This window comes from Streptomyces sp. NPDC040432, from assembly GCF_055595445.1.
In genome coordinates this window covers 109,364-222,664 of record NZ_JBVIVP010000005.1, presented here as the reverse complement: position 1 = coordinate 222,664, position 113,301 = coordinate 109,364, and the positions used below count along the sequence as shown (strand labels likewise).

At 72.5% G+C, this 113,301-nt stretch carries 101 protein-coding genes, 2 tRNA genes, 1 pseudogene and 1 CRISPR repeat array (2 of these 105 only partly in view); of the genes and pseudogenes, 70 read left to right on the top strand and 34 right to left on the bottom strand.

Annotated elements, in window-relative coordinates; genetic code table 11:
* Together ACZ58N_RS13850 and ACZ58N_RS13845 are read left to right on the top strand one after the other, a co-directional pair.
* Window positions 1-1,204, top strand: the 3' portion of a protein-coding gene (locus tag ACZ58N_RS13850) for a glycoside hydrolase family 71 protein (RefSeq protein WP_471158687.1). 524 nt of this gene lie to the left of the window's left edge; 1,204 of the gene's 1,728 nt are visible here — the last part of the coding sequence; its start codon lies off the left edge, out of view; it ends in the stop codon at window positions 1,202-1,204.
* A 125-nt stretch (window positions 1,205-1,329) separates the two neighbouring features.
* Window positions 1,330-2,478: an aminotransferase class V-fold PLP-dependent enzyme gene (locus ACZ58N_RS13845; RefSeq protein ID WP_471158685.1), complete on the top strand. Its 1,149-nt coding sequence runs from the start codon at window positions 1,330-1,332 to the stop codon at window positions 2,476-2,478.
* Here the strand turns inward: ACZ58N_RS13845 and cobF are convergent.
* Window positions 2,465-3,217 carry a precorrin-6A synthase (deacetylating) gene (gene cobF, locus ACZ58N_RS13840; RefSeq protein WP_453434073.1) on the bottom strand — a complete coding sequence of 251 codons (753 nt, stop codon included), beginning with the start codon at window positions 3,215-3,217 and terminating at the stop codon, window positions 2,465-2,467. The two genes, ACZ58N_RS13845 and cobF, sit on opposite strands and share 14 nt — an antisense overlap.
* Window positions 3,218-3,235: 18 nt before the next feature.
* On the opposite strand from cobF, the gene ACZ58N_RS13835 reads away from it, so the two are divergent.
* From ACZ58N_RS13835 to ACZ58N_RS13820, 4 genes are read left to right on the top strand one after another with little or no spacing between them, the layout of a single operon-like run.
* The gene (locus ACZ58N_RS13835; protein WP_471158682.1) at window positions 3,236-3,991 is read left to right on the top strand and encodes a (Fe-S)-binding protein; all 756 of its coding nucleotides are present in this window, start codon (window positions 3,236-3,238) and stop codon (window positions 3,989-3,991) included.
* Complete coding sequence (locus ACZ58N_RS13830) at window positions 3,988-5,505, top strand: lactate utilization protein B (RefSeq protein WP_471158680.1); 1,518 nt, start codon at window positions 3,988-3,990, stop codon at window positions 5,503-5,505. The genes ACZ58N_RS13835 and ACZ58N_RS13830 overlap by 4 nt, the downstream gene beginning before the upstream one ends.
* Window positions 5,502-6,122, top strand: coding sequence for a LutC/YkgG family protein (locus ACZ58N_RS13825; RefSeq protein WP_471158678.1), 621 nt, complete (start codon window positions 5,502-5,504; stop codon window positions 6,120-6,122). Before ACZ58N_RS13830 ends, ACZ58N_RS13825 begins: the two co-directional genes overlap by 4 nt.
* A gap of 5 nt (window positions 6,123-6,127) precedes the next feature.
* Entirely contained in the window at window positions 6,128-6,523 is a 396-nt protein-coding gene (locus ACZ58N_RS13820; RefSeq protein ID WP_471158676.1) for a VOC family protein, read from the top strand.
* On the opposite strand, the gene ACZ58N_RS13815 is transcribed toward ACZ58N_RS13820, so the two are convergent.
* On the bottom strand, window positions 6,500-6,979 hold the full coding sequence (locus tag ACZ58N_RS13815; RefSeq protein WP_471158674.1) for a DUF309 domain-containing protein: 480 nt from the start codon (window positions 6,977-6,979) through the stop codon (window positions 6,500-6,502). The two genes, ACZ58N_RS13820 and ACZ58N_RS13815, sit on opposite strands and share 24 nt — an antisense overlap.
* A 109-nt stretch (window positions 6,980-7,088) precedes the next feature.
* Here ACZ58N_RS13815 and ACZ58N_RS13810 point away from each other — a divergent pair.
* Window positions 7,089-7,162, top strand: a tRNA-Pro gene (locus ACZ58N_RS13810).
* Window positions 7,163-7,479: 317 nt separating this feature from the next.
* Window positions 7,480-8,778, top strand: coding sequence for a phosphatase PAP2 family protein (locus ACZ58N_RS13805; RefSeq protein WP_471159225.1), 1,299 nt, complete (start codon window positions 7,480-7,482; stop codon window positions 8,776-8,778).
* 1 nt (window position 8,779) lies between these two features.
* On the opposite strand, the gene ACZ58N_RS13800 is transcribed toward ACZ58N_RS13805, so the two are convergent.
* The 3 genes from ACZ58N_RS13800 to ACZ58N_RS13790 all read right to left on the bottom strand — a co-directional run bounded on the left by ACZ58N_RS13800 (window position 8,780) and on the right by ACZ58N_RS13790 (window position 11,732).
* On the bottom strand, window positions 8,780-9,700 hold the full coding sequence (locus tag ACZ58N_RS13800; protein ID WP_471158672.1) for a DUF4436 family protein: 921 nt from the start codon (window positions 9,698-9,700) through the stop codon (window positions 8,780-8,782).
* 67 nt (window positions 9,701-9,767) lie between these two features.
* A complete protein-coding gene (locus tag ACZ58N_RS13795) occupies window positions 9,768-10,937 on the bottom strand; it encodes an agmatine deiminase family protein (protein WP_471158670.1) in 1,170 nt (389 codons plus the stop codon).
* A gap of 180 nt (window positions 10,938-11,117) precedes the next feature.
* Entirely contained in the window at window positions 11,118-11,732 is a 615-nt protein-coding gene (locus ACZ58N_RS13790) for a TetR/AcrR family transcriptional regulator (protein WP_471158668.1), read from the bottom strand.
* A gap of 114 nt (window positions 11,733-11,846) precedes the next feature.
* Between ACZ58N_RS13790 and ACZ58N_RS13785 the strand changes: the two genes are divergently transcribed.
* The 9 genes from ACZ58N_RS13785 (at window position 11,847) to ACZ58N_RS13745 (ending at window position 22,360) form a co-directional block, all read left to right on the top strand.
* Window positions 11,847-13,523 carry a serine/threonine-protein kinase gene (locus tag ACZ58N_RS13785; protein ID WP_471158666.1) on the top strand — a complete coding sequence of 559 codons (1,677 nt, stop codon included), beginning with the start codon at window positions 11,847-11,849 and terminating at the stop codon, window positions 13,521-13,523.
* 115 nt (window positions 13,524-13,638) lie between these two features.
* Window positions 13,639-14,808 carry an agmatine deiminase family protein gene (locus ACZ58N_RS13780; protein ID WP_471158663.1) on the top strand — a complete coding sequence of 390 codons (1,170 nt, stop codon included), beginning with the start codon at window positions 13,639-13,641 and terminating at the stop codon, window positions 14,806-14,808.
* Between the two features lie 113 nt (window positions 14,809-14,921).
* Entirely contained in the window at window positions 14,922-15,503 is a 582-nt protein-coding gene (locus tag ACZ58N_RS13775; RefSeq protein ID WP_471158661.1) for a TetR/AcrR family transcriptional regulator, read from the top strand.
* A 463-nt stretch (window positions 15,504-15,966) separates the two neighbouring features.
* Window positions 15,967-17,001, top strand: a complete 1,035-nt coding sequence (locus ACZ58N_RS13770) for an agmatine deiminase family protein (protein ID WP_471158659.1) — start codon at window positions 15,967-15,969, stop codon at window positions 16,999-17,001.
* 84 nt (window positions 17,002-17,085) lie between these two features.
* Window positions 17,086-18,756 (top strand): ABC transporter substrate-binding protein, encoded by a 1,671-nt coding sequence (locus ACZ58N_RS13765; RefSeq protein WP_471158657.1) that lies wholly within the window; start codon window positions 17,086-17,088, stop codon window positions 18,754-18,756.
* A complete protein-coding gene (locus tag ACZ58N_RS13760) occupies window positions 18,753-19,712 on the top strand; it encodes an ABC transporter permease (RefSeq protein ID WP_471158655.1) in 960 nt (319 codons plus the stop codon). Before ACZ58N_RS13765 ends, ACZ58N_RS13760 begins: the two co-directional genes overlap by 4 nt.
* The gene (locus ACZ58N_RS13755) at window positions 19,709-20,563 is read left to right on the top strand and encodes an ABC transporter permease (protein ID WP_471158653.1); all 855 of its coding nucleotides are present in this window, start codon (window positions 19,709-19,711) and stop codon (window positions 20,561-20,563) included. The genes ACZ58N_RS13760 and ACZ58N_RS13755 overlap by 4 nt, the downstream gene beginning before the upstream one ends.
* A complete protein-coding gene (locus tag ACZ58N_RS13750; RefSeq protein WP_471158651.1) occupies window positions 20,560-21,567 on the top strand; it encodes an ABC transporter ATP-binding protein in 1,008 nt (335 codons plus the stop codon). Before ACZ58N_RS13755 ends, ACZ58N_RS13750 begins: the two co-directional genes overlap by 4 nt.
* Entirely contained in the window at window positions 21,557-22,360 is an 804-nt protein-coding gene (locus ACZ58N_RS13745) for an ABC transporter ATP-binding protein (RefSeq protein WP_471158649.1), read from the top strand. The genes ACZ58N_RS13750 and ACZ58N_RS13745 overlap by 11 nt, the downstream gene beginning before the upstream one ends.
* 49 nt (window positions 22,361-22,409) lie before the next feature.
* On the opposite strand, the gene ACZ58N_RS13740 is transcribed toward ACZ58N_RS13745, so the two are convergent.
* Window positions 22,410-23,045, bottom strand: coding sequence for a TetR/AcrR family transcriptional regulator (locus ACZ58N_RS13740; protein WP_471158647.1), 636 nt, complete (start codon window positions 23,043-23,045; stop codon window positions 22,410-22,412).
* A 155-nt stretch (window positions 23,046-23,200) separates the two neighbouring features.
* Here ACZ58N_RS13740 and ACZ58N_RS13735 point away from each other — a divergent pair, with 155 nt between their 5' ends.
* From ACZ58N_RS13735 to ACZ58N_RS13710, 6 genes are all read left to right on the top strand, one after another.
* Window positions 23,201-24,358 carry an agmatine deiminase family protein gene (locus ACZ58N_RS13735; protein WP_471158644.1) on the top strand — a complete coding sequence of 386 codons (1,158 nt, stop codon included), beginning with the start codon at window positions 23,201-23,203 and terminating at the stop codon, window positions 24,356-24,358.
* 220 nt (window positions 24,359-24,578) lie between these two features.
* Complete coding sequence (locus ACZ58N_RS13730) at window positions 24,579-25,748, top strand: MAB_1171c family putative transporter (RefSeq protein ID WP_471158642.1); 1,170 nt, start codon at window positions 24,579-24,581, stop codon at window positions 25,746-25,748.
* A gap of 309 nt (window positions 25,749-26,057) precedes the next feature.
* Complete coding sequence (locus ACZ58N_RS13725; RefSeq protein ID WP_471158641.1) at window positions 26,058-26,510, top strand: XRE family transcriptional regulator; 453 nt, start codon at window positions 26,058-26,060, stop codon at window positions 26,508-26,510.
* 210 nt (window positions 26,511-26,720) lie between these two features.
* A complete protein-coding gene (locus ACZ58N_RS13720) occupies window positions 26,721-27,083 on the top strand; it encodes an STAS domain-containing protein (RefSeq protein WP_471158638.1) in 363 nt (120 codons plus the stop codon).
* A gap of 54 nt (window positions 27,084-27,137) precedes the next feature.
* Window positions 27,138-27,608, top strand: a complete 471-nt coding sequence (locus ACZ58N_RS13715; RefSeq protein ID WP_471158636.1) for an ATP-binding protein — start codon at window positions 27,138-27,140, stop codon at window positions 27,606-27,608.
* Window positions 27,609-28,025: 417 nt separating this feature from the next.
* Entirely contained in the window at window positions 28,026-29,090 is a 1,065-nt protein-coding gene (locus tag ACZ58N_RS13710) for an enoyl-CoA hydratase/isomerase family protein (RefSeq protein WP_471158635.1), read from the top strand.
* Here the strand turns inward: ACZ58N_RS13710 and ACZ58N_RS13705 are convergent.
* Both ACZ58N_RS13705 and ACZ58N_RS13700 read right to left on the bottom strand, forming a co-directional pair.
* Window positions 29,077-29,817, bottom strand: coding sequence for a TetR/AcrR family transcriptional regulator (locus ACZ58N_RS13705; protein ID WP_471158633.1), 741 nt, complete (start codon window positions 29,815-29,817; stop codon window positions 29,077-29,079). The two genes, ACZ58N_RS13710 and ACZ58N_RS13705, sit on opposite strands and share 14 nt — an antisense overlap.
* A gap of 479 nt (window positions 29,818-30,296) precedes the next feature.
* Window positions 30,297-31,037: a GOLPH3/VPS74 family protein gene (locus ACZ58N_RS13700; protein WP_385584227.1), complete on the bottom strand. Its 741-nt coding sequence runs from the start codon at window positions 31,035-31,037 to the stop codon at window positions 30,297-30,299.
* Window positions 31,038-31,306: 269 nt separating this feature from the next.
* Between ACZ58N_RS13700 and ACZ58N_RS13695 the strand changes: the two genes are divergently transcribed.
* The 4 genes and pseudogenes from ACZ58N_RS13695 to ACZ58N_RS13680 form a co-directional block, all read left to right on the top strand.
* A complete protein-coding gene (locus ACZ58N_RS13695; protein ID WP_471158630.1) occupies window positions 31,307-34,450 on the top strand; it encodes a hypothetical protein in 3,144 nt (1,047 codons plus the stop codon).
* A gap of 145 nt (window positions 34,451-34,595) precedes the next feature.
* Entirely contained in the window at window positions 34,596-36,551 is a 1,956-nt protein-coding gene (locus tag ACZ58N_RS13690) for an MFS transporter (RefSeq protein ID WP_471158629.1), read from the top strand.
* A 117-nt stretch (window positions 36,552-36,668) separates the two neighbouring features.
* The gene (locus ACZ58N_RS13685; RefSeq protein WP_471158627.1) at window positions 36,669-36,872 is read left to right on the top strand and encodes a hypothetical protein; all 204 of its coding nucleotides are present in this window, start codon (window positions 36,669-36,671) and stop codon (window positions 36,870-36,872) included.
* A 432-nt stretch (window positions 36,873-37,304) separates the two neighbouring features.
* Window positions 37,305-37,761: direct repeats of the CRISPR family, unit length 30 nt; unit sequence CTGCTCCCCGCACCCGCGGGGATGACCCCG.
* Between the two features lie 50 nt (window positions 37,762-37,811).
* Window positions 37,812-38,370 (top strand): annotated as a pseudogene (locus tag ACZ58N_RS13680) (tyrosine-type recombinase/integrase); the annotation flags it as partial.
* 64 nt (window positions 38,371-38,434) lie between these two features.
* On the opposite strand, the gene ACZ58N_RS13675 reads toward ACZ58N_RS13680, so the two are convergent.
* The 5 genes from ACZ58N_RS13675 to ACZ58N_RS13655 all read right to left on the bottom strand — a co-directional run bounded on the left by ACZ58N_RS13675 (window position 38,435) and on the right by ACZ58N_RS13655 (window position 42,779).
* Window positions 38,435-38,510, bottom strand: a tRNA-Arg gene (locus ACZ58N_RS13675).
* A 137-nt stretch (window positions 38,511-38,647) separates the two neighbouring features.
* Window positions 38,648-39,628: an endonuclease/exonuclease/phosphatase family protein gene (locus ACZ58N_RS13670; RefSeq protein ID WP_471158625.1), complete on the bottom strand. Its 981-nt coding sequence runs from the start codon at window positions 39,626-39,628 to the stop codon at window positions 38,648-38,650.
* Window positions 39,629-39,862: 234 nt separating this feature from the next.
* The gene (locus tag ACZ58N_RS13665) at window positions 39,863-40,345 is read right to left on the bottom strand and encodes a RidA family protein (protein ID WP_471159223.1); all 483 of its coding nucleotides are present in this window, start codon (window positions 40,343-40,345) and stop codon (window positions 39,863-39,865) included.
* A 2-nt stretch (window positions 40,346-40,347) separates the two neighbouring features.
* A complete protein-coding gene (locus tag ACZ58N_RS13660) occupies window positions 40,348-41,289 on the bottom strand; it encodes a zinc-binding dehydrogenase (RefSeq protein ID WP_471158623.1) in 942 nt (313 codons plus the stop codon).
* Window positions 41,290-41,501: 212 nt separating this feature from the next.
* A complete protein-coding gene (locus ACZ58N_RS13655; RefSeq protein WP_471158621.1) occupies window positions 41,502-42,779 on the bottom strand; it encodes a M6 family metalloprotease domain-containing protein in 1,278 nt (425 codons plus the stop codon).
* A gap of 390 nt (window positions 42,780-43,169) precedes the next feature.
* Here ACZ58N_RS13655 and ACZ58N_RS13650 point away from each other — a divergent pair, with 390 nt between their 5' ends.
* From ACZ58N_RS13650 to ACZ58N_RS13640, 3 genes are all read left to right on the top strand, one after another.
* Window positions 43,170-43,925: a TetR/AcrR family transcriptional regulator gene (locus tag ACZ58N_RS13650; RefSeq protein WP_471159221.1), complete on the top strand. Its 756-nt coding sequence runs from the start codon at window positions 43,170-43,172 to the stop codon at window positions 43,923-43,925.
* Window positions 43,926-44,078: 153 nt separating this feature from the next.
* Window positions 44,079-45,620, top strand: a complete 1,542-nt coding sequence (locus tag ACZ58N_RS13645) for an MFS transporter (protein WP_471158619.1) — start codon at window positions 44,079-44,081, stop codon at window positions 45,618-45,620.
* Between the two features lie 221 nt (window positions 45,621-45,841).
* Window positions 45,842-46,603, top strand: coding sequence for a dioxygenase family protein (locus tag ACZ58N_RS13640; RefSeq protein WP_471159219.1), 762 nt, complete (start codon window positions 45,842-45,844; stop codon window positions 46,601-46,603).
* Here the strand turns inward: ACZ58N_RS13640 and ACZ58N_RS13635 are convergent.
* On the bottom strand, window positions 46,600-47,172 hold the full coding sequence (locus ACZ58N_RS13635; protein WP_471158617.1) for a GNAT family N-acetyltransferase: 573 nt from the start codon (window positions 47,170-47,172) through the stop codon (window positions 46,600-46,602). The genes ACZ58N_RS13640 and ACZ58N_RS13635 overlap by 4 nt on opposite strands.
* Before the next feature lie 220 nt (window positions 47,173-47,392).
* Here ACZ58N_RS13635 and ACZ58N_RS13630 point away from each other — a divergent pair, with 220 nt between their 5' ends.
* Window positions 47,393-48,370, top strand: a complete 978-nt coding sequence (locus ACZ58N_RS13630; RefSeq protein WP_471158615.1) for a sigma-70 family RNA polymerase sigma factor — start codon at window positions 47,393-47,395, stop codon at window positions 48,368-48,370.
* A gap of 115 nt (window positions 48,371-48,485) precedes the next feature.
* On the opposite strand, the gene ACZ58N_RS13625 is transcribed toward ACZ58N_RS13630, so the two are convergent.
* Window positions 48,486-49,433: a helix-turn-helix transcriptional regulator gene (locus ACZ58N_RS13625; RefSeq protein WP_471158613.1), complete on the bottom strand. Its 948-nt coding sequence runs from the start codon at window positions 49,431-49,433 to the stop codon at window positions 48,486-48,488.
* A 62-nt stretch (window positions 49,434-49,495) separates the two neighbouring features.
* On the opposite strand from ACZ58N_RS13625, the gene ACZ58N_RS13620 reads away from it, so the two are divergent.
* The 3 genes from ACZ58N_RS13620 to pfkB all read left to right on the top strand — a co-directional run bounded on the left by ACZ58N_RS13620 (window position 49,496) and on the right by pfkB (window position 52,952).
* Window positions 49,496-51,094: an MFS transporter gene (locus ACZ58N_RS13620; RefSeq protein WP_471158611.1), complete on the top strand. Its 1,599-nt coding sequence runs from the start codon at window positions 49,496-49,498 to the stop codon at window positions 51,092-51,094.
* Window positions 51,095-51,243: 149 nt separating this feature from the next.
* The gene (locus ACZ58N_RS13615) at window positions 51,244-52,005 is read left to right on the top strand and encodes a DeoR/GlpR family DNA-binding transcription regulator (RefSeq protein WP_471158609.1); all 762 of its coding nucleotides are present in this window, start codon (window positions 51,244-51,246) and stop codon (window positions 52,003-52,005) included.
* The gene (gene pfkB / locus ACZ58N_RS13610) at window positions 52,002-52,952 is read left to right on the top strand and encodes a 1-phosphofructokinase (RefSeq protein ID WP_471158607.1); all 951 of its coding nucleotides are present in this window, start codon (window positions 52,002-52,004) and stop codon (window positions 52,950-52,952) included. The genes ACZ58N_RS13615 and pfkB overlap by 4 nt, the downstream gene beginning before the upstream one ends.
* A 37-nt stretch (window positions 52,953-52,989) precedes the next feature.
* Here the strand turns inward: pfkB and ACZ58N_RS13605 are convergent, their stop codons facing one another.
* Window positions 52,990-53,763 carry a DUF6227 family protein gene (locus ACZ58N_RS13605; RefSeq protein ID WP_471158605.1) on the bottom strand — a complete coding sequence of 258 codons (774 nt, stop codon included), beginning with the start codon at window positions 53,761-53,763 and terminating at the stop codon, window positions 52,990-52,992.
* A gap of 192 nt (window positions 53,764-53,955) precedes the next feature.
* Between ACZ58N_RS13605 and ACZ58N_RS13600 the strand changes: the two genes are divergently transcribed.
* Window positions 53,956-54,597, top strand: a complete 642-nt coding sequence (locus tag ACZ58N_RS13600) for a vitamin K epoxide reductase family protein (RefSeq protein WP_471158603.1) — start codon at window positions 53,956-53,958, stop codon at window positions 54,595-54,597.
* Between the two features lie 128 nt (window positions 54,598-54,725).
* Here the strand turns inward: ACZ58N_RS13600 and ACZ58N_RS13595 are convergent, their stop codons facing one another.
* Window positions 54,726-55,136, bottom strand: coding sequence for a rodlin (locus ACZ58N_RS13595; RefSeq protein WP_471158601.1), 411 nt, complete (start codon window positions 55,134-55,136; stop codon window positions 54,726-54,728).
* 282 nt (window positions 55,137-55,418) lie between these two features.
* Between ACZ58N_RS13595 and ACZ58N_RS13590 the strand changes: the two genes are divergently transcribed.
* The gene (locus ACZ58N_RS13590) at window positions 55,419-55,898 is read left to right on the top strand and encodes a hypothetical protein (protein WP_471158599.1); all 480 of its coding nucleotides are present in this window, start codon (window positions 55,419-55,421) and stop codon (window positions 55,896-55,898) included.
* A gap of 127 nt (window positions 55,899-56,025) precedes the next feature.
* Window positions 56,026-56,271, top strand: a complete 246-nt coding sequence (locus ACZ58N_RS13585) for a chaplin (RefSeq protein WP_281209865.1) — start codon at window positions 56,026-56,028, stop codon at window positions 56,269-56,271.
* Window positions 56,272-56,348: 77 nt separating this feature from the next.
* Here the strand turns inward: ACZ58N_RS13585 and ACZ58N_RS13580 are convergent, their stop codons facing one another.
* From ACZ58N_RS13580 to ACZ58N_RS13565, 4 genes are all read right to left on the bottom strand, one after another.
* Window positions 56,349-56,699 carry a hypothetical protein gene (locus tag ACZ58N_RS13580; RefSeq protein WP_471158597.1) on the bottom strand — a complete coding sequence of 117 codons (351 nt, stop codon included), beginning with the start codon at window positions 56,697-56,699 and terminating at the stop codon, window positions 56,349-56,351.
* A gap of 180 nt (window positions 56,700-56,879) precedes the next feature.
* Window positions 56,880-58,070, bottom strand: a complete 1,191-nt coding sequence (locus ACZ58N_RS13575) for a chaplin (protein WP_471158595.1) — start codon at window positions 58,068-58,070, stop codon at window positions 56,880-56,882.
* Between the two features lie 121 nt (window positions 58,071-58,191).
* Window positions 58,192-58,425, bottom strand: a complete 234-nt coding sequence (locus ACZ58N_RS13570) for a chaplin (protein WP_471158593.1) — start codon at window positions 58,423-58,425, stop codon at window positions 58,192-58,194.
* A gap of 232 nt (window positions 58,426-58,657) precedes the next feature.
* Window positions 58,658-59,068 carry a rodlin gene (locus ACZ58N_RS13565; protein WP_281209869.1) on the bottom strand — a complete coding sequence of 137 codons (411 nt, stop codon included), beginning with the start codon at window positions 59,066-59,068 and terminating at the stop codon, window positions 58,658-58,660.
* Window positions 59,069-59,349: 281 nt separating this feature from the next.
* On the opposite strand from ACZ58N_RS13565, the gene ACZ58N_RS13560 reads away from it, so the two are divergent.
* From ACZ58N_RS13560 to ACZ58N_RS13520, 9 genes are all read left to right on the top strand, one after another.
* Complete coding sequence (locus ACZ58N_RS13560; RefSeq protein ID WP_471158591.1) at window positions 59,350-60,525, top strand: DUF3344 domain-containing protein; 1,176 nt, start codon at window positions 59,350-59,352, stop codon at window positions 60,523-60,525.
* A gap of 19 nt (window positions 60,526-60,544) precedes the next feature.
* On the top strand, window positions 60,545-61,768 hold the full coding sequence (locus ACZ58N_RS13555) for a glycosyltransferase (RefSeq protein WP_471158590.1): 1,224 nt from the start codon (window positions 60,545-60,547) through the stop codon (window positions 61,766-61,768).
* 2 nt (window positions 61,769-61,770) lie between these two features.
* On the top strand, window positions 61,771-63,303 hold the full coding sequence (locus ACZ58N_RS13550) for an exopolysaccharide biosynthesis polyprenyl glycosylphosphotransferase (RefSeq protein WP_471159217.1): 1,533 nt from the start codon (window positions 61,771-61,773) through the stop codon (window positions 63,301-63,303).
* Between the two features lie 2 nt (window positions 63,304-63,305).
* On the top strand, window positions 63,306-64,673 hold the full coding sequence (locus tag ACZ58N_RS13545; RefSeq protein ID WP_471158588.1) for an O-antigen ligase family protein: 1,368 nt from the start codon (window positions 63,306-63,308) through the stop codon (window positions 64,671-64,673).
* Window positions 64,670-66,667 (top strand): murein biosynthesis integral membrane protein MurJ, encoded by a 1,998-nt coding sequence (gene murJ, locus ACZ58N_RS13540; protein ID WP_471158586.1) that lies wholly within the window; start codon window positions 64,670-64,672, stop codon window positions 66,665-66,667. The genes ACZ58N_RS13545 and murJ overlap by 4 nt, the downstream gene beginning before the upstream one ends.
* A complete protein-coding gene (locus ACZ58N_RS13535; protein ID WP_471158584.1) occupies window positions 66,657-67,433 on the top strand; it encodes a polysaccharide deacetylase family protein in 777 nt (258 codons plus the stop codon). Before murJ ends, ACZ58N_RS13535 begins: the two co-directional genes overlap by 11 nt.
* The gene (locus tag ACZ58N_RS13530) at window positions 67,430-68,656 is read left to right on the top strand and encodes a glycosyltransferase (RefSeq protein ID WP_471158582.1); all 1,227 of its coding nucleotides are present in this window, start codon (window positions 67,430-67,432) and stop codon (window positions 68,654-68,656) included. The genes ACZ58N_RS13535 and ACZ58N_RS13530 overlap by 4 nt, the downstream gene beginning before the upstream one ends.
* A 77-nt stretch (window positions 68,657-68,733) precedes the next feature.
* Window positions 68,734-69,441, top strand: a complete 708-nt coding sequence (locus ACZ58N_RS13525; protein ID WP_471158580.1) for a YveK family protein — start codon at window positions 68,734-68,736, stop codon at window positions 69,439-69,441.
* Window positions 69,438-70,580 (top strand): GNAT family N-acetyltransferase, encoded by a 1,143-nt coding sequence (locus tag ACZ58N_RS13520; RefSeq protein ID WP_471158578.1) that lies wholly within the window; start codon window positions 69,438-69,440, stop codon window positions 70,578-70,580. The genes ACZ58N_RS13525 and ACZ58N_RS13520 overlap by 4 nt, the downstream gene beginning before the upstream one ends.
* A gap of 35 nt (window positions 70,581-70,615) precedes the next feature.
* Here ACZ58N_RS13520 and ACZ58N_RS13515 read toward each other — a convergent pair whose 3' ends face one another.
* A complete protein-coding gene (locus tag ACZ58N_RS13515) occupies window positions 70,616-72,127 on the bottom strand; it encodes a glycoside hydrolase family 26 protein (protein ID WP_471158576.1) in 1,512 nt (503 codons plus the stop codon).
* A gap of 294 nt (window positions 72,128-72,421) precedes the next feature.
* Between ACZ58N_RS13515 and ACZ58N_RS13510 the strand changes: the two genes are divergently transcribed.
* From ACZ58N_RS13510 to ACZ58N_RS13490, 5 genes are all read left to right on the top strand, one after another.
* Complete coding sequence (locus ACZ58N_RS13510; protein ID WP_471158574.1) at window positions 72,422-73,831, top strand: carboxylate--amine ligase; 1,410 nt, start codon at window positions 72,422-72,424, stop codon at window positions 73,829-73,831.
* A 73-nt stretch (window positions 73,832-73,904) separates the two neighbouring features.
* Complete coding sequence (locus tag ACZ58N_RS13505) at window positions 73,905-75,164, top strand: NAD(P)-binding domain-containing protein (protein WP_471159215.1); 1,260 nt, start codon at window positions 73,905-73,907, stop codon at window positions 75,162-75,164.
* A gap of 38 nt (window positions 75,165-75,202) precedes the next feature.
* A complete protein-coding gene (locus ACZ58N_RS13500; RefSeq protein WP_471158572.1) occupies window positions 75,203-75,523 on the top strand; it encodes a hypothetical protein in 321 nt (106 codons plus the stop codon).
* A 12-nt stretch (window positions 75,524-75,535) separates the two neighbouring features.
* Window positions 75,536-77,623, top strand: coding sequence for a SpoIIE family protein phosphatase (locus tag ACZ58N_RS13495; RefSeq protein ID WP_471158570.1), 2,088 nt, complete (start codon window positions 75,536-75,538; stop codon window positions 77,621-77,623).
* Window positions 77,624-77,717: 94 nt separating this feature from the next.
* Complete coding sequence (locus ACZ58N_RS13490; RefSeq protein WP_471158568.1) at window positions 77,718-77,885, top strand: hypothetical protein; 168 nt, start codon at window positions 77,718-77,720, stop codon at window positions 77,883-77,885.
* Between the two features lie 44 nt (window positions 77,886-77,929).
* Here ACZ58N_RS13490 and ACZ58N_RS13485 read toward each other — a convergent pair whose 3' ends face one another.
* The gene (locus tag ACZ58N_RS13485) at window positions 77,930-78,379 is read right to left on the bottom strand and encodes a DUF6299 family protein (protein ID WP_471158566.1); all 450 of its coding nucleotides are present in this window, start codon (window positions 78,377-78,379) and stop codon (window positions 77,930-77,932) included.
* Between the two features lie 171 nt (window positions 78,380-78,550).
* Here ACZ58N_RS13485 and ACZ58N_RS13480 point away from each other — a divergent pair, with 171 nt between their 5' ends.
* Window positions 78,551-79,165 carry a DUF4352 domain-containing protein gene (locus ACZ58N_RS13480; protein ID WP_471158564.1) on the top strand — a complete coding sequence of 205 codons (615 nt, stop codon included), beginning with the start codon at window positions 78,551-78,553 and terminating at the stop codon, window positions 79,163-79,165.
* A gap of 57 nt (window positions 79,166-79,222) precedes the next feature.
* Entirely contained in the window at window positions 79,223-79,717 is a 495-nt protein-coding gene (locus tag ACZ58N_RS13475; RefSeq protein WP_471158562.1) for a DUF5949 family protein, read from the top strand.
* Window positions 79,718-79,966: 249 nt separating this feature from the next.
* Here ACZ58N_RS13475 and ACZ58N_RS13470 read toward each other — a convergent pair whose 3' ends face one another.
* The 3 genes from ACZ58N_RS13470 to ACZ58N_RS13460 form a co-directional block, all read right to left on the bottom strand.
* Window positions 79,967-81,220, bottom strand: a complete 1,254-nt coding sequence (locus ACZ58N_RS13470) for a cytochrome P450 (protein ID WP_471158560.1) — start codon at window positions 81,218-81,220, stop codon at window positions 79,967-79,969.
* A gap of 79 nt (window positions 81,221-81,299) precedes the next feature.
* Complete coding sequence (locus ACZ58N_RS13465) at window positions 81,300-82,466, bottom strand: low temperature requirement protein A (protein ID WP_471158558.1); 1,167 nt, start codon at window positions 82,464-82,466, stop codon at window positions 81,300-81,302.
* A gap of 28 nt (window positions 82,467-82,494) precedes the next feature.
* Window positions 82,495-83,226 (bottom strand): sirohydrochlorin chelatase, encoded by a 732-nt coding sequence (locus ACZ58N_RS13460; protein ID WP_471158556.1) that lies wholly within the window; start codon window positions 83,224-83,226, stop codon window positions 82,495-82,497.
* A gap of 236 nt (window positions 83,227-83,462) precedes the next feature.
* Here ACZ58N_RS13460 and nirB point away from each other — a divergent pair, with 236 nt between their 5' ends.
* From nirB to ACZ58N_RS13400, 12 genes are all read left to right on the top strand, one after another.
* On the top strand, window positions 83,463-86,231 hold the full coding sequence (gene nirB / locus ACZ58N_RS13455) for a nitrite reductase large subunit NirB (RefSeq protein ID WP_471158554.1): 2,769 nt from the start codon (window positions 83,463-83,465) through the stop codon (window positions 86,229-86,231).
* A 132-nt stretch (window positions 86,232-86,363) separates the two neighbouring features.
* Complete coding sequence (locus ACZ58N_RS13450; RefSeq protein WP_471158552.1) at window positions 86,364-87,770, top strand: NarK family nitrate/nitrite MFS transporter; 1,407 nt, start codon at window positions 86,364-86,366, stop codon at window positions 87,768-87,770.
* A 207-nt stretch (window positions 87,771-87,977) separates the two neighbouring features.
* The gene (locus ACZ58N_RS13445) at window positions 87,978-89,288 is read left to right on the top strand and encodes an anaerobic C4-dicarboxylate transporter family protein (RefSeq protein WP_471158550.1); all 1,311 of its coding nucleotides are present in this window, start codon (window positions 87,978-87,980) and stop codon (window positions 89,286-89,288) included.
* A 218-nt stretch (window positions 89,289-89,506) separates the two neighbouring features.
* A complete protein-coding gene (gene pflB / locus ACZ58N_RS13440) occupies window positions 89,507-91,777 on the top strand; it encodes a formate C-acetyltransferase (RefSeq protein ID WP_471158548.1) in 2,271 nt (756 codons plus the stop codon).
* A gap of 107 nt (window positions 91,778-91,884) precedes the next feature.
* Window positions 91,885-92,733: a pyruvate formate-lyase-activating protein gene (gene pflA / locus ACZ58N_RS13435; RefSeq protein ID WP_471158546.1), complete on the top strand. Its 849-nt coding sequence runs from the start codon at window positions 91,885-91,887 to the stop codon at window positions 92,731-92,733.
* Between the two features lie 105 nt (window positions 92,734-92,838).
* A complete protein-coding gene (locus tag ACZ58N_RS13430; RefSeq protein WP_471158544.1) occupies window positions 92,839-93,939 on the top strand; it encodes an MFS transporter in 1,101 nt (366 codons plus the stop codon).
* Window positions 93,936-96,254, top strand: coding sequence for a molybdopterin oxidoreductase family protein (locus ACZ58N_RS13425; RefSeq protein WP_471158542.1), 2,319 nt, complete (start codon window positions 93,936-93,938; stop codon window positions 96,252-96,254). The genes ACZ58N_RS13430 and ACZ58N_RS13425 overlap by 4 nt, the downstream gene beginning before the upstream one ends.
* A gap of 6 nt (window positions 96,255-96,260) precedes the next feature.
* Window positions 96,261-96,860, top strand: coding sequence for a 4Fe-4S dicluster domain-containing protein (locus ACZ58N_RS13420; protein WP_471158540.1), 600 nt, complete (start codon window positions 96,261-96,263; stop codon window positions 96,858-96,860).
* Window positions 96,857-97,522, top strand: a complete 666-nt coding sequence (locus tag ACZ58N_RS13415) for a QcrA and Rieske domain-containing protein (RefSeq protein WP_471158538.1) — start codon at window positions 96,857-96,859, stop codon at window positions 97,520-97,522. Before ACZ58N_RS13420 ends, ACZ58N_RS13415 begins: the two co-directional genes overlap by 4 nt.
* Window positions 97,519-97,887, top strand: coding sequence for a hypothetical protein (locus tag ACZ58N_RS13410; protein ID WP_471158536.1), 369 nt, complete (start codon window positions 97,519-97,521; stop codon window positions 97,885-97,887). The genes ACZ58N_RS13415 and ACZ58N_RS13410 overlap by 4 nt, the downstream gene beginning before the upstream one ends.
* Window positions 97,888-97,889: 2 nt before the next feature.
* Window positions 97,890-99,317, top strand: coding sequence for a NarK family nitrate/nitrite MFS transporter (locus ACZ58N_RS13405; protein WP_471158534.1), 1,428 nt, complete (start codon window positions 97,890-97,892; stop codon window positions 99,315-99,317).
* A 97-nt stretch (window positions 99,318-99,414) separates the two neighbouring features.
* Window positions 99,415-99,639, top strand: a complete 225-nt coding sequence (locus ACZ58N_RS13400) for a hypothetical protein (protein ID WP_471158532.1) — start codon at window positions 99,415-99,417, stop codon at window positions 99,637-99,639.
* Between the two features lie 13 nt (window positions 99,640-99,652).
* On the opposite strand, the gene mscL is transcribed toward ACZ58N_RS13400, so the two are convergent.
* The 7 genes from mscL to ACZ58N_RS13365 all read right to left on the bottom strand — a co-directional run bounded on the left by mscL (window position 99,653) and on the right by ACZ58N_RS13365 (window position 106,456).
* Complete coding sequence (gene mscL, locus ACZ58N_RS13395) at window positions 99,653-100,156, bottom strand: large conductance mechanosensitive channel protein MscL (protein ID WP_471158530.1); 504 nt, start codon at window positions 100,154-100,156, stop codon at window positions 99,653-99,655.
* Window positions 100,157-100,309: 153 nt separating this feature from the next.
* The gene (locus tag ACZ58N_RS13390; RefSeq protein WP_471158528.1) at window positions 100,310-100,921 is read right to left on the bottom strand and encodes a hypothetical protein; all 612 of its coding nucleotides are present in this window, start codon (window positions 100,919-100,921) and stop codon (window positions 100,310-100,312) included.
* Window positions 100,922-101,077: 156 nt separating this feature from the next.
* Window positions 101,078-101,638, bottom strand: a complete 561-nt coding sequence (locus tag ACZ58N_RS13385; protein WP_471158526.1) for a carboxymuconolactone decarboxylase family protein — start codon at window positions 101,636-101,638, stop codon at window positions 101,078-101,080.
* Between the two features lie 286 nt (window positions 101,639-101,924).
* Entirely contained in the window at window positions 101,925-102,758 is an 834-nt protein-coding gene (locus tag ACZ58N_RS13380; RefSeq protein ID WP_471158524.1) for an S-methyl-5'-thioadenosine phosphorylase, read from the bottom strand.
* A 78-nt stretch (window positions 102,759-102,836) separates the two neighbouring features.
* Complete coding sequence (locus ACZ58N_RS13375; protein WP_471158522.1) at window positions 102,837-103,151, bottom strand: FmdB family zinc ribbon protein; 315 nt, start codon at window positions 103,149-103,151, stop codon at window positions 102,837-102,839.
* A gap of 67 nt (window positions 103,152-103,218) precedes the next feature.
* Window positions 103,219-104,562, bottom strand: coding sequence for an MFS transporter (locus ACZ58N_RS13370; protein WP_471158520.1), 1,344 nt, complete (start codon window positions 104,560-104,562; stop codon window positions 103,219-103,221).
* 415 nt (window positions 104,563-104,977) lie between these two features.
* Window positions 104,978-106,456: a potassium/proton antiporter gene (locus ACZ58N_RS13365; RefSeq protein WP_471159213.1), complete on the bottom strand. Its 1,479-nt coding sequence runs from the start codon at window positions 106,454-106,456 to the stop codon at window positions 104,978-104,980.
* Between the two features lie 301 nt (window positions 106,457-106,757).
* Here ACZ58N_RS13365 and ACZ58N_RS13360 point away from each other — a divergent pair, with 301 nt between their 5' ends.
* The gene (locus tag ACZ58N_RS13360; RefSeq protein ID WP_471158518.1) at window positions 106,758-109,706 is read left to right on the top strand and encodes a penicillin acylase family protein; all 2,949 of its coding nucleotides are present in this window, start codon (window positions 106,758-106,760) and stop codon (window positions 109,704-109,706) included.
* Here ACZ58N_RS13360 and ACZ58N_RS13355 read toward each other — a convergent pair.
* Window positions 109,703-110,275, bottom strand: a complete 573-nt coding sequence (locus ACZ58N_RS13355) for a 5-formyltetrahydrofolate cyclo-ligase (protein WP_471158516.1) — start codon at window positions 110,273-110,275, stop codon at window positions 109,703-109,705. The two genes, ACZ58N_RS13360 and ACZ58N_RS13355, sit on opposite strands and share 4 nt — an antisense overlap.
* A gap of 145 nt (window positions 110,276-110,420) precedes the next feature.
* Between ACZ58N_RS13355 and galU the strand changes: the two genes are divergently transcribed.
* The 4 genes from galU to ACZ58N_RS13335 form a co-directional block, all read left to right on the top strand.
* Window positions 110,421-111,323 carry a UTP--glucose-1-phosphate uridylyltransferase GalU gene (galU, locus tag ACZ58N_RS13350; protein WP_471158514.1) on the top strand — a complete coding sequence of 301 codons (903 nt, stop codon included), beginning with the start codon at window positions 110,421-110,423 and terminating at the stop codon, window positions 111,321-111,323.
* Window positions 111,324-111,327: 4 nt separating this feature from the next.
* Window positions 111,328-112,668 carry a molybdotransferase-like divisome protein Glp gene (gene glp / locus ACZ58N_RS13345; RefSeq protein ID WP_471158512.1) on the top strand — a complete coding sequence of 447 codons (1,341 nt, stop codon included), beginning with the start codon at window positions 111,328-111,330 and terminating at the stop codon, window positions 112,666-112,668.
* A gap of 72 nt (window positions 112,669-112,740) precedes the next feature.
* Complete coding sequence (gene moaC, locus ACZ58N_RS13340; protein ID WP_389708504.1) at window positions 112,741-113,220, top strand: cyclic pyranopterin monophosphate synthase MoaC; 480 nt, start codon at window positions 112,741-112,743, stop codon at window positions 113,218-113,220.
* A protein-coding gene (locus ACZ58N_RS13335; protein ID WP_471158509.1) for a MogA/MoaB family molybdenum cofactor biosynthesis protein crosses the window boundary here: on the top strand, window positions 113,217-113,301 show its beginning. Its footprint extends 515 nt past the window's final position; 85 of the gene's 600 nt are visible here — the first part of the coding sequence; its start codon is at window positions 113,217-113,219; the stop codon falls past the right edge of the window. Before moaC ends, ACZ58N_RS13335 begins: the two co-directional genes overlap by 4 nt.

Here is a 113,301-nt window from a genome sequence, read left to right as displayed (position 1 = left end):
CGGGGAGAGCGGCAAGCACGAGCGCTACGGCGGCCTGCTCCGCGACCGCCCGTTGCCCGTCCAACCCAAGGAGGGCAACTGGGAACTGGCCAACCTCCGGCAGGAGGTGCGCACCGCCCGGGACGCCGGCATCGACGGGTTCACCCTCGACATGCTCTCCCTGAGCGGAAAGAACTGGGAGCGGTCCAACCTCCTGATGGAGGCGGCCCGGTCGGTGGACCCCGGCTTCAAGATCATGCTCATGCCCGACATGACCTCGCTGAAGACGGACGACCCCGCCGTGCTCGCCGACGCCGTCGCCGCCCTCGGCAAGTCCCCCGCCGCGCACCGCCTCGCCGACGGCCGGCTGGTCGTCTCCCCGTTCAAGGCCGAGGCCAAGGACGTGGGCTGGTGGACCAGGTTCATCGAAACCCTCCGCAGCAAGCACGGCGTCCGTACCGCCTTCGTCCCGCTCTTCCTCGACTTCGGCGCGCACAACGGCGGGTTCGCCCCCATCAGCTACGGCTTCTCCGAGTGGGGCAGCCGCTCCTACGTCGGCCAGGAGAGCACCAGCCGGGACGTGGACCGCGCCCACGACCTGGGCAAGATCTGGATGCAGCCCGTGTCGGTGCAGGACGCCCGCCCCAACCAGGGCATCTACGACGAGGCCGGCAACACGGCGACCCTGCGCTCCACCTGGACCCACGCCATCGACGACGGCGCCGACTGGGTGCAGCTGACCACCTGGAACGACTACTCCGAGGGCAGCCAGTTCGCCCCGTCCCTGCACAACGGCCACACCTACCTGGACCTGACCTCGTACTACCTGACCCGGTTCAAGACGGGCAGTTGGCCCCAGGTCGTCCGGGACACCCTGTACCTCACCTCCCGCACCCAGTTCGCCTCCGCCGACCCGAGCGGCGACCAGTCGCTGGTGATGAACCTGCGCAAGGGCAGCGCCGCCCCCCGGGACACGGTGGAGGTGCTCAGCTTCCTGAAGGAGGCGGCGACGGTCCGGACCTCCGTCGGCCCGACCCGGGACGAGCACCGGGCCCCGGCCGGCGTCCACGCCGAGCTGCTCCCGCTGAAGCCCGGCACCAGTTCGGCCGAGGTGGTCCGCGGCGGCCGGGCCGTGACGGAGGTCGATCTGCCCTACCCGGTCGAGCACAAGGTGGAGGTCCAGGACCTCCAGTACTACGCGGCGACCAGCGGCCGGGGAACGTAGCCCCGCCCCCCCGGCGGGGCGCCGCGGGCCACTTTGCCGGTATTGGCCTTTCGCGGGCGGGCGCGTTCCCTGCATGATCCGGATGCCGCGCACGCCGCGCGCGCCGCACCCGACCGGAGGTACCCGTGACCGAGCCGTCCGCCCCGCCCGCCTTCCCCGACGGCCCGGCCCTCTTCCGGCTGGACCCGGCCGTCGCCCACCTCAACCACGGCTCGTACGGTGCGGTCCCGATCCCCGTGCTGGACGCCCAGGAAGCCCTGCGCGCCGAGGCCCACGCCGACCCCGACGCGTTCTTCGCCTCCGTACCCGACCGGTTGGACGCGGCCCGGGCCCGGATCGCGGCGCACCTCGGGGCGGACCCCGCGGGCATCGCCTTCATCTCCAACGCCACCGAGGGAGCCAACCTCGCCCTCGACGCGATCCCGCTCGCCGACGGCGACGAGATCCTCGTCACCGACCACGGCTACGGCACCGTCGTCGATGCCGCCGCCCGACGGGCCCGCGTCACCACCGTCACCCTGGACCCGTTCCTGCCCGACGAGGACGCCGTGCGCGAGGCGGTGCTCGCCGGCCTGACGCCCCGTACGAAGGTGGCCCTGCTCGACCACGTCAGCTCGCCCACCGCCCGGCTGATCGCCGGCCCCCGCCTCCTCGCCGACCTCGCCGCCCGCGGCGTCACCACAGTCGTCGACGGCGCCCACACGCCCGGCATGCTGGCCCGGCCGATCGCCTCCGGCGCCGACTTCTGGTTCGGGAACCTGCACAAGTGGGGGTACGCCCCTTCCGGCAGTGCCGTCCTCGCCGTCGCGCCCGCCCACCGCTCCCGGGTCCGGTCCCTCACCCCGTCATGGGAGGACCACCGGGGCTTCCCGCTGTCCGTCGAGTACCGGGCCACCGTCGACTACACGGGTTGGCTCGCCGCCCCCGAGGGCCTCGACCTCCTGGAACGGCTCGGCGCGGCCGGGGTACGGGCCCACAACCACGCCCTGGCCGCCTACGGGGCCGGGCTCCTCGCCGAGGTTCCCGGGCTCACCCCGCTGCCGTGGACCGAGGGCCTCCCGCTGCGTTCGCTGCTGCTGCCGCCCGGCACCGCCGAGACCCAGGACGACGCCCGCGCGATGCGGGAGGAACTCGCCGCCAAGCTCCGTGCGCGCGTCCTGATCTGGGCCCGGCCGGGCGGCGGCGGCCTGCGGGTCTGCGGCCAGATCTACAACCGCGCCGAGGAGTACGAGCGGCTCGCCGCGGCGCTGCCCGCCTACCTCAGGGGCGCCTGAGCAGGTAGGTGTCCATGATCCACCCCTTGCGGGCGCGGGCCTCGGTCCGCAGTTCCTCGATCCGCCCGGCCACCTCGGCCAGCTTCCCCGAGACCAGGATCTCGTCCGGGGTGCCGACGTAGGCACCCCAGTAGATGAACAGGTCCTGGTCGAGGTGCGCCGTGAAGGCGTGTCGGGCGTCCAGCATCACCACCACGTCGTCCACGTCCTGCGGCCAGCCCTCCGCGAGCCGGCGGCCGGTGGTGATCTGCACCGGCCGCCCGACCCGGTTCAGGTTCGTCCGGTGCCGGGCCAGCAGCGCGGACACGCTGCTGATGCCCGGCACCACCTCGTGCTCGAACGCCACCCGCCCGTGCTCCAGCACCTCGTCGAGGATCGCGAGGGTGGAGTCGTAGAGCGAGGGGTCGCCCCACACGAGGAACGCCCCCGTCTCACCCTCCGCGAGGTCCTCGGCGATGAACCGCTCGAAGATCTCGGCCCGCGCGCTGCGCCAGCCGTCCACGGTCGGGGTGTAGTCCGAGGGGGTCCGGTCGCGGTCGGGATCGCGGCCCTCGACGAGCCGGTGCCCCGGACGGGCGTGCGCGTCGAGCATCGCGCGCCGCAGCCCCGTCAGGTCCGACTTCTCCTCCCCCTTCTCCAGGATGAGGAACGCGTCCGCCGCGCCGATCGCCCGAACCGCCTGGAGGGTCAGGTGGTCCGGGTCGCCCGCGCCGATGCCGATCACTGAGAACTTCTTCACGCGGCTATTCTGCCCGTCATGCGTGTCGCCCTGTTCGTCACCTGCGTCAACGACGCGTTGTACCCGCGGACCGGCATCGCCGTCGTCCGTCTCCTGGAGCGCCTCGGCGTCGAGGTGGACTTCCCCGCGGCCCAGAGCTGCTGCGGTCAACCGCAGTACAACACCGGCTACCGGCGGGAGAGCGAACCGCTCCTGCGCCGCACGGCCGAGGCCTTCGCCGGCCACCGGTACGTGGTCACCCCCTCCGGTTCGTGCGCCGCGATGATCCGCGGGCACTACCCGCGCATCGGCCGGGAGGCGGCCCGGGAGGGCCGGGGGAGCGGCCTGGCGGAACTCGCCGCCGGACTCGTGCCGCACGTGTACGAGCTCACCGAGTTCCTCGTGGACGTCCTCGGCGTCACCGACGTCGGAGCCCACTTCCCCCACACCGTCACCTACCACCCCTCCTGCCACGGCCTGCGGACCCTGGGCCTGGGCGAGCGCCCCCGCCGGCTGCTGGCCGCCGTCAAGGGCCTGGAACTCGTCGAGCTGCCCGGCGCCGAGGAATGCTGCGGCTTCGGCGGCACCTTCGCCGTCAAGAACGCCGACGTCTCCGCCGCCATGGGCGCCGACAAGATCCGCAACGCCCGTTCCACCGGCGCCGAGGTCCTCTGCGGTGCCGACAACTCCTGCCTCGCCCACCTCGAAGGCACCCTCCGCCGCGCCGGAGCCCCGCTGCGCGCCCTGCACCTGGCCGAGATCCTGGCCTCGACCGAGGAGGAACCGCTGCGATGACCCGCACCCCCGCCACCCACCTCGGCATGCCCTCCTTCCCCACCCCCTTCCCCGCCTTTCCCGAGGCCGCCCGCGAAGCCGTACGGGACGAGGTGCTGCGCGGCAACCTCCGGCACGCCACCCACACCATCCGCGACAAACGCGCCCGCGCCGTCGCCGAACTGCCCGACTGGGACCGGCTGCGCGCCGCCGGGAAGGCCGTCAAGGACCACACCCTGCGCCGGCTCGACCACTACCTGCTGCAACTGGAGGCGGCCGTCACCGCCGCGGGCGGCACCGTCCACTGGGCCGTCGACGCCGAAGAGGCGAACCGGATCGTGACCGACCTCGTCCTGGCCACCGGCGAACGGGAGGTCGTCAAGGTCAAGTCGATGGCCACCCAGGAGATCGGCCTCAACGAGGCCCTGGAGGCCGCAGGCATCGCCGCATACGAGACGGACCTCGCCGAACTCATCGTCCAACTCGGCCACGACCGGCCCTCCCACATCCTCGTCCCCGCCATCCACCGCAACCGGGGCGAGATCCGCGATGTCTTCCGCACCGAGATGGGCCGTTGGGGCCGACCGGCACCGCCGGACCTCGGTGACGACCCGCGCGAACTCGCCGAGGCCGCCCGCCTGCACCTGCGCGAGAAGTTCCTGCGCGCCAAGGTGGCCGTCTCCGGGGCCAACTTCATGGTCGCCGAGACCGGCACGATGGTCGTCCTCGAATCCGAGGGCAACGGCCGCATGTGCCTCACGCTCCCCGAGACCCTGATCTCGGTCGTCGGCATCGAGAAGGTCGTCCCCACCTTCCGCGACCTGGAGATCTTCCTCCAGACCCTGCCGCGCTCCTCGACCGCGGAACGCATGAACCCGTACACGACCATGTGGACCGGCACGGGGCCGTCCGAGGGCGCCGACGGGGACGGCCCCTCCGCCTTCCACCTCGTCCTCCTCGACAACGGACGCACCGACACCCTCGCCGACGAAACCGGCCGCCAGGCCCTCCGCTGCATCCGCTGCTCCGCCTGCCTCAACGTCTGCCCGGTCTACGAACGCGCCGGCGGCCACGCCTACGGATCCGTCTATCCCGGCCCGATCGGCGCCATCCTCAGCCCGCAGCTCCGCGGCACCGGCAGCGACATCGACGCGAGCCTGCCCTACGCCTCCACCCTGTGCGGCGCCTGCTACGAGGTCTGCCCCGTCGCCATCGACATCCCCGAGGTCCTCGTCCACCTCCGCGAACGCGTCGCCCAGGGCGGCCCCGTCACCCGCGACGGCGTCCGCGTACGGATCCGCCCGGTCCGCGGCCACACCGCCGAACGCGCCGCCCTGCGCGCGGCCCGCCTCCTGCTCGACCGTCCCGGCGCCCTGCGCGCGGGGGAGCGGCTGCTGTCCCGGGCCCGCCGGCTGCGCCCGCGCCGGCTCCCCGGACCCGGCCGCGCCTGGACCGACACCCGTGACCTGCCCGACATCCCCGCGGAGTCCTTCCGCGACTGGTGGACCCGAGAACGGGAGACCCCCCGACCGTGAGCAGCAAGGACCGCATCCTCGCCCGCATCCGCCGGGCCGCCTCCGGGCCCGACCCGGCCGTCCCCCGGGACTACCTCCGCGTCCACGGCGCCCGCACCCCCGCCGAGACCGCCGAGCTGCTCGCCGCGAACCTCACCGAGTACCGGGCGACGGTCCACCGCACCGACGAGGACGGCCTCCCGCCGCTGCTGGCGCGCCTGCTGTCCCGGCACCCGAGCGTCCTCGTACCGCCCGCCCTGCCCCCGCACTGGCTCTCCGCCGCCGATCCCACCCGGATCCACGACCGGGCCGCGTCCACCCCGCACGAACTGGACCGGGTCGCGGGCGTGGTCACCGGCTGCGCCCTGGCCATCGCCGAGACGGGCACGATCGTCCTCGACGGGAGCCCCGACCAGGGCAGGCGCCGCATCAGCCTGATCCCCGACCACCACGTCTGCGTGGTCCGCGTCCCCGAGCAGGTCGTCGACTCCGTCCCCCAGGCCCTCGAACGGCTCGACCCCACCCGCCCGCTGACCTGGATCTCGGGGCCCTCCGCCACCAGCGACATCGAACTCGACCGGGTGGAGGGCGTGCACGGCCCCCGCACCCTGGACGTCGTCCTCCTCGGCGCACAATAGGGCCCATGCCCTCGCACATCGCCCTCACCGCCCTCGTGGTCCACGACTACGACGAGGCCATCGACTTCTACACCCGCGCCCTCGGCTTCGACCTGGCCGAGGACACCGCCCGCCCCGACGGCTCGCGCTGGGTGGTCGTCCGGCCACCGGGCGCCGAGGAGAGCGCCCTCCTGCTGGCCCGCGCCAAGGACGACGCGCAGCGCTCCCGCGTCGGGGACCAGACCGGTGGCCGCGTCGGCTTCTTCCTGTACACCGACGACTTCGCGCGCGACCACGCCCGGATGACCGCCGAGGGCGTCCGCTTCCTGGAGGAGCCGCGGCACGAGGCGTACGGCTCCGTCGCGGTCTTCGAGGACCTCTACGGCAACCGCTGGGACCTATTGCAGCCCGCCACCGCGTAGCCGCGGGGCTTCCCGCGCGGCGTCCACCACGGCCCCGCCGTCCACCCGGTGGGCCAACTCCCCGGCCCACCGGACGAGCCCCGGCAGATCCATTCCGTACGTCCGCGTCAACCCGTCGAGCGAAGCCGCACCCCGGCGCAGGAGCCGGGCCCCGCCGACCGCGTTCCCCCGGGCCGCGTGCGTCAGGCCCACCGCCAGCTGCGCCAACCCCCGCCACAGGGGTGCCGCGTCGGAGGGACCCGACTTCCAGGCGTCCTCGAACACCTCGTGCGCGTGGAACGGCATTCCGGCGTCCAACAGCCGCTGTGCCTCCGCGACCGTCCCCGCGGGGGAGCGCACCACCCCCTCCGGTTGGCGTTCGACGCCGGCGGCCCCGTAGGGCAGCGGACGCCCCAGTCCGTCCCTCGGCCGCGCGCTGCGCGCCCGTCCCTCACCGTCCCGATCCCTTGCGTTCACCCGGCCATCCTCCCCCTCGCCGATCACCCGTGCACGCACACCCCTCAGCGTGGGGTAATGTTCTGCATGTGCCCGCCGCACGGGGGAAAACCCCAGGTGGAAGGCACAACGGGACGTGGCGCAGCTTGGTAGCGCACTTGACTGGGGGTCAAGGGGTCGCAGGTTCAAATCCTGTCGTCCCGACAGTGCATGAAGCACGTCGGAGGTCGTTTTCCCACCACGGGAGGACGACCTTTCGTGCGTTGCGGCGCCCCCGTATCCGGGCCGCGCCGGTCGGCCGGTGACCCGTCGGGTTCGCGTCAACCACCGCAGCCGCAGGCCGTTCCTCGCACCTACGAGCGAGGCCGCACGGTCACTCCGTTAACATGTTCGAGCCAACGGTAGGTGGCAGGCATGTTGACATCGGACAAAGCGGCTGGAAATTGATATCTAAGGTGTCGCGACTCCTCTCGCGAACAGAAGGCGGCACCGACCCCGCTGCGTGGCGTCGGCCGCAGGTCCTGCTCTGGGCCACCGTGGGTGTGGTGGGCCTCGGGTTCCTCATAGCCCTGGAGATCGCCGCCCGCGGGTACGGCAAGCCCGGACCGATCACCGTCCAGTGGCGCGAGCTGATCGTCGCACCCCAGTCGGGAACGGTGCTGTACGCCAGCATGACCCTGATGCTGGTGGTGCTGACCTGGCGCCAGCGGTTCATCGCCGTCGGGGCCGCGATCGGCATCGACCTCGTCTTCTGGCTCGTGCGGTGGATGCTCGGCGCCCAGATGATGTTCGGCAGCGGTGCGCTCTGGGTGACGCTCGGCTGCGCCGTCATCGCCGTCACGCGCCGCACCGGCCGGGAACGCCGGCTGCTGCTCATGGGCGTCGGACTGGCCCTGCTGCTCGTGACCGGCCGCAAGACCGGCTACACCTGGCTGCTGATCACCTCGAAGACCCGTCCGATGGTGCTCGACCAGTACGTGGCGACCGCCGACCAGGCGTTGGGCAACCCCTCGTGGGTCGTGGGTCGGATCGTCGAGGCCACCGGCACCGTCGGCGCCCACGTCCTCGAATGGGTCTACATCCAGCTCGCGGTGGGCGCGGTCATCGTGGCGCTGTACCAGCTGCGCAACGTGGCGGCCGAGCGCCGCTTCCCCAGCCACCACCTGGTGCGCACGTTCCTGGTCATCGGCCTGCTCGGACCCGGCATCTACATGATCTTCCCGGTCGTCGGGCCGATCTTCGCCTACGGCGCCGACGGCGAGCAGTGGGCCCTCGCCAACCTCTGGCCGCACACGGCGCCGCCGATCGGCGTGCCCGTCCCGATGCCGTTCGACGAGTTCACCCCGCGCAACTGCATGCCCAGTCTGCACACGGCGTGGGCGACCGCGATCTTCATCCACTCCCGCAAGGGACCGCGGGCCCTGCGCTACCTCGGTACCTTCTGGCTCGTCGCCACCCTCGGCGCGACGCTGGGATTCGGCTACCACTACGGGGCCGACATCATCTCCGGGATCGTGTTCACCCTCACGATCGAGGCGGGCCTGCGGGCGCAGGCCCGCGGCTGGGACCGGTCGGCGACCCGCGTCGTCGTCCACGGCACGGTCGTGTTCGTCGCGATGCTGGCCTCGTACCGCTACCTGCCGGTCCGGATGGCCGAGCTGCCGTGGCTCTTCGGCCCGCTGCTCGTCCTCGCGACCGCCTCGGTGATCCTCGTCTACGTACGGACCACCAGGCGATGGGACCGCGAGGCGGCCTCGGCCGTCGCCCCCGTGCGCGTGCCGGAACAGCGCCGGGAGCAGCAGCCCGAGCTCGTCGTCTGATTCAGGGCGCGACGGACTCCCCGTCGGCCGCCGGTGGGGGTACCGGCGGCTCGGCGCGGATGCCCGCGATGACCACGGTGATCAGGCAGAAGGCGATGACCGTCTCTGCCCACAGGAAAGCGATGTAGTCCAGCAGGCAGCCGATGGGCGGGGCGCCCGGCGCGGTGTTGCGGAACGCCGCCAGGGCGAACAGGGTGGCCGCCATCCACCCCAGCGCGGGCCAGGTCAGGCCCTTGCGGCGGGTCACCAGGTACCAGCCGCCGATCAGCACCGACACGGCCAGCGCCCACATGGCGAGCATCATGAACACCGCGAACACGAGCACGCTGTTGGACCGGGCCAACCCGACGTCCAGGACCGCCACGTCCTGCGAGGCCGAGGCCTCGACGGACGCCGCGAACAACACGTCGTTGTTGGAGAGCGTGACGCGGACCGGGACCCTCTCCCCGCCGACCGTCGCGCCGAACTCGACGGCCGCCTCGTAGGCGTCGAACGGATAGTCCGTGATCGAGCCGCCTGTCAGGGCGACCGGCACGTCCGTCGTCGCGATCCGCTGGTGCGCCTTGAACGCCAGGTCGCCCCGGGTGGCCGCCGAGGTCTGGACGACGAGGTCCTCCGCGGGGGCGATGCCGCCCGCCTCGGCCAGGTCGCCCCGGGGCGTGACCAGCACCCGCAGGACCATCTCCCGGCCGGCGGCGTCGACGCGCTGGATGGTGGCGCCGATGTCGACGCGATCCGGGTCGTCGCGGCCCGCCGTGTACACGGTGTCCAGCGCCTGCCGCTCCCCGAACTGGAGCCACGCCCCCACGGCCACCGCCGCCAGGATGGCGGCCACGAGCAGGGCGGGCAGCGGCCTGAGGCCGAGGCGGCGCGCCGGCGGTGACGGGCGCGGGGACGCGGGCGGTGACGGGGGCTCGGTCACGGTGGCTCCGGGATGCGGGGACGGGGAAATCCGGCCGACGGCCACGGGCCGTACGGGAACGGGCCGGTCAGGCGGCGGGCTTGCCCGGCTGGTCGTGGGTCGAGCAGTGGATCCCGCCGCCGCCCGAGGCAATGGTGTCGATCTTCACCGGGACGACCTCCCGCTTCGGGAAGTGCTCCCGCAGGATGCCCCGGGCCCGGTCGTCCGCCTTGCGGTCGCCGAACTGCGGCATGAAGACCGAATCGTTGGCGACGTAGAAGTTGGCGTAGGTGGAGACGAAGTCGTCGCCCTCGCCCGTGATCCGGTTCAGGTCGGGCTGCGGCAGGTCGATGACCTCGAAGCGGCGACCCCGGGCGTCCGTCGCCTTCGACAGGACGGACTTCGCCTGGTCGGCGGAGCGGGACCACGAGTCCGCCGGGGTGCTCGGGTGGGCGCGGTCCAGCAGCACCACACCGGGAGCGGTGAAACGTACGAGGCTGTCGACGTGCGCGTCGGTGATGTCCTCGCCGCGCACCCCCGCCAGCCAGATGACCTTCTCCACACCCAGGGTCTGCTTCAGCTCGCCCTCGATGACCTCCCGGGACTTGCCCCGGTTGCGGTTGTCGTTGACGATCGAGCTCTCGGTGATCAGCAGGGTGCCCTCGCCGTCGGGCTCGAAGGAACCGCCCTCGGCGACGAGCGGGGCCTGCACCCGGGGGACGCCGTACTTCTGAAGCAGGAGGCGTCCGACCTGGCCGTCGTTCTTGTGCTCCTGCTTGTTGCCCCAACCGTTGAAGTTGAAGTCGACGCCGACGACCTTGCCGCCCTCCTCGACGAACACGGGGACGGTGTCGCGGGCCCACAGGTCGTCGACGGCCAGCGGGATGACCTCGACCTGCGAGCCGCACGCCCGCTGGGCCGCGCCGACCTGGTCGGGCCGGGCCATCATGACCACGGCCTCGAACTCGCCGACGGCCCGCGCGATGCGGGCGATGTCCTCCCGTACGTAGGGCAGGTCCCGATCCCAGACCGAGGTCAGGGCGGGCCAGGACATGAAGGTGCGGGTGTGGCTCTCCCACTCGGCGCCGAGCCGTCGCTTCGCGGCATGGCCGGGGGACCCGGAGGGCCGGGCGGAGCCTGAGGCGCCCGGCTGCGCCCCGGACGCGGCGGGCCCGCAGGCCGCCGCGCCGAAGACGGCGGCGCCGAGACCGGCGAGGGCCTGCAGGACGCTCCGACGGTTGGGGGGAGTGAACGACACGGGGGACTCCGATCGTGTGCTGGCGGAGCGAAGGCGTCCGGCCAGGACGGGCACGGGAGGCGCGGCACGGGGCCGGCGCGTCGGGCCCTACGACTAGGGTGCACGCTTTGCACCGAGAACGGCCGATACGCACGGAATGTGGTGCGGCCACGTTCGTCCACTCTGGCACTGACTGGAAATTCAGTCAATTTGCCGAACGAGGGAACCGAGGAGGCCGATTTCGACTCCGATCGCGCCGCGCATGAGGTCACGGGCGTGTCCGACGGGCAGCAGTCCGCTCAACCATCGGCTGCTGAGGCCCTCCAAGAGGGCGGTCAGGCGTTCCGCGGCGGCGGTGACGGCCGCGAGGGGAGCCGTCGGGTGCAGGGCGCCGAGCAGGCCGGCGACCTCCTCGACCCAGGCGGCGCCCGCCGCGGTGAGCTCCTCGCGCAGTTCGGGGTCGAAGATCGTGTGGGCCCGCAGTTCCCCCCAGGCCGTGCTGTTCTCGCGCACCTCGGGCAGGTCCTGGAATTCGAGCAGCAGGGTGCGTTCCAGGAGCCGGCGCGGGTCCTCGGCGCCAGGTTCCGCCGCACCCGCGGACGCGGCGGAACCGGTTCCGGTGTAGCGGTCGGCCCGGTCGCCGATGAAGGCCAGGGCGTGCCGCAGGATGCCGGTCCGGTCCTTGAAGTGGTAGTAGATCAAGGCGGTCGACACGCCCGCCTCGGCCGCGAGCTCGCCCACCCGGAGCCCGCGGACCCCCCGTCGGGCGATGACCCGGGCGGCGCCCTCCAGGATGGCCCGTCTGCGATCCGACATGGGGTGCTCCTCCTCCTGGCGGTGTGCGTCTCGCATTGTCACACATTGACTGAAACTTTAGTTAGCGGCACGATGCGCCCCAGGTCATTGCCGCATCGTTGAAAGAGCCACCGCATGTTCGCTCAGCCCCCCGGCGTACAGCCGGCTCCCACGGCCCTGTCCGCCGACGACCCCCACGAGATAGGCGGCTACCGCCTCCACGCCCGGCTCGGAGCCGGCGGGATGGGGGTGGTGTACCTGGCGTACACGCCCGGTGGTCGGCCCATCGCGCTGAAGGCCGTCCGCAGGGAGTTCGCGGCTGACCCGGAGTTCCGCGAGCGCTTCGCCCAGGAGGTGGCCGGCGCCCGTCGGATCCACGGCCTGTTCACGGCGCAGGTGGTCGACTCCGGTGAGGACGACCGGACCCCGTGGCTGGCCACGGCCTACGTGCCCGGCCCGAGCCTGCACCAGGTCGTGCAGCGCCACGGACCGCTGCCGGTCCGCTCGGTCCTGCTGCTCGTCGCGGGGATCGCCGAGGCCCTCCAGGCGATCCACCGCGCGGGTGTCGTGCACCGGGACCTCAAGCCGGCCAACGTGCTGATCGCCGGGGACGGGCCGCGCGTCATCGACTTCGGCATCGCGCGCGCCGCCGACGCCGCCGCCCTGACCGGTACGGGCGTGCGGATCGGCACCGCCGCCTTCATGGCCCCCGAGCAGGCGTTGGGCCGGTCGGTGACCCCCGCGACCGACGTCTTCGGACTCGGGGCGCTCGTCGGGTTCGTGTCGTGCGGGGTCCCGCCCTTCGGGAACGGGCCGGAATCCGGAGCCCTGTACCGGGTCGTCCACGAGCAGCCGGACCTCACGCCGGTCCCGCCCGAGCTCCACGACCTGGTGTCCTGGTGCCTCGCCAAGCGCCCCGAGGACCGTCCGACGACGGGCGAGCTGATCGCGGCCGTCCACGCGCACCCCCTCGTGGGACCCCGGCCGGAGTTCACGGACGGATGGCTGCCCAGGTCGGTCCTGGCGGAGGTCGGTGGGCCCGCCGGGACCGGCCCGCCGGCCCCGCCCTCCCAGGACTTCCGGCCGACGGTGACGGCGACGGCGTACGCCACCCCGGGGACCGCCGGCGACGCGCCCGGCGGTCGGTACCCGGCGGCGCCCGCGGAACCGGAGCGGGCCCGTGACATCGGCTCCGCCCCGGACCGCCGCACCCGACGGCGCGGGCGGCGGCCGGCCGTACCCGCGCTGGCCGTGGCCGCCCTGCTGGTCGGCGGGGGCGCCGCGTACTGGTTCGGCCAACCCGAGCAGGGGCGGGAGGACCCCGTCGACGGCCCCGGGCCCGCCGCGACGGGCTCCGCCACACAGCCCGGCCCGCCGGCCACGGGCCCCGCCCCGGCGACCACCGGCCCCGGCGGCGCCCCGTCCCGGCAGCCGGGGGCCGGGTACGTTCCCGGCCGTGCGGCGGCCCGGCTCACCGCGCCTGATTCCGGTTACGAGTTCGACCTGCGGGCCGGGAAGGTGGTGCCCGCCGAGACGGCTCCCTGGTACCTGGCGCGCGGAGCCGACGGCTTCCTGCTCTCCGAGGAATCGGACGCCTTCGTCCCGGACGGAAACGGATCGCCCACCCCGGAGGACTGCGCGCGCGGCATCGACACCCGACCGGTGACGGCCCTGCCGTTCAAGGCGCTCGCCAAGGAGCGACCGTTCTGCGTGCGCAGCCCTGACCAGCGGGAACTGGTGATCGTGCGGCTCGTGGAGGCAGTGGCTGACGGGCCCGTCACGATCGCGGTCGACCACTTCGCGCGCAACTGATCCACCGAAGCGGAACCGAACCGAGAGGTGACGCCAATATGTCGAAGAGATTGACTGAATTTTCAGTTAGGAGAAGGATGCCGTGCATCCCGCCCCTCCTCATCAGGGAGTCACCATGGATATCAACCCCCGCGCGTCCCGCCGCCAAGTGCTCCGGATCGGCGCGGCGGCCGTGCCGCTGGCGGCCCTGGGTGCCGCCCTCCCGCCCCTGACGCAGGCCGCTTCGGCAGCGCAGGACGGCGCGGGGACGCTCCGGATGCCGGCCGAGACGGACCGGCACGTCCGTACGTACATGGCCTGGCCGGCTCTCGCCTCGGTGTGGGACGACCAGCTCGGGGCGGTACGCCGTGACATCGCCGAAGTGGCGCACGCGATATCGCGCTACGAGCCGGTCGTGGTGCCGGCCCGACCCGATCAGGTCGCCGAGGCCCGCGACCGGTGCGGATTGGGCGCCTACTACGGGATCCAGGTCATCGACATCCCCAACGACGACCTCTGGATCCGCGACTTCGGCCCCACCTTCGTCGTCGCCCCCGGCGCCGTCGCCGGCGTGGACACCAACTTCAACGGCTGGGGCAAGACCGGCGCCACCTACGCCCAGCCCTTCGCCAACGACGCGGCGGCGGCCCGCACGCTGCTCGCCGAGTACGAGGTGAACCGGATCCGCGCCGGCTTCGTCGGTGAGGGCGGCTCGCTGGAGACCGACGGCGAGGGCACCCTGCTGGCCACGGTCAGCTCGATGGTGAACGCCAACCGGAATCCGGGCATGAGCCAGGCCCAGGTCGAACAGGCCATGAGGTCGGCGCTCGGCATCGTCAAGGTCATCTGGGTGCCGGGCCTCGCCGGCCAGGACATTACGGACTGCCACATCGACTGCCTGGCCCGGTTCGTCTCCCCGGGCCGCGTCATCCTGGACAAGCCCGGTCCCGGCGCGGACAAGAAGTGGGTGGCCGTGTACGAGGAGACCAAGCGGGTCCTGCGGAGCGCCACCGACGCCCACGGCCGCCCCCTGGCCATCACCGAACTGCCCGGGCCGGACCGACTGGAGATCCGTGGCCGCGGGCAGGAGTTCCTCTCCAGCTACACCAACTACTACACCGTGAACGGCGCGGTGATCGCGCCCCGGTTCGGTGATGAATACGCGGACGGCGTCGCCCGCGCCATCCTCCAGGCCGCCTATCCCGGCCATCGCGTCGAGCAGCTCGCCATCGACGGCATCGCCTCGGGCGGTGGCGGCATCCACTGCGCCACCCAGTCGCACCCGGCCGTTCCGCCCGCCGCCTGATGGCCGCACCGCCCCGGACGGTCCGACCGGCGGGGCCGCCCGTGCCCGTCCCCGGCACTCCTGGTGACGGGCCGCGTACCGGCGTACCGGATCACCCGGGTAGGGTGCGGACCATGGCGTCTCGTAGTAATCAGATCCTCGAAGCCGCCGCCCGGGTGATCGCCCGGCGCGGCGTGCGCGGGCTGCGCGTGGAGGAACTCGCGGCCGAGGCCGGTGTGTCCACCGCCCTGATCTACTACCACTTCAAGGACCGTACGGGCGTCCTGCGGAACACCCTGGAGTTCATCAACGACCGCGCCGAGCGCTACACCACCGACCGGGACCCGGACGACCCGCCGCTCACCCCGCGCGAGGAGCTGGAGGAGACCCTCCTGCTGGAACTCCAGGACACGGTGGAGGTCCGGGAGAACAGCTCGGCCTGGGGAGAGCTGCGCGCGAGCGCCGTCTTCGACGAGGTCCTGCGCGAGGACCTCGCCCGGGCCACCCTGGTGTGGGTCCAGGAGGTGGCCGCGCTGCTCGGCCAGGTCCACCCGATGTCGCCCGCCTCCGCGTTGGCCGCGGCCGCGGAGCGGCTCACGGCCCTCCTGGAGGGCCTGAGCATGCGCTGGCTGAGCGGCGGCATCCGGATCGGGCACGCGCGGGACCTGATGCGGGGCGCCGTCGAGGCCGAGCTCGCGGGGCTCGGGCGGGGCTGACCGACGCCGCACCGGGCCGCCGCGGCCCGGGCCCGTACTTTTCCCCGGCGCCTTCCGGTGCACGCGTCCCGCGTGCCACGACCCCGACGGACTCGTCCGTTTCCCCGGGTGACCAGCTCCGTTCAACCTCTTGACTGAATTTTCAGTCAATGCCAGAGTGAAGCTCGCGGCAGGGCGGGCCGGCCTTCCGAAATCATCGGACCGCCGGCCGGGTCGTGTCACCCCACGCCCCGCCCGGCTCGGTCGTCCTCGTCGCAGCGCAGCTCGAAGCGTGCTCGTCGTGCCACCGGCCCGGCCGCCGGCCCACGCGCCGCGCGTCCGGACGGACGGCGACGCCCCCGGCCCCGACCGCCCCACTTCCCTTGAGGTCCCGCCTCCCATCGGCCCCGTATAACGAGTTCGCTCTTGACTGAATTTTCAGTCGAGTGGAAGACTCCACCCCACGCAAGAAATGAGACACCTGATGACCGAATTCCGTATGCCTGCCGAGTGGTCCGCGCACGAGGGCTGTCTGATGGCCTGGCCCACCCGCCTGGAGCTGTGGGGCAGTGTGCTCGCCGATGTGAAGGAGGAGTACGCCCAGGTCGCGCGTGCCATCGCTGCCTTCGAACCCGTGACGATGGTCGCCCCGCCGGGCTTCGGGGACGACGCCCGTGCGCTGTGCGGCGAGGCCGTCACCGTCATCGAGCTGCCGCTCGACGACTCCTGGTTCCGGGACTCCGCCCCGATCTTCGTGCTCGACGGTGACGGAAACCGGGCCGGCGTGGACTTCCGCTTCAACGCCTGGGGCGGCAAGCACCACCCGTACGACTCCGACGACCGGGTCGGCGCCCTGCTGCTGGAGCACCTCGGGGTCGACCGCATCGCGTCCGACATGATCCTCGAAGGCGGGGCCATCACCGTCGACGGCGAGGGCACCCTGATCACCACCGAGCAGTGCCTCCTGCACCCCAACCGCAACCCGGGCATGACGCGCGAGGAGATCGAGGGCGAGCTCAAGGCCCGCCTCGGCGTCACGAAGGTGGTGTGGCTCCCGTACGGCGGCCTGCTCGACACCGAGACCGACGGACACGTCGACGGGGTCTGCGCCTTCGCCGCCCCGGGCACCGTCGTCGTCTCCCTGCCCGACGACCCGGCCCACCCCGACTACGCCCGGATGCGCGCCAACCGGGCCGTCCTGGAGGCGACCACGGACGCCCGGGGCCGGCGCCTGGAAATCATCGAGGTCCCGCAGACGGCCTTCGCCGACCTGGTCGACGGCGAGATCGAGGTGTCGTACCTCAACTACTACATCGCCAACGGCGGCGTCGTCGTCCCGGTGGCCGGTGTGCCCCAGGACGAGGAAGCCCTCGCCGTGATCGCGACGGCCCACCCCGGCCGCAAGGTCGTCGGGGTCCGGGCGCCGGCCATCGCCTTCGGCGGCGGCGGGGTCCACTGCATCACCCAGCAGGTGCCCGCCGCCGAACGGCAGGCACCCGCCCCGCAGCCCACCGTCTGAACCGGGAAACCGGCCGCTCCCGGCGGTCCGCCCCGGCGGACCGCCCGCTCCTCCACCGCATCCCTCGGAACAGAGAGCGCGACGATGACCACCTCCCCACCCCTCACCCGCAGACGCCTCCGCCCCGGTCGGGCCGCCTCCCGGGCCGGGATCGCGACGGCCGTCCTGACCTCCCTCGCCCTCCTCGCGGCCTGCTCCGGGCCGCCGAAGGACGGGGCCGGTGGCGCCGTCACCGACGTCAAGCTGTCGGCCACCACTCCCGAGGCCCAGGGCGAGATCGACTCCTTCACCTGGGCCGTCTACGCCGAGCCGCCCACCCTCGACTACACGGTGGCCTTCGACTACCCGCAGAACACCGTGTTGTCCAACGTGTGCGAGAGCCTCATGCGCTGGACCCCGGGCCTCACCACCGAGCCCGGCCTCGCCCGACAGGCCTCCAACCCCAACCCCACCACCTGGGTCTACGACCTGCGGCCCGGCGTGCGCTTCCACGACGGCAAGGAGATGACCGCCGACGACGTGGTCTTCAGCCTCGGCCGACAGACGGACCCCGACAACGCGGCGGCCTGGGCGCAGGTGTTCCAGAACGTCGCCTCGATCACCAAGAGCGGCCCGCTCCAGGTCACCGTCGAACTCAAGAAGCCCGACTCGCAGTTCCCCCAGTACATGGCCACCGCCGCCGGGGTCGTCGCCTCCAAGGCGGCCGTCGAGGCGGCGGGCAAGGACTACGGCACCACCGGCGGGCTCGGCTGCAGCGGCCCCTTCAAGCTGGGCACCTGGAACAAGGGCCAGTCGATCGAGCTGGAGCGGTTCGACGGCTACTGGGGCACCAAGGCCAAGTCGAAGAAGGCCGTCTTCCGCATCCTGACGGACCCCTCGGCGCGGACGAACGCCCTGCTCAGCGGCGAGGCCGACGGTGGATACCTGATCCCCACCGAGAGCTACGCCCGGCTGCGCGCCGCCGACGCCGGCACCCTCTACTTCGGCGAGGGCCTCAGCACCGTCAACGTCAACATCACCAACATGCAGGGCCCCCTCGGTGACCTCCGGGTCCGCCGGGCCCTGTCCCTGGCCCTGGACCGCTCCGGCTTCGTCAAGGCGGGACTGGGCGGGTCGGGCACCGTCACCAACTCCCTCACCACCCGCGCCGCCTGGGCCGCCGCCCCCGAGCGGACGCTGAAGACGGCCTTCGACAGCCTGCCACCCACCGGGCAGGACATCGAGAAGGCCAAAGCCCTGATCAAGGAGGCCGGTGCCACGGGCAAGTCGCTGACCGTGGCGACCAGTTCCATCGGCCAGGACGTCTCCCTCCTCGCCACCGCCGTCCAGGCGGCGGGGACGAGCATCGGTCTGGACATCCGGCTGAAGACGATCGCCCCGAACGCCTTCACCGCACTGTTCACCGACCCGCAGGCACGCGAGGGCATCGACATGTTCCCGCTCACCTACTACGACTCCATCACCGACCCGCTCGACCTGCTGACGAACTTCAAGACCGGCGCCTACATGAACTTCGCCGGCTACAGCGACCCCGAGTACGACCGGCTCGTCGACGAGGCCTCCGCCGTCTACCCGACGGAGCAGCGCATGGACATCGAGGCGAAGCTCCAGCAGCACGCCTCCGGGCAACTCCTGTGGATCCCCGTCGCGGAGTGGCCCACCGCCCTGTTCATGAACAAGCGGATCACCGGCGCCCCCACCACGATCTCCTACATGTACTACCCGTGGGCCGCCGACGTGGGGGCAGCTCAGTGAGTTTCGTCAGATTCGCCGTACGACGGGTGGCGGAGATGGCCGCCACCCTCCTGGCCGCGTCCTTCGTGGTCTTCGGCGCCATGTACCTGGCGCCCGGCAGCCCGGCGAGCTTCCTGCTCGCCGGCCGCTCGGCCTCCCCGGAGGCCCTCGCCTCGATCAACGCCCAGTACCACCTGAACGACCCCTTCCTCGTCCGCTACCTCCGGTGGCTGGGCGACGTGCTCCAGGGCGACTTCGGCCGGTCCATCACCTACCGCACCGACGTCTCCCGGCTGCTCGCCGACCGCCTGCCCACCACCCTCGCGCTCATCGCGATGTCGCTGGCCGTGGTCGTCGCCGTCGGACTCCTCCTCGGCCGCGTCGCAGCCGTCCGCGGAGGGGCCACGGACTCCGCCATCCTCGTCGCCACCACGATCGCCGTCGGTACGCCGTCGTTCGTCGCCGCCGTCCTGTTGCAGGGCCTCTTCGCCGTCAACCTCGGCTGGTTCCCCAGCAGCGGCGCCGGCGACGGGAGCCTCGGGGACCTGATCCTGCACCTCACCCTCCCGTCCGTCGCCCTCGCGCTCTACCTGATCGGCATGCTCGCCCGGGTCACACGCTCCGCCATGCTCGAAGCCCTCGACGGCGACCACGTCACCGTCGCCCGCAGCCGCGGCGTCCCCGAACGCCAGGTCATCCGACGGCACGTCTTCCGCAACTCGCTCGGCACCGTCCTGACCACCGGCGGCCTCATCGTCTCGACCCTGCTGGTCTGCACGATCCTCGTCGAGACCGCCTTCAGCATCGGCGGCATCGGCCAGCTCCTCGAACTGTCCACCACCACCAAGGACTTCCCGACCGTCCAGGCGATCTCCCTGATCATCGTCGCCCTCTTCATGATCGTTAATCTGATCGTGGACCTGCTGCTGCCCCTGGTCGACCCCCGGGTGACCCTCGGAACGAGGAGCACCGCATGACCACCGCCCTGACCCGCAGGCCCGGCCTCTCCCGGATCCGCGCCACCGGCTCCCCGCTCCACCTGGCCTGTCTCGTGCTCGTCGCCCTCGTCGTGCTCGCCGCCCTGTTCGCGCCCTGGCTCGTACCGCACGACCCCAACGCCGTCGACCTGGGCAACGCCCTCGCCGCCCCGTCGGCCGCACACCCCCTCGGCGTGGACGCGGCTGGCCGGGACACCCTCTCCCGGCTGCTGCTCGGCGCCCGCACCTCCCTGCTCGGGCCGCTCGGCGTCGTCGCCTTCTCCACCGTCGCCGGCATCGCCGTCGGGACGGCGGCGGCCTGGCGCGGCGGCCGGCTCGACTCCGTGCTGTCCCGCAGCACCGAGCTCGTCTTCGCCTTCCCCGGCATGCTGCTCGCCATCCTGATCATCTCGGTGTACGGCGAGGGACTGATCGCCCCGGTCATCGCCCTGTCCGTGGCCTACCTGCCCTACGTCAGCCGCCTCACCCGCTCCCTGGTCCTCGCCGAACGGGCCCGTCCGTACGTCAGCGCCTACCAGGTCCAGGGGCATTCGGCGCTCCAGATCTGCCTGCGCCACATCCTGCCCAACATCGCACCCGTCGTCCTCGCCCAATCCACCATCAACTTCGGCTACGCCCTGATGGACCTCGCGGGCCTGTCCTTCCTCGGACTCGGCGTGCCCGCGCTCACCCCCGACTGGGGCCGGATGGTCTTCGACGGCCAGACCGCCGTCCAGCACGGCTACCCGCTGTCCGCGATCCTGCCCTGCGTGTTCATCGTGCTGACCGTGGTCGCCTTCAACGTGGTCGGGGAACGCTGGGCCGACCGAATCGCCAGGAGGGCGCGATGAGACCGCCAGAACCCACGAATCCGGCGCCCACCCTGGACATCCAGGGGCTACGGATCACCCTGCCGGGCACCGCCCGGCCCGTCCTCGACGGCATCGACCTCACCGTCGCCGCCGGGGAGACCGTGGCCCTCGTCGGGGAGTCCGGCTCCGGCAAGAGCATCACCAGCCGCAGCGCACTGCGGTTGCTGCCGCCCGGCGCCGTCACGGAAGGCAGCGTCAACGTCGCCGGCGAGGACGTCCTGACCATGGACGCGGACCGGCTGCGCGCCGTCCGCGCCGGCGCCGTGGCCATGGTCTTCCAGGACCCCCGCGCCTCCGTCAACCCGCTGCGCCGCATCGGGGACTTCCTCACCGAGGGCGTCACCCTCACCGGGACCATGACTCCCGCTGAGGCGACCGCACGGGCCACCGAACTCCTCCGGGCGGTGGGCCTGGACGCAGCCGTGCTGCGCAAGTATCCCGGGCAGGTCTCCGGCGGCATGCTCCAGCGCGTCGTCATCGCGGCGGCCCTCATGGGGGACCCCGCGCTCCTGCTGGCCGACGAGCCCACCACGGCGCTCGACGTCACCTCCCAGGCCGAGGTCATAGCCCTGCTGGCCGGACTCCGCGCCCGCTTCGCCACCGGACTGCTGTTCGTCACCCACGACCTCGACCTGGCGGCGGCCATCAGCGACCGCGTCTACGTCATGTACGCGGGCCGGATCGCCGAGAGCGGGCCCGCCGAGGCCCTGTTCGCGCACCCGCGGCACCCGTACACCGCCGCCCTGCTGGCCTCCACCCCGCGCATGGACGGCCCCCGGGGCCGGCTCGCCGCCATCGAGGGCCAGCCGCCGGACCTGCGCCAGGAGCTGCACGGCTGCGCCTTCGCCGCCCGGTGCCCGCTGGCCACCGAGGTCTGCGACCAGCAGGTCCCGCTGCCGGTGGCCGCCCCGGACCGGCCCGGCCACCTGGCCGCCTGCCACCACAGCGACCGGCTCGAAGGGAGCGCCGTCGATGCCCGATAACGCACTGCAGGTCAGGGGGCTGCACCGCGCCTACGGAGCCGTCCGTGCCGTGGACGACGTGTCCTTCGTCCTGCCCGAGGGCGGATCGCTGGGAATCGTGGGGGAGTCCGGCTCCGGCAAGACCACCACCGCGCGGATCATCGTCGGCCTGGAGCGCGCCGACGCGGGCAAGGTCCTGGTGGGCGGTCGCGACCGTACCGCCCGCGGCGCGGGTCGGGGTCGGGTCCGCAGGTTGGCCCGCGCCCGCGAGGTCCAGATGGTCTTCCAGGACCCGTACCTGTCCCTCGACCCGCGCACCAGCGTCGAGGCGGCCCTGCGCGAGACCCTGCGCCTGCACTTCCCCGGCCGGGACCACACCGCCCGGGTACGGGAACTGCTCGACCAGGTGGGCCTCGGCACCCGGGCCGCCGACGCCCTGCCGCGCCTGCTCTCCGGGGGCCAGCGCCAGCGCGTCGCGATCGCCCGGGCCCTGGCCGTCGAACCGTCCGTCCTCGTCCTGGACGAGGCGGTCGCGGCGCTCGACGTCTCCGTGCAGGCGCAGATCCTCAACCTGCTCGCCGACATCAGGGAGGAGACGGGCATCGCGTACCTCTTCATCACCCACGACCTGGGCGTCGTCCGGTGCGTCACCGACGAGATCGTCGTGATGCGCCACGGCCGGATCGTCGAAGCGGGCGCCACGACCGAGGTGCTCGCGGCGCCGAGGCACGCCTACACGCGGCTGCTGCTGGAGTCGGTGCCGCGCCCGGGCTGGGACCCGGAGGCCATCTCCGCCGCCCGCAGGGAGCTGTGAGGCGGGCCGGCGGGCGGGCGGTTCCGCCGGTCCCGCCGCGGGGACCGGCTCAGGCCCCGGCGGCGAGCGCGCGGACGAGGGTCCGCAGCACCGGCTCCGTACCCGGCCCGGCGCCGAGGGAGTCCATGGCCGCCAGGCCGTCGACGGCCGCGGCCACCGCCAGGCCGAGCGGGCGCGGGTCCATACCGCCGCCGCGTTCGTCGGCCAGGACCTGGAAGAGGGCGATGAAGCAGGCGTGCCAACGGCGGTACTCCGCCTCCAGGCTCTCCCGCACCCGGACGTCGTTCAACGCCTGCCAGTGCAGGGCGGCGTGGAGGTGGGAGAGCTCGGCGCCCTCGGGCCGTCCGAGCAGTCCGACCACCCGCTCGGCGCGCTCGGCGAAGGAGCCGGGGGCGGCCACGGCCGCCTCCAGCGGGGCGATCCACTCGGGGCGGATGTCCGCGATGACCGCCAGGACCAGGTCGGTCCGGTCCTGGAAGTGGTAGTGGCACATACCGTGCGAAACGCCGCACAGTGCCGCGACGTTGCGGGTGGTGAAGCGTTCCGCCTGCTCGCCGGCGAGCAGGGTCCGCGCGGCGGCGATCAACCGTGCCCGGGTCTGCTCGCCCTTCACCGAGGCCCGCGGCCTGCCGGCCCGGGCGGGGGGAACGGGGGCGTCCCCGGAGTCCTTCGCGGAAGCTGCCATGGCGTCACTCTAATCAGACTCCGGTGCGTCACCTGCGGTTTCTCCCGATCCGCCGGAACGACCTCGTCCAAACTATTGACCGAGCGCTTGGTCAGTTTTAGCTTTCCGGCCAACCCCGTTGTTCCGACGGGAAGTTGAGCATCGAAGGGAATCCCATGAACGATCACGTGGCGAACCGGCCCGCAGGCGGGGGCATGGGCAGACGAAGGTTCCTCGCGGCGGCGGGCATCACCGCCGCCGCGGCCGCGCTCACGGCGACCGAAGGACGGGCCGGGGCCGCTTCCCTGCCCGCCCCCAGGGCGGCGGGCGCGTTCCGCGTACCGATCGAGGACGTCCGCCACACCCGCACCTGGATGGCCTGGCCGGACAGCACCTCCATCTGGGGCAACCAACTCGGCGGCGTCCAGGCGGACATCGCGCTCATCGCCCGCACCATCGCCAAGTACGAGCCGGTGTACCTCTGCGCCAACTCGGGCAGCGCCGCCAAGGCCCGCTCCCTGTGCGGACCGTCCGTCACCGTCATCAGCACCATCCCCGTCGACGACTGCTGGATGCGGGACACCGGCCCGGTCTTCCGTACCGACGGATCCGGCGGCCTGGACGCCGTCGGCCTGAACTTCAACGGGTGGGGCAGGAAGCAGGCCCACGCCCGGGACAACCTGGTCGCCGGCCGGATCGCCTCCCACGTCGGCGTGGCCTTCACGTCCGCCGCCCTGGTGGGCGAGGGCGGCGCGATCGAGCAGGACGGCGCGGGCACCCTGATGGCCACCCGCAGCAGCCTCATCAACAAGAACCGCAACCCGAACAAGTCGCAGGCGCAGATCGAGGCCGCCATGCTGGCCGCCTACGGCGCCACCAAGGTCATCTGGTTCGACGGCGTCGTCGGCCAGGACATCACCGACGACCACGTGGACGCGACCTCGCGCTTCCTCGCCCCCGGCCGGGCCCTCGTCCAGATGCCCCTGGCCTCCGACAACGACGTCTACGCCAAGGACGCGCGCAAGCAGTACCAGGTCCTGTCCGCGGCCACCACCGCGGGCGGCGCACGCATGGCGGTCGACCAGCTCCAGGGCCCCGACTACTACAAGATCCGCTCCACCAACCCGGACTTCCTCGCCTCCTACGCCAACTACTACGTCTGCAACGGCGCCGTCATCAGCGCCCACTTCGGCGACACCCGCCCCGACGCCGCGGCGAAGACCGCGTTGGCCCGCCTTTACCCGGGCCGCACCGTCGAGCAGCTCAACATCGACCGGCTCGGCGCCGGCGGCGGCGGGATCCACTGCGTCACCCAGCAGCAGCCCGTCGCGTAACGCGAAGCCATCTCCAGGGGGCGGCCGGCGTGGAAGGGGAGGTCCGCGCCGGCCGGGGCGGCCCGCGCGGACCACGGCGTCCGCGCGGGCCGCCCGGTGCGGGGGCCCGGAAAGCCGGCGGGTACGGTTCCGCTTGAACTCGGCGCGTCGGCCACCGGCCGGGCAGCCCGGCCGAACCGTTCGTGGCACCCGTGGCACCGGTAGGAAAGCAAGCATCACCGTGAACACCATCAGAACCCTGTGCTTCGTCATCGCGGCGCTCTCGTCGTACGCCGCGCTCGCCTACCGGCTCTGCCAGGGGCGGCGCAGCCGGCGTGACGGCGCCTACCGCACGTTGATCACCACGCTGTTCTTCCAGTGCCTCACCTTCACCATGGGTGCCGTCGCCATGCGGAGCGAAAGCTTCCTGGGCGTGGGCAACCTTGCGATCCTCGTCATGCACCTGGCGGCGGTCGCCTTCTGCGTGAGCGCGCAGGTCATCTTCCTGCGCTGGGCGGCCGTCGGGCAGGAGGCGGTGCGCAAGACGCGCTTCTGGGTGGCCACCGGGCTCACCCTCGACCTGCTGCTGACCGCCCTCTTCTTCCTCGCGGACGGACCGGCCCGCTGCCCCACGGAATTCGACGGCAGCGGCGAACCGCTCCTCCTCGTGTACCTGCTGGCCTTCATCGCCTCGCAGGCCGTTCCGTGCGTCACCATCGTCCGCCAATGCGGTCCCTACGCCCGGATGACCGACAACGTCTCGCTGCGCCACGGGCTGCGGATGTTGTTCGTCGGGGCGGTGATCCTCCTCGTGTACGGCCTGGTCCGGACGGTCAACGTCCTCAGCATCGCGGCAGGGGTGGGGATCGGGCCCTGGCGGGAGGCCCTCGCGTCCGTCCTCGACGCGTTCGGCATCGTCGCGCTCTCGCTCAGCCTGACCATGTCCTTCTGGACGCCGGTGGTGAGCCGCCTCCTCGACTGGACCCGTTCCTACCGCGCCTACCGCGTCCTGTACCCGCTCTGGCGCGACCTGTACGAGTCCTTCCCGGACATCGCGCTGGAGCCGCCCGGCACCTCGGTCCGCGACCTCGACTACCGGCTCCACCGGCGGGTGGTGGAGATACGTGACGGGTGGCGCGACCTGCGTCCGTACATCGAGCGCGCCGCGGGCGGCGCCGGCGCTCCGGCCGGTGGCGGGACCGACGGGGATCTCGCGGCGGAGTCCCGGCAGGCGTTCACCGAGGCCGCGCAGATCCGGCAGGCCCTACAGGCCAAGCGGGCGGGCACCATCCCGCAGGACAACAAGGACGCGGGCGATTTCGAGGACCGCGACACGGACAACTTCAGTGCGGAAGTCGCCTGGCTCGCCAAAGTCGCGGCCGCCTACAGTAGGCTCCGCAAGGCGAGTTGAGAACTCCCGCCCGGTTTGCATCCCCCGTCAAACCGGGCGGGCATCTCCCGTCCCCCGCTTCCCCCCCCGTACGCCGATGTCCGTCGGGTCGGACGGGTGGCTCCCGTCCCGACCTGCCGGCCGCGCGCCCCCGAAGGTCGGTCGACCCTCGACACGACCGGCAACCCACCAGATGACCCCCGTACATCCAGTTAGCTGACAGCTATCGGCGGGTTCCACGGTGGCTGAATCCAGGCCGATTGTCAACTGACCGCTAATCTGTGAAACTCCTGATTAGCCAGCCGCTATCTCGGGTCCGGGGGCTTCACGATGAGCGCGACCGACGAACGGCCCTTGCTCGCGACACGACTCGACGACCTGTTCCGGGCCGTTCGCCCCGACGGCGGCCGCTGGACGAACGCCGAGGTGGCGTACGAGCTGAAGCGGGCCGATCCCGGCCTGAGGGTCGGGGGCGTGTACCTCTCACAGCTGCGGACCGGTAGGCGGGCCAACCCGTCGCCCGACCTCCTGGTGGCCCTGGCCCGCTTCTTCGGCGTCTCGGTGGCCCACTTCTTCGACGAGGAGCCCCGCGGGCAGACCCGGGAGGACGCCGCAGAGGCCGACGCGGAGGCCGACGCGTTGCGGGAGGCCGGGATCCGGGCCGTGGTGATGCGGGCGGACGGAATGCGCACGGACGACCTCCGCGCCGTCACCGACCTCATGGACCGTTACCGGCAGCGCGCGGGCCTGCCACCGGTCACGGAGCAGCCAGGCCCCGCATGAGGGGCCCCCCGCGACCACGCCCGGGGGTGGAGCCGCGTGGCGTGGATGCGCCGGCCACCGGGGTCGGCGGGGTAGCGTCGCGGGCGTGGGCGAGCGGCCCGACGGCGCGTGACCTGCGGGCCGGGACGCCGGACACGGTCGGAACACGCGCATATCCCGCGGTGACGCGGGCATGCGCAGCACGAGCAGGACGAAAAAGGGTGATGCCGGATGGTGCTGGGAACGGACAACGAACGCTTCACCGTCTCGGTACGGGCGGTGGACGATGCGGTCCTCCTCACACTCGCCGGGGAGCTGGACCACGACACGGCGGCGCCCCTGCGGGACGCACTGGAAACGGCGGCCGCCCGGGGCGGAAGGCTGCTCGTCGACATGGCGGGTCTGGAATTCTGCGACTCCACCGGCCTGAACGCGCTTCTGCACAGCCGCATCACGGTGCAGGAGGCGGGAGGCACCCTCGAACTGGCCGGTCTGACCGGACCCGTCGCCCGCATGTTCCGGATCACCGGCGCCGACGGGGTCTTCCCGGTCCACTCCGACGTGGCGCAGGCGCTGCGGCCGTCGGCCGGGTAGCCGGCGCGGCGGGCCGGCGGGCGCGCAGGGCACAGCGGAAGGGAACACAGGGCCATGGAGCAGCGAACGCCGCGGGACCGGAACTGGCTCCTGGTCCTCGACGGTCTGCCCGACCCGGTGTCCCGCAGTCGTGACTTCGCCCGTAGGGCATTGACCGCCTGGCATTGGCTGCCCACCGAACGGCAGGCCGTGCGCGACGCCGCCGAGGACGTCCTGCTGCTGGTCTCGGAGGTGGTGTCCAACGCCTGTCTGCACGGCGGGGGCCCCGGGGCTCTCGTACTGGACTGCACGGACGAACGGCTGCGGATAGAGGTGACCGACGCGAATCCGCACCCCCCGGTGGCCGCGGCCACCGGGTCGGCCGACCCGGGCAGGCCCGGCGGGCACGGGCTGCTGATCGTGGAACGCCTGGCCCGCTCGTGGGGGGCGCGGCCCGGCGCGTCCGGCAAGTGCGTATGGCTGGAGGTGCCCTGCCCGGTGGGGGGTCCCGGCGCACCCGCCGAAGCCTCCGGACGACACTCCTGAGACCCGTTCGCCGCACTCCCGTCGTCAGCCCGGGGAGAGGTGCGTCGACGGCCTCCGGTCGGTCATCTGGGGCGAGGCTGGAGTTCCGGTCGCACCGCGCCGGGGTGCCGGAGCGGGCCCGTCGGGGCGTGCGCGGCCGGATCCGGGCGAACCGGGCGACGCCGCGGGCGGGGGCGTGGAGGGGGCGCGCGGGCGCTGTCCTCGGCCGGCCGGACGTCCGCCATCAGCGGGTGCGTGACGGGACGGGTGAGAAATCGGCCCATGAGCCGCAGTTCGCCGATCCGGCATCGGCACGGTACCGCCCCGCCGGGCCGCCGGCCGATTTGCGGGCCGTGCCCCGTCGAAGAAGCCTTCGGGGGACACCGGGGACAAAAGAACGATCTTGCGCGGGTGTGCGGAAGCTACATACTGACCGGTGTGAATGCCGATAAAGACACCGTTCTGACCGAGGTCCGAGGCTGTACGGGGGTGATCACCCTCAACCGCCCCGCCGCCCTGAACGCCCTCACCCACTCCATGGTGCTGGCCGTCACCGAGGCGCTCGACGCCTGGGAGCACGATCCCCTCGTGAGCCAGGTCCTGGTGCGCGGTGCCGGCGATCGGGGTCTGTGCGCGGGTGGCGACATCCGGGCCATCCACGCCGACGCGTCCACCGGGGGCACCGCCTCGCTCGACTTCTGGCGGGACGAGTACCGGCTGAACGCGCGCATCGCCCGCTACCCGAAGCCGTACGTGGCGTTCATGGACGGCATCGTCATGGGTGGCGGCGTCGGTATCTCGGCCCACGGCAGCGTGCGGATCGTCACCGAACGCTCCCGCGTCGCGATGCCCGAGACCGGTATCGGCTTCGTCCCCGACGTCGGTGGCACCCACCTCCTGTCGAGGGCTCCGGGGGAACTCGGCACCCACCTCGCGCTGACCGGCATCGCGGTGGGCGCCGCGGACGCCCTGCTGTGCGGGCTCGCCGACCACTTCGTGCCCTCCGCCCACCTCGACGAACTCACCCACGGTCTCGCCGGCGCCCCCGCCCGGGAGATCCTGGCCCCGTACGCGGGGGGCACCGTCCACGGGGGCGAACTCGCCGCCGAGCGGGAGTGGATCGATCGTTGCTACGCCGCCGACACCGTCGAGGAGATCCACTCGCGGCTGCTGGGCAGCGGCGTGGCCGCGGCCCGCGAGGCCTCGGAGGTGTTGCGGACCAAGTCGCCCACCGCCCTCAAGGTGACCCTGGCCGCGTTGCGCCGCGCCCGCGAACTCGATTCGCTGGAAGAGGTGTTGGAGCAGGAGTACCGGGTTTCCGGTGCCGCGCTGTCCACTCCCGACCTGGTGGAGGGCATCCGCGCCCAGGTCATCGACAAGGACCGGACGCCGCGCTGGTCGCCGCCCGCCCTGGTCCAGGTCCGCCAGGCGCAGGTGGACCGCTTCTTCGCCCCGGCCGTCGGCGGGCCGGTCTTCCCGCAGGGTGGTGTCAGTCCCGAGTGATCCTGGTCGCCAGGCCGTCCAGCACCCGCTGGAGTCCGTAGTCGAAGTTCTCCTCGCGCACGCGCGCCGGGTCGTCGTGGCGGATCGAGGTGTGGCCCTGCGTCAGCGGGTGCTCGGCCAGCGCGCTCCGGTCCGCCGGCGCCAGCGAGCGGAGCCATTCGGCTTCGCTGAGCCCGCTGCGGGCGAGCAGGGACAGGTAGGAGGCCTCGCTGGTCGTGGCGCCACTGACGTACGAGATCACCGCCTTGATCGCGAGGTCCGCCTCGCCCGGCGGGAAACCGGCACCCAGGGTCAGCTCCAGCATCCGTTCCGACATCCGCATCAGGTTCGGGCCCAGGTGGGCCAGGCCGACCTGACCGAGGACGGAGGCCACCCACGGGTGGCGCAGGATCATGGCGCGCAGGCTGTGACCGCTGCCGGACAGGGCGGTGCGCCAACCCTCCGGGCCGCCGGCCTCCGGCAGTGCCAGCTCGCCGTAGACCTCGTCGACGACGAGTTCGATCAGCTCGTCCTTGTTCGCGACGTGCCGGTACAGCGAGGTGGCCGCGGTGCCCATCCCGGTCCCGAGCTTGCGCATGCTCAGCGCCTCGATGCCCTCGGCGTCGAGCAGGCGCACGGCCGCCGCGACGATCTGCTCCCGGCTGAGCGCGGGCTGCTCCTTGCGGCGACGGGGCCTGGTCCAGACGGACGGAACGGCGGCTGGGGTCTGCTGCTCGGGTGAGGACATGCCCCCACCCTAACGCGCACGCTGTACGCAGCTTGCGTACGGGCGGGCCGCCGAGTGCGGGGTGCGCGGTCGCAACCCGCGGTGGGGGGGGGGGGGGGGGGGGGGGGGGGGGGGGGGGGGGGGGGGGGGGGGGGGGGGGGGGGGGGGGGGGGGGGGGGGGGGGGGGGGGGGGGGGGGGGGGGGGGGGGGGTGTGGGGGGGGGGGGGGGGGGGGGGGGGGGGGGGGGGGGGAAGGGGGGGGGAGGGGGGGGGGGGGGGGGGGGGGGCCTCCCTCCCCCCCCCCCCCCCCCCCCCCCCGCGCCGGCGACCTGCGGACCGGGTCTTTGGGGGACTTCCGGCCGAGGTGCTGACAAAGCGGTGGAGCGGTGTGCAGCAGGGCCCGCGGCGGTGCACAGGGGTGTCGCGGGTCCTACGGGGTCGTGCCTGTCGTGCCTGCCGTACATGTCGTGCCGGTTGCAGCCGTACTTCGAAGCCGACCCGTCAGTGCGCGGCCACGCGGGCCATCGCACCCGTCCGGCGCGGCTGCAGCGGTACGCCGCCGCTCGCCGGGGGCCGGGCGGCCGGCGGAGCCGGAGCACGGTCACGGCGCGGCTGGGCGGCCACACCGTTCTGGACGTCCATCACGGCGTGCGCCACGAGGCCGCCCATCGGGTCGTGCCTGATCAGGTCCCGCAGCCGGGACCTGGACGACCGACCCTCGTTGCCGGGGTACAGGTGCTTGCCGAGCCCGACCGCGTGGGCCAGGGCGGCGAGCGCCGCGGTCCGCGGGTCCGGGGGTACCCCGGTGCGGATCGCACTGTCCAGCCGGGCACGGATCTCCCGGCTGATCGTCGTGTCGGTCGCTTGGTAGCGAGTCGTCGGCAACACCCCGCACATCTGGCCCGCGACGGCATGGACCATGCCGCAACGCTCCAAATGAGCGAGGTAGATCTGGCGGAGCCCCAGCCGGGGTCCGCCTATCCAGTGGACCGCCCGTACCGGGCTGCCGCGCCTGCGCAGCAGTTCCAGTGCGGAGTCCAGAGTCGGATCTCCTGTCGGCCGTGGCATCACCACGGCGATACGATCCCCATCAGGGGCTATCCGTCCTGCCAGAGCCAGCTCCACTAGCTGTGCCCCGGCCAGGCCGAGGTCGAGCGACTGCGGCTGCGCCGTGGTTCCCGTGGTCGGGTCCAAGGCGAGCAGCAGAAGCTCCTCCGGAATTGTTCTGCGGCTCCTGCCCATCCATGCCTCCCCGCGTGGATGAGTGACAGGGTGACGCCTCTCACATTCATCTGTCGAGAGCGCGTGGCCGCTTTGTGGGGGAACCCGCAGCTATGTCGTTCTCGTCTGGCACGGGGGCGATGCCCCCTAGACGGGACACTGTTAGACGGTTCGGACAGCGACCGGACGGCGATCGAGGAGGAACGGTGGCGGGCGAGTCCCCCGACAAGTCGGTAGATGAAGGAGCGTCGGGGGCGGCGGAGTCCTCGTCCGCGGAACGGGATCCGAGGATGTCGGTGTTCCAACCCCGCGACCCCCTGAAGGAGGCCGTGGCGGCCTGGGTGGCGTCGGCCGAGCCGGCCGCGTCCACCGGGAAGGCGGACGCCGACACGGGCGCCGGCGGCGCCGAGGGCACGGGTGCGGGCTCCGGCGGGGACGCCGGTGCGGGTGCCGACGAGACCCAGGCGTTCGAGGCCGTTCCCGACGCGAAGCCGTCCCCCGGACGGGTGGACTCCCCGGCGGGCCCCTCGAAGCTCGCGGGCCTCGTACGGCAGTCCGCGCCGTCGGACGTTGAGCAGGACGCGGAGCAGAAGGCAGGGCGGAAGGCAGGGCAGGAGCCGGAGCGGACATCGGGCTCCGGTTCGGCGGACGCCGCCGATCCCGCGGACGCGGCGGACCGGGACGACGCGTCCGGGGTGACGGCGTTCGGTGTGCGCAGGTCCGGTTCCGCCCCGAGGCCCGACACGGCTTCCGCTTCGGGCGTCGACGCTGCTCCCGGGACGGGCTCGGGTGCTGCTTCCGGGGCTGCGCGGGATGGCGCCGACACGCCGGCGCGCGACCCGCGTTCCGCGCCGAAGCCCGAGACCACGGCCTTCGGTGTCGTGAAGTCCGGCCCCGCCAAGGATGACGCGCGGGCCGACGAGAGCGAGCGCACGGCGGTGTTCCGGGCGCCGAGGCTGGATTCCGCTTCGGGTCGCGCGGCGGCCGGGACCGCTGCTGCGGACAAGCCCGGGGTGACCGCGTTCGGAGTCGTCAAGCCCGCTTCCGGACCCGGCTCCGACGCCGCTTCCGCTTCTGGTTCCGCTTCCGCTGCCGACCGGGACGGCGCGGGACGACCGTCGCGGGACGACCGGACCACGGCCTTCGGGGTGCTCAGGCCCCGTGAGCAGCCGGACGCGGTGCCGGACCGCGACCCGGACGCCGAGCCGGGCGGCGGGGCGAAGGCCGATGCCGATGCCAATGCCGCGGCCACGGACGCCCCGAAGCCGGACGCCAAGCCCGGCGCCGAGCCGGCCGCGGCCGACAGCGAGCGGACCGCGGTCTTCCGTGCGGTGAGGCCGGATGCGGCACCTCCCGCCGCCCCCGTCAAGCCCGCCCCGACCGCGAACGCGCCCGAGAAGCCCGTCCGGGGCGCGGCCCGGGACGGGGACGCGCAGGACGCCGAGGCGGCCAAGGACGCCCGGGACTCCGGTGGCGCTGCCCCCGACAGCGAGCGGACCGCCGTCTTCCGTGCCGTGAAGGCGGACTCCGCGCCTCCCGCGCCAGGGAAGACCCCGCCCGCCGCGGCCGACGGCGAGCGCACCGCGGTCTTCCGCGCGGTGAAGCCGGGCACGGCGCCTCCCGCCGCCCCGGGCGGGTCCACCCCGACCCCGGACGCGCCGAAGAGGCCGGCCGAGGGCGCAGCCCCGGCCAGGGACCCCAAGGCCGGCGCGGCCGGCGCCGGCAAGGCCCCCGAGGGAGCCGACGGAGCCGACCGGGCCAAGGCCGACCAGAACGACAAGGTCAACAAGAACGACAAGAACGACAAGAACGACAAGAACGACGAGAACGGCAAGGGCGGCGCCGGCTCCGACAGCGAGCGCACCGCCGTCTTCCGTGCCGTGAAGCCGGGCGGCGCCCGGCCGGCGCCGGCCGGTGACGCGCCCAAGGCGGCGGGGGAGGAGCGTGCGTCCAGCACCTTCGTCCCGCTGCGCGGTGACCTCCCCGCCCCGCCGAAGCCGACCCCCGTGGCCGGGCCCCCGGCCCCGCCGAAGCCGGCCCCCGCGTACCCGGCCGCGCCCGAGCCGCCCGCCCCGGCGGGTCCGGCTGCCGCGCCCCCGGCCGCGAACCGGCTCGACCAGAGCGAGCGGACCACGCAGCAGCCGCTGCCGCCCAGGCCGCCGCTCGACATGCTGGCGGACCTGACGAACAACCCGCCCCCGCCGCCGAGCCCGCTGCGCACCGCCGTCCGACGGTTCAAGATCTACGCACCGATCGTGCTGCTGCTCGCCGTCGTGCTCGCGGTCGTGCAACTGGTGCGCCCCCTGCCGGCGCCACAGCTCGCGCTGACCGCGAAGTCCTCGTACACCTTCCCCGGCGGCAAGCCCGACCTGCCCTGGCCCACCGAGGGGCAGGCCTCCATGGCTGCCGCCGGCCTCGGCACGATCGGGTCCTCCGGCGAGCAGAAGCCGGTGCCGATCGCGAGCGTCACGAAGTCGATGACGGCGTACATCATCCTGCGCGACCACCCCTTCAAGAAGGGTGAGAAGGGCGCGATGATCGACATCGACAAGACCGCGGAGACCGAGGGCCAGAAGGACAAGTCGGACAACGAGTCGACCCTCAACACGGTCAGGGAGGGCGACAAGATCTCCGAGTACGACGCGATCGCCGCCCTCATGATCCCGTCGGCCAACAACATCGCGCGACTGCTCGCCCGCTGGGACTCCGGGAGCCAGGAGGCGTTCGTCAAGAAGATGAACGACACCGCCAAGGAACTCGGCATGACCAACACCACGTACACGGACCCCTCGGGTCTGGACGCGACGACGGTCAGCACCGCCGAGGACCAGGTCAAGCTCGGCCTGAAGATCGTCGAGATCCCCGCCCTGGTGGACATCACCAGGATGCCCAGCTGGGTCGACCCGTACGGCAAGACCTGGCCGAACTGGAACCGCCTGGTCCCGGCCAATGACTCCCTCGGGATCAAGACCGGTACGACGACCAAGGCCGGCGGAAACCTGCTGTTCGCCGCGCAGAAGAAGGTCGGCGGCACCAACCAGCTGATCGTCGGCGCGGTCCTCGGGCAGCACAAGCCGCCGATCATCGACAGCGTCATCGCGGCGAGCCGGACGCTGCTCATCGCCACCCAGAAGTCCCTCCAGGGCGCGCCCGTCGTCAAGAAGGGCGACGTCGTCGGGTACGTCGACGACGGCCTCGGCGGTCGGACCCCGGTCGTGGCGACGGCCGACGTCCAGGCGGTCGGCTGGTCCTCGCTGACCGTGGACATCAAGCTGGGCGACGGAGGTACGAAGCTCCCCGCGACGGCCAAGGCCGGAACGGAGGTCGGCGTGCTCACCGTGGGCGAGGGCGCCAGCCAGGTGAAGGTACCGGTGGCGCTCAAGACCGAGCTGGCCACCCCGGGCATCGGCAGCAAGCTCGTCCGCATCGGCTGACGGCGTCGGCCGTCCGCTGCGGCCGACCGCGTCGGCCGTCGGCAGCGGCGCCGGACCGGCGCCCCGGGCAACCCCGGGGCGCCGCGGCGCGTCCAGGTAACCGGGACGGCACCCACGTGCACGTGCCGGGGAGAGAGTGTCATCGGTGACCACCGCTGAGCAGCACCAGAAGTCCGGGCGGCCCCGGCCCTCCGGGCCGTCGGGCAGCCCCGCCGAGCCCGCGGGCGCGGCGGGAACGTCCGGTGCGGCCGAGGTGCCCGCCGGGTCGGCGCCCTCCGGTCCCGGGGACCAGTCGTCGTCCCCGGCCGGGCCCGACGGCATAGCGGCCCGGGCGCTCGCGGCTGCGCACCGGCACCCCGTCGCCGTCGCCACCGCGCTCGCCGCCGTGCTGCACGTCGTCTGGTTCTTCACCTTCGCCAACAGCGGCGGAGACCTGGCCGCGCAGGACGCGTGGGCCGAGTTCGTGGGCCGGCATCCCGACACCGCGTACAACCTCGCCTGGTACGGGGGCATGCACCCGGTCTCGTACAGCGTGGTCTCCCCGTACGTCATGCACATGATTGGCGTCCGGACGACGATGATGATCGCCGGGACCTGCTCGGCAGGACTCCTCGCGCTGATCCTCACCCGCTGCCGCGACACCGTCCGGCGTCCGCTGTGGCCGGCCCTGGCCGGGGTCTACGGGCTGCTGTGCAACGCGCTCTCCGGCCGGGTCACCTTCGGTCTCGGCGTGCTGTTCGCGCTGGGGGCCGTCGCCGCCGTCTTCTGCTGGCCCCGCAAATGGGCCCGGCGGCGCTGGGCCAAGGCCGCCGTCGCCGCCCCGCTCGCCGCACTGGCCACCGCGGCCAGTCCGGTCGCCGGCCTGTTCCTCGGGGTGATCGCCGCCGCGCTGTTCCTGAGCGGCCGACGGCCGGGCGCGTACGCCCTCGGGCTGGCCCCGGCGGCCGTGGTCGGGCTGTCCGCGTGGCTGTTCCCCTTCTCGGGGACGCAACCCATGAAGATCGGCTCGGCCTGGCTGCCCTTCATGTTCGGCCTGGCCATCCTGTTCCTCGTACCCAAGCGGTGGAAGACGGTCCGGATCGCCGCGGCCGTCTACGCCCTCGGCGTGTTCCTGACCTGGGCGATCGACTCCCAGGTCGGTTCGAACGTCACCCGCCTCGTCATGCTCTTCGGCGGCGCGGTCCTCCTCGCCGCCCTCCCGTACACGGCCCCGCGCTCCGGGCGCCGGCGCGCGCTGCTGCTCGCCTTCGCGGGACTCACCGTCTGGATCACCACCAACAGCGTCACCGACATCGTCCGCACCACACCGGTCGCCGCCTGGAACCGCGAGCTGGCCCCCCTGATCTCCCAGTTGCAGAAGGCGCACGCCGACCGCGGCCGGGTCGAGGTGGTCCCGGCCAGCAGCCACCGCGAATCCTCGGCCTTCCCCTCGTACGTGAACCTCGCGCGCGGCTGGAACCGGCAGGCGGACCTCGAACGCAACCCGCTCTTCTACGACGACACCCTCACCGCCGAGACCTACCGGGCCTGGCTGGAGCGCTGGGCCGTGCACTACGTCGTCCTGCCCGCCGACCAACCCGACTCGGGCGGCAAGGACGAGGCGGAGCTCCTGCGCGAGGGCCTCCCGTACCTCCGTGAGGTCTGGGGAGACGCGAACTGGAAGCTCTTCGAGGTCAAGGACCCGGGCAGCCTGGTGGCCGGCCCCGCGAAGGTCGTACGGGCCGGCGCGGACCGGATGGTCATCGACGTCGAGGCGCCCGGACGGGTCCTGGTCCGCATCCCCCACTCGCCGTGGCTGGGCCTGGTGGACGCCGCGGGCAAACCGGTCCTGGCCCCCCAGGAGACGTTCGCCTCCCGGGCCCGCGGCGCGTCCGCCGCCCCGAAGGAGTACGCCAACACCGCCGGCTGCCTCTTCAAGGCGGCCCCGGACGCCCTCGGCGACGTGTGGACGGAACTCCTGGTCCCGGCCCCCGGCCAGTACCGGATATCGGCGAAGTACCAAATCCCCCGCGGCACGCCCTGCCCCGAGTCACTGATCCAGGCCGGAGTGGGCACCCCGGAACGCCCCGCGACACCGCCGCGACCGCCCGCGCAGCCCTGAGTCGTCATTCTTGCTGCAAGCGATTTCTTTACGTGCGGTTCCGGGTGCATTGGTACGCATATCTGCATACGATCCGAGTAGTCCGATTGGGTGCTTCCCGAGGGAGTTGACGACGGGATGAGCAAAGAGCAGAAGCAGGACGTCCAGGCCGTACTGGCGAAGGTGACGGAACAGCTCCAGCTGCCCCGCACGGCCGGTCACGGCTTCGACGGTCCGATCCGGAGCAAGGTGAAGGGCGGGGCACACACCAAGGCTGCCCTCAAGCGCGCCGGCACTCCCCAGGGCGACAGGATCGGCGAACGCAGCCGAGGCCTCAGCTGACACCCCGGCCCCACCCTCACACGACCGAGGCGCGAACGCCGCCGGCTGCCGTCGCTGACGTCGGCTGTGGATGTCAAAGGGCACCTACCGAAATCGGTAGGTGCCCTTTTCCCTGGTGCCCCCGGCAGGATTCGAACCTGCGACACCCGCTTCAGGAGTCCTCCCTCCGGCTGAAGCGGGATGCCCGGAAGCGTGAGCGGTCTGCGCCTGGGAGGCCTCGGTGGTCGTCGTCGACCGCCGACGTTGTCGTCAAACGCTGTCGTCAGAAAGTTGACGCTTGTCAGGTGCCCCCCGCGGAGTTGACGTGCTGCTCGGCTGCGATGGGCATCTGGCGGGAACGTCTGGCGTATGCCTTAGATCTACCTTTTGCCGGATTCGATGAAAGTGATGCAGAAGGCTCAATGGCCCGCGTAAAGTCCCAGCTCGGAAAGCCTGCTCCCCGCACCCGCGGGGATGACCCCGCCTCGGTGGGGTGCCAGGAGGCGTACAGGTTCTGCTCCCCGCACCCGCGGGGATGACCCCGGCAAGCGGGGCGTACGGGCCCACGGCCACGGCTGCTCCCCGCACCCGCGGGGATGACCCCGGTCGGGCGGGTGTCCGGCTGAACGGTGGCGGCTGCTCCCCGCACCCGCGGGGATGACCCCGCCCATCCAGCGGTCGGCGTTGACGAGCAGTGCTGCTCCCCGCACCCGCGGGGATGACCCCCGTGCCGCTCTCTTCCAGGCCAGCTTCGCCCACTGCTCCCCGCACCCGCAGGGATGACCCCTCGTCCACGCTCACCCAGCGTCGGCCGGCGGGCTGCTCCCCGCACCCGCGGGGATGATCCCCAGCGGCGCGGAGGACGGCCGCGTACTCGGCGCTGCTCCCCGCACCCGCGGGGATGACCCCGGCGTTGCTCCTGAGCGTCGATCCATGGCTTGGCTGCTCCCCGCACCCGCGTGGACGCTGGACGAGACACTCGCGTTCCTGGAGGCCGCACGCGCGGGAGGCCCTCCATGCCGCCTTCGTCCTGGCCATCGCGATGGGGCTTCGTCGGGGCGAGCTGGTGGGGCTGAGGTGGTCGGATCTTGACCTTGGCGGGCGGGTTCTGCACGTTCGCCAGCAGACCCAGCGCCGGCGCGGCCAGCTCTACCACGACGATCAGAAGAGCCGGCGACAGCGGGTCGTTCCCCTGCCCGCGATGTGCATTGCTCCACTGCGCTGGCACCGTCTCAAGCAGCGCGGGAACTTCCATGAGACCGGGGTGGCGTGGTCCGAGGACGGCCCCGTCTTCGCCACCCGGAACGGTCGGACGGAGGAGCCGCGGAACGTCTACCGCCACGGGTGCGCGACCCTGCTGACCGCCGCCGGGGTGGCGCCCAGGGCCATCATGGAGATCCTCGGGCACAGCCAGATCAGCATCACCATCAACGTCTGCACACACGTTGTGGACGACACGGAGCGGGAGGCGATCAGCCACATGGACCGGATGCTGAGGCGCCGGCGCCCAGGTTCGTGACCCCGTTGCCGTCAATCAGTGCAGTCAAACGGCCCGGAGCGTGATCGCTCCGGGCCGTTTTCCCTGGTGCCCCCGGCAGGATTCGAACCTGCGACACCCGCTTTAGGAGAGCGGTGCTCTATCCCCTGAGCTACGAAGGCGGGACCGCAGACAGCCTAGCGGATCAGGATGCGGGTGGTCGCCCCGATTCCGGGGTGGGTCGACCGGGGGTGGCGGACCGCGGGTTCGGGGGCAACGCCCCTGCCGTCGGGGCAGGTCGGGCCGGAGGCGCGGACGGTCAGAAGCGGATCGACGCGGCCACCGGGAGGTGGTCGCTCGCGGTCGGCGGGAGGGTCCAGGCGGAGATCGGGGAGAGGCCCCGTACGAGGATCTGGTCGATCCGGGCCACCGGGAAACGGGCCGGCCAGCTGAAGCCGAGGCCGCTGCCCGCCTCCTCCTGCGCGGAGCGGAACCGGGACGTCAGCGGGGCCAGGGCGGTGTCCGCGGTGGTGCCGTTGAGGTCGCCCATCAGCAGGACGCGGGGGGCGGGGTCGGCGCGCAGGGCGGCGTCGAGGTTGCGGGCGGCGGCGTTGCGGCGCTCGGTGGCGAAGCCTCCGGGACGCAGCCGGACGGAGGCCAGGTGGGCGACGTACACCGTGACGGGCCCCCCGGGGGTGTCGGCGGTGGCGCGCAGGGCCCGGGTCCACGGCATGATCGGGACGGCCCCGGTGTCGCGCAGGGGGAAGGTGCTCCACAGGCCCACCGTGCCCTCCACCACGTGGTACGGGTGTGTCGCGGCCAGCTCCCGTTCGTAGGTCCGCGTCGCGGGTTGGGTCAGCTCCTCCAGCGCGATCAGTTGCGCCCCGGACGCGGCGACGGCCCGGGCGGCGCCGGCCGGGTCCGGGTTGGCGTCGTCGACGTTGTGGGTGGCGACGGTCAGCCCCGCGGGGCCGCCGGTGCCCCGGTCGGTCAGCAGGGCCGGGCCGTGGAGCCCCGTCCAGGTGAGTACGGGCAGCAGGACGGCGATCAGGGCCGTGCGCGAGCGGCGCAGCAGCGCGCCGGCGAGCAGGGGCAGGACGAGTAGGCCCGCCCAGGGGAGGAACGTCTGGACGAGGCTGCCGAGGTTGCCGGTGGCGGGGCCGTTGGGGATCAGGGAGCTCAGCGCCATCAGCAGGGCGGTGAGGACGCAGAGCCCGGCGATGACCCTGCCCCGCCCGGTGACGGCCCACCGGCTCCCGGGGACGGCCGCCGGGGGCGGTGGTGGGGGTGTCGCGTTCATGCCCCGGAAGACGCCCGGAACGGGCCGGGGGTTCGCCCGCCCCGACCCCGCCCGTCCGAACCCCGCCCGCCCCGACCCCGCCCGTCCGAACCCCGTCCGCCCCGACCCCGCCCGTCCGAACCCCGTCCGCCCCGCGCCAGCCGTTCCGCCCCCGCCCGAAGCGACGGCGGCCGGGTCCGCGTCCGCGTCCGCCTCCTCCGCGCGTACGAAGCCCCCCGACGGGCCGTCACGGCCTCACACCCCCATCGGGGTGTGCAGTTCCACGACCAGCTCCACCTCGACGGGCGCGTCGAGCGGCAGCGCCGTCACCCCGACCGCGCTCCGGGCGTGGATGCCCGCGTCGCCGAAGGCCGTTGCCAGCAGCTCGCTCGCGCCGTTCACGACGCCCGGCTGGCCGGTGAACGAGGGGTCGCCCGCGACGAAGCCCACCACCTTCACCACCCGCTTCACCGCCGACAGGTCCCCGGCGACCGACGCCACGGCGGCGAGCGCGTTGAGCGCGCACAGTCCGGCCAGTTCCTTCGCCTGCTCCGGGGTCACCCCGGCCCCCACCTTGCCGGTCAGTGGAAGGGCCCCGTCCACCATCGGCAACTGGCCGGAGGTGTACACGTGGTGCCCGCTCAGGACGGCCGGCACGTACACGGCGACCGGCTCCGGGGCGGGCGGCAGGGTCAGCCCGGCCGCGGCCAGACGCTCTTCGGGGGTCGCGGGGGTCACGGTCACGACGGGCTCCTCCGGGGGAAGTGGACGATGGGTTTGACCATGCCCGGCTCCCGCGCCGAAAGCCGCCGAAAGGCCTCCTCCACCCGGGTGAAGGGGAATTCGTGGGTGGTCATCACGGTCGGATCCAGCAGCCCGTCGCCGATCAGATCGAGCATCAGGGCCGTCCGCGCCCCGCTCGCCGCCCCGTACGCCGCGCCGGTTCCCGCGCCCTCCGGTCCGGCCTCCGGTCCGCCCTCCGGTCCGGCTCCGGCACGGCAGCGGGCGAGGGTGACGCGCCCGCCCGGCGCCGTGCCCGCGCGGGCCGCCGCCCGGGCCCCCGGGAAGGCCGTCGCCAGGATCGCGCAGTCCGCGCCGACCCCGCCCGTCAGCTCCAGGATCCGTTCGGCGGAGTGCTCGTACGCCGGGTCCACCACCACGTCCGCTCCGAACCGCAGCGCCAGCAACTGGCGGCGGGGCTCAGGTTCCACGGCGATGACCCGCGCGCCGCGCAGCCGCCCGGCGGCCACCGTCGCGCTGAGCCCCACCGCGCCCTGCCCGAACACGGCGACGCTCCCGCCCGTCATCGCCCCCGCCTCCTCGGTGGCGGCGAAGCCGGTGGCCAGCGCCCCGGCGGCGTACAGGGCCTGGTGATCGGTGATCCGGTCCGGCAGCGGCACCAGCCCGGCCCCGGCGACCGGCACCCGGAAGTACTCGGCGAGCCGCCCCCGGCCCTCGGCCGCCACCCGCAGACCGAGGTACGACTCCGGCACCCCGACGCCGACGGCCCGCACCACCCCGACGGACTCGTGGCCGAGCCCCTCGTCGCAAGCGGCGTGGCCGTCCCAGGCGCAGACGAGGGCCGCGGTGGTCCGTACGAGGACCTCCCCGGCACGGGGCCGCGGCACGGGCCGGTCGATCAGGGCCGGGGCGCCGTCCGGGCGCAGCACGAGGGCCTTCACGGCGGTCAGCCTCCAAGGTCGGCGCGGGCGGTCGCGGGTCGGCCGCCGGCCCGGGGCGCACGCCCCGCCCTCGGCCTCCCCACCCCAGCCTCCCCGCCCCGGGGCTCCCGCGCGGGGGCCGGAGGTCCGGACCTGCCGGGCCGACCGGCCCCGGTCGGCCCGGGAACGGGGCCGGGAGCCGTCACGGCGGGACCCGCCCCGCCCGGGAGCCGTCAGGGGCGGGTGATCCGCACCTGATAGCTGCCGTTGCGCAGTTCGCCCACCACCGAAACGCTGATCCCGGACTTGTCGTCGGTGAAGGTCTCGCCCGGGACGAAGGGCGCGTCCGACAGTTCGGCGTGCACGTTGGGCCGCCGGGTGCAGCCGCCGCTGTCCGCGGCGCTGTCGCGCACGGTGACCGGACCACGCCCGGTGTCCACGTCCGAGTCGACCTTGTAGATGAGCACGCCGGGCTTGCACACGGCCTCGTCGTTCCCGGCGCGCGTGCGGACCTCGATCGCGTACCCGGCGCTCTCCGACAGAGGGACGAAGGCCAGCTTCGTGCCGCCCTCCACGGCCAGCGGCGACAGGACGTGATCGCTGATCCCCGACTTCGAGGCGCAGCTGATCTGCTCCCCGTCCAGCCAACCCAGCTTCCACTTGTGCCAGCCGAGCAGGTCGTTGTTGGCGCCCCAGTCCTCGCTCATGATGTCCCAGTGCCCGACCGTGCCGCCGCCGTCGGCGGTGTACAGGTCGGGCAGTCCGAAGACGTGCCCGTTCTCGTGGGGGAGCACCCGGTAGCCGGTCTCCCGGTAGGAGCCCGAGCCGTCGTCCTGCCGGCTGTAGACGAAGGACGTGTTGGCGAGCGGCACGCCGTCGGCGACCGGTGCCTCGGCGTTGCCCGAGAAGGTCACCGACAGCACGGTGTCCAGGGCCGACGGACCGGCGTTCGGCGTGACCAGGACGTTGACCAGGTCGTACTTGCCGAAGTCGACCTCGCTGTCGGCGGCCTTCGCGATGTGCTCGACGAGTTGCCGGTAGCCCGGTTCGTACGGGGACCCGCGCCCGATCCCGTACTGCGCGAACGGCATCGGCATCCGCAGCCACTCCCTTATCGGCGCCTCGGCCCGATAGGTGAGCCGGCCGTAGGAACTGGTCCGGAACCAGTCGGAGGTCTGGGGGAAGAACTCCGACAGGCGGTCCATCGCCGTGCCCTCGCCCTTGGCGTCGGGGAAGTCGATCATCAGGTTCAGTGCGCGTACCTCGCCGGTCGACCGGGAGTACCCGGGCGGTGTCGGCAGGCCCTCGGACATCTGAACGCCCATGGTCCCGGTGATCCGGCAGGGTGCCAGCAGGGATTCGGCGGTGGTGGCCACGGGGCCCGCCGCCGAGTGCCCGCGTCCCGATATGCCCGTGCTCGCGGTCGCCGTGATGCCGAGTGCCAGCGCGGTCAGGCCGATGTACGCGCAGGTGCGGCAGTGTCTGCGTATCCGGCGGCGGGTCTGCGGCATGAAGATCGCCTTCGGGTCCGCGGCAGCCGGCCGGGTCCGGACTGCGCTCTGTTCGCCCACCCTCCGTCGGTCGCGACGCGCCCGCGCGTCGGGAGCGTCCAAACGGGACTAGACCACCCGTCGATCTGTGAGCCAGGTCACACCTGCGGGTGAAATAACCGGGGACTCGATCCCCGTTTGCACCTACGTCGCGCGAAACGGGGACCCGCTCCCCGCTTCGCCACACGGTGGACACGTCGCACCGGAACCGGACCCCGCGTCCGAACCGGCACGAACACCGGCACCGGCGCCGGCATGAGCACCGGCACCGGCGCGCACACCGGCACCGGCATCGCGGTACGGACACCGCCACCGTCATCAGCACCCGAGCCCGTCCAGGAAGGCCCCGGAATGAACACCCCGACCCGCACCCGCGCGGCCGCCCCCGTCGCGGCGGGGGACCTCGCCCCCGCGGCGACGGCGACCCTTCCCGCCCCGCCGGCGGTCGGGGCCGTGGCCCCGGAGCCGACCACCGCCCCCACCCGGGTGCCGAAGCCGCGCGCGGACGCCGTCCGCAACCGGGAGCGCATCCTGGTCGCGGCCCGCGAGATGCTGGTGGAGTTCGGCTCGGACGCGCCGCTCGACGAGATCGCCCGCCGCGCCGGCGTCGGAAACGCCACGCTGTACCGGCACTTCCCGGACCGCTCCACCCTCGTCCACCACGTCGTGCTGTACGTGACGGGCCGCGTCGCCGCCCTCGCCGAGCACGTCCTCGCCGAGGAGCCCGACCCCTTCACCGCGCTCTGCCGCTTCGCGCACGCGGCGGCCGACGAACGCATCGGCGCCCTGTGCCCGATGCTCGCCGCCGGCTTCGACCCGGAGCACCCCGAACTGATCGCCTCCCGTACCGCGTTGGAGGGCGCCGTGGAAGCCCTGGTGGCCGCCGGGCAGGACGGCGGACTCGTCCGCACCGACATCGGCGTCGGTGACCTGATGGTCGCCCTGTCCCAGTTGAGCCGCCCGCTCCCCGGCACGGGCTGCCCCGACATGGACGGGTACGCGCACCGCCACCTCCAACTCTTCCTCGACGGACTGCGCGCCCCGGCCCGCTCCGAACTGCCCGGTGTCGCGGCCTCCTTGCGGGATCTCAGACGCAGGACCACATGAGGCGCGGAACCCCGCGACACGCGGCACGCACCGCCGCAGGACGCACGAGCCCTCCTGACGCCGGACCCGTATGACGCCTAAAACCACATGACGCCGCGAACCCTCATCAACTAGCTTTTTTCAGTCATTCCGCACAGTGAAGCAGGTACCCCCATGTCAAAAACAGCCGCGACCGCCCCGCCGGTCGTCGCCGATCCCAATCGCTGGAAGGCCCTGGTCTTCATAGCCCTGGCGCAGTTGATGGTCGTCCTCGACGCGACCATCGTGAACATCGCGCTCCCGTCGGCCCAGACCGACCTCGGCATCTCCGACGGCAACCGCCAGTGGGTCATCACCGCGTACGCGCTCGCCTTCGGTGGCCTGCTGCTCTTCGGTGGCCGCATCGCCGACAAGTGGGGCCGTAAGAACGCCTTCATCGTCGGCCTCGTCGGCTTCGCGCTGGCCTCCGCGCTCGGCGGCGCCGCCACCGGCGAGGCGATGATGCTCGGCGCCCGCGCCCTCCAGGGTGCGTTCGGCGCCCTGCTGGCACCGGCCGCGCTCTCCCTGCTGGCCGTCAGCTTCACCGACGCCAAGGAGCGGGCCAAGGCCTTCGGCATCTACGGTGCCATCGCGGGCGGCGGCGGCGCCGTCGGCCTGATCCTCGGCGGCTTCCTCACCGAGTACCTGAACTGGCGCTGGACCTTCTTCGTGAACATCCCCTTCGCGATCGTCGCCGCCGTCGGTGCCTGGATGGTCATCCGTGAGCCGGCCGGCTCCCGCAACCCCGCCAAGCTCGACGTCCCGGGCGTGCTCCTGTCGACGGTCGGTCTCGTCTCGCTCGTGTACGGGTTCACCCGCGCCGAGTCCGAGGGCTGGTCGGACCCGCTCACCATCGGCCTGTTCGTCGCCTCCGCCGTCCTGCTGCTGGCGTTCGTGTACGTCGAGTCCAAGGTGAAGTCCCCGCTGCTGCCCCTGCGCGTCCTGCTGGAGCGCAACCGCGGTGGCGTCTACCTCTCCCTCGGTCTGGCCGTCATCTCGATGTTCGGCCTGTTCCTCTTCCTCACCTACTACCTCCAGGTCGTGAAGGGCTTCTCGCCGGTCAAGACCGGCTTCGCCTTCCTGCCGATGATCGCGGGCATGATCACGGGCTCCACCCAGATCGGCGCCCGCCTGATGACCCGCGTGCCGCCGCGCCTGCTCATGGGGCCGGGCTTCCTCGTCGCCGCGACCGGCATGCTGCTGCTGACCCAGCTGGAGGTCGGTTCCTCCTACCCGGCGCTGATCCTGCCGGCGCAGCTGCTGCTGGGCCTCGGCATGGGCACCGCGTTCATGCCGGCCATGTCGCTGGCCACACACGGGGTGAACCCGGCCGACGCCGGTGTCGCCTCTGCCATGGTCAACACCTCGCAGCAGGTCGGCGGTGCGATCGGCACCGCCCTGCTGAACACGATCGCCGCCTCGGCGACGACCGCGTACCTGACCGACCACGCGGCCGAGGTCGCGGCGGGCGGGCCGGCCGGACAGCTGGCGCAGGCCAAGGCGATGGTCGAGGGCTACTCCTCCGCGATCTGGTGGGCCGTCGGCATCCTCGTGATCAGCGCGACCATCGCGTTCGCCCTGATCACCACGGGCCGCCCCGGTGCGGGAGCGCCCGCGGCCGGCTCGGGAGCCGACTCCGAGGACGCCGAGTTCAAGGTCCCGGTGATCGCCCACTGACGGGGATCCCGGTGCGGGAATGACTGATGACCCCGCTTCGTTCAAATTTGAACGAAGCGGGGTTAGTCTTTGTACGGCGGCCCCGACCGCCCCCGGCGGCCCCGCCGGCGACCGGGGGACAGCCCTGTCGCGGCGCCGCCCGGCGCGACGGCCCCCGTACCGAACCCCCGACCACCGAGGAGCGCCCGATGACCTCCGTACCCGCGCCCGCCCCCGCCCGCATGCCGGCGCTGTACCTGAGCCACGGCGCCCCACCGCTCGCCGACGACCCCGTCTGGCCCGGCGAGCTCGCCGCCTGGTCGGCGGCGCTGCCCCGGCCGCGCGCGATCCTGATGGTCTCCGCGCACTGGGAGGAGGCCCCGCTGGCGCTGAGCGCCACCGAGCCCGTCCCGCTCGTGTACGACTTCTGGGGCTTCCCCGAGCACTACTACGCCGTCCGGTACGGGGCCCCCGGCGCTCCGGAGCTCGCCGCCTCGGTCCGCGCCCTCCTGCGGACCCCCGGCACCCCCGTCCAGGACATGCCCGACCGGGGTCTCGACCACGGCGCGTACGTGCCCCTCGTCGAGATGTACCCGGACGCCGACATACCCGTGCTGCAGATCTCCCTGCCGACCCTCGACCCCACGCGCCTGATGGACATCGGCCGTCGGCTCGCCCCGCTGCGCGACGAGGGCGTGCTGATCGTCGGCAGCGGGTTCTTCACCCACAACCTCGCGGCGCTGCGGCACACCGGCCCCGGGGTCCCCGGCTGGTCCGCCGAATTCGACGACTGGGGCCGCGAGGCCCTCGCCCTCGCCGACGTCGACGCCCTGCTCGACTTCGAGGCCAAGTCCCCGGCGGGCCGCCTGGCCCACCCCCGGACCGAGCACTTCGCGCCGCTGTTCGTCACGCTGGGCGCCGCCGGAGCGGACCTCACCGCCCAGCGGACCCCGGTGGACGGCTTCTGGATGGGCCTCTCCAAGCGCTCCCTCCAGTTCGGCTAGGACCCCGCGCCGCCGGGATCCGGAAGGGGTGCCCGGGCCGGGCCCCCGCCGGGCCCGCCCAGGGGCTTCTCGTACCAGCGGACGTCCCAGAAGCGGCCGAACTTCCAGCCGGCCTCGGTGAACTCCCCGACCGGGCGGAAGCCGAAGCGCTCGTGCAGGCGCACCGAGGCCTCGTTCGGCAGGGCGACGCCCGCGAACGCCCGGTGCACGGGTTCGTCGGCGAGCGCCTCGAACAGGGCCGCGTAGAGCGTTCCGCCGATGCCCCGACCCACGGCGTCCGGGGCCAGGTACACGCTGACCTCCACCGAACTCGCGTACGCCGGTTTCGGGCGGAACGCGCTGCTTGTCGCATATCCGGCCATTCGATCGCCAGTCCAGGCAACCAGAAGGCGGTGGGGCCCGTCTTCAGGGTGGGAGCGCAGCCACGGGCGGCGCTGTTCCGGACTGAAGGGCACCGTGTCGAATGTGACGGCGGTCTCACGGACGTAGTGGTTGTAGATCTCCGTGAGGGCCGCGAGGTCCGCCTCGTTTCCGGGCCTGACCTGCACTCCTTCGGTTTCTTGCGGCATTCCGTGGCCCTCCCTGACCGGGTGATGGCGGGGCAGGATACTGCAAGATCTCGGAAAAGAGGGAGCGGCGTGGGAATTCTGTCCCGATTCCAGTCGTTGTTTCCATCGGAAGCGGGCACTCGGGAGAGTGTCCGAAGGACGAACCGCCGCAGCGCCCGCCGCTCCGGGCCGTCCTCCAAGCCGCACCGCGACCGAATCATCGCATCGCAAGGGAGCACGCATGGCAACCCGCGCCGTCGCCCGTCGTCAGTCCACGAGCAGCGCTCGCGCCGTGGGCGGGGAGATCGCCGACCGTGACCTGGTCGGCATGTACCTGGACGAGATCGCGCGCACCCCGCTGCTCGACGCCGCCAAGGAAGTGGAGCTCTCGCAGATCATCGAGGCGGGCGTGTACGCCCGGCAGATCCTCGACGACGCGATAGAGCGCGCGGGGGAGACCCCCGCACGCGAGGAGCTGGAAGTCCTGGCCGCCGAGGGCGAGCGCGCCAAGGAAATCTTCATCCGGTCCAACCTCCGCCTGGTGGTGGCGGTCGCCCGCCGCTATCCGCGCAGCGGGCTGCCCCTCCTCGACCTGATCCAGGAGGGCAACGCAGGCCTGGTCCGGGCCGTGGAGAAGTTCGACTACGCCAAGGGCTTCAAGTTCTCCACGTACGCCACGTGGTGGATCCGGCAGGCCATCACCCGTTCCATCGCCGACCAGTCCCGCACCATCCGCCTCCCCGTCCACCTGGTCGAGGAACTCGGCCGGATCCGCCGGGTGCAGCGCGAGTTCAACCGCGAGAACGGCCGCGACCCGGAGCACGCGGAGATCGCCACCGAGCTCGACTCGACGGAGAAGCGCGTCGGCGACGTCCTGGACTGGGCGCGCGACCCGGTCAGCCTGAACATGTCGGTGGACGACGAGGGCGACACCCAGTTCGGCGACCTGCTGGAGGACACCTCCGCGATCTCGCCCGAGCAGTCCGTGCTCTCGCTGCTGCGCAGCGAGGAGCTGGAGGACCTCCTCGGCAAGCTGGACCAGCGCACCGCGTCCATCATCAAGATGCGGTACGGCATCGAGGACGGTCGCGAGCGGACCCTGACCGAGGTCGGCAAGCAGCACGGTCTGACCCGCGAGCGGATCCGGCAGATCGAGAAGCACGCGCTCCTCGAACTGAAGCGGATGGCCCGCGACACCGGCTTCGACGCCGTGGCCTGAGCACGGCCCGAGCGGCCCGAGCCGCCCCCGAACGAGCCCCGGCGCCTACCCCCCCCAGGTGCCGGGGCTCCCTCACGCCCGCGGGCGGCGCTGCGCCCGCGTCGGCGCGGTCCGATCAGGGCCCGCCCGCCGCCCCCGTCAGACGGGCGGCCAGCGTCCGGGCGGCCCCCGACAGCGCCTCCGGTGCCAGCACCGTGAACGGCAGCCCCGTCAGCGCCAGTCGGGCCGCCAGCCACTCCGGGGTCTCCGCGCTCTCGAAGCGCACCCGGGCGCCGCCCGCCTCCGCCCGCGCCACCTCCCGCAGCCAGCCCGGGAGTTCCTCCGGAGGCACCGCGAAGGACACGTCGACCCCGTACCGCTCGCCGCCGCGCAGCCCGCGCCGGACGAACTCGGCCGCCTCCATCGGCAGCTCCCGCGGCGCGAACCGGGCCCCGGTCGCGAAGGGCTCGCTCACCCGGTCCACCCGGAACGTCCGCCAGTCCTCCCGCTCCAGGTCGAAGGCCACCAGGTACCAGCGGCTGCCCGTGCTCACCAACCGGTACGGCTCCACCTGCCGCCGGCTGTCCGCCCCGTCCCGCGCCCGGTAGGCGAACCGCAGCCGCTCCAGCCCCGCGATCGACGCGGCCATCGTCGTCAGCGTCCGCGGATCCACGCTCGCCCCGTCCCCGCGGGTCACCGCGACCGTCGCCGACTGGAGGGCGCCCACCCGGTGCCGCAGTCGTGAGGGCAGCACCTGCTCCAGCTTCGCCAAGGCCCGGACGGAGGCTTCCTCGACCCCCTCGATCGCATGCCCGGCCCCCGCTCGCAGCCCGACGGCGATCGCCACCGCCTCCTCGTCGTCCAGCAGCAGCGGCGGCATCGCCGCCCCCGCCACCAGCCGGTACCCGCCCTCCGCTCCCAGCGAGGCCTCCACCGGGTAGCCGAGGTCCCGCAGCCGGTCGATGTCCCGCCGGATCGTCCGTGCACTCACGCGCAGCCGCTCGGCGAGTTCGCTCCCCGGCCATTCGCGCGGGGTCTGCAACAGGGACAGCAGGGTGAGCAGCCGGGCCGGGGTGTCGTTCATGGCCCAAGGCTGCCATCGAAATAGGACACCATCTGACCTAGATCCCGTCTAGGTTTCTCTCCATGAGCACCGAGACGTCCCAGACATCGCCCGAAAGAAAGAACGGGCCCGTACGAGAAGAGCGGAACGCGCCCACGGCATCAGTACCGGACCCGGGCACCGCGCCCGCCCCCGACGAGGTGGTCGCCCCGCCCGGCGACCGCCGCCGCTGGCTGGCGCTCGCCATCGTGATGACCGCGGCCTTCATGGACCTGGTCGACGTCACGATCGTCAACATCGCGATACCCAGCATGCGCGAGGGCTTCGGCGCCTCCACCAGCGCGATCCAGTGGATCACCGCCGGGTACGCCCTCGCCTTCGCCGCCGGCCTGATCACCGGAGGCCGTCTCGGTGACATCTACGGCCGCAAGCGCCTCTTCCTCCTCGGCATCGCCGGTTTCACCGCCGCCTCGCTGCTCTGCGGCATCGCCGCCAACCCGTCCATGCTCGTCGCCTCCCGCATCCTCCAGGGCGCGATGGCGGCCCTGATGGTCCCGCAGGTGCTGGCGATCATCCACGTCACCTTCCCGCCGCACGAGCGCGGCAAGGTCTTCGGCATGTTCGGCGCGATCGTCGGCCTCGGCGCCGTCTCGGGTCCGATGCTCGGCGCGCTGCTCACCCAGTGGAACCTCTTCGGCCTGGAATGGCGCCCGATCTTCCTGATCAACCTGCCCGTCGGCATCGCCGGCGTGATCCTGGGCCGCAAGTTCATCACCGAGTCCAAGGCCCCCCGGGCCCTGCGCCTGGACCTGGTCGGCGTCGTCCTCGCCACCGTCGGCCTGGTCATGCTGATCTTCCCCCTCACCCACGGCCGGGAGAACGACTGGCCGCTGTGGGGCTTCCTGTGCATGGGCGCGGTGCCCTTCCTCTTCGTCGGGTTCATCGCCTACGAGAAGTACAAGATCAAGAAGGACGGCTCGCCGCTGGTCGAGCTCTCCCTCTTCAAGGTCAAGAGCTTCGCCGGCGGCATCGCCGTCCAGCTGACCTTCGGCATCGCGACGGGCATCTTCTTCCTCGTCTGGACCCTGTACATGCAGATGGGCCTCGGCTGGAGCGCCCTGCGGGCCGGCACCACCGGCATCCCCTTCTCGCTGGCCGTCTCGGCCGCCGCGGGCATCTCCGTCCAGAAGCTCGTACCGCGCTTCGGTCGCAAGGTGCTCCAGGCCGGCGCGCTGACCATGGCCGCGGGCCTGCTCCTCTACATCTGGGAGTCCGAGCACTACGGCATGGCGATCGCCTCCTGGCAGATGGCGGCCCCGCTGGTCGTCATGGGCATCGGCATGGGCCTGATCGTGGCCCCGCTGACCGACACCGTCCTGTCCCAGGTGCCCCGCGAGCACGCCGGCTCGGCCTCCGGCCTCATCAACACCACCGGCCAGATGGGCAACGCCCTGGGCCTCGGCCTGACCTCCGTCGTCTTCTTCGGGCTCATCGACGACGACCGGGTCTACGGCGCCCCCTACGTCGAGGCGTTCCGCGGCGCGCTGTGGTGGGTCGTGGCGGTCCTCGTCGTGATCTTCGCGGTGATGTTCATGCTGCCCCGCAAGCAGGTCCCGATGGGGGAGCGCGAGGGCGCGGTCGAGCACGCCGACCCGTCCCCGGAGAAGGTCCCCTCGGCCTGAGGCACGGCGCCCCGAGGGCGCGCGCGGCCCAGACGGACATGCCCGCCCTTCGGCGGCGGGCATGTCCGTTTTGCTTTGCTTCCGCCGGACCCGCGGCGTACGGTGGGGAGGAAACCACGCAAGCGGGCACAGGACGGACGTAAAGCCACATGTACGCAGCCGAGCGACAGCAGGAGATCCTGCGCCTCGCCCGCGAGGCGGGCCGCGTCGACGTGCTGTCCCTGTCCGAACGCTTCCAGGTCACCGCCGAGACCGTGCGCCGCGACCTGACGGCCCTCGACCGGGCGGGCCTGATCCGCCGCGTCCACGGGGGCGCCATTCCGTCCGGTCGCCTCGACTTCGAGCCCGACCTCAGCGAACGCGAGGCCACCGCGGCCGACGAGAAGGACCGCATCGCCGCCGCCGCCCTCCTGCGGATCCCCGACGGCGCCGGCATCATCCTCGACGCCGGCAGCACCGTCGCCCGGCTCGCCGCGCGCATCCCCGTCGACCACGCGCTCACCGTCGTCACCCACGCCCTGCCCGTCGCCGCCCGGCTCGCCGACCACACCGGCATCGACCTCCACCTCGTCGGGGGCCGCGTCCGCCACCGCACCCGGGCGGCCGTCGACGCCTGGGCGCTGCGCGCCTACGCCGAGGTCCGCGCCGACGTCCTCTTCCTCGCGACGAACGGCTTCACCCCCGAAGCCGGCCTGACCACGCCCGACCTGGCCGAAGGGGCCGTCAAGCGGGCCGCCATCGAGGCCGCCCGCCGGGTCGTCCTGCTGGCCGACTCCGCGAAGGCCGGGCAGGAACACTTCGCCCGCTTCGGCACCTTCGCGGACGTGGACCTCCTCATCACCGACACGGGGCTCGCCCCGGCTCACAAGGCGGCCATCGAGGCCGCCGGTACGGAAGTCGAACTCGTATGATCGTCACCGTCACCCCCAACCCGTCCCTGGACCGGACGTACGAGGTCCCCTCGCTGGAGCGCGGCACGGTCGTGCGCGCCGCCGGCGACCGGGTCGACCCCGGCGGCAAGGGGGTCAACGTCTCGCGCGCCGTCGCCGCCGCGGGCGTCCGAACGACGGCGGTCCTCCCGCTCGGCGGAGCCCCCGGCATACTGCTCGCCGAACTGCTCGGCGCCCAGGGCGTGGACGTCACCGCGGTCTCGATCGTCGGCCGGACGCGGACGAACGTCGCGGTCGCCGAACCGGACGGCACCCTCACGAAGATCAACGCCCCCGGCCCGGAGCTGCTGCCCGAGGAAACGTCCCTGCTCCTGGAAACGGTCCGCGCCTGCTCCGCCGACGCGGACTGGATCGCCTGCTGCGGCAGCCTGCCCGGTGGCCCCGGCCCCGACTGGTACGCGGAACTCGTCACCCGGGCCCACGAGGGCGGAGCCCGCGTCGCCCTCGACACCTCCGGCCCCGCGCTCCTGGCGGCGCTCCCCGCCCGCCCCGACGTCATCAAGCCCAACGCGGCGGAGCTGGCCGAAGCCGTCGGTCGCCCCCTGCCCACCCTCGGGGACGCCGTCAAGGCGGCCGAGGAACTCCGCTCGCTCGGCGCCGGAGCCGTCCTGGCGTCCCTGGGCGCCGACGGTCAGCTCCTCGTCTGCGCGGAGGGCGCCTTCCACGGCACCGCGCCCGTCACCGCCGTCCGCAGCGACGTCGGCGCCGGCGACGCGGCGCTGGCCGGTTTCCTCATCGCGGGCGGCACCGGTCCGACGGCCCTCGCCTCGGCCCTGGCCCACGGGGCGGCGGCCGTACAGCTTCCCGGTAGTGCCATGCCCACCCCCGCGGACCTCCGCCCGGGGGAGGTCCGCGTCACCGCGGACCCGCCGCTGGACCTCCAGCTGACCGGATCCGCCACGACCTGAACCGGGTTCCCCTCCCACCCCGGTGGGAGGGGGGGCGTCACCTCACCCGCGCGCGAACCTCCATCGCCCCGCGCGCGGCGGCCTCGCTCCCGTACACCTCGCACATGTGCCGACCGTCGGGCGTGGCCGTGTGCTCGACCTCCCACAGGCTGAACTCGCCGCCGTCCAGCAGTACGAAGGCGTGCTCGTACAGGCTGAACCCCGCGTCCCGCCCGTCCGCGAGGCACTGCCGGCCCCCGAAGGCCTGGGTGATCCGGTGGGCGTACGCCGACCGCAGCCGCTCCGCCACCACCTCGCCGGGGCGGTCCGGGTTCTCCGCGCGCCGCAGCACCCGGCGGGCGTGGTCCGCGGACTCCTCCATGGCGTACTCGCGGTGCCGATCCTCCGGCGCGGATGCCGCGAACAGCGCGCTCAGCACGGACAGATCGGAATCCACGTCATCGTCGGCCCCACCTGCCGGCGACGGGTCCGCCACCGCCTCCGCGGGCGCCTCGCCGAACAACCCGGTCACCGCGAGACCGAGCTCCGCCTTGCTCGCGAACACCTCGCAACGGGTGCTGCGGTCACCCCTCAGCCGGTAGGCCAGCTCCCACAGGGAGGCCGAACCACCATCGGCCAGCAGGTAGGTGTGCCGGTGCGTCTCCCGCCAGAGCCCCGCCGCCGGGCTGTGGTGGGTGGTGTACAGCGAAGAGCTGTGGGCGAGCGCGGTGCCCAGGCGCTCGACCAACGGGTCCGGCAGGTCGAAGGAGTTGAGTGCGCGGCCGAGGAGTCGGTCGAGGTGCGCCTCGGTTGTCTCGTACGGATCGCTCAAGGTGGGTCTCCAGGCCGTCGCAGGTTGTCACTTCGCAGACGCTCAACGTAGCCCCTGGTTCTGACATCACGTCCGGGGTTCGGTAAAACGTCCGGGAAGCATCAGGGGTTCCCACCACACCTTCAGGTCAACTTCCTGCTGTATAGGCATGATTCGGGACCCTCTGTGCAACTGCGGGGGACTATGGGTGACATGGCAACGAATACAGTGGGCGTCCCCCGACAGCAGGGACTGCCCGGCGGTCGACACGAGGACGAGCCCGCACCGGCCGCCAAGGGGCTGGCATGGCTGCTCGTGCTCACCGGGGCCGCGGGGCTGCTGGCCTCCTGGGTCATCACCCTGGACAAGTTCCTCCTGTTGGAGGACCCGGACTTCAAGCCCGCGTGCAGCCTCAACCCCGTGGTCTCCTGCGGCAGCGTCATGAAGAGCGACCAGGCGGCGGTCTTCGGCTTCCCCAACCCGATGCTGGGACTGGTCGCCTACGCCGTCGTGGTCTGCGTGGGCGCGGGCATGCTCGCCGGGGCCCGCCACCGCGGCTGGTTCTGGCTGGGACTGAACGCCGGCACCCTCTTCGGCACCGGTTTCTGCGCCTGGCTGATGATCCAGTCGCTGTACGAGATCAACGCCCTCTGCCTCTGGTGCAGCCTGGCCTGGGTGGCGACGCTGCTGATGTTCTGGGCCGTCACCGCGCACAACGTCCGCGCCGGGCACCTGCCCGCGCCCGCCCCGGTGCGGGTCTTCTTCGCCGAGTTCGGCTGGGCGCCGCCCGCCCTGCACATCGGGGTGATCGGCATGCTGGTCCTGACCCGGTGGTGGGACTTCTGGACCGGCTGACGGAACCGCCCCACCACGCACGGGAGCCCCGGCAGCCGCAAGCTGCCGGGGCTCCCCCCGCTCCCGGGTCGTGAGCGGGGCGTCCCCTGCTCCGCGGGCCTCGTGGGCCCGGCGGAGGGGGCGGGGGGTCAGCTGCCGATGGAGCCGTTGCCCGAGAGGACCGGGATGTTGCTGAGGATGTGCGAGAGCGGCTCGTCACCCTTGGCCTGGGTCGAGTTCTCGGCGCACTGCTGGTTCTGCGGGTTGGACAGGACGTTGATGTCCTGGACGCCCACGTTGACCAGGGCCAGGATCGACTGGGCGTTGACCTTCGCCGGCAGACCGATGCAGGGCTTGTTCAGCGTGCCCTGGACCAGGCCGAGCTGCGGGCTCTGGTCGCCGTGGGTCTTCTGGTTGCCGTAGATCTGCGAGGCACCGTTGCCGTTGACGGTGTTGACCCCGTTGTCGTTGCCGATGGCCATGGCCGGAGCCGCGGCCGCAGCGCCGGCGCCGACGGCAACGGCGGAGACCGCGGCAGCAGTCATGATCTTCTTGAGCATCATTGGTCCTTTTGTCGCACGAGTGCCCGTTGATGGAGCTCCCTGGACAACTGCCGCTCGCGGGGTTGGTTCCGCTCCTTCACTCAAACGGCCCGTTCGCGCCGCGCCATTCGCCGGAGCGGGTGAGGCGGCTCCGGACGCGTGCGCGAAGCCCGTACGCACCCACCGGGTCCACCCGCCCGCCCGCCGTCCGGTTGCGGTCCGTACAAGGTGTTCGCACGGTGGGTAAGGAAGCGGATCGCTCGGGTCCGTTTCTGAGCGACCACATCCGAAGGAACCTCCATGCTGCGCACCAAGCCGTCCCGCTTCCGCGTCCTTGTCCCGTCGGCCCTCGCGGTCGTCATACTGTCCGGCGCGGTCGCCCCCGCGGTCGCCGCGGACGGCGGGGGCGCGGCAGCCCTCACGAAGAAGGTGGAGGCCGTTCAGGAGCAGATCGACGGTCTTGAGGCGCTGGAGTCGCGTGCGGCGGCCGGCCCGATCGACGACCTCCTCGCCGGCATCGGCACGACCCTGGCCGACCTCCTCAAGTCGCTCCAGGCGCTGCTGCCCGGCGTGACCCTGCCGGAGATCAAGCTGCCGACCCTGCCGGCGATCCCCGCGATCCCGACCCTCCCGACGGCCCCCACCCTCCCCACGACCCCGACCCTCCCGCCCGTGCAGGTCCCGCAGCTGCCCGTGGCCAACCCGGCCGTCCCCCCGGCGACCGGCCTCGTACCGGCGATCCCGGATATTCCGGCGATCCCCGACATTCCGATCCACTAGCAGTTACGACTATTGGGCTGAACAGGTCTGATCGGTTCCGCAGCCGTGTCGTCCGGGACGGTGGACCGTTTCGCTCGGTGTGAGCCCCGGCATCGGGGCAGGACATCGAACAGAAGGTGCACTTCCCATGAACTCTGCTGCTGCCAAGAAGGCCGCCCTGGTCCTGGCCACCGCTGGTCTCGCCGCGGCCGGTGCCGCCGGCTCCGCCGTCGCCGACTCGTCGGCCGAGGGCGCGGCCGTGGGTTCCCCCGGTGTCCTCTCGGGCAACCTGGCTCAGGTCCCGGTCCACGTCCCGGTCAACGTCTGCGGCAACTCCGTCAACGTGATCGGCCTGCTGAACCCGGCGTTCGGCAACGTCTGCGTCAACGACTGACGTTCGTCGCCCCTGCACACGTGACTGTGGGCGCCCCCGGCATCGCCGGTGGCGCCCACAGTCATGTCGGGGGCGGTTCAGTGCGCGCCGCCGTTGAGCTTCACACCGCCGAGGAGTTCCGGGGACGCCTGGGGAGCGAGGTTCGCGACCTCCAGGACCTCGCCGGGCAGGTTGTTGCGGGCCTGGTTGACCTTCTGGACGGTGCCGAACACCTTGTCGACGCTCTGGCCCTGCTCGGCGAGTCCGTTGCCCACGGTCTGGGGGAGCGCCTCGCTGACGGGGCCGACGGCGTTCAGCGCGTCGGACAGTCCGCTCGTCGCGCTCATGGGGGGCATCGACGCCGGGGTCTCGGTGGCGAAGGCCGGGGTCGCGGCGCCGATGGCGGCGACGGAGCCGACGAGGACAGCGGCGACCTGCTTGAGCTTCATTATTCGAAATCCTCTTCTTTTCGTGGGCAGAGGCGTCGGCGGCGACCGTCGCGCCGCTTTCGACCTGGGTAACGATTACCGGCCGCTGCGGAAACGCCGGGTTTCGGGGCACGGCAATGGCCGGAGAATCCGACAAGGGATTCTCCGGCCGATATTTCTTCTGATTACCGGCATTCCCGGTCAGAAGACGCGGGACCTCCGGTACAGGATCGCGCCGCCCAGGATCAGGGCCGAGGCGAGCGCCGCCGCGGCTTCCGGCCGGCCGGCTCCGGTATCGGCCAGCTCCGGCGCCGCCACGTGGGGCGCGGGGGAGACGGGGCCGCGGGGCGCCGGGGCGGAGGGGACCTCCGCGGCCGGGACGGGCGCCGGGGCGGGTACGGGTGGCAGTGATACCGGGGCGTCACCGCCGGGGGCGGCCGGCGGCTGGTCGCCGGGTCGGACGTTCTCCGGCACCGGGGCGGGCGCCGGGGCGGGTCGCTCCACGGGCTGGCTGCCGTGCGGCGGTCGCGGGGCGGGGGGCTCCTGCGCGACGGGCGGCGCGGGGGCGGGCAGCGGCGCCGGGAGCGTGTGGGGCTGCGGCTCGGGCTGCGGTTCCGGTCGGGTCTCCGGCCCCGGCTGCGGCTCCGGGACCTCCTGGACCGGTGCCGGGACGGGCTCCGGCGCCGGCAGCGGTACGGGCTGCGGCTCGGGCACCGGCGGGATCTCCGGCACGGGGACGGGCGCGGGGGCGGGCAGCGGCGCCGGGTACTCGGCGGCCGGCTCGGGCATCGGCGCCGGCTCCGGGAGGGGTGCCGGGTGGTGCGGTGCGGGCGGCGCCGGGTGGGGGACCGGCTGCTCGGCGTGCGGTGGGGGCCCCGCGGGGTGGTCGTCGCACTCCTCCTCCGGCTGCTGCTCGCCCGGGCCGCCGTAGCCGCCGTCGTGGGACGGCTCCTCGTGGCGGGGCGCCGCGTGCCGCGGGAGGTGCTCGCGGGGGGTCCCGTAGCCGCGCTCCTCCTCGTGGCGCTGGGACGGCAGCGCGTGCCGGCCGCGGCTCCGCTCGTCGAGGTAGCGCTCGAAGGCATCGGCGTGCTCGGGGCTGAGGTGACGCTCGTAGTCGTAGCCGACGTCGGAGCCGCTGGTGGTGACGCAGGTGTTGCCCATCGCGGGGTTGAGGGCGGCACCCCCGTCCACGCTGTTGCCGCACATGTTCGGGGCGAAGGTGATCGGTACCGAGACGCTGTTGCCGGACAGCACACCCGGAGAGTGCGAGGCCTCGGCCGTCGCCCCGGGATGCGCGTAGGCCGCGCCGGTCGCGATCGACAACAGGCTGGACGCGGCCGCCGCCGTGAGCATCCCCTTGCCCAGTACCTGTCGACTCAGTACCTGTCGCATGGGTCCTTCCCTGTCTACCGGCGCTGGGCCGGTGCTGAATCGAAGGTGGCCCCGGAGTGCACCGCCGTGCACTCCGGGGCCACCCCGAGGAGGTTCGCCCCCGCGGGGCGCAAGCGCTTCGTCAGTCGTTGACGCAGGTGTTGCCGAACGCCGGGTTCAGCACGCCGACGACGTCGACGGTGTTGCCGCAGACGTTGACGGGGATGTGCACCGGGACCTGGATCAGGTTGCCGGAGAGGACACCGGGGGAGCCGGCGGCGACACCCTGGGCGCCCGAGTCGGCCATGGCGGGGGAGGCGACACCAGCGGCCATCAGCGCGCCGGCGGCCAGCACCACTGCCTTCTTGTACGTCATTTGATTTCGATCCTTTCCCGCAGGGGCGTATCCACTGCAGAAATAACAACGAGCGGCTTCCGGAAAAGAAACCGGATATTTTTCGGGGCCGGCGAGAAATTCACTCCGATGCCCCGGGGTTCGTGCGTCGAATTCCGTGATGATGCGTTCCGGAATTCGAAAGTGTCCTATACGCGGCGAGGCCGCCGCGACCCGAGGGTGCGACGGCCTCGCCGGGGCGGGGCTGAGGGGGTCAGCTGCCGGAGGAGACGTTGCCCGAGAGGATCGGGATGTTGTCCAGGATGTGCGAGAGGGCCTCGTCGCCCTTGGCCTGGGTCGAGTTCTCGGTGCACTGCTGGTTCTGCGGGCTGGACAGGACCGGGATGTCCTGGACGCCGACGTTGACCAGGGCGAGGACCGACTGCACGTTGGCCTTGGCGGGCAGGGCGATGCAGGGCTTGTTGAACGAGCCCTGGATGAGCGCCATCTGCGGGCTCATGTTGCCGTACGTGGCCTGGTTGCCGTAGATCTGCGAGGCGCCGTTGCCGTTCACGGTGTTGATGCCGTTGTCGTTCCCGATCGCCATCGCCTGCGGGGCCATCGCGGCACCCAGACCCACGACGGAGGCGGCAACCGCTGCGCCAGCCACAAACTTCTTGATCATTATCGTCCCTTTTTTGCAGGATTGCCCGGTACTGGAGCACACGGAACAACGGCCCCGCCCCGTCCCGGGTTGCGTCGATTCACCCGGATGCCGACGTTTCGGATCGGAAGGTTGACGATCAGGCGTTCCCGCACCCGTTCCCGGCGGGGCGGACGGGCGGGCCCGGTGCGACTTCCGGGGTGTTTTCCCATTTCCGCTCGCGCGGTGGTGCGCGGCCTTAACGACCCGCCCACCGCGAGGGTGCGTACCGTCGCCCAAAAGGCCGTACGAGCGAGTCCGACGTGATTTCCAGCCTGATTTCTGACAAAGTGCACTCCTGTTTTGTCCCCTTGATCGAAAATGGAGACAGGGACATGGGTTCACCCCGCAGAATCCTCGGCACACTCGGCCTGCTGTCCTGCCTCGCACTTTCCGCCAACGCCCCCGTGGCGCAGGCGGCGGAACCGGCCGGGCCGCGCGAATTGCCCCGGGTGCCCTTCACGCAGCGTTATCAGGCCGTCCAGCACGGCGGACTCGTCCGGGCCTCGAACTCGGGCATCAGCTGCCGCAAGGAGGAGTCCCCGCAGGCCGAGCCGTGCGCCGAGGTCAAGCGGGGGGCGGCCGGGGTCAACAGCGACTTCGAGATGTTCTACAGCGAGGTCGACAAGGACCCGGACACCTACAACTCCACCCGCGCCGAGCTCAAGGTCCCGCAGGGCGCGAAGGTCTCGTACGCCCGTCTCTACTGGGGCGGGAACCTGCGGGTGGGCGAGCAGAAGCCGCCGCAGGACAACGGTCGGGTGCTGGTCGCCGAGCCCGGCGGCGCCTACAAGGCCGTCCTGGCCGACACCGTGATCGGGCACCGCACGGACGCGGGCAGCGACGCCTACCAGGCCTCGGCCGACGTGACCCCGCTCGTCCGCAAGGGCGGTGCGGGCCTGTGGACCGTCGCGCAGCTCAACATCGCCATGGGGCACTCCGACGTGGGCGCCTGGGGCGGATGGACCCTGGTGGTCGCCTACGAGCACCCGCAGGAGCCGCTGCGCCGGCTCTCGCTGTGGGACGGCTTCGAGGGGTTGGTGGCCGGGGGCGGCGAGGCGGCCGGGGAGACGGTGGAGATCGCCGGGCTGGACGCCGCGGCCGGCTCCGCGGGACGGGCCGGGGTGGTCGCGTACGACGGGGACCGCGGGACCCTGGGCGACTCACTCACGGTGACCGCCGACAGTGGTCGTCGGGTCAGCCTCAGTGATGCAGAAAATCCTTTTAATGATGTTATGAATTCCACGATCACGGAATTCGGACGTCCCTCGTTCGTGCGACAGCCCGAACATATTAACAATCTCGGATATGACGCGGACGTGTTCGATCTCAGTCCCGCGCTGTCCGACGGTGCCCGCAGCCTGAGTTTCAAGTTCACAGGCGAAAGCCAGGGTCAATTCCTCGGTGTGCTCTTCGTTCAGACAGACGCGCGCCGCTGAACGCAGGAGTCCACTCCACGTGCCGACACAACCATCAGCGCAGCCTTCACCAGCACGGCCCCCACGGGAACCCTCCGGATCCACGTTCACCGTCCTGCACCTGGTGCAGCCCGTGGACGGAGGCGTGGCCCGGGTCGTCACCGACCTCGTACGGGCGCAGACCGCCGACGGCCTGCGCGTCGTCGTCGGCTGCCCGCGCGGCGGGCGGCTCGCCGACGACGCCCGGGAAGCCGGAGCCGAGGTGCTCACCTGGCGCGCCGGGCGGGCCCCGGGCCCAGGCCTGCCCGCCGAAGTCCTCGGCGCCGCCCGGCTGATCCGCCGGATCCGCCCCGACCTGCTGCACGCGCACAGCGCCAAGGCGGGACTCGCCGGACGGCTCGCCGTCCGGGGGACCCTGCCCACGGTGTTCCAGCCGCACGCCTGGTCCTTCGACGCCGTCGGCGGGGCCACCGCCGCGCTCGCGCTGCGGTGGGAGCGCTTCGCTGCCCGCTGGGCCGACCGGGTGCTCTGCGTCAGCGAATCCGAGCGCCACGAGGGGGAGTCCGAGGGCATCACCGGCCGCTGGTCGGTGATCCGCAACGGCGTCGACCTCGACCACTTCCGCCCCGGCCGCCCGAACCCGGAACAGGACCGGGCCGAGGCCCGCGCCGGGCTCCCGCTGCCCGACGGGCTCCGCGGCGACGGACCGCTCGCCGTGTGCGTCGGCCGGCTCTGCCCGCAGAAGGGCCAGGACATCCTGCTCCGGGCCTGGCCGGAGCTGCTCGGGACCGTTCCCGAGGCCCGGCTGGCACTGGTCGGGGACGGTCCGGACGGCGAGCGGTTGCGCCGCACGGCACCGCCCGGCGTGTTCTTCGCGGGGGCCGCCTCGGACATCCGACCGTGGCTTCGGGCCGCCGATCTCGTTGTACTGCCGTCGCGGTGGGAAGGAATGGCGCTCGCTCCGCTCGAAGCCATGGCCTGTGGCCGACCGGTCCTGGTCTCCGACGTCAGCGGTGCGCGGGAGAGCCTGCCCTCCGGCCAGGGACGGCTCTGCCTGGTGCCACCGGAGGACCCGACGGCCCTGGCCAAGGCCCTGGGACGGCTCCTCGCCGAACCGCGGCTGCTCGCCGAACTCGGGGAGCAGGCCCGGCAGCACGCCCGGACCGACTTCGACGTGCGGCGGACCGCTGACGCGGTCACCGGCCTGTACCACGAACTGCTGGGCAGGCCCCGGCCCTCGAATCAGGAGCGCATCAGCCGATGACGATGGACAGCGCACCCGCCCGGCACGGCGGGCAGGGCGGCACGGGGCCCGCCGGCGGCAGCGCCTTCGCGCCCGCGCCGCCGGCGGAAGCCCGCCGCTCCGTGACCGCGATCCACCCCCCGCGGGGCCCCCGGGCCGAGCGGGCCCGGCCCGTCGTCCGCCCGCAGCGGGTCCGTCGCCGCGACGGGCTCGTCCCGCTGCTGACCGCGGACGTGCTGGCCGTCGCGGCCACCGCGGCCGCCGCCCCCGCGTCGGTGCTGCCGACCGGCACGGCCGCGCCCGCCGTCGTCCTGCTCGCCGCCGCGCACGTCGCCCTGCACGCGCAGGCCGGCCTCTACCGGCCCCGGCTCGCGCCCTCCGCGCTGCTCGAACTGCCCGCGCTGGCCGGGCGGGCCGCCGTGCTGTGGTGCGTGGCCGCCGCCGTGCTCGCCGCCGCCCTGCCCGGACACGCCCTCGGCTGGAGCGCCCTGTTCGGAGCCGTCTGCCTCCAGGCCGTCCTCGCCTGCGCCGGACGCGGGCTCGTCAACCAGCTGCACCGCCGCTCCGCCGTGCGCAGGCCGCTCTCCGCGCTCGTCGTCGGCCCCGGCGAGGGCGCCGGCGCGGTCGCCGCCGCCCTGCACGGCCGTCCGGAGTACGGGCTGCGGCCCGTCGGCATCGCCGACACCGAACCCGCCGCCGACGGGGTGACCGGGCAGCTGCCGCTGCTCGCCACCCACGAGGACATCCGGCGCGCCGTCATCCAGAACTCGGTGCTGCACGCCGTGTTCACCCGGCCGCCCGAGGCCGACGAACGCACCGCCTCCCTGGTCCGGCTCTTCCACGACCACGGCTGTCGGCTCTGGCTCGCCGACCCCGCCGGGACCGCCAAGGTCACCGGCATGCGGGTCGCGCAGCCCGCCGACCAGCTCTGGGGGTACGCCGTGCAGCCGCTGCTGCCGCGTCCCTCCCGGCCGCTGGAGCGCTCCGCCAAGCGGGCCATCGACTCCTCCCTCGCGGCCCTGGCCCTGCTGGCCGCGGCCCCCGTCATGGGCGCCTGCGCGCTGGCCGTACGGCTCTCCGACGGCCCCGGCGTGATCTTCCGGCAGGAACGGGTGGGCCTGTACGGACGCCCCTTCACCCTGCTGAAGTTCCGCACCCTGCGCGCGAACGAGCTCGATTCCGCGACCCGTTGGACCGTCGCCGGCGACCAGGGCATGAGCCCCGTCGGCTCCTTCCTGCGCAAGTCCTCGCTGGACGAGCTCCCGCAGCTGTGGAACGTCGTACGGGGTGACATGAGCCTGGTCGGACCCCGACCCGAACGGCCCTTCTTCGTGGCCAAGTTCAGCAGCATCCACCCCGGATATGAAGCCCGCCACCGGATGCCCGTCGGGATCACCGGACTCGCCCAGATCAACGGCCTGCGCGGGGACACCTCCATCGAGGACCGGGCCCGCTTCGACAACCACTACATCGACACCTGGTCGCTGTGGCAGGACCTGTGGATCCTGGCCCGGACCGCCGCCTCCTTCTTCCGCTTCCGTCTCGGGGGGAGTTGAGCATGAGCCTCGCCGCCACCACCGCACTCCGCGTTCCCGGCCTGCCGGGCATGCTGCGCCGGCACTGGCCGCTGCTGCCGCTCGCCGCGACCGTGCTGTTCCTCCTCGCCCCGCTGCCCGCCGGCGACGCGACCGCGTCCGGGAAGGTCGGCCCCGCCGACGCCGCCTCGCTGCTCCTCGCCCTGGTCTGCGGGGTGCAGGCCCTGCGAGGTCGGGTGCGGGCGCTGACGCCGCTGGGCGTGCTCGTCCTCGGGCTGCCGGCGGTCGGGCTGGCGGTGGCGACGGTGACCGCCGGGGACCCGTACGCGGCCCTGCCCGGCTTCGTCCGCTACCTCCAGGTCTTCGTGCTGGTCCCGGCGGCCGTGGTGCTGCTGGTGCGTGACGCGCGGGAGTTCCGCATCGCCGCCGGGTGTTTCGTCGTCCTCGCGCTGGTGCAGGGGGCGGTGGGCGTCGTGCAGTACGCGACCCACACCGGCGCCTCCTACCAGGGCGAGGACGTCCGCGCCGTCGGCACCTTCGGCCCCGGCGACGTCATGGGCATGGCCACGGTGGTGGCCTACGGGCTGGTCGTGGCGACCGCCGCCGCGCTCGCGCCGGGGCTCGCGCCCCGGGTCCGGCGGATCGCCGGGGGATGCGCGCTGCTGCTCGTGGTGCCGCTGGTGCTGTCCTTCAGTCGTGGCGCCTGGATCGCGACCCTCGGCGCGGCCGTGCTGGTCATGGTGCTCGCCGGCATCCGGCGGGCACTGAAGGTGCTCGTCGCGCTGGGAGCCGCAGGGGTGGTGCTCGTCGGCGGGCTCGGGGTCGGCTCCGAGATGGTGGCCGAGCGACTGACCTCGATCACCCAGGTCTCCAGTGCCCCCGACCAGTCGGTGACCGACCGCTACACGATGTGGGCCGCCGCCGGGTCGATGTGGCGCGAACGACCGGCCGCCGGCGTCGGCCTCAAGGGCTTCCCCGCCCACCGCGACGGGCACTCCTCTCTCGGCCTGTCCTCCGGCAGCGACACCGCCGGCGCCGGACAGGCGTACCTGCGCCAACCGCTGCTGTCCCCGCACAACATGTACCTGCTGATCCTCAGCGAACAGGGGCTGATCGGGCTCACCGCGCTCGTGGGCGGCTGGGCGGTCCTCCTCGTCGCGGGCCTGCGCCGGTACGCGACCGGACGCGGGATCCGCGACTGCGGCCTCGTCGCGATCGGCCTCCTCGTCTGGCAACTGACCGACTTCCTCTACGCCGACATCGGCGGCCCCTCCACCGTCCTGACCGGCGTGATCATCGGACTTGCCGCCTGGTGGGCACTGCCCTCGCCCGGGGACCGGTGGGCTCCCGGCTCGGGGAGCCCGCTCCCCGACGGGCCGGCCGGCCGGTGACCGACACCACGCCCTGGCGGCGGCCCGCGGTCGCGGCGACCGAAGTCGCCGCGACCGCGGGCCGTCCGCCGCGCCCGGCGCCGGCTCCCGCCGGGCCCGAAACGCCCCGCACGGACGCGGTCCCCGAGCAGGACCCGCCCGCCCGGGAGCATCCCGACGACGACGCTCCCGCCCCCCGCCGACCCGTGCTCGCCCGTACGGGCCGGACCGGCGCGGGGCCGGCGGGCGGGCCCCGCACGGCCACCGCCGCACGGGGCGCCGGCGGCACGGGTACGGCCCGCACGGACCGCGACGCGGGTGGCGGCGGGGGCGCGGCGGCCACCGGGGGCGGGCGTGGCGAAGGATCCGGACCGGGCTCGTCCGGAGGTGGGTCGCCCGCCGGCGCGCCGCTCGGCCGGTTCCTGGCCAAGGCCGCCGCGGTCACCGCCGGGCTCACCGCGGCCGGTGCCGTCCTCGGACTCCTGCGCGACCAGACCATCGCGCACCTCTTCGGTGCCGGACACGACAGCGACGCCTTCCTGATCGCCTGGACCGTGCCCGAAATGGCCTCGACGCTGCTCATCGAGGACGCCATGGCGCTGCTCATGGTGCCCGCCTTCAGCCACGCACTGGCCCGCAGGGCGGCCGGCCGGTCCGGCCTGACCCGGCTGGAGGCCCGCGCGCAGGACCCCGTACGGCTCCTCGTCGCGGCGACCCTGCCCAGGCTCCTGGTGCTCCTGGCGGCCGTGGCCTCCGTCCTCGTCGTGGCCGCGCCGCTCGTCGTCGGGGCGCTCGCGCCCGGCCTGCCCGACCCCGGACTGGCCGTCGAATGCACCCGGCTGACCGCGCTCACCGTGGTCTCGTTCGGCATCGCCGGGTACTTCAGCGCCGCCCTGCGTGCCCACCGGTCCTTCCTGCCGCCGGCCGCGATCTACGTCTCGTACAACGTCGGGATCATCGGCACGATGGTCGCCCTGCACGCCCTGTGGGGCGTCCGGGCCGCCGCCGCGGGGGTCGCGGTCGGCGGGCTGCTGATGGTCCTCGTCCAACTGCCCGCGTTCATCCGGAACGTGGGCTTCGGGCCGCGCCGGGCCAAGTTCGCCCCGCGCAGCCAGCGCGACCGCGACCGGCCCACCCTCATCGCCTTCGGCGTCATCGCGCCCGTCATCTTCTTCGCCGTGTTCCGGCAGTCACAGGTCCTCGTCGAACGCTTCCTCGCCGCCTCGCTGCCCTCGGGCGCCATCTCGCACCTCAACTACGCGCAGAAGGTCGCGCAGATGCCGATGGTGCTGTCCCTGATGATCTGCACCGTCACCTTCCCCGTCGTGGCCCAGGCCATGGCGGGCGGGGAGCGGGACAAGGCCCGGCGCCGCGTGGAACGGGACCTCGCCCTGGCCTCCCTCGCCGTGCTGATGGGAACCGCCCTCGTCATCGGGTACGCCCCGCAGATCATCGAGGTCCTCTTCGAACGCGGCGCGTTCACCCACCAGGACACCCTCGCCACCGCCTCCGTCATGCGGGTCTACGGCCTCGGGCTCCTCGGCCACTGCCTCGTCGGAGCCCTGTCCCGGCCCTTCTTCTCGACCGCCCGGCCCACCTGGTTCCCGGCGCTCGCGATGGGCGCCGGGCTGCTCGTCAACGTCGTCGCCGGAGCCTTCGCCGTCGGCTGGTGGGGCACCTACGGCATCGCCGCCGCCAACGCCGCCGGCATCTCCACCACCGCCGCCCTGCTGCTCACCGGACTCGGCTCCCGGATCGTCGCCATCCAGGTCCGCCGGGTCGCCATCAGCATCGGCCGGCTCGCGGTCGCCGCCGTCGCCGCCTGCGGCACCGGCTGGCTCGCCGGGCCGATGATCCCCGACCCGCTGCTCAGCGCCGCCCTCGGCTGCCTCCTGGTCCCGGCCATGTTCGGGGCGACCGGCATGGCCATACGGGCCCTTGAGGTCACCGTCCTTCCCGCCCAGCTCGCCCAGCTCACCTCCCAGCTCACCCAGAGGTTCCGCAATGTCCGCTGACACCGACACGGCGCCCGCCGCCGCGGTGCGTTCCGCCCGCCGCACCGCCGCGCCGTGGGTCCTGATGTACCACTCGGTCGCCGAGTTCACCGACCCCGCCGAGGACCCCTACGGCATCACCGTCACCCCCGCCGCCCTGGAGGCCCAGCTGCTGTGGCTGCGCGCCCGCCGGCTGCGCGGGGTGTCCGTCGGCGAACTGCTGCGGGCCCGCGCCGCCGGGCGCGGCCGGGGGCTGGTCGGACTGACCTTCGACGACGGGTACACCGACTTCCTGGTCTCGGCCCTGCCCCTGCTGCGCCGCCACGACTGCACCGCCACCCTCTTCGTGCTCCCCGGCCGGCTCGGCGTCGACAACGTCTGGGACCCGCTCGGACCGCGCAAGGCCCTGCTCACCGCCGAGGGCATCCGCGAAGTCGCCGCCGCCGACATGGAGATCGGCTCGCACGGACTCCTCCACCAGGACCTGACCGCCGCCCCCGACGACGTCCTCCAGCAGGAACTGCGGGGCAGCCGCGACCTGCTGCGCGAGCTGACCGGCACCCTCCCCGAAGGGTTCTGTCACCCCTACGGACACCTCGACGCCCGCGTCACCGCCGCCACCCGGGACGCCGGCTACGCGTACGGCTGTGGCATCGCCCCCGGGCGGCTCGCGGGCCCGCACGCCATGCCGCGCACCCACGTCAGTCAGGCCGACGGGCCGGCCCGGCTGCGGATCAAGCGGCTCCGCCACCGGCTCGGCGAGCTGCGCCGGGTGGTGCTCACGTGAACACGGTCAAGGCACTGCACATCATCACCGGGCTCGGCGTCGGCGGCGCCGAACAGCAACTGCGCCTGCTGCTCAGGCACATGCCCATGAGCTGCGACGTGCTGACGCTGACCAACCCCGGCCCGGTCGCCGACGGCCTGCGCGCCGACGGGGTCCGCGTCGTCAACCTCGGCATGAGCGGGAACCGGGACCTGGGCGCCCTGCCCCGGCTGGTGAAGTTCATCCGGCGCGGTCGCTACGACCTGGTCCACACCCACCTGTACCGGGCCTGCGTCTACGGCCGCGTCGCCGCCCGACTCGCCGGCGTCGGAGCCACCGTCGCCACCGAACACTCCCTGGGCGAGGCCGAGATCGAGGGCCGGCCGCTGTCCGGCGGCGTCCGGGCCCTGTACCTGGCCAGCGAACGGCTCGGCGCGGCCACCGTCGCCGTCTCGGACACGGTCGCCGCCCGGCTGGAGGGGTGGGGGGTGCCGGCGCCGCGCATCCACGTCGTACCGAACGGCATCGAAGCCGTCCGCTTCCGCTTCGACGAGGGCGTCCGGCGGGCCACCCGGGCCCGCACCGGACTGCCCGAACGGGCCTTCGTCGTCGGCGGGGTCGGCCGGCTGGTCCCGGGCAAGCGGTTCGACGTCCTCGTACGGGCGGTCGCCGCGCTCCCCGGGGCGCACCTGCTGCTCGCCGGGGACGGGCCCGAGCGGGCCGCGCTGCGCTCCCTCGCCGCCGAACTCGGCGCCCAGAGCCGGATCCACCTGCTCGGGGAGCGGGACCCGCTGGGCGACAGCGCCGACGGGCGCACCCCCGGCATCCCCGCCCTGCTGGCCGCCATGGACGTCTTCGTGTCCCCTTCGCGGGAGGAGGCGTTCGGGCTCGCGGTGGTCGAGGCCCTGGCCGCCGGACTGCCCGTCCTGCACGTCACCTGCCCCGCCATCGACGACCTGCCCGCCACCCAGGCGCCGGGCGCGCGCCGCATCGGGCCCGGCACCGAGGAACTGGTCGCGGCACTGCGCGGGCACATGGAGGCCGGCGTCCGCCGGCTGCCGCCGCCACCCGTGGTGCGTCGCTACGACATCGCCGGCAGCGCGAGCCGCCTCCTCGACGTCTACGCCCTCGCGCTCGCCGCCCCGGCCCCCCACGGGACGCCGGCCGTGCCGCTGCCCGCGCCCTCCACCCCGGCGGCACGGGGCCCGGCCGCGCCGGGCTCCGCGCCCGCGGGCAACTGCTGACCCCGAATCCACCACCCCGGCCGGGGGAACGGCCGGGGCCGTCGAACCCCCCTCCCCCCAGGAAGCGAGCACCGCACATGGCCGACACCGCCGACCAGAAGAAGTCCGACCACCGTTCGGAGAGGAAGCGGCGTGCCCTGCGCCCGCCCGCGTGGTGGCCGTTGCCCGCCTGCGCCCTGCTCGGCATGGCCGCGGGCGGGGCGTACGGGGTCCTGAAGGCGCCCGAGTACGCCGCCACCAGCTACGTCGTCGCCGTGCCCGACGACACCACCGAACCGGCGACCGCGCTCGGCTTCTCCCAGGCCTACGCCCGCATCGCCACCAGCAGTTCCACCCTCGCCTACGCGCAGCCGCGCGCCGGCATCGACGCCAAGCGGCTGCGGACCCAGGTGCGCGCGGAAACCTCCCCCGAGTCCCCGATGATCGCCATCACGGGCACGTCCACGAGCCCCTCCGAGGCCGCCGACATCGCCAACGCCGTCGCCGACGCGCTGTCGCTGAGCAGCAACCAGGCCGCGAAGAACACCGGCGTGCAGTTGCTCCTGTTCAACCAGGCCGTCGCCCCCACCGACCCGGCCTCGCCCTCCGCGGCCATCAGCGGCGCCGTCGGGCTGTGCGCCGGTGGGCTGCTGGGCGGTCTGTGGCTGCTGGCGCGGCCCGCCCGGGCCGGACGTCCCGTACGGCGTGCGGACGGCGGGGCGCCGCAGTCGGCCGTCGAGGAGTACGCCTCCCTGCCCGCGCAGGGCGAGCACACCGAGACCAAGGAGAAGGAGTCCGCGCGATGAATCCGGGCTCCACCGGGGCCCTGTCGGTGACGTTGTGCCGCGACCCCCGGCAGTTCGCCACCCTGGAAGAGTCGTGGAACCGGCTGTTCCGCGGCTGCCCCACCGCCACCCCGTTCCAGAGCCACGCCTGGCTGCACTCGTGGTGGCTGTCGTACGGCAAGGAGGGCCGGCTGCGGACCGTCCTCGTGCGGCGCGGGGACGAGCTGGTCGGGGCGGCCGCGCTGATGCTCGTGCACCGTCCGCTGCCGCGGCTGGTGGCGCTCGGCGGCGGGATCACCGACCACTCGGACGTGCTGGTGGCCGCCGAGCACGCCGAGCAAGTGGTTCCGGCGCTGGCCCGCGGGCTGCACCGGGCCGCCCGGAGCGCGATCGTCGACCTGCGCGAGGTGCGTCCGGGGGCCGCCGCGGAGGCGCTGTACGAGGCGTGGCCCGGGGTGCGTCGCAAGCTGGCCGACTCCACCTGCATGGAGCTGCCCGCGCTGCCGTTCGACGAACTGGTGAAGCGGATGCCGGCCTCCGGCGCCCAACGGGTGCGCGCCAAGCTCCGCAAGACCGACGCCGCCGGGATCGAGGAGCACGAGGTCACCGAGCCCGAGGTGCCGCAGGCCGTACGGACCCTGCTGCGGCTGCACGAGAAGCAGTGGCGGGGGCGCGGGGTGACGCCCGAACACCTCAAGCCGCGGTTCGCCGAGCACCTGACCCGGGCCACCCGACGGATGGTGCGGGCCGGGGAGGGCCGGCTGACCGAGTTCCGGCTGGACGGGAAGGTGGTGGCGGCGAACGTCACGCTGCTGTCCGCCGGGCTGAGCGGCGGCTACCTGTACGGCGCCGATCCGGACCTGCGCGACCGCAAGGTCGACGTGGCGACGCTGCTGCTGCGCCACGAGACCGGGCGGGCGCTGGCCGACGGCCGCCCCGTGGTGAGCTTCCTGCGCGGCAGTGAGCCGTACAAGAACCACTGGCGCCCCGAAACGGTGGTCAACCAGCGGTTCCTGATGTCCACGGCCGCGCTCGCGCCCCTGCTGCGACTGCACGAGTCGCAGGTGACGGGGCGCGAGCGGGCGGTGGACGCGCTGCGGGAGGCGCTGCCGGCCGCACGGGACTGGCGGGCCCGGATCAACGAACTGCGGGTCCGGTGACCGTGCCGGTGCGCCCGCCGCGCGGGGGGCGGGGACTAGAACGGCCAGACGTAGGAGTCCTTGCCCCACTTGAGGTCGAAGCAGACGGCCTGGTTGCCGACCAGCTTGGACAGCCACTCGCCGAAGGTGAGCGGTACGCACCACTGGCTGCTGTTGTTGGGCTGCGGCGCGGGCGGCGTCGGCCTGGGCACCGTCGGGCTCGGTGTCGGCGTCGGCTTCGGCGGTACGGGCACGGAGACCTCGGGGGAGGGCACCGGCGGGAACACGGGCGGTACCGGGACCTGCGGCGAGGGCACCGGGGGGAGCACCGGCGGCACGGAGACGTCCGGCTTCGGGACCACGGGGGTGGGGTCGACGGGGCCCGGGACCGGGGTCGGCACCTCGGGGCTCGGCACCGGAAGCGGCACCTGCGGCGAGGGGACGGCGGGTGTGGGGACCACCGGCGTGGGGATCGCCGGGGTGGGGATCTGCGGGGTGGGGACCACCGGGGTGGGAATCGCGGGGGTCGGGACCACCGGCGTCGGGATGACGGGCGTCGGGACCACCGGCGTCGGGACGACGGGGCCGGGCAGGTCCGGCGTCAGTGCCTCGCGGAACGCCCGGGAGGACTCCGGATTCGCCTTGCACTGCCACACGCCGTGCGGGCAGTAGTCGGTGATGGTGTGGTAGAGCGGCTTGTGCTGCTCGATCCACTTCAGCATCCGCCGCACGTACTCGGGGTTGTCCCCGTTGCGGAACAGGCCCCACTCCGGGTACGAGATCTCCTTGCCGTGTTCCTTCGCGAAGTCGACGTGCTGCTGGAGCCCGTACGGCTGGGTGATCTGCTCGTCGAAGTTCCGGCCGGGAGCCTGGTCGTACGAGTCCATGCCGATGATGTCGACCCAGTCGTCGCCCGGGTAGCACTTGGTCCAGCCGATGGCGTCCGTGCCCCGGTTGGGGGCGAAATCGAACTTGAACTCCTGGCCGGGCACGGCGCGCATCGTGGTGACGATGCGCTTCCAGTACGCCTTCCAGTTCTGCGGGTCGGGCCCGCAGCGGTGGGTGTAGGTGGTGCCGTTCATCTCCCAGCCGAGCACGATCACCGTGTCGGGGACGCCCAGCGTCACCAGCCGCTCGGCCAGCTTCCGGAAGTGCCGGTCGTACTCCCCGCCGGCGCCGGCCCTGATCAGCCGGGCCACCTCGCGGTCGGGGATCCGGCTCTCGTTGCGCGCCTGCATGGGCACGTTCAGCACGAACAGCCGGTCGTCCTGGGCCTTGCGCCACGCCGCCCAGTCCGCGAGGAAGCCGACGTTGCCCTCGATGCCGCCCCACACGTCACCGGGCAGATAGGTGTGCCCGACCCGGATCTCCTTGCCGCCCAGCCAGCGCGACAGGGACGGGATCCGGGCCACCCCGGGCGGCCCGAAGTCGAGATACGCGCCCATGGCGACGTCGGAGCTCCTGGACGATTCCTCGTCGGGGGCCGACAGCGCGGCTCCCGTGGCGAGCAGTCCGGCCGTGACCGTACCGATGCAGGTGCTCACCAGTCGGTGTCGTGGTCTGGGCATGGCGTCTCCCGAGCTTTCCTGAACCGGTGTGCTTTCCAAAGACGTTAGGCATCAGATCTGACGAATGGCCTGTCCGATGGCCGCTACGTAGGCCATTTGCAGGTGCGCATCCATCCCGCTTGGTCCGACTAGGTGAAAGACACCGTTTCCATGCACGCGTTCGCCAACCATGTGCCCGCAGTTCTGCTCAGACTCGATCGGAATCCGTTCCACCACGGAACGCTCGGCGCCGTCAGATCCCTGGGGCGCAAGGGCGTGGAGGTCCATGCCGTCGTCGAGGCCGGGGGAGGGCCCATGGGGCGTTCGCGCTACCTGCGCGCCGTCCACCCCGGGCCGGACGGGGGGCTGGACCCCGAGGCGCCCGACGCGTTGCGGGAGTGCCTCGTACGGGTGTCGGAGCGGATCGGCCGACCGGCCGTCCTCGTCGCCATGGACGACCTGAGCGCCATCGCGGTGTCGCGGTTGGCACCCGGGCTGACGGACCGTTTCCGGATCCCCCATCAGCCCGACAACCTACCCGCGCGGGTGGCCGACAAGGCGGAGCTGTCGCGGCTGTGCGCGCGCTGGGACGTCCCGCACCCGGAGACCGTGATCCCGGCGAGCGGCGCGGAGGCCGCCGAGGCCACCTGGCGCCTCGGCCTCCCGGTGGTGGCCAAGTGGAGCCGGCCGTGGCTGCTGCCCGCGGGCACCGGGCTGCGCAGCACCACCCTCGTGCACACCACCGCCGAGGCGCGGGGGCTCCACGAGCGTTCCGCGGAGGCCGGGAGCCGGTTGCTGCTCCAGCGGTTCCTGCCGGCCGGACCGGACACCGACTGGTTCTTCCACGGGGCCTTCGCCCGGGGCGGGCACCCGCTCCTCGCCGGGTCGGGCCGCAAGGAGCTGTCCTGGCCGGTGCGCACGGGCCTGACGGCCGTGGGCCGTTGGCTGCCGGACCCGGCGGTCGAGGAGGCCGGGCTGCGGCTCGCCGACCGGCTCGGCTACCAGGGCATCCTCGACCTCGACTTCCGGCGCGACGAGCGGGGCTGCTTCCGGCTCGTGGACTTCAACCCGCGCCCCGGAGCCCAGTTCAGGCTGTTCACCGACGACTCCGGGCTCGACGTGGTCCAGGCGATGTACCTGGACCTGACGGGGCAACGGGTGCCCGAGCCCGTGGGCGGCCCCGGCCGGACCTTCGTCGCGGAGAACTACGCGCTGCTCGCGGCCGTACGGGGACGCTCGCTGCCGCGGCGGCGGACGGTCCCCGCTCCCGTTCCGCCGGGCGGCGCCGGCCCGCGCGCTGGTGCGGGCCCCACCGCGGCAGGGGGCGGCGCGGCCCCGGAGCTCCCGCTGCTGCCGGGCGGGCGGCGCCCCGAGGGCCGGTCCGACGCGCCGCCCGCGGCGGCGTCCCGCACGGCGGGTCCCGCACGGGGTCGCGGCGCGGCGGGGCCCGGACCGTCGCGGCCGGCGCCGAAGGGGGAGCGGGGGCGGACGGAGCCGGCCTGGTTCGCCGCCGACGACCTCCGGCCGTTCCTGGCGATGCTCGGCGCCTTCCTCGGCCGGGGCCTCGGCAAGGGGGCCCGAGCCCTGCGGGGCGTTCCCCGGCAGGGCAGGCGCACGGCCCGCGCGGTCGTCCGGGCCCCCCGGCAGCGGGCGCAACCCCCGGAGGCGTCCCGTCCGACCACGCCCGGTGCCTCGACGGAGCCGGACGAGCTGGTGACCCGGTGACGGGAGGGTCCGCCCACGAGGGCGGCCGGGCCGGATTGGTGACGAGCGAGTCGGAGGAACTGCCGTGACGCGGATGGACGACCTCGTGGTGGTCGGCGCGGGACCGTACGGGCTGTCGATCGCCGCGCACGCGGCGGCGGCAGGGCTATGCGTGCGGGTGCTGGGCCGGCCCATGGCGTCCTGGCGGGACCACATGCCCGAGGGCATGTTCCTCAAGTCGGAGCCCTGGTCCTCGAACCTCTCCGCGCCCGGGGGACGCCACACCCTGGGCGAGTACTGCGCGGGCCTCGGGGTGGCCGCCGAACACGGCAGCCCGTTGCCGATCGGCACGTTCAGCGCGTACGGGCTCTGGTTCGCCCGGCGGGCCGCGCCCGAGGTGGAGGAGGTGACCGTCACCGAGGTCACCCCACAGGGCGAGGGGTTCCTGATCCGTACCGCCGAGGGGCCCCCGCTCCTGGCCCGGACCGTGGCCCTGGCGGTCGGCGTGATGCCCTTCACCCGGTACCCCGGGATCCTGCGGGACCTGCCGCCCGGGCACGTCTCGCACAGCAGCGACCACCGCGACCTGGCGCGTTTCGCCGGCCTCGACGTGACCGTCCTCGGGGCCGGGCAGGCCGCCCTGGAGACCGCCGCGCTGCTCGCGGAGGCGGGGGCCCGGCCGTCCCTGGTGGCGCGGCGCGCCCGGCTGAACTGGAACACCGTTCCGCAGCTCCTGGAACGACCGCTGCTCCGGGCTCTGCGCGAGCCCCACAGCGGCCTCGGCACGGGCTGGCGCAGCTGGGTGTGGTCGGAGCTGCCCTGGGCGGTACGGCGGTTGCCCGCGCCGACGCGGGAGCGGATCGCGACCACGGCGCTGGGGCCCGCCGGGGCCTGGTGGCTGCGGGAGCGCTTCGAGCGGCGGGTGCCGGCGCTGCTGGGACACCGGCTGGAGCGGGCGACCGCGGTGGGCGGGCGGACCCGGCTCGGGCTGACCACGGCGGCGGGGGAGCCCGTCGTACTGGACACGGGGCACGTCGTCGCGGCGACCGGGTTCGCCCCGGACCTGCGCCGGCTGGAACTCCTCGACGCCCGGCTGCGGGCCGCGCTGGAGACGGTGGGGGACGGCGGGACCCCCGAGCTGAGCGCCGGCTTCGAGTCGTCCTGGCCCGGGCTCTTCTTCGCGGGGCTGCTGACCGCTCCCTCATTCGGCCCTTCCATGCGATTCGTGCACGGCGCGGGGTTCACGGCGGGGAGACTGGTGAGAGGAGTCCGTAGGCGCCTCGGTGCCCGGGGTCCGCTGCCCGGCTCCACGGGCGGCGCCCGGGCCGACCGGGCGGCCGCCGGGCATCCGTAGACGTAACTGCGCCGAGATCCACCTGAGAGGGGTCCGCGATGGGAGCGGAGCGAGCACAGGGCGGCCGTGGCTGGGTGCGCATCCCCGCCAGCCGCGGCGAACAGCCCCCGCCGAGACCGGCGACGGCCGGCCCCTACGGGGCCCCCACGTACGGAGGTCCGGCGCACGGGGCCCCGGCCGGCGGGGCCCCGGCCGGCGGCTCCCAGGGCCTCCGGGGCGGAACGTATCCGTCCGGCGACCCGTGCGCGATCTACCTCTCCCTCGTCAAGCGGTGGCGGGAGGCCGGACGCACCCTGCCGGGGCATCCTGACGAGGAATGGGAGCGGCTGATCTCCCAGCCGTGCTGGCCCGGCCGTTAGGTGGTGTGTCTCTTGGCAGCGGCGGAGCGCGACGGATCCGAGCAGGGCCGGGAGAGTCCCCTGACAGGCCCGGGCGAACGGCTCGCGCTGAACGGCATGGGCAGCTTCGAGTGGAACCTGGGCACCGGGACGCTCCTGCTCGACGCGGCGGGCATGGCCGTCTTCGACCTGGAGCCGGAGGAGTTCGACGACACACCGGAGGGCCTCGGGCTGCGGATCCCGGACGACGACTCGGCCCGCCTGGCGGACACCGTGATCGAGGTCCTGGACGGCGGTGGCGAGACGTACGGCTCCTACTTCACCGTGCGGCGGCGCGACGGCCGCGACCAGTGGACGCACACCCAGGGCCGGGTGCTGCGCGACACCGACGGCCGTCCCCTGCGGATCGTGGGCATCGTCCGCGACGCCACGGCCGAGCTGGCACACGCCACCGTGCTGCGGAAGCTGGAGACGGCGCGCGCCCAGCAGGCCACCATCGTGCAGCGCACCACGGAGGCCCTGTCGCGGGCGGTGACGGTCGACGACGTGACGGCCGCGCTGACCGGCGCGGGCGCCCTGGAGCGGCTCGGCGCCGACGGTCTGGCGCTCGGTCTCGTCGAGAACGACGCCATCAAGATCATCGCGTTGAGCGGGGAGACGCTGGAGATCCTCAGCGAGCGGCAGTTCACCCGGCTGGACGGATCCCTGCCGCTGTCCCGGACCGTCCTCACCCGCACGGCGCGCTTCGTCACCTCCCTCGCCGACCTCGCCGGCGAGTTCCCCCTGCTGGCCGACTACCTGAGCCGGATCCGCTACGACGCCGCCGCCTACCTCCCCCTGATCGCCCAGGCCCAGGCCATCGGCGGCCTCGTGCTGTTCTACCGGCGGCGCACCGAGTTCAGCCCCGAGGAACGCAACCTGTGCCTCGGCCTCGCCGGCATCGTCGCCCAGTCCCTCCAACGGGCGCTGCTCTTCGACCAGGAACGGGAGTTCGCCACCGGCCTCCAGGCCGCCATGCTGCCCCGCCGGATCCCGGAGATCACCGGCGGGGAGATCGCGGTCCGCTACCACTCCGCCTGGAGCGGGCGGGAGGTCGGCGGCGACTGGTACGACGTGATCGCGCTGCCCCGCGACCGCGTCGGCATCGTCGTCGGCGACGTACAGGGCCACGACACGCACGCGGCGGCCATCATGGGCCAACTGCGCATCGCGCTGCGCGCCTACGCGGGCGAGGGGCACTCGCCCTCCACGGTGCTGGCGCGCGCCTCCCGCTTTCTCGCCGAGCTGGACACCGAACGCTTCGCCACCTGCATGTACGCGCAGGTGGACCTGGAGACCGGTGGCGTACGCGCCGTGCGCGCGGGCCACATCGGCCCGCTGATCCGGCACACGGACGGGCGTACCGGCTGGCCCAACGTGCGCGGCGGGCTGCCGCTCGGACTGGCCTCCCTCTTCGAACGCGAGGAGTTCCCCGAGACCCGCCTCGACCTGGTGCCCGGCGAAACCCTCGTGCTGTGCACGGACGGGCTCGTGGAGGAGCCCGGCACGGACATCAGCCAGGGCATGGACGCCCTCGCCCACGCCGTGCGCAGCGGCCCGCAAGGCGCCGGGGCGCTCGCCGACCACCTCTCGGACCGGCTGTGGGAGCGCTGGGGCTCCGGCGACGACGTGGCCCTGCTCGTCCTGCGCCGCGCCCCCGACCCGGGCACCCACCGGGCGCCCCGGATCCACCAGTACGTCCACCAGGCCGACCCGGAGGGGCTCTCCGAGGCCCGCTACGCCCTGCGGCAGGCCCTGCGCGACTGGGGCGTGCCCGAGCTGGCCGACGACGTCGAGCTCGCGGCCGGGGAACTGCTCGTCAACGCCCTCCTGCACACCGACGGCGGGGCGGTGCTGACCATGGAGGTGCTGCCGGAGCCGGTGCGGCGGATCCGGCTGTGGGTCAAGGACCGCTCCAGCGTGTGGCCGCGGCGGCGCAGCCCGGGCGAGGCCGCCACGACCGGACGCGGCCTGCTGCTGGTCGACGCGCTGGCCAGCCACTGGGGTGTGGAGTCCCGCGGGGACGGCAAGGCCGTCTGGTGCGAGTTCGAGGTGACCGGCAACCGTCGCGGCGGAGGGTGACCGGATGCCTACGCCAGGTTGTGGGGCGTGGGATGCGGGGTGATGATGCGGCCATGGAACGGACGGTTTTGAAGGCTTCGCGACGGAACGCCCTGTGCGCCGCCTGAACCGGGGCGCGATCACCGCGCTGCTGGCGGCCCTGCTGCTGGTGGCCGGGGTCCCCACGGTCGTGGACTGGACCACGGGGCGTCCGCACGCGGACCCCGGGTGCCAGACGGTGGCGTTCATGTCGATGACGGGCGTCGCGCCCGAGTGCCGGTAGCGGCGGCTACCGGACCGAGGGGCGCGCCGACGGGGCGACGGAACCTAGCGGCGCCGGTCGTGCACCGTGATGTCCCGGGCGTCCTCGGCGACCGTGTCGACGGCCCGGGGCAGCATCCCGCCACCGAAGTGGACCTCCTGGAGTTGGGCCACGGCCCGGGCGGCGCCCGCGTGCACGCCCCAGGTGCGGCCCGGCTTGCTCTCGACCCGCCACGGGTGCTCGTGGCCGTCGCAGACGGCGTCGCCGGCGCCCATCGTCAGCCGGACGCCCTCCTGGATCACGGTCGCCTTGACCTGAACCGCCCCCACGGGTGACGCGGCCTCGCAGCTGTAGGTCCCGGAAAGGGTGATCCTGCCGTCAGGGGTGATGTGGGCATCCGACCGTACGGAAATCTCCTGATGGAAAACCGTGGCCTCCGCGGGAACGGCCAGTGCGGTGGTCGCGGCCAATGCGGAGCAGGCCGTGAGGGCCAGTCGGATGGCGGTCGTGCGCATTCTTCCTCCAGGTGGACGAGGGTGGCGGTATTCCGTCGGAACGCATTGTGCTGGCAGTTGGCGGGCAACTCGCTCCCTCCGCCCGTGTCGGTGTGTGCAAATCCCCGCTCGGGCGCGTGAGACTGGCCGCGATAAATTCCCGAAGATCGAAGATCCCCGAAGGGATCCGGTATGCGCAGCCTTTCCGCCCCCTCACTCGCCACCGCCGCCCTGCTCCCGCTCCTGCTGCTCGGCGCCACCGCCTGCTCCGGCGACACAGAGGGGGCCGCGGTCGCCCCCGCCGCGGCGCCCGCCGTCCCGGTGGACGACGGGGCGCCCGGCGCCGACGAAGACCCGGCCGCGCCCGCGCGGGAGGTGAAGCCGGCGGCCCTGAAGGAAGCCCATGTGGGTGACTCCGTACGGGTGCAGGGGCGCGAGGTGGGCCGTCACCTCCAGGTGGTGCTCGCCGCGTACGTCGACCCGGCGGTGAGCGTGGAGCCGAACTTCGTACCGCCCGCCGGGAAGCGCTGGGTGGCCGCCTCGATGTCGTTCGTCAACGTCGGCGGAGCCTCGTACGGGGCTCTCGGGCGCATGTGGGCGCACGACAGCGCGGGCAAGCGCCACCCCGTCGTGCGCACCGGCGAACTGACCACCGGCAAACCGCTCGTCTTCGATTCCCTGGAGGTCGGTGAGCGGGCCGAGGGCTGGGTCGTGTTCGAAATTCCGGAAAACGCTCGGATCGTACGCGTCCAGTACCAGGACGCGAACATGCAGGCGAATTCCGGAGGGGGTTTCTGGGAGGTCTAGCCCGGGCGGGTGAAAGGCCGTGAAACGGTCGGGTGACGGCCCACTAAGGTGCGGCGCATGACTTCAACGCAAGCCGAAATCGACCGGTCCCACCTCGGCACCCTTTCGGTGCTCGCCTGGATCGGCGACCCCTCCGAGGGACACGACATCCCGTACCTCCTCGCCTACACGCTGGGCGACGGACCCAAGGGCCGGGAGGCCGGCGAGACGGCCGCCCGGGGGCTGCTGGAGGAGATCGGCCTGCCCATCGGCGACGTGGTCATGGACGGCACCCGCAACCCGCACAAGTTCGACGTGAAGGTCCTCCTCGCGGACAACCAGATCGCGCTGACCATGCCGGGGCTCAACGCGACCTGCACCGCCCCGCCGGAGTGGGTGGACGCCGCCCGGGAGAGCGGGCAGGCGTACTTCCTGTTCGCCACCCGCGCCTGGCCCGAGGCCGTTCCCGGCAAGCCCGTGACCGCGGAGGTCCTGCAGGCGTTCGCCGGTGACGAGGAAGTGCTGACGAGCAGCGCCCACTGCGTCGTGACCGTGCAGAGCCTGCAGAAGTGACGTCGCGGAGCCCGCGCGCGTGACGGTGCCGGGTTCGCGGAAGTGACGGTGCGTGATCCGCGGCGGCGGCGTCGGTGTTCGACGCGCGCCGCCCACCCGCTCCGGCCGCCGGGCTCCCAGCCTGCCCGGTGGCCGGTCCCACCCGTCGGCCGGTTCCACCCGTCGGCCGGTTCCGTCGGCCGGTTCCGTCCCGTCGGCCCCATCCGTCGGTGTCCGGTGCGTCGACGTCCCGGCCGTCCGGCCGGTGCATCAGGGGCGGTCGAAGGCGAAGCGCAGCGAACGCACCCGGTTGTCGAAGCTGGACCCGGCCAGATCCGGCAGCCCCACCGCCCGCAGGCCCACCGGTCGGGTGAGCAACTCGCGGAACAGGGCCTTCATCTCGACCCGGGCCAGGTGCGCGCCCAGGCAGAAGTGCGGCCCGCCGCCGCCGAACCCCAGGTGGGGGTTGGGGGAGCGGGTGATGTCGAAGGCGTCCGGGTCCGGGAAGACGGTCTCGTCGCGGTTGGCGGAGGCGTAGTACAGCACCACCTTGTCGCCGGGTCGGAACGGCTTCCCGCCCAGAGTGTGTTCGGCGACGACCGTCCGGCGGAACTGGATGATGGGCGTCGAGTGCCGGATCATCTCGTCGACGGCGCCGTCCGCGTACTTCTCGAAGTCCGAGAGCAGCAGGTCGCGTTGCTCGGGGAAGTCGGTGAGCAGGGTGAGTCCGTGGGTGATGGCGTTGCGGGTGGTCTCCACCCCGGCCACCATCAGCAGGGAGAAGAATGCGCCCAGTTGACGGGCGCCGAGGGCCTGGCCGTCGACGTTCGCCGTGACCAGCGCCGAGATCAGGTCGTCCGTGGGGTGCCTGCGCCGCTCCCGGCCGATGCCGGCGACCATCCGCTGCATCCGCGCCAGCGCCCGCAGCCCGCGGCCCGGCATCCGCAGCCGGGCCGCCAGGCCCCGCTCGACGCCGATGTTCTCCGAGGCGTGGTTGACCCGGTCGGCGATCTCCGCCCGGTAGCGCTCGGGGATCCCCATCATGTTGCAGATGACCTCAAGCGGGAGCCGGGAGGCCACCGCCGAGACGAACTCGTCCGGCTGCTCGGCCAGTACGTCGTCCACGATGCGGGTCGCCACCGTGTGGATGTCCTCCTCCGCCGCCGCGAGCAGCCGGGGGGTGAAGGCCCGCTGCACGATCTTGCGCAACTGTGCGTGGTTCGGGCCGTCCAGGTTGACCATCGAGTCCCCGAACAGGGCCCGCACCCAGCGGGCCGGCTCGGGCGTCGTGACGCCGGGCGCGCTGGCGAACACCTTCGGCAGCCGGCTGGCCTCCTGCACGTCCGCGTGCCGCACCAGGGCCCAGTGGCCGGCGCCCTCGGGGACGAACACCGGTGCGTCCAGGGCGCGCAGGCGGGCGAAGGCAGCCAGCCGCCGGTCCGGGGGGAGCTGCCAGAACCCCGGGTCGGCGAGTTCCGCGCCGGGGTCGTGCGCGCCTGCGTGTCGTTGTGGGGGCAGTGTCATGGGCCCGTCCCTTCCTGTAGCCGTTCCGCTGAGCTGCTGAACGGGTCCGGGGGCACGGGGGTGACGGGTGCCGCGACGTTCAGCCAGCCGCGGTACGGACCCCCGGGCCGCGGACCGACAGGGTCTGGCCGACCGCGACCGTGAGCGTCGCGACCAGGCCCGCGTAGAGGACCGCGTACGGGCCCGTCCAGGTGCAGGCGAGGAGCGCCGCGGCGGACAGCGGGAGCACCAGCTGCTGGGCGATGCCGCGCTTGAAGTACCGCGAGTGCAGCAGCCACACCATCAGCAGGAACAACGCCGACGGGACCGTGACGGCGGCGTTGGCGGCCACCTGCGAGATGTGCGCCTTGCCGACCGCGTGCTCCACCGCGACCTCGATGCCCGCGCCGATCGCCGCGCCCGAGAGGAAGACCAGCAGGTGCCCGTAGCCCCACGGGATGGCGTCGCGGTTGGAGGTGAGCCGGGTGTGCATCGGGACCGCGAAGTAGATCCACCACGCGGCGAAGACGATCAGCAGTCCGCCCGCGGCGATGGGCAGCAGCTCGCCCAGGGCCTCGTGCTCGTCGAGCGCCGACTTCACGGCCACGGTGCTGGCGGCGATCGTCTCGCCGAGCACGATGATGGTGAACAGGCCGTACCGTTCCGCGATGTGGTGGGCGTGCCAGGGGGTCTGGTGCCCCCGCTCGGCCACCACCGGGACGAACAGCTCGGCCACCACCAGCACCAGGAACAGCCAGCGCCGGGAGCCCGCCGGGGCGAACAGCAGGGCCACCCAGCCCGCCTGGCACACCACCAGTCCCGCCGCGTAGGTGAACGCGGCCCTGCGGGCCGGGCCGCTCTCCCCGGCCGCGGCGCGCAACCACTGCGCGGTCAGCGCCACGCGCATGATGAGGTAGCCGATGACGGCCACGACCCAGTCGTTGTCGTCGAAGGCACGGCTCACACCCGCCGCGTAGACGAGGACGCCGGCGATCTGGACGAGCGTCGCGACCCGGTACGGCACGTCGTCGCAGTCGTAGGCGGAGGCGAACCACGTGAAGTTCATCCACGCCCACCACACGCCGAAGAAGACGAAGAAGTAACCGACCACGCCGGCCCCCGGATGTCCCTCCGCGAGGGAGTGCACCAGCCGCGCCCCGGCCTGGGCGATCGCGACGACGAAACAGAGGTCGAAGAACAGTTCCAGCGGGGTCGATGCCCGATGGTCCTCGTGGCGGCTGCGGGCGGTCATCGGTACGTACGTCATACCGCTCAGGACAGCAAAGCCGGACTGCCTAGCAGGCGAGGCGCGCGGCCCGCGGGACGCGGGTACCCCGGGCGGACTCCTGCGACTCGTACCGGTCCAGGACCAAGCGGGCGATCCGCGGATGGTCGGCCAACGGGTCGGTGACCGTCCAGGCCCCGGCGGCGGCCAGGGCCCGGGTGAACCGGCCCGGAGCCAGCAGGTGCGCGGCCACCGCGATCCGGCGGTGCCCGGCCTCCCGGAGTGCGGCGAGCGCCTCGGGGACGGTGGGCCCGGCCGAGGTCAGGTACGCGGGGACGACCGGGACGCGGTCGGGCCCGCGGTCGGCCGCCAGCAACGTCGACAGCCGGGCGGCGGCCGCCGTCGTGCCCTCGTTGCCGCCGGGCCGGGTGGAGCCCGCGCCGGCAACCACCACCGCGTCGGCCCGGGCGTGGGGGCCCCGCCTCCGTTCGGCCTCGCGGAGCCGCCCGTACAGGGCCGGCGCGACGGCGGACTCACCACCGAGACCCCGCGTGAGACGGCAGCCGGTGCCGTCCAGGACCGCGGGGATGTCCACGCGCAGGTGGTAGCCGTCGCCCAGCAGCAGGGGGACGACCACCGATCCCGGATGCTCCCTGACGACCTCGGCGAGGGAGGGGCGCTGCACGTCCAGGTGACCCACCAGCGGGCGGATCCCGCCGAGTGCCTCCACGGTGACGCCGAGGCGGCGCACGGCCCCGGCGGCGGCGGGGTCCGCACTGCCGTGCACGGCGAGCACGAGCATCCGGTACCTCCCGAAATCCTTGATCGGCCCCCCGTTCCGCACTCCACGCTAGGCGTCCGACCGGCCGGCCGGATCCGGTCCAACGGCCCTCGCCGCAGGTCGCAGGTCCCGACCGGAACGGGCCCGTGTCCCCGCCCCGACGGGCCCTTTACGGGCGCCCGGGACCTCGGGACCGACCTACCGTCGAGAAGCGGGGAAGCCACCCGCACGCATCCCTCGCACACGGAGTGAGACCCATGACGCAGACACTGGTCGTCATCGGCCACGGCATGGTGGGACACCGCCTGCTGGAGGCACTCGCCGAGCGTGACGCGCTCGCGGACCCGGCCGCGCCGGGCGCCACGGGCTGGCGGGTGACCGTCCTCGCCGAGGAGCGCGTCCCCGCCTACGACCGGGTGCACCTGTCCGCCGCCTTCACCGGCTCCACCGGCGAGGACCTGTCGCTGCTCGCGCCCGGCTTCCTGGAACGGCACGGGATCGACCTGCGCCTCGGGGACCCGGCCGAACTGATCGACACCGCCGCCCGCACCGTCACCAGCAGATCCGGTGCCGTCCACGACTACGACGCGCTGGTACTGGCGACCGGCTCCTACCCCTTCGTTCCGCCCATCGAGGGCGCCGGAGCGGAAGGCTGCTTCACCTACCGCACCCTCGATGACGTGCGGGCCCTGACCGACCACGCGGGCCACGCCCGAAGCGGCGTGGTCATCGGCGGTGGGCTGCTCGGCCTGGAGGCCGCGGGAGCGCTGCGCACCCTCGGACTGACCACGCACGTCGTGGAGTTCGCGCCCCGGCTGATGCCCCTCCAGGTCGACGACGGAGGCGCCGCCGCCCTGCGCGCCACCATCGAATCGATGGGCGTGGCCGTGCACACCGGCGTCGGCGCGGCCGCCGTCCGGGTCGACGCCGACGGCAGGGCCCGCGCGCTGCGGCTGACCGACGGCCGGGAGATCAGCTCCGAGGTCGTGGTCTTCTCGGCCGGGGTGCGCCCCCGCGACCGGCTGGCACGCGAGTGCGGGCTGGCGGTCGGCGACCGCGGCGGCGTCGTCGTGGACGCCCACTGCCGGACCAGCGATCCGTTCGTCTACGCGGTCGGAGAATGCGCGCAGACGGTCGACGGCAAGGTGTACGGGCTGGTGGCCCCCGGCTACCAGATGGCGGAGACGGTCGCCGAGGCCCTCGCGGGCGCGGGCGAACTGACCTTCACCGGCGCCGACACCTCCACCAAGCTGAAGCTGATGGGCGCCGACGTGGCCTCCTTCGGTGACCCCTTCGCCCCCGAGGGGCGCGACGGGGCGGTGTCCGTGGTCTTCTCCGACACCCGCGAGGGCGTCTACAAGAAACTGCTGCTCGGCCCGGACGGCGCCCTCCTCGGCGGGATCCTGGTCGGCGACGCCCGGGCCTACGGCTCGCTTAAGCCGCACGCCGGCCGCCAACTGCCCGCACCACCCGAGGCCTTCCTCCTCCCGGACACGGAGGGGACGGCGCCGCCGGGAGCGGACGCACTGCCCGACGACGCGGTGGTGTGTTCCTGCCACAACGTCACCAAGGGGCAGGTCCGCACCGCCGTCACCGCCGAATCCCTCACCGACATCGGCGGGATCAAGAAGTGCACCAAGGCCGGTACGGGCTGCGGTGGCTGCCTCGGTACCCTGCAAGCCGTCCTGGACGCCGAACTGTCGGCGCAAGGAGTCGAGAAGCCCCGCGGACTGTGCGAGCACTTCGCCCTCACCCGGGCCGAGATCTACGAGAAGGTCCGTACCGAACACATCCGGAGCTTCGGCGAGCTGCTGGCGGCCCACGGGCAGGGCGGCGAGGGCTGCGCCGTTTGCAAGCCGGTCGTCGGGAACGTGCTGGGCACCCTCGCCCCGGACCTCGGCATCGGCCACATCCTGCGCGGCGAGCAGGCGGCGCTGCAGGACACCAACGACCTCTTCCTCGCCAACCTCCAGAAGGACGGCAGCTACTCCGTCGTCCCGCGCGTCGCAGGCGGCGAGATCACCCCCGAGCAGGTGATCGCGCTGGGCGAGGTGGCCCGCGACTACGGGCTCTACACGAAGATCACCGGCGCGCAGCGGATCGGCCTGTTCGGGGTCCGCAAGGAACAACTCCCCGACATCTGGCGGCGCCTCGGCGGAGCCGGCTTCGAATCCGGTCAGGCCTACGGGAAGTCCCTGCGCGCGGTGAAGTCCTGCGTCGGCGCCCGCTTCTGCCGCTTCGGACAGGGCGACTCGATCCAGCTCGCCATCGACCTGGAGCTGCGCTACCGCGGCCTGCGCACCCCGCACAAGTTCAAGGGCGGCGTCTCGGGCTGTCTGCGCGAGTGCGCGGAGGCCCGGGGCAAGGACATCGGCGTCATCGCCACCGCCAACGGCTGGAACCTGTACGTCGGCGGCAACGGCGGGGCCAACCCCCGCCACGCCGACCTGCTGGCCTCCGACCTGACGAGGGAGGCGCTCTTCGAGCTGATCGACCGGTTCCTCATGTACTACGTCCGGACCGGCGAACGGCTGGAGCGCACGGCCACCTGGATCGAGCGCATCGAGGGCGGCACGGAGCACCTGAAGGCCGTGCTGATCGAGGACTCGCTCGGGATCTGCGCCGAACTCCAGGAGCAGATGGAGCGGCACGTGGCGGCGTACGAGGACGAGTGGCAGGCCGTCCTGGAGGACCCGCGGGCACTGGAGCGCTTCGGCCCGGTGGACCCGGGGGCGGTGGCCCCGGACGGGGCGGCCGCGGGCGTTCTGGAGCCGGGCCGCGGACGCTCGGTGCGGCTCGCCGACGGCACCGAGGCCGCCGTCTTCAAGGACCGTGACGGGACGGTGTACGCGGTCGGGAACCGGGACCCCTTCTCCGGCGCCGACGTGATCTCGGACGGCATCATGGGCTCCCGGGACGGGATCCCGGTGGTGACGTCGCCGATGCACAAGCAGGTCTTCGACCTGCGCACCGGCGTCTGCCTCGACGACCCGCGGGTGTCCCTCCCGGTGGTCGCCCTGAGCTGATCCGCCGCCGAACGTCGTGTGGGCGACAGGACCTTGTCCTGTCGCCCACACGACGTTCGCCCCTGATGCCGGACGGCCGTGCGAGCGGAACCTGGATAGGTCAGGACCCTTCTCGACGTTCAGGATCACGCGATGAGTACCGCCACGCAGCAAGTGCCAGAGGTGCTGGCCGATCCGGCGCAGTACCGCCCCGGCCGCACCATCACCGAATGGACGCCGGAGGATCCGACCTTCTGGCGCACCACCGGCAAGAAGGTCGCGACCCGCAACCTGTGGATCGCCGTGCCGGCGCTGCTCGTCGCCTTCGTGGTGTGGCAGGTCTGGAGCATCACCGCGACGAACCTGAAGGACGTCGGCTTCGGCTTTTCCCAGTCGCAGCTGTTCTGGCTGACCGCGGTACCCGGCATCACCGGCGGTACCGCCCGCATCTTCTACACGTTCCTCGGCCCCATGGTCGGGCAGCGCCGCTTCACGGCGCTCTCGACGGTGGTGCTGATCGTGCCGCTGCTGTGGCTCGGCTTCGCGGTGCAGGACCCCAACACCTCCTACACCACGATGGTCGCGATCGCCGCGCTCTGCGGCATCGGAGGCGCGAACTTCTCCTCCTCGCTGGCCAACATCGGCTTCTTCTACCCGAAGCAGGAGAAGGGCAACGCGACCGGCATCAACGGCGGTCTCGGCAACCTGGGTGTCTCGGTGGTCCAACTGCTGACGCCCATCCTGATCACCACTTCCGTGCTCGCGATCGGCGCGGGACAGAAGAAGGCCGACGGGTCGGAGATATACCTCCAGAACGCGGCCTTCGTATGGGTACCCGTCCTGATCGTCCTCGCCGCGATCGCCTGGTTCGGACAGAACGACCTGAAGGTCGCCTCCACCCCCTTCAGCCAGCAGAAGGTCATCTTCAAGCGCAAGCACAACTGGCTGATGACCTGGCTCTACGTCGGCACCTTCGGTTCCTTCATCGGCTTCGCCGCCGCCCTGCCGCTGCTCATCAAGACCACCTTCCCCGACTACTCCGTGGCCACCTACGCCTGGATGGGCCCGGCCCTCGGCGCCCTGGCGCGCTGGGCGGGCGGCTGGATCGCCGACAAGCTGGGCGGCGCCCGGGTCACGATCCTGTCCTTCGTCGGCATGGCGGTCTCGATCATCGGCGTGATCACCTTCCTGCCCGCCGGCTCCGACCAGGGCTCCTTCTACGGCTTCTTCTTCTGCTTCCTGGCCGCCTTCTTCTTCTCGGGCATCGGCAACGGCTCGACCTTCCGCCAGATCCCGGTCATCTTCCGGAGCCAGCACCTGAAGGGCCTGACGGAGGGCACCCCGCAGTACGCGACGGCGCTCAAGCAGGCGGAGATCGAGTCGGGCGCGGTCACCGGCTTCACCGCCGCCATCGCGGCCTACGGCTTCTTCTTCATCCCGGCGATGTTCGCGAACTTCGCCGTCACCAGCGCCATGTGGGGGTTCGTGGCCTTCTACGCCAGCTGCGTGGTCGTCGCCTGGTGGTTCTACGCCCGCAAGGGCGCCGAAGCCCCCAGCTAGAGCAGGACCGCGGTCGCTCCTTCCGGATCCCGCCCGACCCGCTCCACCCGCCACCACTCCTCGCCGACCCTCCCGGTCGGCCCCGACACCCGGCCCGCGGCCGGCCGGTCCCTCCCGGCGCTGCCGCGGGCCGGTCGGCGTCCCGGCTGCCGACGACCCCCGCGCCCCCACCGCTGCCCGTCGACGAAAGGCCCGACCGTGCCCGGCATGTTCCTCCAACTCGCCGTGATGGTGGCGGCCATCTGGCTCGGCTCCCGCAAGGGCGGGGTGGCCATGGGGCTGTGGGGGGCCGTCGGGGTGTTCGTACTGGCCACCGTCTTCGGGGTGGCGCCCGCCGACACCTCCGGCATCGTCGACGTGATGCTGATCATCCTCGCGGTGATCATGGCGGCGGCCGCGATGGAAGCCGCCGGAGGCATCGACTTCCTGGTCGGCCGGGCCGAGCGCGCGATCCGGCGCAACCCCCGCCGGGTCGTGATCGTCGCGCCCCTGGTGTCCTGGGCGTTCACCCTCGGGGCCGGTACGGCTCATGTCTTCTACCCCCTGCTTCCCGTCATCCACGACGTGGCCCGGGAGGGCGGAGTACGCCCCGAGCGGCCCATCGCCGTGTCGTCGATCGCCGCCACCTTCGGGATCACCGCGTCACCCGTCTCCGCCGCCATGGCGGCCATGATCGTGATGTTCGACGGTGACGGCTGGAACCTGCCCCGCATCATGGCCGTGGCCGTCCCGGCGACCCTGCTCGGCGTCCTCGTCGCGGCCGTCGTGCAGTCCCGGGTCGGTCGGGAGCTCCACCAGGACCCCGAGTACCTGCGCCGGTTGGCCGCGGGCGAGATCGATGCCTCCGCCCCCGCCCGGGCCGGGTCCCGGCCGCCGCTGCGACCGCGGGCGCGCCGGTCCGCGTACCTCTTCCTCGGCGGGACGGTCGCCGTGGTGCTCAGCGGACTGTTCCCGGGCCTGCGCCCCGTGGTCGGCAAGGGGCCGCTGTCCATGCCGGCCACCATCGAGATCCTCATGATGGCCGTGGCCGCGCTGATCCTGCTGTGCTGTCGGGTCGACGCGCAACGGATCCCGCGGACCGACGTCGCGCGCTCCGGCATGGTGGCCGTCATCGGGGTGTTCGGCCTGTCCTGGCTCGGGCTCTCCTTCATCGGGGCGAACGAGGCCCGGATCACCGGCGCCCTCGGCGGTGTCGCGGGGACCCACCCCTGGTTCTTCGCGGTCATGCTGCTGCTCCTCTCCGCCCTGCTCTTCAGCCAGGCCACCACCACCAAGGCCCTGATGCCGCTGGGACTCGCGCTCGGCATCCCGGCCCCCCTCCTGATCGCCATGTGGCCGGCGGTGAACGGCTATTTCCTGCTGCCGACCTACGGGACCTTCATCGCCGCGATCAACTTCGACCGGACCGGCACCACCCGTGTCGGCCGCTTCGTCGTCAACCACTCCTTCATGCTGCCGGGGCTGGTCACGACGTGCGTCGCGGTATCCACAGGCTTCGCCCTGGTTCGGATCATCTGACTTTCCGGTCCTGGAGCGAGATTCTTGTGAATGTTTTCACAAGCGCACGAGGGGCCTTCGGCCCCACCGAAACGCCAGCTCAGGGCGGGTTTGGATGGTCGGGGTCGGTGCACGGCGGGACCTTCGGGCCGCAGTTCGGGACCAACGCGGCACCAAATGATCGATCAAAAGGCGTGCAATGGAAGCAAGCAACGAGGCGACTGAAGAAGGTGCCGGCCATGACTGCCACCCCTGCGGAAACCACGAAGAGCGCGGAGGCCTGGGACGGCTTCAAGGGCGGTCTGTGGCGCGACTCCATAGACGTCCGCGACTTCATCCAGCAGAACTACACGCCGTACGAAGGTGACGACACCTTCCTGGCCGGCCCCACCGAGCGGACCACCGCCGTCTGGAAGGCCATCACGGACAAGTTCCCCGAGGAGCGCGAGAAGGGCGTCTACGACGTCGCGCACGACATCCCCTCGACGATCACCGCGCACGCCCCCGGCTGGATCGACCGCGACAAGGACCTGATCGTCGGCCTCCAGACGGACGCCCCGCTCAAGCGCGCGATCATGCCGTACGGCGGCTGGCGCATGGTCGCCGGCGCCCTGGAGACCTACGGCTACCCGGTCTCCGAGGACCTGGAGAAGGTCTTCACCGACTACCGCAAGACCCACAACGCCGGCGTCTTCGACGCCTACACCCCCGAGATCCGCGCCGCCCGCAAGGCCGGCATCGTCACGGGCCTCCCCGACGCCTACGGTCGCGGCCGCATCATCGGCGACTACCGCCGCGTCGCCCTCTACGGCGTCGACCGCCTCATCGCCTTCAAGAAGGAGGAGAAGGAGGAGCTCAACGCGCTGCCCGCCGGACCCCGTTCGCTGGAGGAGACGATCCGCCTGCGCGAGGAGCTCTCCGAGCAGATCCGCGCGCTCGCCGAACTCAAGACCATGGCCGCCTCCTACGGGTGCGACATCTCCGGACCCGCCGCCACCGGCCGCGAGGCCATCCAGTGGCTGTACTTCGCCTACCTGGCCGCCGTGAAGGAGCAGAACGGCGCCGCCATGTCCCTGGGCCGCACCTCGACCTTCGTCGACGTCTACCTCCAGCGCGACATCGCGGCGGGACTCCTCACCGAGGAGCAGGCCCAGGAGCTGGTCGACGACTTCATCATCAAGCTCCGCATCGTCCGCTTCCTGCGCACCCCGGAGTACGACGAGCTCTTCAGCGGCGACCCCACCTGGGTCACCGAGTCGATCGCCGGCATGGGCGAGGACGGCCGCCCGCTGGTCACGAAGACCTCCTTCCGCTACCTCCAGACCCTGTACAACCTCGGCCCGGCCCCCGAGCCGAACATGACCGTCTTCTGGTCCCCCCGACTGCCCCAGGGCTTCAAGGAGTTCTGCGCCCGCGTCTCGATCGACACCTCCTCGGTGCAGTACGAGTCCGACGAGCTGATGCTCCCGCGCTTCGGCGACGACACCGCCATCGCCTGCTGCGTCTCGGCGATGCCGGTCGGCAAGCAGATGCAGTTCTTCGGCGCCCGCGTGAACCTCGCCAAGACCCTGCTCTACGCGATCAACGGCGGCCGTGACGAGAAGTCCGGCGCCCAGGTCGGCCCGGAGACCGGCGCGCTCACCTCCGAGGTGCTGGACCACGCCCAGGTCATGGCGAAGTTCGACGAGCAGATGGAATGGCTCGCGGCGACCTACGTCCACGCCCTGAACGTCATCCACTACATGCACGACCGGTACGCCTACGAGCGCATCGAGATGGCCCTCCACGACCGCGACGTGCGCCGCACCATGGCCTGCGGCATCGCGGGTCTGTCCGTCGCCGCCGACTCCCTCTCCGCCATCAAGTACGCCAAGGTCACGGCCGTCCGCGACGAGACCGGCCTCGCCACCGATTACGTCATCGACGGCGACTACCCGGCCTACGGCAACAACGACGACCGGGTCGACGAGATCGCCGTCTGGCTCGTCGAGGAGTTCATGAGGAAGGTCCGCAAGCACGAGACGTACCGGGGCGCCGAACACACCCAGTCCGTGCTGACGATCACCTCCAACGTCGTCTACGGCAAGAAGACCGGCAACACCCCCGACGGCCGCCGCGCGGGCGAGCCCTTCTCGCCGGGCGCCAACCCGATGAACGGTCGCGACACCCACGGCTACGTCACCTCGGCGCTGTCCGTCGCCAAGCTCCCCTACGAGGACGCCGAGGACGGCATCTCGCTGACCAACACCGTCACCCCCGACGGCCTCGGCCGCACCCCCGAGGAGCGGATCAAGAACCTGGCGGGCGTCCTTGACGGCTACATGGCCAGCGACGGCTTCCACATGAACGTGAACGTGCTCAACCGCGACACGCTCATGGACGCCATGGAGCACCCGGAGAACTATCCGCAGTTGACCATCCGCGTCAGCGGATACGCGGTGAACTTCGTCCGGCTCACGCGGGACCAGCAGCTCGACGTGCTGAACCGCACCTTCCACGGCTCGCTGTAGAGCCCCCGTACCGCGCGGCCCGGGGTCGTCCCTCACCCCACCCCGGCCCCGGGACCGCGCGTTCCATCCGACCCCCACGGACACCGGCTCACTCAGGAGCACCTGCCATGACCGTCCTCTTCGGTACGAGCATCCCCGTCGGCCGGGCCAACGCCACGCCCCGGACCGCCACCGCCCCGGCCGCCGGGGACGGTCGGACCCCCGCCGCCGCCGCGACGCGGCGACCGAGCGAGGGATCGGTGCACTCCTGGGACCTGTCCACCGGCGTCGACGGCCCCGGGACGCGCTTCGTCACCTTCCTCGCGGGCTGCCCGCTGAGCTGCCTGTACTGCCACAACCCCGACACCATGCGGATGCGCAACGGCAAGCGCACCTCGGCCGACGAGGTCATCGCCGAGGCCCGCAAGTACACCCGGTTCATCTCCGCCTCGGGCGGCGGCGCCACCATCTCCGGCGGCGAACCCCTCCTGCAGCCCGTCTTCGCGGGCGAGCTGCTGCACCGGATGAAGAACGACCTCGGCCTGCACACCGCCCTCGACACCTCCGGCTTCCTCGGCGCGCGCGCCACGGACGCCCTGCTGCGCGACGTGGACCTCGTCCTCCTCGACATCAAGTCCTGGGACCGGGCCACCTACCGCAAGCTCACCGGCCGCCCGCTGGCGCCCACCCTGGACTTCGCCCTGCGCCTCGCCGACCTGGGCAAGGAGGTGCACCTGCGGTTCGTCCTCGTCCCCGGGCTCACGGACGCGCGGGAGAACGTGGAGGGCGTCGCCGACTTCGCCGCCACGCTCGGCAACGTCTCGCGGGTCGACGTCCTGCCCTTCCACAAGCTCGGCGAGAGCAAGTGGGAGGCCCTCGGGATGCCGTTCACCCTGCACGACACCCCCTCACCCGACGCCGAGCAGGTGGCCGAGGCGAAGGCGGTCTTCGCCGCCCGCGGCCTGACAGCGGTCTGACCCGGCCCGCGCCGACGACCCGGCGGACCCGACCGCCCCCGTTCGGCCCAATCGAACAACGGACACAACAGGCTGAATCGGTACGAACAACCTAGCGTGGTGGCTGTGTCCGAGCCCACAGAAGTCATCGCCGATGCCCCGCCACCACCGCCCGGGGTGCCGAGCACCCCGCCGCCCGCCGGCCGGTCCGTCACCGCACGGGCCACCCTGGCGGGCGTCGTCGTGTCCCTGTTGCTCATCGCCGCGATCGTGCTCGGCAGCAGGCTCCTGAGGGACTTCGACTCCGCCCTGCTGCCGTACGCCGTGGCGACCGTCTTCCTGGCCTTCGGTGTGGCCTACCGGTACACGGTGTGGGTCTCGGCGCCCGGCGCGCGCAGGCTCTTCAAGCGGGGCTTCGGGAGCTTCTTCTCGATGGCCAACTTCAAGAAGGCGCCCACCGCGCTGCCGAGGATGATCGCCACCTACCTCGGCTTCCAGAAGTTCCTCGGTGCCCGCTCGCGCGGCCGCTGGGCCGCCCACCAGCTGATCTTCTGGGGTTGCCTGCTGGCCGCCGCGATCACCTTCCCGCTCACCTGGGGCTGGTTCACCTTCACCTCCGACAGCGGCGCGGGCCCCGGCTACGCGATGCGGATCTGGGGGTTCAAGGTCCTCGGCTTCGACTCGCTGAGCCTCCTGGGCTGGCTGATGTTCCACGGCCTGGACATCGCCGCCGTCCTCGTCATCCCCGGGGCCTCCTACTTCCTGTGGCGCCGGATGAAGGACCGCGGCGCCATCACCGGGCAGCGCTTCGCCTACGACCTGCTACCGCTGATCTGCCTCATCGTCATCTCGGTGACCGGGCTGCTGCTGACGTTCTCGTCGATCTTCCTGCACGGCGGCGGCTACGAGTTCCTCGCGATCCTGCACATGGTGTCGGTGGTCTTCACCCTCATCTACATCCCCTTCGGGAAGTTCTTCCACATCGTGCAGCGCCCGGCCGCCGTCGGCATGCAGCTCTTCAAGTACACGGCCCGCCAGGACGAGCAGGTCTTCGCCTGCAAGCGCTGCGGGGAGCCCGTCGACACCGCCCCGTACGTGGAGAACCTGCGCGGCACGATGAAGGACCTGAAGCTCGACTTCGACGCCTGGGCCGAGTACTGCCCGCGCTGCAAGCGGGTCCTGCGCGGCAACGCCTACCTGACCCACGTCAAGAAGGGCTTCAAGTGACCGCGACGGACCCGGCCAAGACCGCCCCGCTGCCCCTCGACCCGTCCATCGCCCCGCCCGGCACCCGCAACTTCCGTGACGCCGGAGGCATCCCCGCGGACCAGTGGCACGCCGACCAGAACGGCGAGACGCTCGTCCCCACCCACTGCTGCTTCTGCGGCGTCCAATGCGGGATGTACCTGCGCGTGGACAGGGCCGGAAAGGTCTTCGGGGTCGAGCCCCGCAACCACGACATCAACCGGATGCGGCTGTGCCCCAAGGGCATCAACGCATACCAGCAGGTCAACCACCCCGACCGGCTCACCGCCCCACTCATGCGCCGCTCCCGGGACGAGGAGTTCCGGGAGTGCTCATGGGACGAGGCCCTCGACTTCACCGTCTCCGAGATCAGGCGCATCCAGGGCGCGCACGGGAACGACGCCTTCGGGCTGCTCGGCGGAGCCAGCCTGTACTCCGAGAAGACCTACCTCGTCGGCAAGTTCGGACGGGTCGCCCTCAAGACCCGGCACGTGGACTACAACGGCCGGCTCTGCATGGTCAGCGCGGCCGGCGCCAACAAGCTCGCGTTCGGCATCGACCGGGCAGGCAACCCCTTCTCGGACATCCTCCTCACCGACTGCCTCCTGATCGCCGGGTCCAACGTGGGGGAGTGCTTCCCCGTGATGACCCAGTACGTGTGGGGAGCGCGGGACCGGGGCGCCTCGCTGATCGTGGTCGATCCCCGCGAGACCGCCATCGCCCGCACCGCCGACATCCACGTCGCCCTCAAGCCCGGCACGGACTCGGCCTTCTTCAACGCCGTCCTGCACGTCATCGTCGCCGAGGGACTGACCGACGAGGGCTACCTCGCCGCCCACACCACCGGCTGGGAGGAGGTCCGCGAGAACGTCCAGGACTACCCGCCCGCCCGGGCGGCCGCGATCTGCGGGATCCCCGAGGAGCAGATCTTCCAGGTGGCCCGGACGTTCGGCCGGGCGGGCAGCGCCATGGCCTTCCACGCCCGGGGCGTCGAGCACCACTCGCAGGGCGTCGAGAACTGTCTGTCCATCATCAACCTGTGCGTCGCCACCGGGAACCTGGGCAAGCCCGGGGCCGGCTACGGAACCATCACCGGCCAGGGCAACGGGCAGGGCGGCCGGGAGCACGGCCAGAAGTCGGACCTGCTGCCCGGCGGGCGCTCCATCATGAACGAGGAGCACCGCCGCCAGATCTGCCGGATCTGGGGCATCGAGGAGTCCGAGCTGCCGCTCGCCGGAACCTCCATGATGGAGATGGTCTGGCAGATGCAGCGCCAGGAGATCCGCGGCCTCATCGGGATCTGCAACAACCCGTTCGTGTCGCTGCCCAACTACGGCGCGGTCAAGAGCGGGTACGACACCCTCGAATTCCATGCCCAGTTCGACTTCTTCCTCTCCGAGACCGCCACCAACGCCCACGTCGTCTTCCCCGTCACCGTGTGGGCCGAGGACGAGGGCGTCATGGCCAACACCGAGGCCCGCGTCGTCAAGCACAACAAGGCGCAGGAGCCGCCCGCGGGGGTGCGCACCGACACCTGGGTGATGTGCGAACTCGCCCGCCGCCTGGGCGTCGGCGACAAGTTCGACTTCGCCGGCTCGCGCGAGGTGTTCGAGGAACTGCGCGTCGCCTCCGCCGGCACCGTCAACGACTACTACGGCATCACCTACGAACGCCTGGAGGAGACCGGCGGCATCGTGTGGCCGTGCCCGTCCACCGACCACCCGGGCACCCCACGGCTGTTCGAGGGCGGCAAGACCTACCACCCCGACGGGAAGGTCCACCTCCAGGTCGTCGAGTGGCACGCGCCGATGGACCCGTACACCGAGGAGTACCCGCTCTCCCTCACCACCGGACGCACCGTGGCGCACTTCCTGTCCGGGAACCAGACGCGCCGGCTGGGCGCCCTCGTGGAACAGACACCGAGGCCCTGGGTGGAGGTCCACCCCTCGCACGGTTTCCGCAACGGCGACCCGGTCCGGGTCGTCACCCGGCGCGGCAGCGAGGTCTTCCCGGCCCTGGTCACGGAGGCCATCCGCCCGGACACGGTGTTCATCCCCTACCACTGGCCCGTCCCGACGGCCGCGAACGCCCTGACCATCGACGCCCTCGACCCCCGCTCCAAGATCCCCGAGTACAAGGTGTGCGCCGCCCGCATCGAGCCCGCCGAACGGATCGACGAGGTTCCCGCGCCGCCCACGGCCCCCGGCCACGAGGCGTACCCGGAGACCCAGGTCTCCCGCACCGATCCCTTGCCGCCCACGTCCCCGCAGGGCCGTGGCACGGCCGAGAGGAGCTGACGCGCCATGATGGGACGCACGATCTTCATCGACCCGGGCCGCTGCATCGGCTGCCAGGCCTGCGTCTCCGCCTGCCGCGAATGCGATTCGCACCGCGGCAAGTCGATGATCCACCTGGACTACACCGACCCCGGTATCTCCGTCGCCTCCCTCCCGACCGTCTGCATGCACTGCGAGGACCCCGTCGCGCCCTGCGCCGAGGTCTGTCCCGCCGACGCGATCCTCGTCACCGCCGACGGTGTGGTCCAGCAGGCCGACACCACCCGCTGCATCGGCTGCGCCAACTGCGTCAACGCCTGTCCTTTCGGCGTTCCCAAGATCGACCTCCAGGCGAAGCTCCAGATGAAGTGCAACCTCTGCTACGACCGCACCGCGTACGGCCTGGCCCCCATGTGCGCCACGGTCTGCCCGACCGGGGCGCTCTTCTACGGAACGCTCGAAGAGCTCCGGGCCGAGCGGCCCGGAGTGCAGGTCGCCGACTCCTTCGTCTTCGGCGACGTCGTGGTCAGCACCGGCGTGGCGATGGTCGTACCCGCGGACAAGGTCCAGTGGCCCGTTCCCGGCGGTCTGCCCGTCGTCGAGATCAACGGAGTGGATGTCCGATGAGCGTGACCCAGCAGCCCTCACCCGGATCGGGATCGGGCCCCGAGTCCGACGGTGACGCCGCCGCCGACCAACTGCGCGACCGGATCAGCGCCGACTCCCTCACCACCCGCCGTGACTACCTGCGGATCGTCGCCACCGTCTCCGGAGGCCTGGCCATCGGCGGGGTCGGTGTCGCCGCCGGCATCCTGCACCGGCACGGCGACAGCGAGTCCCTGCCCGAGGCCAAGATGGTCACCGCCGACCTGCCCCCGGGCCGGTCCGTGGCCTTCCGCTTCCCCGGTGAGGACGACCGGGCCGTGGCCGTCCGCCTGTCCGACGGCAGCCTCGTCGGCTACTCCGCCGTCTGCACCCACCTGGCCTGCGGGGTGCTCTGGCGCGAGGACCGGGGCGCCGACGGCGAGCTGTACTGCCCCTGCCACGAAGGCGTCTTCGACGCCCGCACCGGTGAGGTGACGGCCGGCCCACCGCCCCGCCCCCTCCCCAGGATCATCCTGACCGAGCAGGCCGACGGCAGTGTCTGGGCCATCGCCACCGCCCGGTCGGGAGAGCCGACCCAGGAAGCCCTGTGCCGGCAGTTCGGCGAGTCCCGACCGGAGATGGCCCAACGCCTGGGCTGCCCCGTGGCGGACCGCTCCACCGCGACCGAGAGCGGACGGACGTGAGCGAACCATCCCTGCCCCCGCGCCCCGGCTACCGGCCCGGTAGTGCCGAGCCCCGACTGAACCGCCCGGTCCGCGAACGATATCCGCAGATCCGCCCCACGAGCGGCTACGGAGACCCGCGGATCCGGCACACCGGCCCCGGCCCCGGAGCCGGTACCGAACAGGAGCCGGAACGCTCCTCGAAGCTCAACGCGCGCCTCGCCCTGGCCCTGACCGTCGTCATCGGGCAGCTCTGGGCGCTGACCGTCACCGTCAACGAGTGGATGAAGGGAAACACCGGCACGGCCTGGTGGGGGGCGGGATTCCTCATCCTGTCCTTCCTCGTCGTGATCGGTCTGTGGCTCCTCGACCCGAAGGACCGATGACCATGTCCATACCCACGCCCACTCCGCCCACGGTGCGTTCGCACCGCGCGGAGACCTACAAGCCCGGCGCCACCATCGGGGACTGGCGGCCCGAGGACGACGGCTTCTGGCAGTCCACCGGCCGCAGGGTCGCCCAGCGCAATCTGTGGGTGTCGATCCCGGCGCTGATGCTCGGCTTCGTGGTCTGGCAGGTCTGGTCGGTGACCGTGGTCAACCTGAACAACGTCGGCTTCGGGTTCTCCAAGTCGCAACTGTTCTGGCTGACCGCCATCCCCGGCCTCACCGGCGGCACCTTCCGGATCCTGTACACCTTCATCGGGCCGATCTTCGGCGAACGCAAGTTCACCGCCTTCAGCACGATCATCCTGGTCGCCCCGATGCTGTGGCTGGGCTTCGCGCTCCAGGACACCGGAACGCCCTACTGGGAGCTGGCGCTCATCGCTGCCGTCTGCGGGATCGGCGGCGCGAACTTCGCCTCCTCGATGGCGAACATCGGCTTCTTCTTCCCCAAGCGGGAGAAGGGCAGCGCCAACGGCCTCAACGGAGGTCTCGGAAACCTCGGCGTGAGCGTGGTCCAGCTGGTCGCGCCGCTGGTGGTCACCGCCGCCGTCCTGGGCGCCCCCGCCGGCGGCCCGCAGCGCGACACCACGAACAACACCGACGTCTGGCTCCAGAACGGCGCGTTCCTCTGGGTGCCCCTGCTGGTGATCATGGCGGTGCTCGCCTGGTTCCTCATGAACGACCTCAAGGTGGCCTCGGCCCCCTTCAGCCAGCAGAAGATCATCTTCAAGCGCAAGCACAACTGGCTGATGACCTGGCTCTATGTCGGCACCTTCGGCTCGTTCATCGGGTTCGCCGCCGGCCTGCCCCTGCTGATCAAGGACAACTTCCAGTCCCAGGGCTACCAGGCCACCACCTATGCCTGGATCGGCCCGTTCATCGGCGCCCTCATGCGCTGGGCCGGCGGCTGGCTCTCCGACAAGATCGGCGGCGCCAGGGTCACCATGCTGTCCTTCGTGGGCATGGCGGCGGCCCTCGTGGTCGTGATCTTCGCGCTGCCGCACAGCGGCGACCAGGGCAGCTTCTGGGCCTTCTACATCGGCTTCCTGGTGGCCTTCGCCTTCTCCGGGCTGGGCAACGGCTCCACCTTCCGACAGATCCCGGTCATCTTCCGGGACCAGCACATGCGCCGGGCGGAAGGCCAGGGCCCCGAGGCGCAGGCGGCCGCCATGAAGCAGTCCGAGATGGAGTCGGGCGCCGTCACCGGCTTCTCCTCCGCCATCGCCGCGTACGGCTTCTTCTTCATCCCCGCGATGTTCGCCGCGATGGCCGTCACGCACGCCCTGTGGCTGTTCATCGGGTTCTACGCGACCTGCCTCGTCGTCTGCTGGTGGTTCTACGCCCGCAAGGGCGCCGAAGCCCCCAGCTGACCGCCGGCCGGACGGGTACGGCGACCATCGACATCGCACGCGGCGGGGGCGGCGGCCGGGACGGGGGCCGCCACCCGGGCGGCCGTACCCTTGAGGCATGAGCACCACCCCCGCCTCAGATCCGCAGCCTCCGCAGCCCGAGACCGGGGCGCGACCGGCGAAGCCCGAGCCGAAGCCGAAGCCCCGGCTGGTCTTCGACGACCCGCTGGACCAGCAGTCCCGCGATGACACGGACCGCGGCTGGGGCGACCGGGCCCCCGCCGGCGGAAGCACGGCCGACCTGACCCGCTTCCTCGACGAGAAGCCCCCGCACCACATCTGATCCGCCCGGGCGGTCAGAAGGCGTCGCGCGACCCCGGCGCCCCGGGGGCGCCACCGCCGTTCCCGGCACGCTGGGCGACGAGCGCGTCCCGGATCTCCTTGAGGACCTCCAGCTCGGTGATCTCCATGGTCTCCTGCACCCCCTCCTTGGCCTTGCGGCGCGCCTCCTGCTTGGCGAGGTACTTCGCCATCGGCAGCACCATCAGGAAGTAGACGACGGCCGCGGTGATCAGGAAGGTCAGCGTGGCGTTCAGGACCGAGCCCCAGAGGATCTCCACCCCTGTCGGCTGGCCGTCCTTGCCGATGGCGCACGGGTTCTTGATGCAGGTCTTGTAGACGTCCAGGTTCTTCGTGCCGATGGCGCCGATGACCGGGCTGATGATGCCCTTCACGAGCGAGTTCACGATGTTCGTGAACGCGGCGCCGATGACGACCGCCACCGCCAGGTCGACGACGTTGCCGCGCATCAGGAAGGCCTTGAAGCCCGCCAGGACGCTCTCCTTCTTCTTCTCGCTCACCACTGAGCCTTTCTTCGCATCTACGGAACTTGGAGCCAACGGTTCCGAAAGCTACGGCAGTCAAGGCCCGGCGTGTCCAATCGCTGCCCTCCTTGAGGTGACTTGACTGCTCGCCCGTGCGAATCCGCACCGAACGAGCCGGAGCGGAACCGCTCAGCACAGCGTCACCGCCAACCTCGCCACCGTGCCCGCACCGACGAGGGCCCGCGCGGTGTCCCGGGGGACCGACAGGACCACCAGGGCCCCGCCTTCCTCGACCTCCCCTTCCGCATGCGGGACTTCGGCCACCCGCGCCCCCGCGGCCACCACCCGGGGCGGACCCGTCCGCTCCGCCGCGACCACGTCCACCCGGTCGCCGGCGCGCAGCAGCCCCACCGTCGCCGCGTCCGCGATGCGCACCGGCGCCGACACCATGCGTACGGCCGCGGGCGGCGGTTTCACCTCGGGCGGCGGCGAACTCCGCGCCGCCCGGGCATCCGTACCGCCGACGACCAGCACGGCCGCCGTGACGGCCAACCCGGCCGAAGCGGCCCGCCGCCGGCGCCGCACCGCGCGCCGCAACCGTCCCCCGCCCCGCCCCACACGCAGGGGCGGAAAGAGCGGGACGGGGCGCGCCGGTGGACACGCGGAAGCCGGAGAACTCGCGAAGGCGGGCGGGCTCGCGAGGCCCGGCGGAGTCGCCGATGCGGGACGGCACGGCGGGGGAGGGGTCGAAAGGGCGGTCGGGAGGGAGGGGCGCGGGGTCGGGGGAGTGGTCCTGGACATGGTGAGCACCGCCGAACTGATCGGGTTCCGGTGTCGGGCGGACGCCCGAACACCCCTCACGATCCGCCCCGTCACCCGATCCCGCTTCGTCCTGTGGACGGTCCCCAGGGTGTGGAAAACCCCGTCACCCGCACGAGTGGGAGCCCCGGACCCCGCTCACGGTCGGACCGGCACCGTGCAGGCCTCGGCGAAGCCCTGGCTGGTCAGTCCGAAGGCGCTGTTCACGCGCGAGCGGAAGTTCTCCAGGGCGACCATGGCGGTGAGTTCGACGAACGCCTCCTCGCCCAGCAGACCGATCAGCCGCGCCGCCAGCTCGTCGGTCACCGCCGGCTCGGTGTCGGTCATGGCCTCGGCGTACTCCATGACGAGCAACTCGGTCGCCGTGAACACCTCGCGGGATTCCCGCCATTGCGGAACCCGCTCGATCTTCGCAGGCGCCAGACCCAGCCCGGTGGTGCCCTCCCAGTAGCCGAAGTCCATGCACCACGAGCAGTTGATCCGTGACGCGGTGGCCATCACCGCGAGGTGCTTCAGTCCGGCGTCGAGCTTGTTCCACTTCGCCGCCCGCTGTTCGAGCCGGACGTACGTGAGCAGCACGCGCGGGTTGTGCCCGTAGGCGAGGCCGGGTTCCAGCACCTTGCCGTAGGTGCGGCGCGAGTACCAGGTGGCGATCCGCATGAGGAGGGTGCGCGGCGGGGTGAGCGAGATGCGCGGCATGATCGGCCTCTTCCGGGTCGGGGGCGGCCCGTCGTGCCGCCCTTTCCCTTTGGGGACAAACGGGCGCCGCGGAACGTGACACCTCCCGCGCAACCGTTTCGCCGTACCTCCGCGGACGCGTTCCGCGTACCTCCGCGGAACCGCTTCCCCCACCGCCGGTCGGAACCGCTTCCCCCACCCCCGGCCGGAACCGTTCGCCGCGTCCTGCGGGCCCCACCGGGCCGGGACCCGCACCCGCACCGGCTACCCGCACCGGCCACCCCCACCGAGGCCGCCTCGACCCCGGCTACGGCAGTTCGATGCCCAGGTCCCAGCCGTCGTGGGCGTGGGTGCACAGGCAGTCCCGGGACTTCGTCCCGGGCAGCGCCGTCACCGCGTCGAAGAGGACCTCGCGCAACCGGCCGACGTTCTCGCCGAAGACCCGCAGGACCTCGGTGTGGGAGACGCCCTCGCCCGTCTCGGCGCCCGCGTCAAGGTCGGTGACCAGCGCCATCGAGGTGTAGCAGAGCCCCAGCTCGCGCGCGAGGACGGCCTCGGGGTGCCCGGTCATGCCGACGACCGCCCAGCCCGCGGCGGCGTGCCAGCGGGATTCGGCGCGGGTCGAGAAGCGGGGGCCCTCGACGACGACCATGGTGCCGCCGTCCACCGCCTCCCAGTCCCGCCCCCGGGCCGCGGCCAGTGCGACGGAGCGCCCGACGGGGCAGTACGGGTCCGCGAAGGTGGTGTGCACGACGTTGGGGACGGTGCCGTCGGGCAGCGGTTCCCCGTCGAAGAAGGTCTGGGCGCGGGACTTCGTGCGGTCCACCAGCTGGTCCGGGACGAGCAGCGTGCCCGGCCCGTACTCCGTCCGCAGCCCGCCCACCGCGCAGGGGCCCAGCACCTGGCGGACGCCGACCGAGCGCAGCGCCCACAGGTTGGCGCGGTAGTTGATCTTGTGCGGGGGCACGGTGTGGCTGCGCCCGTGCCGGGGCAGGAACGCCACCCGGCGCCCACCCAGCACGCCCAGGTGGAGGGAGTCGCTCGGGGGCCCGTACGGGGTCTCCACCCGGACCTCGGAGACGTCCTCAAGGAAGGAGTAGAAGCCCGATCCGCCGATTACACCGATCTCTGCATTCGCCATGGCGTCACCCTAACCGGGTACGCGCAAGGCCCCGCCGCCCACGGAGGGGCGACGGGGTCTTGCGGAAAACGTACGAGGTCAGGCGGCAGACGTGGAGCTGGAACCGGCGCTGCTGCCGGAGCCCGCCGACGCCGAGGAGGACGAAGCCGCAGGGGTCGCGGCGGGAGTCGACGTCGTCGACGCCGGCTTCGAGGCAGGCGTGCTGCTCGACGAGGCGCCGCGGCTGTCGTTCCGGTAGAAACCGGATCCCTTGAACACGATGCCGACCGCGGAGAACACCTTCTTCAGGCGTCCGTCACAGCTCGGGCACACGGTCAGTGCGTCATCGGTGAACTTCTGCACGGCCTCAAGGCCCTCACCGCACTCGGTGCACTGGTACTGGTAGGTCGGCACGAATTTCCTCCTGGCACTCTGACTCAATGAGTGCTAACGACGCTCCATGGTGACGTATTCCGGCGGATCAGTCCACCGTCACCGGCGTGCGGTGACCGATCCCACGCTCGTTCACCCGATTACGGGTGGTCGGCGCGGTGGCCGCGGGGGCGCTCGCGGTGCCCGTCGGGGACGAGTTCACGATCCGGCTCGGGGCCGTCGGCGCCAGCTTCGAGCGCAGCGCCAGCAGGGTGGCGAGCGCGACGGCGGTCGCCACGAGCGGCACGAGGAAGCCGTACGAGGACCCGTGCGCGTCCGTCAGGCGGCCCGCCAGGGTCACGGCGCCGGCCTGGCCGAACGCGACCGCGCCGGTGAGCCAGGTGAAGGCCTCGGTGCGCGAGGCGGCCGGGATCAGCTGCTCGATCATGGTGTAGCCGGTGATCAGCGCGGGAGCGATGCAGAGGCCGACGACCAGGCCGAGCGCGCCGAGCACGACCACCGAGTTGGCGGCCCACAGGACCGATGCGGCGGCGGTCAGGCCGACGTAGCCCAGGATCAGGCGGCGGCGCGGGCCGATCTTCCAGGCGATGGCGCCCATCGCGATGCCGGCGATCATGTTGCCCGCGGCGAAGACGCCGTAGAGCATGCCGTTCGCGCCGGGGTTGCCGATCTCGTTGGAGAAGGCGGCGAGGGAGACCTGCATGCCGCCGAAGACGGCGCCGATGCCGATGAACGCGACGATCAGGACGCGCAGCCCGGGGAAGGACAGGGCGGAGGCGTGCTTCTGGCCGTCCGCGAGTCGCGGGGCCGGCTTCGGCTCGGTGGAGCGCTGCGCGGCGAAGAACAGACCGCCGAGCAGGGTCAGCGCGGCCTCGGTGGCGAGACCCGCCGCCGGGTGGACGCCCGTGCACAGCGCGGTGGCGAGCACCGGGCCGACGACGAAGGTGAACTCGTCGGTGACGGACTCGAACGCGGCCGCGGTCGGCAGCAGCGGGGAGCCCTCCAGCTTGGCCGCCCAGCGGGACCGGACCATGGGGCCGACCTGCGGGACGGAGGCGCCGGCCGGGACGGCGGCCAGCGCGAGCGCCCACAGCGGGGCGCCGATCAGGGCGAGCGCGGTCAGCGCGCCCACGGCGGCGGCGTGCACGAGCACGGCCGGGACCAGGACGGCGCTCTGGCCGCGACGGTCGGTGAACTTGCCCATGACCGGCGCGAAGAGGGCCATGGAGACGCCGGTGACGGCGGCGACGATGCCGGCGTCACCGTAGGAGCCGGTGGAGTGCTGGACGAGCAGCAGGATGCTGATGGTCAGCATGCCGAACGGCAGACGGGCGGCGAAGCCGGGGAGGACGAAGGAGAGGGCGCCGGGTGTGCGCAGGAGCTGCCCGTAACCGGGACGGGCGGACGTGTCGGTCGTGACCGCGGATGTCACGGCCTGGCCTTTCCGCTGCCTGGTAGAACTCCCCGTCTGCGGACGATGCGCCGCTTTGTGAGCGGTCGCACCCGTACATGTGGGAGCCCCGAGAGCTGTCCTCTTGCGCAGAACCGAGTGATACCTGGGCGCCCACTGCGGGAGGGTGCCACGGCCGCTTTGCGGTCGCGCCAGCTCTGCGTCAGGCAGAGTTGGTTCGATCTGGTGTGCCTTCATCATACAGGGGAATGCGCTAGCACGCCCTGTGATTACGCTGACAAGGCATGACTTCACCTGCGATTAACCGGAACTTCGCATTCCCTGACCACCGATATAGGGGCAAGGGTGGTCACACGCCACTGAAATTGGCCGAATTAGAACGTCACTCTAAAGAAAAACGTTCACACGGGCCCCCGATCCGGACACCCTCCGCCACCTAGAGTGACGCCGCGCCACCGGTCCCGAGCCACCCCGCGAGCTTGCCGCCGCGGGCCACGGCGCGCAGTCGTGCCTCCGCCGCGTCCCGCACCGGGTCCGTGGCCACGACCAGCAACTCGTCGCCGTGCCGCAGCACGGTCGACGGCGCCGGTACGAAGCTCTTGGCGTCCCGGACCACCAGCGTGACGGAGGCCCCGGCGGGCAACCGCAGCTCGCTGACCTCGACCCCGTGCATCCGCGAGGCGGCCGGGATCGAGAAGGACAGCAGGTGCCCGCGCAGCTTCTCCAGCGGCGCCGACTCGATGCCGAGGTCCGAGGCGGCCTCGTCGGTGTCGCCGAGCTCCAGCTTCCGCGCCAGCCACGGCAGCGTCGGCCCCTGCACCAGGGTGTAGACGACGACCAGCACGAAGACGATGTTGAAGACCCGCTCGCTGCCCTCGATGCCCGACACCATCGGAATGGTCGCCAGGATGATGGGTACCGCGCCGCGCAGGCCGGCCCACGACATCAGGGCCTGCTCCTGCCAGGGCACCCGGAAGGGCACCAGGCTCACGAAGACCTCCAGCGGCCGTGCCACCATCGTCAGCACCAGTCCGATGATCACCGCCGGCCAGAAGTCGTGGACCAGCTCGTGCGGGGTGACCAGCAGACCGAGCAGCACGAACATGCCGATCTGGGCGATCCAGCCGAGCCCGTCCGCGAAGCCCCGGGTGGCCGGCCAGTGCGGCAGCTTGGCGTTGCCGAGCACCATGGCGGCCAGGTACACCGCGAGGAAGCCGGAGCCGTGCGCCATCGCGCCGGCGGCGTACGCGGTGATCGCGATGGCCATCACCGCGATCGGGTACAGGCCCGAGGCGGGCAGGGCCACGTGCCGCAGCCCGTACGAACCGAGGAAGCCGACCGTCAGGCCGATGGCGGCGCCGATCGCCAGCTCAAGCGCGATCTTGCCGAGCAGGACGTACCAGTCGTCGACCGGTCCGACCGTCGCGAAGGCGACGACCAGGATGACCACGGGGGCGTCGTTGAAGCCCGACTCGGCCTCCAGCACGCCCGTGATCCGGGACGGCAGCGGGACCTTGCGCAGCACCGAGAAGACGGCCGCCGCGTCGGTCGAGGAGACGACCGCGCCGATCAGCAGCGCCTGCCGCCATTCCAGTCCGACCAGGTAGTGCGCCCCGGCCGCCGTCACGCCGACGCTGATCGCGACGCCCACCAGCGACAGCGTGATCGCGGCCGGGAGGGCCGGTTTGATCTCTTTCCACTTGGTGCCCAGACCACCCTCGGCGAGGATCACGACGAGCGCGGCGTAGCCGATGACCTGCGTCAGCTCGGCGTTGTCGAAGACGACGTTCCCGATGCCGTCCTGGCCTATCGCGACGCCTATGCCGAGGTAGATGAGCAGGCTGGGAAGTCCGCTGCGCGACGAGACGCGCACCGCCGCCACGGCGACGAGCAGTACGAGCGAGCAGACCAGCAGGAGCTCATTGAGCGTGTGGACAGTCAGTGGGCGGCCCTTCCTGGAGGCGCCGCCCGGCGGATCGTTCCTCCCGACCGAGGGCGCATTTCGGCAAGTACTTCGTTACCTTACCTAATCTTTGACGCTTTCTTGACGCGCTCCTCACATTGTGAAACGCCGGATCGGCCTTGTCCTCAGCACCCGCGACCCCTCTTCCCCGTCGGGCCGGGCATCCCCCCGACCCCTGGCGGATCAACGAACCCGGGTCTGCGCCTATGGTTGCTCCCAGACTCAGGACCACCCTGCCCCTCTAAGGACAGCGATGCCCGCCAACGAATCCGGACCTTCCGTCAAGAAGAAGGGACGACGCGCACGCCTGCTCGTGCTCGTCATGGTCCTGGCGCTCTTGGCGGGCCTCGGCTACGGCGCGTACTGGAGCGCGGACACCGTACGCGCCTCGTTCCCGCAGACGACCGGCTCCCTCAAGGTCCCCGGCCTGACCGGGACCGTCGACGTGAAGCGCGACGAGCACGGGATCCCCCAGCTCTACGCCGACAACGACGAGGACCTCTTCCGCGCCCAGGGCTTCGTGCACGCCCAGGACCGGTTCTGGGAGATGGACGTACGCCGCCACATGACCTCCGGCCGTCTCTCCGAGATGTTCGGCTCCGGTCAGGTGGAGACCGACGCCTTCCTGCGCACCCTTGGCTGGCGTCAGGTCGCACAGGCCGAGTACGACACGAAGCTCTCGCCCGAGACCAAGAAGTACCTCCAGGCCTACGCCGACGGGGTCAACGCCTACCTGAACGGGAAGTCCGGCAAGGACCTCTCCGTCGAGCACGCCACCCTCAAGCTGAGCGAGGGCTACGCGCCGGAGAAGTGGTCGCCGGTGGACTCGGTGGCCTGGCTCAAGGCGATGGCCTGGGACCTGCGCGGCAACATGCAGGACGAGATCGACCGCTCGCTGATGGCCAACAAGCTCTCGCAGGCGCAGATCGACGAGCTCTACCCGCCGTACCCCTTCGACCGGAACAAGCCGATCGTCGAGGGCGGCTCGGTCACGGGCGGCAAGTACACCCCGCAGGGCACCGGTACGGGCACGGGTACCGGTACGGGCAACGGCACGGGTACGGGATCCGGCACGGGCACCGGCAACGGCACGGGCACGGGCACGGGATCCGGCACGGGTACGGGAACCGGCACCGGCACCGGCACCGGCACCGGCACCGGCACCGGCACGGGGACCGGCACCGGTTCGCAGGCCCTGCCCCAGGGCGGGAGCACCGCCTCCGGTCTCGCCGGCAACGCAACCGCCCAGGGCGCGACCGTCGGCCTGCGCACGCAGCTGACCTCCCTCGCCAAGACCCTGGACGAGATCCCGGCCATCCTCGGCCCCAACGGCAGCGGCATCGGATCGAACTCCTGGGTCATCTCGGGCAAGTACACGACCACCGGCAAGCCGCTCCTCGCGAACGACCCGCACCTGTCCCCGCAGCTGCCCTCGGTCTGGTACCAGATGGGTCTGCACTGCCGCGCGACCTCGCCCCAGTGCCAGTACGACGTCGCCGGATACAGCTTCTCCGGCATGCCCGGCGTGGTCATCGGCCACAACGCCGACATCGCCTGGGGCATGACCAACCTCGGCGCCGACGTCACCGACCTCTACCTGGAGCAGGTCCGCCCCGACGGCTACGTCTACGACAACAAGACGCTCCCCTTCACCGTCCGCGACGAGGTCATCAAGGTCGCCGGCGGCCCCAGCAAGAAGATCACCGTCCGCTCCACCAACAACGGACCGCTGATCTCGGACCGCAGCGACGACCTCGGCACGGTCGGCTCCCGCGCCCCCGTCCCCAGCTCCGCGCCCGACCGCGGCGACGGCTACGCCGTGGCCCTGCGCTGGACGGCCCTGGACCCGGGCAAGTCGATGGACGCGGTCTTCAAGCTGAACCGGGCCAAGGACTTCAACAGCTTCCGGGCCGCCGCCGCGGACTTCGAGGTCCCGTCCCAGAACCTGATCTACGCCGACAACAAGGGCGCCACCGGCAACATCGGCTACCAGGCCCCGGGCCGCATCCCGATCCGCACCCAGGGCGACGGCCGGCTCCCGGCCCCCGGCTGGGACCCCAAGTACGCCTGGAAGAGCGGGAACGCGGGCTACATCCCGCAGAACGAGATGCCGTGGGAGCTCAACCCGGCGCGCGGCTACGTCGTCACCGCCAACCAGGCGGTCATCGAGAGCGGCACCGGCGCGGGCAAGTACCCCTACCTGCTGACCAACGACTGGGGCTACGGCGCCCGCAGCCAGCGGATCAACGACCTCATCGAGGCGAAGATCAAGGACAGCGGCAAGATCTCCACCGACGACATGCGCACCATGCAGATGGACAACAGCAGTGAGATCGCCGCGCTGCTGACCCCGATGCTGGCCAAGATCCAGGTCGAGGACCCGGACGTGCGCTCGGCGCAGAAGCTGCTGGAGGGATGGAACTACACCCAGGAGCCCGACTCGGCCGCCGCGGCTTACTTCAACGCGGTCTGGCGCAACATCCTCAAGCTGTCCTTCGGCGACAAGATGCCCAAGGAACTGCGCATCGAGGGCAGTTGCGTGAACGTCCGGGACCAGACGAGCGGCCCCGCCGACGACCTCGCCGAGCTGGTCCGCGAATGCGGCACCCGCGGCCCCGACTCGGCCCAGCCCGACGGCGGTGACCGCTGGTTCGAGGTGGTCCGTCGCCTGGTCAAGGACGAGAAGTCGGCCTGGTGGAAGAGCCCCGCCGTCCGCGCGGACAAGGCGACCACCACCCGCGACGAGCTGTTCGCCCGGGCCATGCACGACGCCCGCTGGGAGCTCACCGCCAAGCTCGGCAAGGACCAGTCCACCTGGAGCTGGGGCCGCCTGCACCAGCTGACGCTCAAGAACCAGACCATCGGCACCGAGGGCCCCGGCTTCATGCAGTGGCTCCTCAACCGCGGCCCCTGGAACCTGGGCGGCGGCGAGGCCACCGTCAACGCCACCGGCTGGAACGCCTCCGGCGGGTACGGGGTCACCTGGGTCCCGTCGATGCGCATGGTCGTGAACCTCAACGACCTGGACAAGTCCCGCTGGATCAACCTGACCGGCGCCTCGGGGCACGCGTACCACGACAACTACACGGACCAGACGGACCTCTGGGCCAAGGGCGAACTGCTGGACTGGCCCTTCGGGAAGGCGGCCGTCGACAAGGCGACGGTCCACACCCTCACGTTGAAGCCGGCCGGCGCGAACTAGCCGAAGCGCACCACCCCCGAGGGGGTGGCGACCGCCCGGACGGGGTGGTCGTGCGGTTCCTCCGGGACCCGCGCGACCACCTCTTCGTCGTAGAGGAGCACCACCAGCGCCGGATGCGCCCCGGCCCGCTCCAGCCGCGCCAACACCCGGTCGTAGGAACCGCCGCCGCGCCCGAGCCGCATGCCGCGCCCGTCCACCGCGAGTCCGGGCAGCAGGACGGCGTCGGCCCCCGTCACCGCGTCCGGGCCGAGCGGCGGTCCGGCGGGCTCCAGCAGCCGCATCTTCCCCGGGTGCGCCGCCTCGACGAGGCCGTCGGGGCCCTCGTACACGGCCCAGTCGAGGTCGTTGTCCGGCAGTAGCAGGGGGAGCAGCACCCGTTTTCCGGCGGCCCGCAGCGCGTCCAGCAGGTCGCGGGTGCCCGGCTCGCCGCCGACGGAGACGTACGCGCCGACCGTTCGGGCGTCGGCGAGTTCGGGCAGCGCGAGGGCGGTGCGGGCGAGCGCGCGGGCCGCCGCCCGCCGTGCTTCGTCGGACCGGGCGCGACGGGCGGCGAGCAGATCCCGGCGCAAGGACCCCTTCTCGGGGAGGCGGGGTCCGTTTTCGGGCGGATTTTCTACCACAGTTGAGTCTCAATCCCTTGTTCATTCGGGCATATCGGGACTTTTTTACCGTAATCTCGCTGGGTGTTCGATCAGAGCCACTATCGTTCTGCCCATGACTCAGTTGCACCCCGTGATCAAAAAGGCCGTCATCCCGGCCGCGGGCCTCGGCACTCGGTTCCTTCCGGCGACCAAGGCGACCCCGAAGGAAATGCTCCCGGTCGTGGACAAACCGGCCATCCAGTACGTGGTGGAGGAAGCCGTCTCGGCCGGCCTGGACGACGTCCTCATGATCACAGGACGTAACAAGCGGGCGCTTGAGGACCACTTCGACCGGAACTACGAGCTGGAGTCGGCCCTCATCGCCAAGGGCGACGACGACCGGCTGAAGAAGGTTCAGGAGTCCAGCGACCTGGCCACCATGCACTACGTGCGCCAGGGCGACCCGCGCGGTCTCGGTCACGCCGTGCTCTGCGCCGAGCCCCACGTCGGCAACGAGCCGTTCGCCGTCCTCCTCGGCGACGACCTCATCGACCCCCGCGACCCGCTGCTGCGCCAGATGGTCGACGTCCACGCCCGCACCGGCGGCACCGTCGTCGCGCTCATGGAGGTCGACCCGGCCAACGTGCACCTCTACGGCTGCGCGGCCGTCGAGCCGACCGACGAGGCGGACGTCGTCCGCGTGACCGGTCTCGTGGAGAAGCCGGATGCCGCGGAGGCGCCCAGCAACTACGCGGTCATCGGACGCTACGTCCTGAACCCGGCGATCTTCGGCATACTGCGGGAGACCGAGCCGGGCCGCGGTGGGGAGATCCAGCTCACCGACGCCCTGCAGAAGCTGGCCGCCGACGAGACCGTGGGCGGCCCGGTGCACGGCGTGGTCTTCCGCGGCCGCCGCTACGACACCGGGGACCGGGGGGACTACCTGCGGGCCATCGTCCGACTCGCCTGCGAGCGTGAGGACCTGGGACCCGAGTTCCGCACCTGGCTTCACCGTTACGTCACGGAGGAGATGTAGCACCTTGAGCAGTTCCGCACCGCAGGACACCGGCCACCCTCGTCTGTGGTCCGTGGACGAGCACCTGGCGGACATCCTCGCGACCGTCCGGCCGCTGGAGCCCATCGAGCTCCAGCTGCTCGACGCCCAGGGCTGCGTCCTGGTCGAGGACGTCACCGTGCCCGTCGCCCTCCCGCCCTTCGACAACAGCTCCATGGACGGTTACGCCGTCCGCACGGCCGACGTCCAGGGTGCGAGCGAGGAGTTCCCCGCGGTGCTCACGGTGATCGGGGACGTGGCGGCGGGCAGCGGGGAGCTGCCCGACGTCGGCCCCGGTCAGGCCGCCCGCATCATGACCGGAGCTCCGCTGCCCCCCGGCGCGGAAGCCGTCGTACCGGTCGAGTGGACCGACGGCGGCACCGGTGGCGGGGCCGCCACCGGGATGACCCCCGCCGCCAGCGCGCCCGAGGGCGCGGGAGGCGAGGTCCGGGTCCACCGGTCCGCCGAGGCCCGGGCGCACGTCCGGGCCCGCGGCAGCGACGTACGGGCCGGGGACCTGGCGCTGGCCGCCGGCACCGTCCTCGGGCCGCCGCAGATCGCCCTGCTCGCCGCCATCGGTCGCGGCACGGTCCGGGTCCGACCGCGACCCCGGGTCGTCGTCATGTCCACCGGCAGCGAGTTGGTCCAGCCGGGTGAGGCGCTGGCCGCCGGCACGATCTACGACTCGAACAGCTTCGCGCTGGCCGCGGCCGCGCGGGACGCCGGGGCCATCGCCTACCGGGTCGGCGCCGTCGCGGACGACGCCGACACGCTGCGCTCCACCATCGAGGACCAGCTCATCCGGGCCGACCTCCTGGTCACCACGGGCGGGGTCAGCGTCGGCGCGTACGACGTGGTCAAGGAGGCCCTGACCTCGGTCTCCGCCGGTGACGACGCCGCCGAGGCGGGGAACGTCGACTTCCGCAAGCTCGCCATGCAGCCCGGCAAGCCCCAGGGCTTCGGCACCATCGGCCCCGACCACACCCCGCTCCTGGCGCTGCCCGGCAACCCGGTGTCCTCGTACGTCTCCTTCGAGCTGTTCGTGCGCCCCGCGATCCGGGCCCTGATGGGCCTGCCCGCGTCCGCGGTCGGCCGGCCGAGCGTGCGGGCCGTGCTCACGTGCGACAAGCCCCTCGGCTCACCGGCGGGCCGCCGGCAGTACCTGCGCGGCACGTACGACGCCGAGAACGGCACCGTCGCCCCGGTCGGCGGATCGGGCTCCCACCTGATCGCCGCGCTGGCCCACGCCGACTCCCTGATGGTCGTGCCGGAGGACGTCACCTCGGTGGAGTCCGGCACCGAGCTGGAAGTGATCCTGCTCGGCTGACCTGCCGCCGGTACGGGTAGCGTGTGTCGCACCACACAGGCCCCCTCGGGGCCCAGAGCGGAGCGGCACAGCATGAGTACCGAGAGCAGGCTCACCCACATCGACGAGGCCGGAGCGGCCCGGATGGTCGACGTCTCGGCGAAGGACGTCACCACCCGGACGGCCCGCGCCAGCGGACGCGTCCTCGTCTCCCCCCGGGTGATCGAGCTGCTGCGCGGTGAGGGCGTGCCGAAGGGCGACGCCCTCGCCACCGCGCGGATCGCCGGGATCATGGGGGCCAAGAAGACCCCCGACCTGATCCCGCTGTGCCATCCGCTGGCGGTGTCCGGGGTGAAGGTCGACCTGTCGGTCGCCGACGACGCCGTCGAGATCCTCGCCACGGTGCGGACGACCGACCGTACGGGCGTCGAGATGGAAGCCCTGACCGCCGTCGCGGTCGCCGGTCTGACCGTGATCGACATGGTCAAGGCCGTCGACAAGGGCGCGGTCATCACCGACGTCCGGGTGGAGGAGAAGACCGGCGGCAAGTCCGGCGACTGGAGCCGGGGATGAACACCCCTCGCGGCGGTGAGGTCCACGGCCACGTCCCGCCGGTGACCGGCGAGGCGTGGACGGCCCCCGCGCCCGACGGGG

Coding starts and splice junctions, on each gene's coding strand:
- ACZ58N_RS13390 (WP_471158528.1), bottom strand. CDS start 100,921: ATGTCCAGGACCACTCCCCCGACCCCGCGCCCCTCCCTCCCGACCGCC.
- ACZ58N_RS13460 (WP_471158556.1), bottom strand. CDS start 83,226: ATGCTCGTGCTCGCCGTGCACGGCAGTGCGGACCCCGCCGCCGCCGGG.
- ACZ58N_RS13830 (WP_471158680.1), top strand. CDS start 3,988: ATGACCCGCACCCCCGCCACCCACCTCGGCATGCCCTCCTTCCCCACC.
- ACZ58N_RS13685 (WP_471158627.1), top strand. CDS start 36,669: ATGAGCAAAGAGCAGAAGCAGGACGTCCAGGCCGTACTGGCGAAGGTG.
- pflA (WP_471158546.1), top strand. CDS start 91,885: ATGACCGTCCTCTTCGGTACGAGCATCCCCGTCGGCCGGGCCAACGCC.
- ACZ58N_RS13655 (WP_471158621.1), bottom strand. CDS start 42,779: ATGCCGCAGACCCGCCGCCGGATACGCAGACACTGCCGCACCTGCGCG.
- ACZ58N_RS13405 (WP_471158534.1), top strand. CDS start 97,890: ATGTCCATACCCACGCCCACTCCGCCCACGGTGCGTTCGCACCGCGCG.
- ACZ58N_RS13650 (WP_471159221.1), top strand. CDS start 43,170: ATGAACACCCCGACCCGCACCCGCGCGGCCGCCCCCGTCGCGGCGGGG.
- ACZ58N_RS13820 (WP_471158676.1), top strand. CDS start 6,128: ATGCCCTCGCACATCGCCCTCACCGCCCTCGTGGTCCACGACTACGAC.
- moaC (WP_389708504.1), top strand. CDS start 112,741: ATGAGTACCGAGAGCAGGCTCACCCACATCGACGAGGCCGGAGCGGCC.
- ACZ58N_RS13705 (WP_471158633.1), bottom strand. CDS start 29,817: ATGTCCTCACCCGAGCAGCAGACCCCAGCCGCCGTTCCGTCCGTCTGG.
- ACZ58N_RS13565 (WP_281209869.1), bottom strand. CDS start 59,068: ATGATCAAGAAGTTTGTGGCTGGCGCAGCGGTTGCCGCCTCCGTCGTG.
- ACZ58N_RS13720 (WP_471158638.1), top strand. CDS start 26,721: ATGGTGCTGGGAACGGACAACGAACGCTTCACCGTCTCGGTACGGGCG.
- ACZ58N_RS13480 (WP_471158564.1), top strand. CDS start 78,551: ATGCGCAGCCTTTCCGCCCCCTCACTCGCCACCGCCGCCCTGCTCCCG.
- ACZ58N_RS13420 (WP_471158540.1), top strand. CDS start 96,261: ATGATGGGACGCACGATCTTCATCGACCCGGGCCGCTGCATCGGCTGC.
- ACZ58N_RS13620 (WP_471158611.1), top strand. CDS start 49,496: ATGAGCACCGAGACGTCCCAGACATCGCCCGAAAGAAAGAACGGGCCC.
- ACZ58N_RS13750 (WP_471158651.1), top strand. CDS start 20,560: ATGAGACCGCCAGAACCCACGAATCCGGCGCCCACCCTGGACATCCAG.
- ACZ58N_RS13725 (WP_471158641.1), top strand. CDS start 26,058: ATGAGCGCGACCGACGAACGGCCCTTGCTCGCGACACGACTCGACGAC.
- ACZ58N_RS13470 (WP_471158560.1), bottom strand. CDS start 81,220: ATGACACTGCCCCCACAACGACACGCAGGCGCGCACGACCCCGGCGCG.
- ACZ58N_RS13570 (WP_471158593.1), bottom strand. CDS start 58,425: ATGACGTACAAGAAGGCAGTGGTGCTGGCCGCCGGCGCGCTGATGGCC.
- ACZ58N_RS13520 (WP_471158578.1), top strand. CDS start 69,438: ATGAATCCGGGCTCCACCGGGGCCCTGTCGGTGACGTTGTGCCGCGAC.
- ACZ58N_RS13550 (WP_471159217.1), top strand. CDS start 61,771: ATGGACAGCGCACCCGCCCGGCACGGCGGGCAGGGCGGCACGGGGCCC.
- ACZ58N_RS13380 (WP_471158524.1), bottom strand. CDS start 102,758: ATGGCGAATGCAGAGATCGGTGTAATCGGCGGATCGGGCTTCTACTCC.
- ACZ58N_RS13400 (WP_471158532.1), top strand. CDS start 99,415: ATGAGCACCACCCCCGCCTCAGATCCGCAGCCTCCGCAGCCCGAGACC.
- pflB (WP_471158548.1), top strand. CDS start 89,507: ATGACTGCCACCCCTGCGGAAACCACGAAGAGCGCGGAGGCCTGGGAC.
- ACZ58N_RS13415 (WP_471158538.1), top strand. CDS start 96,857: ATGAGCGTGACCCAGCAGCCCTCACCCGGATCGGGATCGGGCCCCGAG.
- ACZ58N_RS13635 (WP_471158617.1), bottom strand. CDS start 47,172: ATGCCGCAAGAAACCGAAGGAGTGCAGGTCAGGCCCGGAAACGAGGCG.
- ACZ58N_RS13525 (WP_471158580.1), top strand. CDS start 68,734: ATGGCCGACACCGCCGACCAGAAGAAGTCCGACCACCGTTCGGAGAGG.
- ACZ58N_RS13485 (WP_471158566.1), bottom strand. CDS start 78,379: ATGCGCACGACCGCCATCCGACTGGCCCTCACGGCCTGCTCCGCATTG.
- ACZ58N_RS13545 (WP_471158588.1), top strand. CDS start 63,306: ATGAGCCTCGCCGCCACCACCGCACTCCGCGTTCCCGGCCTGCCGGGC.
- nirB (WP_471158554.1), top strand. CDS start 83,463: ATGACGCAGACACTGGTCGTCATCGGCCACGGCATGGTGGGACACCGC.
- ACZ58N_RS13740 (WP_471158647.1), bottom strand. CDS start 23,045: ATGGCAGCTTCCGCGAAGGACTCCGGGGACGCCCCCGTTCCCCCCGCC.
- ACZ58N_RS13785 (WP_471158666.1), top strand. CDS start 11,847: ATGTTCGCTCAGCCCCCCGGCGTACAGCCGGCTCCCACGGCCCTGTCC.
- ACZ58N_RS13615 (WP_471158609.1), top strand. CDS start 51,244: ATGTACGCAGCCGAGCGACAGCAGGAGATCCTGCGCCTCGCCCGCGAG.
- ACZ58N_RS13580 (WP_471158597.1), bottom strand. CDS start 56,699: ATGAAGCTCAAGCAGGTCGCCGCTGTCCTCGTCGGCTCCGTCGCCGCC.
- ACZ58N_RS13585 (WP_281209865.1), top strand. CDS start 56,026: ATGAACTCTGCTGCTGCCAAGAAGGCCGCCCTGGTCCTGGCCACCGCT.
- ACZ58N_RS13765 (WP_471158657.1), top strand. CDS start 17,086: ATGACCACCTCCCCACCCCTCACCCGCAGACGCCTCCGCCCCGGTCGG.
- ACZ58N_RS13445 (WP_471158550.1), top strand. CDS start 87,978: ATGTTCCTCCAACTCGCCGTGATGGTGGCGGCCATCTGGCTCGGCTCC.
- pfkB (WP_471158607.1), top strand. CDS start 52,002: ATGATCGTCACCGTCACCCCCAACCCGTCCCTGGACCGGACGTACGAG.
- ACZ58N_RS13515 (WP_471158576.1), bottom strand. CDS start 72,127: ATGCCCAGACCACGACACCGACTGGTGAGCACCTGCATCGGTACGGTC.
- ACZ58N_RS13790 (WP_471158668.1), bottom strand. CDS start 11,732: ATGTCGGATCGCAGACGGGCCATCCTGGAGGGCGCCGCCCGGGTCATC.
- ACZ58N_RS13630 (WP_471158615.1), top strand. CDS start 47,393: ATGGCAACCCGCGCCGTCGCCCGTCGTCAGTCCACGAGCAGCGCTCGC.
- ACZ58N_RS13575 (WP_471158595.1), bottom strand. CDS start 58,070: ATGCGACAGGTACTGAGTCGACAGGTACTGGGCAAGGGGATGCTCACG.
- ACZ58N_RS13755 (WP_471158653.1), top strand. CDS start 19,709: ATGACCACCGCCCTGACCCGCAGGCCCGGCCTCTCCCGGATCCGCGCC.
- ACZ58N_RS13500 (WP_471158572.1), top strand. CDS start 75,203: ATGGGAGCGGAGCGAGCACAGGGCGGCCGTGGCTGGGTGCGCATCCCC.
- ACZ58N_RS13770 (WP_471158659.1), top strand. CDS start 15,967: ATGACCGAATTCCGTATGCCTGCCGAGTGGTCCGCGCACGAGGGCTGT.
- ACZ58N_RS13510 (WP_471158574.1), top strand. CDS start 72,422: ATGGGGCGTTCGCGCTACCTGCGCGCCGTCCACCCCGGGCCGGACGGG.
- ACZ58N_RS13670 (WP_471158625.1), bottom strand. CDS start 39,628: ATGAACGCGACACCCCCACCACCGCCCCCGGCGGCCGTCCCCGGGAGC.
- ACZ58N_RS13505 (WP_471159215.1), top strand. CDS start 73,905: ATGGACGACCTCGTGGTGGTCGGCGCGGGACCGTACGGGCTGTCGATC.
- ACZ58N_RS13780 (WP_471158663.1), top strand. CDS start 13,639: ATGGATATCAACCCCCGCGCGTCCCGCCGCCAAGTGCTCCGGATCGGC.
- ACZ58N_RS13715 (WP_471158636.1), top strand. CDS start 27,138: ATGGAGCAGCGAACGCCGCGGGACCGGAACTGGCTCCTGGTCCTCGAC.
- ACZ58N_RS13700 (WP_385584227.1), bottom strand. CDS start 31,037: ATGGGCAGGAGCCGCAGAACAATTCCGGAGGAGCTTCTGCTGCTCGCC.
- ACZ58N_RS13735 (WP_471158644.1), top strand. CDS start 23,201: ATGAACGATCACGTGGCGAACCGGCCCGCAGGCGGGGGCATGGGCAGA.
- ACZ58N_RS13590 (WP_471158599.1), top strand. CDS start 55,419: ATGCTGCGCACCAAGCCGTCCCGCTTCCGCGTCCTTGTCCCGTCGGCC.
- ACZ58N_RS13595 (WP_471158601.1), bottom strand. CDS start 55,136: ATGCTCAAGAAGATCATGACTGCTGCCGCGGTCTCCGCCGTTGCCGTC.
- ACZ58N_RS13625 (WP_471158613.1), bottom strand. CDS start 49,433: ATGAACGACACCCCGGCCCGGCTGCTCACCCTGCTGTCCCTGTTGCAG.
- ACZ58N_RS13385 (WP_471158526.1), bottom strand. CDS start 101,638: ATGCCGCGCATCTCGCTCACCCCGCCGCGCACCCTCCTCATGCGGATC.
- ACZ58N_RS13745 (WP_471158649.1), top strand. CDS start 21,557: ATGCCCGATAACGCACTGCAGGTCAGGGGGCTGCACCGCGCCTACGGA.
- ACZ58N_RS13360 (WP_471158518.1), top strand. CDS start 106,758: ATGCCCGCCAACGAATCCGGACCTTCCGTCAAGAAGAAGGGACGACGC.
- ACZ58N_RS13645 (WP_471158619.1), top strand. CDS start 44,079: ATGTCAAAAACAGCCGCGACCGCCCCGCCGGTCGTCGCCGATCCCAAT.
- ACZ58N_RS13600 (WP_471158603.1), top strand. CDS start 53,956: ATGGCAACGAATACAGTGGGCGTCCCCCGACAGCAGGGACTGCCCGGC.
- galU (WP_471158514.1), top strand. CDS start 110,421: ATGACTCAGTTGCACCCCGTGATCAAAAAGGCCGTCATCCCGGCCGCG.
- ACZ58N_RS13775 (WP_471158661.1), top strand. CDS start 14,922: ATGGCGTCTCGTAGTAATCAGATCCTCGAAGCCGCCGCCCGGGTGATC.
- ACZ58N_RS13535 (WP_471158584.1), top strand. CDS start 66,657: ATGTCCGCTGACACCGACACGGCGCCCGCCGCCGCGGTGCGTTCCGCC.
- ACZ58N_RS13450 (WP_471158552.1), top strand. CDS start 86,364: ATGAGTACCGCCACGCAGCAAGTGCCAGAGGTGCTGGCCGATCCGGCG.
- ACZ58N_RS13695 (WP_471158630.1), top strand. CDS start 31,307: ATGTCGGTGTTCCAACCCCGCGACCCCCTGAAGGAGGCCGTGGCGGCC.
- ACZ58N_RS13475 (WP_471158562.1), top strand. CDS start 79,223: ATGACTTCAACGCAAGCCGAAATCGACCGGTCCCACCTCGGCACCCTT.
- ACZ58N_RS13640 (WP_471159219.1), top strand. CDS start 45,842: ATGCCGGCGCTGTACCTGAGCCACGGCGCCCCACCGCTCGCCGACGAC.
- ACZ58N_RS13835 (WP_471158682.1), top strand. CDS start 3,236: ATGCGTGTCGCCCTGTTCGTCACCTGCGTCAACGACGCGTTGTACCCG.
- ACZ58N_RS13465 (WP_471158558.1), bottom strand. CDS start 82,466: ATGACGTACGTACCGATGACCGCCCGCAGCCGCCACGAGGACCATCGG.